Below are 113,462 nucleotides of genomic sequence, written 5' to 3'. Positions count from 1 at the left end.
CACGCCTCCAAGCGCCCGCACCGGGCGAGTGAGACCCGTGCCAAAGATCGCATCGACGACCAGTGACGGCTTTCGCATCGAAGGCTCAAGGGTGGCGGTCAGCGTTGCCACCTCACCCATCTCTAGCCATTTCTCGTAGTTCACCTTCGCATCGCGCGACAGCTTGGCAGGCTCACCGTAGAGATACACCTCTACCTCCCAACCCCATTCGTTCAGCAGCCGCGCCACCACAAATCCGTCGCCGCCATTATTTCCCGGCCCGCACAACACAACTGCCCTGTGCGGCGCCTTGGCAAGTTCCGGCCATTCCTCGAACACTGCCTCGACCACGCCGCGCCCGGCGCGCTCCATCAATTCCAGCCCGGTGACCGTACCCGACTCGATTGCCGCCTGTTCGATGGCGCGCATTTGCGCGGCTGTGAGGATTTCGAGCAATACCTGACCTCTCACGATTCATTTTCGCCTCAAAATAAGGCGATATGCATAATTCTTAGGCAACACACATCCAGCGACGCCTGGAACCTGCCAGTTGCAACCGTAACCGATTGAGCCCCCCGCTGAGAAGTGGTCTGCACGTTGCGAAACGACAGCCGAGGAGGCCCGCGCCCATGAAAAAGATCGAAGCGATCATCAAGCCCTTCAAACTCGACGAAGTGAAGGAAGCGTTGCAGGAAGCTGGTATTCAGGGCCTTTCGGTGATCGAGGTCAAGGGGTTCGGTCGCCAGAAGGGCCATACCGAACTTTATCGCGGAGCCGAATACGTGGTGGATTTCCTACCCAAGGTGAAGATCGACGTCGTGCTCGACGACGATCAGGTCGATGCCGCCATCGAGGCGATCATCGACGCCGCGAAGACCGACAAGATCGGCGACGGCAAGATTTTCGTGAGCCCCGTCGAACAGGCGATCCGCATCCGCACCGGCGAGCACGGTCCGGACGCGCTCTAACCCATTTCCCAGCAAGAAAAGGAAAAAGAGAATGAGCAAAGACGCGATTCTCAAGCAGATCAAGGACGAGGATATCGAGTATGTCGATATCCGCTTCACTGACCCGCGCGGCAAGCTGCAGCATGTGACGGTGATGGCCGATCAGGTCGACGAGGACTTCCTCGATGAAGGATTCATGTTCGACGGCTCCTCCATCGCAGGATGGAAGTCGATCGAAGCATCGGACATGAAGCTGATGCCAGCATTCGACAGCGCCTATGTCGATCCGTTCTACGCCGAAAAGACGCTTTGCATCCATTGTTCGGTTGTCGAGCCCGATACCGGTGAACCCTACAATCGCGATCCGCGCGGCACTGCCGAAAAGGCCGAGGCCTATCTGAAGGCGTCGGGTATCGGCGATGTGTCTTACTGGGGCCCCGAGGCGGAATTTTTCCTGTTCGACGATGTGCGTGTGTCGAACTCGATCAACAAGGTGTCCTATGAGGTCGATGCGCTCGACGCATCCTGGAACACCGACACCGAATACGAGATGGGCAATACCGGCCATCGTCCCGGCGTCAAGGGTGGCTATTTCCCGGTGAACCCGATCGACGACGGTCAGGACATCCGTTCGGAAATGCTGTCCACGATGAGGCGCCTTGGCATGAAGGTCGACAAGCACCACCACGAGGTGGCCTCGTGCCAGCACGAGCTGGGCCTGATCTTCGGCACGCTGACCGAGCAGGCCGACGAGCTTCAGAAATACAAGTATGTCATTCACAACGTGGCGCAGGCCTATGGCAAGACCGCGACCTTCATGCCCAAGCCGATCTATGGCGACAACGGCACCGGCATGCATGTCAACATGTCGATCTGGAAGGACGGCAAGCCGCTCTTTGCCGGTGACAAGTATGCAGATCTGAGCCAGGAAGCACTGTGGTTTATCGGCGGCATCCTGAAGCACGCGAAAACGCTCAATGCCTTCACCAACCCGTCGACCAACAGCTACAAGCGTCTGATCCCCGGCTTCGAAGCCCCTGTGCTGCGCGCTTATTCAGCCCGCAACCGCTCGGGCTGCGTGCGTATCCCGTGGACCGAGAGCCCCAAGGCCAAGCGCGTCGAAGCGCGTTTCCCCGATCCGTCGGCGAACCCCTACCTGTGCTTTGCCGCGCTGCTTATGGCGGGTCTCGACGGTATCAAGTCGAAAATCGACCCGGGCGAGGCGATGGACAAGAACCTCTACGACCTGCCCGCCGAAGAGCTTGAGGGAATTCCCACCGTCTGCGGGTCCCTGCGCGAGGCGCTGGATGCGCTGAAGGCGGATCATTCGTTCCTGCTGGCCGGTGACGTCTTCACCAAGGACCAGATCGACGGCTATATCGACCTGAAGATGGAAGAGCTCGAACTTTACGAGCACACGCCGCACCCGGTTGAATTCCTGATGTACTATAGCTGCTGAGGCGGCCGGTCGGTCACTAGCGGCCACCTTTCAAACCAAGAGGGCGTCCCCATCCGGGGGCGCCTTTTTCAGTTCGGTACCATCGTTGCCGCTCAGGAACCAAAACCACCAAAAAGTAAGGATTGCCCCAATGTATCCTCATTTGAAACAAACTGGTTCCGTTTTCTTGGGTCAACTTATGAGTGTAAAAACACGAATGGACCCGACCATGACCCATACCACTCACAAGGTTACGGCAGGGCTAGTATTTCTCGGTATGAGAGCACTCGACATCACTGCGATCACCAAGCGGATCGCGCACACGCTGGACCAAATCGGCGTGGAATTGACCGCGCAGCGATGTCTTTCAGAAGAGGCGGCGGTCTTGCGAACGCGCGACTTCGACCTGCGCGTCACGATCGAACGCAAGCGGCATATCCCGAAACTGGATTTGCCGGCGGATCACTATATCGGCCTGACGCTGATGCGCGAAGACGGCCCGCTCTGGACCGATCCGGAAGCATCGCAGACGGTCTTGGCGCAGACACTTGCGGCCCTGCATGTGCCACTTGCGCCCGACTTCGTGCAATGGACAGAGCCGGACGCGCTGTTGACGCGGGCCGAATTCCGCGCCGCGATCAGCCCGCCACAGGACGCGGAAACACGGCGCGCTCGCAGGCGCCCCGGACGAGAGCGCCTGCCGGATGTCGAAACCGCCTATTCCGGGCTGCAACACAGCATTCCCGGTGCGGGAGATTACAGCGAAGCGGATGAAGCGCGCCTGCGCGCACTGCGCGCAGCGTTCTGCGATCCGGAGCCCGAAGAGGTCGACGATCCCGGTGAAGGGATTCGCGAGCCAACGGCACCATTGCGACTGAGCGTCTGGATGATGACGATCACGCTTGGGCTCTTTGCCCTGCCGGTCGCCGCAGCCCTGACAGTGTTCAACCTCTTGCGCGGAGAGAACCTTCGGCTTGCCTCGCATACCGCCGCCCTCACCGGCATGTTCATGGCCCTTCAGGCACATGGCGCAGTGGCAGAGGTTCTAGAGATCGTGCAGGGCATCGGAACATGACCCATCCAGGGGCCTCATGCCGCTTTGTGCTGTGCCAAGGGCGCGGTATGCTGCACCCCGAACACAGTCTGTTTGGGAGAATTCGGATGCTGAAGACCGCTATGATCCGCCGCGTCGTTCAGGGCCTCGGGCTCGGATTTTGCCTGATGGGGGGATCGACCGCACTGGCCGCCCCCTGCGGCAATACAGGCCAGGGCTTCGAGAGCTGGAAGGCAGCGTTCGCCCGTGAGGCCGCGGCCGAGGGCGTGGGGCAGCGCGGGCTGGAGGCGTTGCAGGGCGCGCGCTACGCGACCCGTACCATCGCGGCGGATCGCAATCAGAAAAGCTTTCGCTATAGTCTGGATAAGTTCATGCAGGTGCGCGGGGCCGACACCATCGTGGCGCAGGGCCGCAAGCGGCGCGCCCGCGACGCGGCCTTCTATGATGCGCTCGAGCGGCAATATGGCGTGCCCTCCGGGGTTCTCATCGCGATTCACGGCATGGAGACTGGTTTTGGGGGCTTCATGGGCGACACCTCGGTGGTCTCGGCTATCGTCACGCTGACCTATGATTGCCGCCGCTCAGACTTCTTTCGTCCGCATGCCATCGGCGCGCTCAAGCTGGTGGATCGCGGGTCGATCACGGGCCAGACAAAGGGCGCGCGACATGGCGAGTTGGGCCATACGCAATTCCTGCCCGGCAATGCATTGGCTTTCGGCGTCGATGGCAATGGCGACCGGCGTGTCGATCTCTACAACCTGACCGATGCCATGGCCTCCACCGCGTACTTCCTGCGGCAGAAGGGATGGCGCCCCGGTGCGGGATACCGTCAGGGCGAGCCCAACTTCGCGGTCATCGAGCAATGGAATGCGGCCACCGTCTACCAGCAGGCCATCGCCCTGATGGCGGCGCGGATCGACGGGGGCTGATCCCCACAACACAGGTCGGGCATGTATGTGCGCCCGGCCACTGGTTTCAGAGTGCCAAATACGTGCGGTTTAAAAGACCCAACGATAATCGAGGCATGACATGAACAAGCAGAACTTCGGCGAAATCGCCGCCTTGGAATATCACCAGCCACCCGAGATGGAGTTCCCGGATATCGTCGAGGAATTCGACATCGCCTCGCATGCATTGGCGACGCAGGTGCGCCGTTTGACATGGGATGGCGAGGATGTGGCGATCATCGACCGCGAATCCGTGCGCATCGCCCTTGGCTGGTTGCCACCGGAACGCGCGCAGCGCCCGCACTATCTGGTGATCGCCGTCGGCCCGCCGGGGCGCAGGGCCCGCGCCACGCTTGATCCCTCAGCCTATGAGATGCTGTTGCGCCGGGCGGTCGAGCGGGTACGCGATTACCTGCCCTATGACGCAGAGCTGACCGGCCCTGCCGCACAACCGATCGGCTCGGCCCTGCTGGACAGGACTTTCGAACTGTTATCGGCGACCGCACCCAAGACCGCGAAGGCCAGCACCCGCAAGAAACCCCGCCAACCGAAAGGAGAAGACTGGTCCGACGGGGCAATGGATGCCAACGAGGCGCGCCGACATCCGCCACAGGCCTCTGTGCCCATGCGACTGACCATCATCACCTTCGGTTTAACGCTTTTCATCCATGCGCCGCCAGTAGGGGCCGCGCTGCTGACATACACCACGCTGCGCGAGGCGCAGCCGCTGCTTGGCTAGACGGGCGCGGTTGCGCAACCGACATTGAACTGTCGCAACCAGCAGATATGCTACTAGGCGAATTCTTCACAGACCGCCGAGGGTCCGCATGCTCAAAGCCGCGCTACTCGCTGCTGCCGTTTTCGCCCTTCCGCACATGGCGGCCGCACAGCCTTTCGATCTGGTCATCCTCGGCGACATGCCCTATGGCCCGCCCGAGGCCAGCTACCCGCCTTTTGAGGCGCTTATTGAACGGATCAACGAAACCACACCCGATCTCGTTATCCATGTGGGAGACACCAAGTCCGGCGGTAGCCCCTGCACCAACGCAGTACTGGCAGAACAACTCGATTACATGCAGCGGATTACCGCGCCCGTACTCTACACACCCGGCGACAATGAATGGACCGATTGTCATAGTGCGCGGGCCGGTGGCTTCGATCCGCGCGAACGCCTTGCGCATATCCGCAGCACCTATTTTGCCACACCCGGCCAGAGCCTGGGTTCCCGCCCGTTGCCCGTCGATAGCCAAGCCGAGGCGGGCTATCCCGAGAACGCCCGCCTGATGCTGCATGGCGCGATGGTGGTGACCGCGCATGTTGTCGGCTCCAATAACGGGTTTGAACCCCATGACGCGGAAACAGCACTTGAGGCGCTTGCCCGGGATGCCGCCAACCGAGCATGGCTGACCTCCGCCTTTGCCGCCGCGCAAGAGGCCGGGGCGGGAGCCTTCATTCTCGCCATTCACGGAGACATGTTCGAATTCGGCTTTGGCCCGCCATGGAATGCCGAGGCCTTTCTGCGTCATTCCGGTTTCGCCCGTTTTGCGGAACTGCTCATCGAGGAGGCCAACCGCTTCGCTCGTCCGGTCCTGCTGACCTATGGCGACAGCCACCGGTTCCGGATGTTTCGACCCTTTCCCAAAAGGGCGCCGGGGATCATGGCGCTGGAGACCTTCGGGGCCGCGCATATGCATGCGGTCGCGGTCACGGTCGATGCATCCGCGCCCTATCCGTTCAGCGTGCGACCCTTGTTGAACCCTGCGCAACCCGTGGGATCACCCGAATGAAGCAGCCCTTCTGGCGGCTATCAATGGCAGTAACAGGCCAACACTTGCCCTTTTTTCACCGCGCCAGAACGTAACTATGGATCGAGAAGACACAGGCCCGCGTCTCGGGAAGGCGTAGCACACATTGCCGCTCGGTCCGCAGATAGGGCAAGTCCGCGGTCTCGCTCGGCTGCACGCGAGAGCGCGGTTGGTGTAGCACCGCATCAGCATAGTTGAGCGCGTTGAACCGCCAGAGCGGGCGGCCTGGCTGCACGCCGTCAAAGAGCCGCTGCACCCGCCGCGCGATGCCGTCGTCATATTCGGGTACCGGCACATGAATCCCGGTCAGGGGGCGGCCGATCTTTTCAGCCAGCCGCCAGCTTGCCGGAAAACACAGCACCGCCGCGCTCAGAACATGCTCATCGCCACGCTTTTCCAGCAGGCACAGATCCTCCTGCACCAGATGCCCCAGCGTGCCCATCGGATCATCGCGGTCGATGGGCACGGTCACACCATCGGGCCGCCGCACCTCTTTTGCGGAAATGACGTAGCCCACAGCATTCCCTGCCAGCCAGTCCAGTACATATTGCAAAAGCTCGGCCATCGCAGGCCACGCCCCGTCGGTCACGGCCAGTACATCATCGCGCCGCTCCGACAATAACCGCGCACGTTCGGCCATTTGCGCGCTGAATGCCTCGTCCACCAACAGCCACTCCGCCATTTCAAGCGGCGCGATCCCCGGCAGCGGGCGCTTGGCCTCCACGTCATAGGGCAGGCGTTTCTGCAATATCTTGGTCATTCTGCCTCCGGTCTGTAGCGTGTCACCATGCGGTAATCCTTGCGCGGGCCGTGCACCCGCCATGTCACGATGAACTCCGGCCAATTGCCAAAATCATAGAAGCCATCGTACTGATCCGGGTCGCACCAATGCGCAGTCTCGCCGCCCTCGGGCGGCACATGATGGAAAAACCTCCCATCCTCGAAAGTCACCGCCAGATCGCTGCCCCAATGATACCGCCGCTCCACCTGCATCGGCGCATGGCCCGCGATTCGCATCTCGCCGGTCTCGGTATAGGCCAGCCCCGCGTCATCAGACATCCAGAGCGCGCGCCCCGTCACGGTGGCCCTGCGCCCATCTGCCTCGACCACTTCGCGGGTGAAACCCCACGCCCCCTCGAAATCCTGCAATCGCCTTGGCCGCATGCGCCGCTTGCCCCCGCCTTGCCGTGCTGTCCCTTAGCCACTACAAGCGCGCTCAACCGCTTTCCATACCAATCTGCAAGGACCGCCGATGATTCCCCGCTATTCCCGCCCCGACATGGTCGCCATCTGGGAGCCCGCCACCAAATTCCGCATCTGGTACGAGATCGAGGCGTATGCCTGCGACGCCATGGCTGATCTGGGCGTGATCCCGCGCGAAAACGCGCAAGCCGTCTGGAAAGCCCGGGATGTGGAGTTCGACGTTGCCCGCATCGACGAGATCGAGGCCGAGACCAAGCATGACGTGATCGCCTTTCTCACTCATCTGGCCGAGCATGTGGGCAGCGACGAGGCCCGGTTCGTGCATCAGGGCATGACCTCGTCGGACGTGCTCGACACCTGTTTCAACATCCAGCTGACCCGCGCCGCTGATATTCTGATCGCGGATATGGAGGGGCTTCTGGCGGCATTGAAACGCCGCGCGTTCGAGCACAAGGACACAATCCGCATCGGGCGCAGCCACGGCATCCACGCCGAGCCGACCACGATGGGGCTGACCTTCGCGCGCTTCTACGCCGAGATGGACCGCAACCTGACCCGCCTGCGCACAGCGCGCGACGAGATCGCGACCGGGGCCATCTCGGGCGCCGTTGGCACCTTTGCCAATGTCGATCCGCGCGTTGAGGAACATGTCTGCGCGCAGCTTGGCCTCGCGCCCGAACCGATCAGCACGCAGGTCATCCCGCGCGACCGCCACGCGGCCTTTTTCGCCGCGCTTGGCGTCGTGGCCAGCAGTATCGAGAACGTTGCCACCGAGATCCGCCACATGCAGCGCACCGAAGTGCTGGAGGCGGCCGAGTTCTTCTCAATGGGGCAAAAAGGCTCTTCGGCCATGCCGCACAAGAAGAACCCGGTGCTGACCGAAAACCTGACGGGGCTTGCCCGCCTCGTGCGCATGACTGTGGTGCCCGCAATGGAAAACGTGGCGCTTTGGCACGAACGCGACATCTCGCATTCCTCGGTCGAGCGCAATATCGGCCCCGATGCCACGATCACCCTCGATTTCGCCCTCGCGCGGCTGACCAATGTCATCGACAAGCTGATCGTCTACCCCGGCAACATGCTGGCCAACATGAACAAATTCCCCGGCCTCGTAATGAGCCAACGGGTGCTTCTGGCCCTTACGCAGGCCGGTGTCAGCCGCGAGGACGCCTACCGCCTCGTACAGCGCAACGCGCTCAAGGTCTGGGAGACGGGCTGCGACTTCAAGACCGAGTTGCTGAATGACGCGGAAGTCACGGCGGCGCTGTCACCTGCGCAAATTGATGAAAAATTCGACTTGTCCTATCACACCAAGCATGTCGACACGATATTTGGCCGGGTTTTCGGGGAATCGTGATATGATCTGACCCTGTCCAACAGGGAGACATATCATGAAGTTGAAATTCGGACTTGCCGCCCTTGCCCTCGTCGCGATGCCGTCACTGGCCATGGCGGCCTGCAGCTACGGCAAGGAGAAACAGGCGTTTTCCTGCGCCCAAGGCTCCACCTGGGATAGCGCGACCAATACCTGCGTGCCCACATCGAGCTGATACAAAAAAGGGGCGGGATGATACCCCGCCCCTGCTTCATCTTTCCATGAATACTCAGTTGCCTTGGCAGGTTCAGGCCGGCATGCGTTCCTCGACGATACCTGCCCACCAGCTGCAACCCGCCGGAATAGCCTCGTCGTTGAAGTTGTAATCGGGGTTGTGGACCATCGCCGTGTCGCCATTGCCAACAAGTATATAAGCCCCGGGGCGCTCCTCCAGCATGAAGGCGAAATCCTCGCCGCCCATTACCAGAGGCGCCTCGGCGCAGTCGCCGCTGACCTTCGCCGCGACCGAGGCCGCAAAATCGGTCTGCTCCTCGTGATTGACCATCACCGGATAGCCGCGGTGATAGGTCACCTCGGCCTGCCCGCCAAAGCCCGCCGCAACATGCTCGGAAATCGCGCGCAAACGGCTCTCGGCCAGATCGCGCATCTCGGTGCTCATGGTGCGCACGGTGCCGCGCAGATGCACCGATTGCGGGATCACGTTGAACGCGTTCGACGAGGTCTGGAACGAGGTGACCGAGACCACGACCTGATCGACCGGATCGGCATTGCGGCTGGCAATGGTCTGCAGCATCGTCACCATATGCGCGGCCATCACCGTGGGATCGACCGTCTCCTGCGGCTTGGCGGCGTGGCCACCCTTGCCGGTGATCTCGATATCGAACTGGTCGGTTGCGGCGAAGAACGCGCCGGGACGTATGGCAAAGCTGCCCACCGGGCGGCCCGGCCAATTGTGCATGCCGTAGACCTCCTGAATGCCGAAACGTTCCATCATGCCATCGTCGCACATCGCCTTGCCACCGGCCCCGCCCTCTTCGGCGGGCTGGAAGATCACCACAACAGTGCCGTCAAAATTACGTGTCTCGGCCAGATAGCGTGCCGCGCCAAGCAGCATCGCAGTATGCCCGTCATGGCCGCAGGCATGCATTGCGCCAGGGGTCTTGGAGGCATAGTCGACCCCGGTCGCCTCGTGGATGGGCAGTGCGTCCATGTCGGCGCGCAGGCCGATCACCTTGCCCGAGCCAGTGGCTTTGCCCTTGATCACGCCCACCACGCCGGTGCGCCCAATGCCAGTCACGACCTCGTCACAACCGAACGCCTCCAGCTTTTCGGCCACCAGCGCGCTGGTCCGGTGCGTCTCATATAGGATTTCGGGATGGGCGTGGATATCGCGTCGCCATTCGGTGATATCGCCATGCAGTTCGGCAAAACGGTTCTTGACGGGCATGCTCTGCACTCCTGTTCGCATTTAGGGATTGTGCATAACGTGGCGTATTCGCGCGGGGTCTACAAGGGGGGCGATTTGCGATATACAATGCCGCGCGGCTCAGTTATGCGTCGCGGCTTGCGCTACGGGCGCACGACTCATGCTCAAGGCCCTTTTCTCTGATGATCCCCCAGACACTTTCCTCCGCACTCGCCGCTCGCGGCTATGACACGCTCACCCCCGTTCAGGAGGCCGTGACCGATGCAGCCCTCGGGCAGGCCGACCTTCTGGTCTCGGCGCAGACCGGCTCGGGCAAGACGGTGGGTTTCGGCCTCGCTATCGCTTCGACGCTGATGGGGGATGAGCCCCGGCTGCCCCCTGCCGCTGCGCCGCTTGCGCTGATCGTGGCACCCACGCGGGAACTGGCGCTGCAGGTGATGCGCGAGCTGAGCTGGCTCTATGCCGAAACCGGCGCGCGGCTGGTGTCTTGCGTGGGCGGCATGGATGCCCGCGACGAGCGGCGCGCATTGGAGCGCGGCGCGCATATCGTGGTGGGCACGCCGGGGCGGCTGTGTGACCACATCAACCGTCGCGCTCTGGATATGACGTCCCTGCGCGCCGTGGTGTTGGACGAGGCCGACGAAATGCTCGATCTCGGGTTTCGCGAAGATCTCGAATTCATGCTGGCGGCGGCCCCCGAGGGCCGGCGCACGCTGATGTTCTCGGCCACCGTGCCGCCGATGATCGCCAAGCTGGCCGAAAAATTCCAGCGTGATGCGCAGCGCGTGACCACTCTGGGCGGCGGCAAACAGCACAGCGACATCGCCTATCAGGCGCTGCGGGTTGCCCCGCAGGATGCCGAGGGCGCGGTGATCAACCTGCTGCGCTATCACGATGCGCAGAACGCCATCGTCTTCGCAAATACCCGCGCCATGGTGGCGCGGCTGACGGCCCGGCTCGCCAATCGCGGCTTTGCGGTGGTGTCGCTCTCGGGCGAGCTGAGCCAATCCGAGCGCACCCATGCGCTTCAGGCGATGCGCGACGGGCGGGCACGCGTCTGCGTCGCCACCGATGTCGCCGCGCGCGGCATTGATTTGCCCAATCTCGATCTGGTCATCCATGCCGAACTGCCTACGAATTCCGAAGGGCTGCTGCACCGCTCGGGCCGCACGGGCCGGGCGGGACGCAAGGGCGTCTCGGCGCTGATCGTGCCGGTGAAAGCGGTAAAGAAGGCCGAACGCCTGCTGAAATTCGCCAAGATCACAGCCGAATGGACCACCCCGCCCACGGCACAGGATATTGAGGCGCAGGACCGCGCACGGCTTCTGGCCGACCCGGTCTGGTCCGAGGCCCCGTCCGAGACCGAAACCGCCTTTGCCGACGAGCTCCTGACGCTGCACAGCCCGCAAGAGATTGCCGCCGCTTATCTGCGGCTCTATCAGTCCCGCTGGTCCGCGCCTGAAGATCTGAGTGCGCCCGACGCGGCCCCTCCGGCACGCGAGCGCACAGCCTTCGGGCCGAGCACATGGTTCGCGCTCTCGGTCGGGGCCGGCGACCGGGCCGAGGCGCGCTGGCTTCTGCCGCTCCTGTGCCGGGCCGGAAACCTGGACAAATCCGCCATCGGCGCGATCCGGGTGCAGGACAAGGAAACCTTTGTCGAGCTGTCCGACGCGGCAGTACCCGGTTTTCAAAGCGCGCTCGGAGCAGATGGCGCGCTTGACGAAGGGATCACCGCGCGCAAGATCGACGGCGCCCCCGATCTGGGCCCTGCCCCACGCGCCCCGCGCGAAGACCGGGACACGCGCGCGCCACGCCCAGACCGCGCCCCGCGTGGCAAGGGAACCTCCCGCCCCGCGCCCAAACCGCGCGCTCGACCGGTCCCCAAGCCCGATCGTCTGGAAAAGGCAGTCGAGAGCGGCGCGGTAAAGCCCGCACGCAAGCCCCGGTCTGACGCGCCAAAACCGGCGGAGAAAAAGCCATGGGCCGACAAGAAACCGGGCAAACCCGCCTATGACAAGAAGCCCGGCAAGCCGGAAGCCAAGCCGTTTGACAAGCCCAAGGCCAAGCCTGCGCCACGCAGCGAAACGCCCGCCGAACCGGCGAAACCCAAACCCAATCTGGCCGCTGACACCTCCAAACGCTTCACACCGCCGGGCAAGCCCGGAAAACCCGGCAAGCCCGGCAAACCCAAAGCCAAAGGCGCACCGGCCAAGTCACGGGCCGGGTTCGGCGGCAGCACCCCACCTAAACGGCGCAAGCCGTGAGGTAGAGGGCACGGTGAAGGACAGTCTGAAGCGGTCACCTGGTTGAAGCACCCGCGCGCTACACGGCCGTAAGGCTGGCGCGCTTCCTATCCCGCCATCAACGCCCGCGCCGCCGCGCGGGCCTCTTCGGTGACCCGGTCCCCCGAAAGCATCCGCGCGACTTCGTCGATGCGATCCTGCCCGGTCATCGCGCGGACCGTCGAAAGTGTCATCTCATCCTCAACACGTTTCTCGACGCGCCAGTGATGCGTGCCGCGCGCGGCAACCTGCGGGGAATGGGTGACCACCAGAACCTGACCGCCATCGGCCAACTGCGCCAACCTGCGGCCGACGGCATCTGCCGTTGCCCCGCCGACGCCCCGGTCGATCTCGTCGAAGATCATGGTAAGGCCGCTATCGGTGCCTGTCAGACATACCTTGAGGGCCAGAAGAAATCTACTGAGTTCGCCGCCCGAAGCGATCTTGTTCAAGGGCCCAGAGGGTGCGCCGGGGTTGGTGGCAACGGTAAAGGTCACCTCGTCACGGCCCGTGGGTCCGGGCTCTGCAGGCCTGATGGCGGTGGTGAAGATCGCGCGCTCCATCTTGAGGGGCGCCAACTCCTCCATCACAGCCTCATCAAGCGCGTGCGCCGCCGCGTGACGCGCGGTGTTCAGCACCCCGGCCTCGGTGTCGTAAGCGCCACCCGCCGCCTCGAGCGCCGCCCGCAGGTTTGCCAGATCGGCATCACCCGCATCGAGTGCTGCGATCTGTTCGCGCAGGTCTCCGGCAAAGGTGCCCAGATCATCGGGCAACACCCCATGTTTGCGGGCAAGGGCACGGATGGCGAAGAGACGCTCCTCGGCCTGCTCCAGTTCCAAGGGATCAAAGCTCATCGCCTCCAGCGCACGCTCCACCCCGCGCCCGGCCTCGTCGAGTTCCACGAGCGCGCGGCCAAGGGCGACGACGGGGCCGTCGAGCGCACCTTCCGCCTGATCGGACACCCCTTCCAGCCAGCGCAAGGCATCACCCGCCGCACCTTCGGCACCGTCCGAACCGATGAGCGTCGCGGCGCGTGCGATATCCTCACGAATACGCTCGGCCCCCTGCATCAGTCGGCGGCGGATATCCAGTTCCGCCTCCTCGCCCGGCTGCGGATCGAGCGCGTCGAGTTCCTTGACGGCGTGGCGCAGGAAATCCTCCTCAGCACGCACTTTTTCCAATGCAATCTCGGCCTCTTCCAATGCCTTGCGTGCCTTGGACCGGGCACTCCATGCCGCACGCACCGCATCACGCTGAGGCCCAAGGCGGCCGTAGGTGTCGAGCATGTCGCGGTGACCTCTGGGGTCGAGCAGCCCGCGATCATCCTGTTGACCGTGCAATTCCACCAGCGTTTCAGACAGCCGCCGCAGCACCTCGCCCGAGGCGCGGCGATCATTGACCCAGGCGGTCTTGCGCCCATCGGCTGTGTTGACCCGCCGCAGGATCAACTCGTCGCTGTCGGGAAAACCCGCGTCATCCAGTACCGCGCGCGCGGGATGACCAGGGGCGAGATCAAACACCGCAACGACCTCTCCGCGCTCGGCCCCGGCGCGAACGAGATCGGCCCGCCCGCGCCAGCCCAGCACGAACCCGAGGCTGTCCAGAAGGATGGATTTGCCAGCCCCGGTTTCGCCGGTCAGCACGTTGAGCCCCGGCTGAAAGCTTAGTTCAAGCCGGTCAATGATCAGCATATCGCGGATTTCAAGCGCGCCCAGCATCCAGTCCACCCGTCGGGCGGGGTATGTCCCCGCCGCCCTTTACAGCCAGCGCCCCTGAACCGTCTGACGATAAATCTGTCGCAGCCAGTTATCACCCGCCGCCTCTAGCGTCAGGCCACGCCCGGTCAACAGCTTATAGCTGTCCTCGTACCACTCGGTGCTGCGGAAGTTATGGCCAAGAATGGCCCCTGCAGTACGCGCCTCATCGACGAGGCCAAGCGAGAGATAGGATTCTACCAGCCGGTGCAACGCCTCCGCAGTATGCGTCGTGGTCTGGAAATCCTCGACCACAACACGGAACCTGTTGATCGCTGCCGGGAAATGATCGCGCTTGAGGTAATAGCGCCCGATCTCCATTTCCTTGGAGGCCAGATGATCGAAGGCAAGATCGAATTTCAGGATCGAGGCATTGGCATATTCACTGTCGGGATAACGCTCAATCACCTCACGCAGAGACTGCAACGCCTGAAAGGTCAAACCTTGATCACGCCCGACCTCGTCGATCTGGTCATAATAGCTCAGCGCGAGAAGATACTGCGCATAGGCCGCGTCCTCATCGGTCGGGTAAAAGTCGATAAATCGCTGTGCGGCGGCACGGCTCTGCTCGTAATCCTTGTCCCGGTGATAGGCAAAGGCCTGCATGATCACCGCCCGTTTGGCGAGATCGGAATAGGGATAAAGCCGTTCGACCTCTGCAAAGCTCTTGGCGGCCAGAGCAGGATCGTTCTGCGCGAGATCGTATTCTCCGCGCTCGAAAATCTGCTGCGCGGTGTAATTCTCGTAATTCACCGTGCCGCGCTCGACGCTTTCTTTATCCCCGCATCCGGCCACCGCCAAAGCCACCAAGGCGGCACCGATCAGCGTGGCCCGGGACTTGCCCTTACTCATGCGCGTTCTCACTCCAGATTCCTGTAGGCGGGTCCAACCCCGCACGTTGACTTGGTCCTAGCACAGAAATTTCCGGTGCAAAACGCCTTTGGCGCATTTCGCGGCGCATGCGTGTCAGGCGACTCACGAAATTTCACCTACATGCGCCCGGCTCCCGGCAGACAGGCGGCGATTTCGGCGTCGCATGCCTTTTCGGCCAACCCTGTGGCCCGCTTCGATCAATCAAAAAGGGCCACCCTCATGGGCGGCCCTTGTTCTGGGGTTCCGTCGGCGAGAGGTCAGTTGGCCTGACGTCTCAGAAACGCCGGGATTTCAATCTGCTCGTCCTCATCCTGCGCGCGCGGCGAGGGCTGAGGCGCGGCTGCGGATTGCACCTGCGGTTGCTGGCGTGCCGGACGCGGTGCTTCGGCAGTGCCGCCATGCCCGGTCATGCGATTGATCAGCGAATTGATGCCGAACCGCTGCTGGCGTTCTTCGCTCGCTGTCGGCTGGGGTGCGGGCGCAGACTGTTCGACGCGACGCGGGGCCGGCTGCGACGACGCCCGACCGACGGCAGCCTGCAAGCGTTGCAGCGCCTCGGGTGAGGGCGTTCCGGGGGCCGGTGCACGCGGAGCCACAAAGCTCTCGGCCTCATCTTCGGCTTCAAACTCTGCGGCGGGCGCAAATTCCTCGACCCGGGGCTGGTAGGCGGGCAGCGGCAAACCGGCGTCATCCTCTTCAAAGATGTCTTCCATCTGATCCTCGGCGGCGGCGCGCTGTGCGTCTTCCTGCTCGAACAGCGACGGCTCTTGCGCGTCCGTGCGGGCCGCGACGGGTTCTACAGCGTGGTCGGCTGCATCCACCTCGACTGCCTCGGGCTGTTTCAGCGGCTGCGCGAGGGAGCGGCGCGGCAGCGGCGTCTCGAGCGTCTCGGTCGCATCGATGCCGGTGGCCACGACGCTGACGCGCATCGAGCCTTCCATCGACGGATCGAGTGTGGAGCCGACGATGATATTGGCGTCGGGGTCCACTTCTTCGCGGATGCGGTTGGCTGCCTCATCAAGCTCGAACAGCGTGAGGTCATGCCCGCCGGTGATGTTGATCAACACGCCCTTGGCACCGCGCAGGCTGATCTCGTCCAGAAGCGGGTTCGCTATAGCCTTTTCCGCCGCCTGGATGGCGCGATCCTCACCGCTGTCCTCGCCGGTGCCCATCATCGCCTTGCCCATCTCGTCCATGACGGCGCGCACATCGGCGAAATCGAGGTTGATGAGGCCCGGACGCACCATCAGGTCGGTCACACCCTTGACGCCCTGATAGAGCACGTCGTCGGCCATGCTGAACGCCTCGGTGAAGGTGGTCTTTTCATTGGCCAGACGGAACAGGTTCTGGTTGGGGATGATGATCAGCGTATCGACCATCTTTTGCAGCGCCTCGACCCCGTCCTCGGCCTGACGCATGCGCTTGGCACCTTCGAACTGGAAGGGCTTGGTCACCACGCCCACGGTCAGCACGCCCAATTCGCGCGCGGCCTGTGCGATGATGGGTGCGGCCCCGGTACCGGTGCCGCCGCCCATGCCCGCCGTGATAAAGCACATATGCGCACCCGCCAGATGATCGACGATCTGCTCGATGCTTTCTTCGGCGGCTGCAGCACCCACTGTGGCCCGTGCGCCCGCGCCCAGCCCCTCGGTCACTTTCACGCCAAGCTGCACGCGGTGTTCCGCGTTTGACTGGCTCAGCGCCTGCGCGTCGGTATTGGCCACCACGAAATCCACACCATCGAGCTGTTTCTCGATCATGTTGTTCACGGCATTGCCACCCGCCCCACCGACACCAAAGACGGTGATACGGGGCTTGAGCTCGTCATGTCCGGGCATTGAAAGGTTGAGTGTCATTGCTCTGTCCGCCTGTCGTTATGGCCACGTTTTCGGGCCGATTTCTGCCTGATTGGTTCCATTCTTACCGATGGATACCCCAATCGTCACCAAAAAAACACCGTTTGACCACCAAATATGGCCATTTTTCTATCGTTTTTCGCGGGATTTCGCCGATAACGCCATATATTGCGGTTACCAGTTATCCTTGAACCACTTGACTGCCCGCTTGAGCGAGCGCGCCGGATAGCGATCCACGGGAATCTCGAAATCCCACCATTCGTCTTGCGGGTTGGCTGCGAACAGGCACATGCCCACGGCACTGGCAAAGCCTGCGCCGGTCGCCGCCTGCGGCAGGCCATGCACCCTAAGGGGGCGGCCCAACCGCACCTGCTGTCCCAAAATCTTGCTCGCCAGCCCGTCGAGGCCGGGGATCTGGCTGCCGCCACCGGTCAGCACGATCTGTTGGCTGGGCAGGTGATCAAAGCCCGCCGCATCGAGCCGGGCGCGCACCTCTTCCAGGATCTCCTCGACCCGGGGGCGCATGATGCCGATAAGCTCAGCGCGGCTGACCTGTCGGCGATCATGTTCGTAATCGCCGGTATCGCCGCCGATCTCGATCATCTCACGGTCATCCATTCCGGTGGCGACAACGCCCCCGTAAAACGTCTTGATACGCTCAGCCGTGGCCTGCGGCACCTGCAGACCCATGGAAATGTCGCTGGTGACGTGATCGCCGCCCATCCGCACGCTGTCGGAGTAAATCATATGCTTCTTGATGAAGATCGAAACCCCGGCCGTACCGCCGCCAAGGTCGATACAGGCCGCGCCCAACTCTTGCTCGTCCTCGACAAGGGCCGAGATGCCCGAGACATAGGCCGAACTTGCCACGCCCGCGAGTTCCAGATCGCACCGCTTGACGCAATGCGCGAGGTTCTGGATCGCAGCGCCGTCCACGGTCAGCATGTGCATGTCGGTGGACAGCACCTGCCCCATCTGACCACGCGGATCAATCAGCCCGGTGCGATGATCGAGCGCGAAATTCACCGGTTGGGCGTGCAGCACCTCGCGCCCGTCTCCGTAATCGGGCACATCGCAGGCGCTCAGCACGCGGCTGATATCCTGCTCGCTGACGGTGTGACCCTCAAGCTCCACCTGACCGGCAAGGCCGTAGCTGCGCGGCTCAGCCCCGGAAAAGCAGGCGATGACGTGATCGACCCGGATATTGGCCATTTTCTGCGCCGCTTGCACGGCGGTGCGAATGGCGCGTTCGGTTTCGACCATGGCGTCGATCTCGCCAAAGCGCACCCCGCGCGAACGGGTGGTCGCGGCCCCGATCACCCGGAACCCGGCCTGCCCGGCCATGCGGCCCACCTCTTCGGCCTCACCAAGGCGGCCGGTGCCATCGAACCGCAGTACAAGACAGGCGATCTTGGAGGTCCCCACATCCAGCACCGCAACCACGCCCCGCTGCAAGGCTGCCTTGCGCATCGCGCGCATTGCCCTTTGGGATTCGTAAAGCTCGATCATCTTCAGTTTGCCCCTGCCGTCATGCTTGTTATCCGCCACCATTCCTCGGTGGCATAGTCGCTGAGTCGGACCGTCGGACGCGCACCGATCCGCATGTCGATGGCAACGAGGTCGCGTTCCAGCATGTCATGTGCCGCGTTGAGCACGATCACCCGTTCCAGCGCGCGCACCGGCTCTTCTTCCGGCAAGAGAATGCGCTTGCCATCATGCAGCACAAGATCCCACCGCCGCTCGCCCATGCGCACCAGTCCGCGGATGTCCTGCCCGAGCGGCCGCGCCGCCTGCAATATGTCCAGCGCCTGCGCGACATGCGCGGCGGCTCCGTCTCCGGTCATCACCGGCAGGTCGGGTCGGGCCGCGCGAGAGGTCACACTGGCGATGCTCTCGCCCTCGATATCGACCACGTCGATCCCGTCCCGCGTCCGCCACAGCGCCACCGGCTGACGTTCGGCGATCTCGACCGCCAGCACGCCGCCTTGCCGGATGCGCACATTGGCCTGCGCCACGGCGGGCAACTCCTCGAGCATGGTGCGGATTGCGGGCAGGTCGAGGTCGAAGGAACTGGCGGGCAGGTCGTAGGGGAAAATCTCGTGGATATCCGCCTGAACGCTCTCGCTCGCGCCGTCGATCGCCATGAGGCGCACCATGAATTCCGGCCGCGTTTCGATCTGGCGGCGGATCTCGGCGATCTGATCGGTCAGCGCCACGCGCCGCGCCTCATCCGCAAGGTAGCCGGCGCAAAGCCCCGCCACCACCAACACCGGCAGCCCCACGCGCAACAGCCTGCGATAGACGGGCGTCAGCATCAGACGCTGAAACCGATAGCTCAGCCGCGACGGTGCGGGATCGACACGGGGAATTACCTGTCGCATGAGGCATCCTCCACCATCCAGCGGCACAGGTCGGGAAAGGAAAGACCCACCACCTGCGCCTGTTCGGGGCTGAGCGAGGTGGGCGTCATGCCCGGTTGCGTATTGGTCTCGAGCAGGATCAGTCCGCCAAGGCCACGCGTCTCGTCCCAGCGAAAATCAGTGCGGCTGAGTCCGCGACAGCCCAGGACTTGGTGCGCGCGCAGCGCGTACTCCATGCAGGCGTCGAAAATCTCTTGCGGGACCTCGGCAGGCACAACGTGGCGTGACCCGCCCGGTTTGTATTTGGCGTCGTAATCATACCAGCCGTCGGTCAGGATATCCGTCACCGTCAACGCGCGGTCTCCCATCACCGTAGTGGTCAACTCGCGGCCCGGCGCATACGCTTCGACCATCACCGTTTCAGGCATCTCATCTGACAGTTGCGGCGGGCCGTTCGCGACCTCCTGCACCAGATAAACGCCGACGGACGACCCCTCATTGTTGGGCTTGACGACGTAGGGCGGAGCCATGACGTGACGTGCCCGCACCTCGTCGCGCGGGGCCAGCACACTCTCGACCACCGGCAGCCCGGCAGCGCGGTAGGCGGATTTGGAGCGTTCCTTGTCCATCGCCAGCGACGAGGCCAGAACGCCGGAATGGGTATACGGCAGGCGTAGCCATTCCAGCAGGCCCTGCACACAACCATCTTCGCCCCAGCGTCCATGCAGGGCGTTGAAGACAACATCGGGGGATATCTCGGACAGGCGCGCAGGAAGATCGCGGTCTGCATCGACCTCGACCACTTCAAACCCTGCCTCCTTCAACGCGGTGGCGCATTCGCGACCCGTGGACAGCGACACCTCGCGCTCTACCGAGGGGCCACCCATGATCACCGCAATTCTGGAGGCTGTTCTGCTCGAACCAACCACCTTGTGCCTCAATCTTCGGACCGTTTCAGACGGTCTCGGTTATCGTTTTGTCTGGTCTGCCTGAAGGCTTTCGCCCGGGGCCGGTTCACCGACCCTCATGATTTCCCACTGTAACGCTATTCCACTGTTTTGGAAAACCCTTTTTCGCACCTCTTCGCCCAGTCCTTCGAGATCGGCGGCGCTTGCCCCGCCAGTATTGATCAGGAAGTTGGGGTGCTTCTCGCTCATCTGCGCAGCCCCGCGCCGCGCGCCGCGCAAACCGGCCTCGTCGATGACCTTCCACGCCTTGAGATCATGGACATCATCGGCACGACCCGTCGAGGAAAACCCGGCGGGATTGCGAAAGGTACTTCCGGCGCTGCGGTCCTTGGTGGGTTGCGTGGCATCGCGACGGGCGAGTTGTTCCTCCATTTGCGCCAGCAGCACTTCGGGTGCGCCGGACTGTCCCTCGAACGTGGCCTCGGTGATCACACAGCCCTCGGGCAGTTCGCTGTGGCGATAAGCGAAGTTCAGATCCTGCGGGGTTAGGGTCAACCACTCACCGTTGCGCGTCACCGCCCGCGCCTCGATCAGATGATCGGCCACGTAAGCGCCGTAGCAGCCCGCATTCATCCGCACCGCGCCACCGATGCTGCCGGGGATGGTGCGCAGGAACGTAAGATCCACCCCCGCTTCGGCGGCCCGCCGCGCCACATGCGCATCGAGCGCGGCCGCCCTGGCGATCACCCGGGTGCCCTCGATGCGAATATCGTTGAAACCGCGCCCGAGGCGGATCACCACACCGCGTAAGCCGCCGTCGCGCACGATGAGATTACTGCCCACCCCCATTGGGAAAACCGGGATGTCCGGGGCGAGTGCCGCCAGAAACCCTGCGAGATCCTCCGGGTCGGCCGGCTGGAACAGCCACTCCGCCGGGCCACCCACGCGCAGCCATGTAAGGTCGGATAGCGGGCGGTCGGGCGTCAGCCTGCCGCGGGTCTGGGGAAGCTCTGTCATGGCTCCGCTTTTGCCCTGCACCGTGCGAAAGGTAAAGAGCGCTGCAACGGCCTTGCAAGGCCGTTGGACAAGCCGTTTTCAAACGGCTTGCAATCGTTTTGCAAAACGATTGTGCCTACTCCAGGCGACGGCGCAGCCAGCGGCCCAGATAGATCACCGGCCAGCGCAGCACGCTCATTCCGGCCACCAGCACCAGCAGGCCGATCCATGGCCCGTTCTGGTATGTCACGAACCCGAGGAGCGGCACGCCAATCGCGATCAGCACATAGGCGCGGCGCCAGTGATTGTCGCGCGAGGGCAGCGTCGCCAGCACATTCGCCACGACCGCCCAGAGACAGGCCAGAGCCAGCGAAAGCGTCATCCTGCGCCTCCCGTAAAGCTTGCGATCAGCGCGGCCAGGGCCGCGAGAAGGCCAAAGACCGGCACTGCCATCGGCACCCGGAACGCGGCCTCGGCGCTTGCGCGCTTCATCGCGATCAGCGCCGCGTTGACCAGCACGAAGACGGTCAGGAGCAGCGTGGAGGTGAGCCCCGCCAAATCCGCCACCGGCAAAAGGACCGCCCCCGCGATCACCGCCACGCCAATCAGAAGCGTCGCGCGCAAGGGCGTGCCGAAGCGCGGATGCGCGTGGTGAAAGCCCGCGAGCGCAGTGCTGCGCCGCCCGAGACCGAAGAGAACCCGACTCGCCATCACCATCTGAGCCAGCACCCCATTAAGCGCCGCCGCGACCGCGATAAGCGAGAGAAACGCCGCACTGCCGCCGCGCCCGGCCTGCCAGACCAGTGCCAGCGGCTGTTCGCTGCCTGCGAGCGAGGCGAGTGGCACGGCGCGCACCGCCGCGACGCTGACCAGTGCATAGAGCGCGCTCGTGATCACCAGCGACAAGAGGATTGCGCGCGGCAGGATGCGCTCCGGCTCGCGCACCTCCTCGGCCATGTTGACGATATCCTCGAAGCCGATGAAGGCGAAGAAGGCCAGAACCGCGCCCGCCATCACGCCCGACCAGACCAGATCGCCGCCCACCTGCCAGTCAGGCGCGGGCACGGCGGTAAAGCCTGCGAAGACCACCATAGCCAACCCTGCAACCTCGACCACGGTGAAGAGCGCCGCGAGAGCGAGACTTTCGAGCACGCCCGCAATCGCCACCGCCATCAGCGCCAGCCCGAGGACCACAACCGACGAGGTGAATGGCAGACCCGTCACAGCGCCCAGATAGCCCACCCCGCCGCGCAGCACCGCCGCCGCCGAGATCGCCCCGGCCGCGACTATGGCCAGGCCGACAGCCGTGCCGAGCCAGGGCAGGTTGAGCCCCTTGGCGACGAAAATCGCCTCGCCCGCCGCCTCGGGCAAGCGGGTGGAAAACTCCGCATAGCTGAGCGCCGTCGGGGCCGCGATCACGCCTGCCAGAACAAAAGCCAGCGGGGCCCAGATGCCGGCCTCGGCCACCACCGCGCCCACCAGCACGTAGATCCCTGCGCCCACCATGACCCCCACGCCATAGGCGGTCAGGAGGCCCAGACCGATCCGGCGTTTGAGGGGCTCTGCCATGCGCGCTATCCCCGCAAGCGACCGGGCAGGGCATTGGCCCATGCGCTGATCGTGCCCGCACCAAGGCAGACGACCATGTCACCGGGACGGGCGGCTTCGCGCACCATCCGTTCCAGATCGTCCTCATTGTCGAGCGCCACCGCGTGCCGGTGCCCGTGCCGGATGAGCCCCGCCACAAGATCGTCGCGCGAGGCACCGGGGATCGGGTCTTCGCCCGCCGCATAAACCTCGGCGATGCCAACCACATCGGCCTCGTTGAAACAGCCGCAGAAATCCTCGAAGAGCGAGGACAGGCGCGAATAGCGATGCGGCTGATGCACCGCGATCACCTTGCCTTCGGTCGCCTGCCGCGCCGCGCGCAGCACGGCGGCGATCTCGACCGGGTGGTGGCCGTAATCGTCGATCACGGTCACACCATTCACCTCGCCCACGCGGGTGAAGCGGCGATTGACGCCGCCAAAGCTCGCGAGAGCCGCGCGGATCTCGTCGCGCTTCATGCCAAGGTGGCGGGCCACCGCGACCGCACTCAGCGCGTTGGAGACGTTGTGATCGCCGGGCATCGGCAAGCTGCAGCCTTCGATCATCCGCCCTTCGGCCTGAAGCGCCACATCGAAATGCGCGACACCCTTCTCGTAGCGCAGGTTCACCGCGCGCGCATCGGCCTGCGCGTTGAACCCGTATGTCAGCACCCGCCGGTCACTGATCCGGCCGACCAGCGCCTGTACCTCGGGGTGGTCCGTGCAGCACACCGCGAGGCCATAGAACGGGATATTGCTTAAGAAATCGTGAAAGCCCTGTCGCAAGCGGTCAAAATCGCCCCAATGCTCCATATGTTCGGGGTCGATATTGGTGACGATGGCGATGGTCGCGGGCAGTCGGTTGAAGGTGCCGTCACTCTCGTCGGCCTCGACCACCATCCATTCGCCCTGCCCCATCCGCGCGTTCGATCCGTAGGCGTGGATGATGCCCCCGTTGATCACCGTCGGGTCGATGCCACCCTTGACCAGCAGTTCGGCCACCAGCGTCGTCGTCGTGGTCTTGCCGTGGGTGCCCGCCACCGCGATGTTGGATTTGAGCCGCATGAGTTCGGCCAGCATCTCGGCCCGGCGCACCACCGGCAGGCCCTGACGGCGGGCCTCGTCGAGCTCGGCATTGCCCGGCTTGATGGCGGAGGAGATCACCACCACCTCAGCGCCACTCAGATTGTCGGGCCGTTGCCCGATGAAAATCTCTGCCCCCATGCCCGCCAACCGCTCGGTGATCGGCGTCGCTTTCAGGTCGCTGCCCTGTACCTCGTAGCCGTGATTGATCAGCACCTCGGCGATGCCCGACATACCGATCCCGCCGATGCCGACGAAATGGATCGGGCCGACATCGGTCGGAAGCTTGGTGGCTGCGTTCATCTGTCTTGCCCTTTACGTACCAGTTCCTCGACCATGTCGGCCAGTCGTTGCGGCGCATCGGGCAGACCCTGCGAGAGCGCCGCCTGCGCCATCATCCCCGCGCCCTGCGCGTCGCCAAGCACGGCCGCGATCTGCGCGCTGAGGCTGGCGCTGTCAAGCTTGCTCTCGGGGATGCGGATCGCGCCGCCCGCCTCGACCAGCCCGCGCGCATTGGCGCTCTGATGATCGGCGGCGGCGGCGGCGTAGGGGATGAGGATCGCGGGCCGTCCGATGACCGAGATGTCGGCGATGCTAGACGCGCCCGCGCGGCTGATCACCAACTGCGCCTCGCTCATCCGGCGCGGCACATCGCGAAAGAACGGCTGCACATCGGCGTCGATTCCGGCATCGGCATAGAATTTCGCGACGCGGTCCATATCCTCTTCACGGGCTTGGTGGCTGACGCGAAGATTGCGCAGAACCGTCTCGGGCAGTGCCGCCACGGCCCCCGGCACCACATCACTGAGGATGCGCGCGCCCTGACTTCCGCCGATCACCAGCAGCGACATCGGGTAATCGCCCGGCGGAATGAAGGGGGCGCCTGCGCGCTCCAGCACCGCCGCGCGCACGGGGTTGCCGACATGCACGGCCTCGACCCCTTCGGGAACGTCGGTGGGCCATGTGCCACAGGCCACCACGTCGACACGTTTCGCGAAGGTCCGGTTCACCCGTCCCAGAACGCCGTTTTGTTCATGCACCATGCGCGGGCGGCGCAGCAGAAAGGCGGCGGCCAGCGCCGGGATCGTCGGATAGCCGCCAAAGCCCACCACCGCATCCGGTTTCTCGCGCATCATCCGCAGGCTTGCCCCGAGGATTCCGCCCGCGATATGCAGCGGGGCCAGCAGCTTGTTCAGCACGCCACCGCGCGCAAAGGTGGCGCTTGCGACCTGCTCGATATCGACCGAATGAGGAAAACCGCCGACGTAGCGCGCGCCCCGCGCGTCCGTGCTGAGCCGCACTCGCCAGCCGCGCCGCAGCATCACCTCGGCCAGCGCCTGCGCGGGAAACATGTGCCCGCCGGTGCCGCCTGCCGCGATGATCAGAAGGGGTGCTCGTTCGGTCATTGCTTGCCTCTCGCGCTTAGCGGCGTCCGCGCAGCAGATCGCCGATCTGCCCTTGCGGACGGTTGCGGGTGAAGGCCAGCAGCATGCCCACCGCGATGCCCCCCGCCACCACCGACGAGCCGCCATAGCTGACGAACGGCAGGGTCATGCCCTTGGCGGGCAGGAGCCGCACGGCGACCCCCATGTTGATCATCGCCTGCGCGCCGAAAATCGCAATGAGCCCGGTGCCTGCCAGCCGGATGAAGGGGTCACGCTCGCGCATCAGCCGCACCAGCGAACGCACGACGATGCCGGTGTAGAGCGCGATGATGCACAGCACCAGAACCAGCCCGTATTCCTCGGCGGCGACCGCGATGATGAAATCCGTATGGGCGTCCGGCAGGCTCCATTTGACCTGCCCCTCGCCCACACCAACACCAAAGAAGCCGCCCTCGCGGATCGCGTTTGTGGCAAAGCCAAGCTGCGTCGTGGGGTCCAACTCAGGGCTGAGAAAGCCGTCGATACGGCGTGCGAAATGCTCGGAATTGGAGTAGGCGAAACTGCCCACCAGCACCACGCCCCCGGCCATCGCCAGAAGCAGCGTGATCGGCGCACCGGCCACGAAATACATCACCCCCCAACCAAAGAGCACCAGTGCCGCCTGCCCGAAATCGGGCTGCATGGCGAGAAAGGCAAGGATCACCATGGCGAGCAGGAACGACCAGCTGAGCCCCGGCGGGCCGTTGATCTGCTGGCTTGCCGCCATCATCCAGGCGGCGACCACGACAAAGGCGGGCTTGAGAAATTCCGAAGGCTGCACGCTGGCAAAGCCAAGGCTGTACCAGCGCATCGCGCCCTTGCCGAAATCGGTGCCGAAGACCGGCAGCAGGATCAGCGCCACGAAGGCCGCGAGAAAGCCCATGACAGCCAGTCGCCGCACCAGGTCTGGCCGCATCATCGAGGTCAACACCATCGCCACCAGCGCCAGCACCCCGAAGAACGCCTGCCGTTGCACATAGTGGAAGGGTGCCAGCCCGTTCTTTTCGGCCAGCGGCGGTGAGGCCGCCAGCCCCAGCAATATGCCGATACCGAAGAGGATCAGCACACAGGAGAACGACCACTTGTCGATCGTGCGCCACCATTTGGGAAGGATGGGCTCAGCGTCCCTTTGGGGCACTGCCCCATAGACCATTTCCGTCATCTGCCTGCCGCCTCATGCATTTTGCGCCCCTTTTCGGGGTCTGATACATAGTCTAGCGATTTTTCAGCTCAGACGCCAGAACTATCCCCCTTGCCTTTCGGCGGGTTTTCGCGTTTCAGGCGGCCCCATGACAGAGGCCATCGATACCCTCATTCTCGGCGCAGGGGCGGCCGGGCTGATGTGCGCGGCGCAGGCCGGGCCTGGAACGCTGGTGATCGACCATGCCCGCGCGCCCGGCGAAAAGATCCGCATCTCGGGCGGCGGGCGCTGCAACTTTACCAACCTGCACGCGGGGCACGAGAATTTCCTGTCGGCCAATCCGCATTTCTGCAAATCGGCCCTGTCGCGCTACACGCAATGGGATTTCATCGACCTCGTGGCGCGCCATGGCATCGCCTGGCATGAAAAGACGCTTGGCCAGCTTTTTTGTGACGGCAAGGCCACCCAGATCATCGCCATGCTGGTCGAGGAGTTGCGCGGCGCGGGAGCGGATCTGTGGCTTTCGACGCGGCTGGTGGATCTCAGCCATGACGGCCATCGGTTTCACGCTGTGCTGGAGCGCGACGGCGCGCGCGTGACCCTCAGCCCGCGCAACCTGGTGCTGGCCACCGGCGGCAAGTCGATCCCCAAGATGGGGGCGACGGGGCTCGCCTATGAGATCGCGCAACGATTTGGTCACACGCTGACCGAGACGCGCCCGGCGCTGGTGCCCTTCACCTTTTCCGAAGCACCTTTCGCGGCGATGTCCGGCACCGCCCTGCCGGTGCGCGCCGCCTGCAACGGCACGGCGTTCGAGGAGGCCGCGCTTTTCACGCATCGCGGCCTCTCCGGCCCGGCAATCCTGCAAATCTCGTCGTTCTGGCGCGAGGGCGAAGCGATCACGCTCGATCTCGACCCCGAGGCGCGGCTCTATGAGGCGCTGCGCGCGCAACGCCAGAGCCAGGGCCGCCGCAACCTGAGCACGGAACTGGGCCACCACCTGCCCGCCAAGCTGATCGGCCATCTTGCCCCCGCACTCGGCCTTTCGGGCAATCTGGCGGATCAGTCCGACGCCCGGCTGGCCGAGATCACGGACACCTTACGCGGCTGGACGCTGAAGCCCACCGGCACCGAGGGCTACCGCACCGCCGAGGTCACGCTTGGCGGCATCGACACCGGCGGGCTGTCCTCGAAAACCATGGAATCGCAGCACCTGCCGGGCCTCTATGCCATCGGCGAGGCGGTGGATGTGACCGGCTGGCTCGGTGGCTACAATTTCCAATGGGCCTGGTCGTCGGGCTGGGCCGCGGGACAGGCGATCGCGGCGCGGGGGTGAGAGGTCAGGATTGAGTATTTGGACCATAAAGAAACCCGGATTCCAGTTTCTTTTTGGCAAAAATACTCATGCTCCACGCTCACAGCCGGGCGCGCACCTCCGCTATGAAATCCTCGCCGCGCTGCTCGAAATTGTCGTATTGATCAAAGCTGGCGGCCGCCGGAGCGAGCAGCACCACGTCACCCGGCGCGGCCTCGGTCAGGGCGGCCTCGACGGCGCGGGCCATGGTGGTGCAGATTTCCACCTCCACCCCTTCCAGACCGAGGGCGAATTGCGCTGCCTCGCGCCCGATGACATAGGCCTTGCGCACATGATCGAGGCCGGGTTTCAGCCCGGCAAGCCCGCCGTCTTTCTCCAGCCCGCCGCAGATCCAGCGGATGTTGTCGAAGGCCAGCAGCGCCTGCAGGGCGGCATCGACATTGGTGGCCTTGCTGTCATTGACGATGCGCACGCCGTCCCGCTCCGCCACGGTCTGGCTGCGATGCGGCAGACCCGCGAAGCTGTGGAAGGCGGCCTCGATCACACGGGGCGCGAGGCCGAGGGTGCGGCAGGCGGCATAGGCGGCGCAGGCGTTCTGGTGGTTGTGGCGGCCCGGCAGGCCGGGCACCGCGCGCAGGTCGATTGAGGCAACCTGTTTGCCCTTGCGGTATTCGCTGAGAAAGCCCTTGTTCGCGAAAACCATCCAGCCGGGACCCGAGAGCTTGCGCGCGACCGAGACGCGGATCACCCGGTCGTCGCCCGGTGCCTCGCTCAGCTGCCCTGCGAGATACCGCCCCTCGTCCTCGTCGACGCCGATCACCGCGCGGTCTGGCCCGCCCTCGGCAAAGAGCCGCCGCTTGGCCGCGAAATACCCGCCCAGACCGGCATGCCGGTCGAGGTGATCGGGGGAGAGGTTGGTGAACACGGCCACGTCCGGCGTCAGCGCGCGGGCCAGATCGGTCTGGTAGCTGGAAAGCTCCAGCACCACCACGCCGCCATCGCCCGGCGGGTCAATGTCGAGCACCCCGCGCCCGATGTTTCCGGCCAGCTGTGCGGGCTTTCCCGCCTCGGTCAGGACGTGGTGGATGAGGGCGGATGTCGTTGATTTTCCATTGCTTCCGGTCACGGCGATGACCTTGGGCGGCTGGTCGAACCCGTTCCAGTCCGGCGTGGCAAGGGAGCGGAAGAAGAGCCCGATATCGTTGTCCACCGGCACGCCCGCCTCTTGCGCCGCCGCGATCACCTTGTTGGGGGACGGGTAGAGATGCGGGATGCCGGGGCTGACGATCAGGCGCGCCACATCCTCAAAGGCGCCCGCGCGGGTGAGGTCGGTGACGGTGAGGCCCGCGGCCGTGGCGGCGTCGCGGGCGGGCGGGTTGTCGTCCCAGGCCAGCACCTCGGCGCCGCCTGCACTGAGCGCACGCGCTGCCGAGAGGCCCGAGCGCCCCAATCCAAGCACCGCCACGCGCTGCCCGGCCATCCCCTGCACCTTAATCATCGTGCCGTTTCCTTCCCGCCTTTTTCGCCGCGCGAGAGTGCCCCGGCGCGGCGGCGCGCGCAAGCGGGTTAACGAGAGGTTGCGGGGAGCGCGCGGGTGGAGCGGCGCGAGGGGCCGAATCGTCAGGTTGACAAGGGGGGTGAGGCGGTTTCGGGCTGTCTGTATCGCGTCGGTATTGCGTCGGTATCGCGACGGTGCGGGTGTCGGGGTTGGGTGGGGTTAACGGGGCGCGCGGGGGTCGGTGGAATATGGGCGTCATCCTGCGGCTTGACCGGAGGATCTGTTGGCTGGGAGATCCTCGGGTCAGGCCCGAGGATGACGGGGGAAGGGAGGGGGCGGCGCGCGGGGGATGGGGGCAGGCGTCATCGCCCGGCTTGACCGGGCGATCTGCTGGCCGGGAGATCCTCGGGGCAGGCCCGAGGATGACGGGGGATGCCCCTAGCGCAGTTTCAGCGTCGCCAGTCCTATCATCGCGAGGATCAGTGCGATGATCCAGAAACGGATGACGATCTGCGGTTCGGCCCAGCCCTTTTTCTCGTAGTGGTGATGGATCGGGGCCATCAGGAAGACCCGCTTTCCGGTGCGTTTGAAATAGATCACCTGCACGATCACCGAGAGCGCCTCGGCCACAAAAAGGCCGCCGACGATGCCCAGCACAAGTTCGTGCTTGGTGGCCACGGCAATGGCCCCGAGCGCGCCGCCGAGGGCCAGCGAGCCGGTATCGCCCATGAAGACCGCCGCCGGGGGTGCGTTATACCACAGAAAGCCGAGGCCGCCGCCCACCAGCCCCGCCACGAAGATCAGGATCTCGCCGGTGCCGGGCACGTAGTGCAACCCGAGATATTCGGTGAAGTCGGTCCGCCCCACGGTGTATGCGATGATCCCGAGCGCGCCGGAGGCGATCATCACCGGCATGATCGCCAGCCCGTCGAGCCCGTCGGTGAGGTTGACCGCATTGGCCGCGCCGACGATGACGATCATCGCGAAGGGGATGAAAAAGAAGCTGAGGTTCACCAGCACGTCCTTGAAGACCGGCAGCGCCAGCTGGAACTGCAATTCCGCCGGGTGGTGCCAGCTGGCCCAGCCCGCCGCCAGAAGCGCGATGAGAAAGCCGAGCGCGAGGCGCACGCGGCCCGGCACGCCCTTGTGATTGCCCTTGGAGACCTTGGCGTAGTCGTCGGCAAAGCCGATGAGGCCGAAGGCCAGCGTCACGAAGAGCACCAGCCAGACGTAAGGATTGTCGAGCCGCGCCCAAAGCAGCGTCGAGGTGAGCAGCGCACCCACGATCAGGAGCCCGCCCATGGTGGGGGTGCCTGCCTTAGCGAGATGCGATTCCGGGCCGTCGCTGCGAATGGGCTGACCCTTGCCCTGACGGCGGCGCAGCGACAGGATCAGCGGCGGACCAAAGAGGAAGCCGAAGATCAGCGCGGTCATGAAGGCGCCACCCGCGCGGAAGGTGATGTAGCGAAAGAGGTTGAAGAAATCCCCCCCGTCCGACCAGATCGTCAGCCAATAGAGCATTACGCCACGTCCTCTTCCATCTTGCGCCCGGCCCGCCGCAGCGCGGCCACGACGAGGCTTACCCGGCTCCCCTTGGAGCCCTTTACCAGTACCACATCACCCGCATCGACCAACCGATGCGCCTCTTGCGCCAGATCCTCGGCGCGATCAACCCGGCGACCGCGCTTTTCCCATGGCAGCGCCTTCCAGAGGGCGCGCATGCGCGGGCCCACGCAATGCACCTCGTGGACCGCCTGCATCGCGGACAGATCGGCGAGGGCGGCGTGCAGCACGCCTTCGGTCTCGCCCAGTTCCAGCATGTCGCCCAGGATGGCGATGCGGCGGCCACGGGCGACGCGGCCCACGTCGTCGCGCGGATGGCTGACCGCCAGCACATCGAGCGCCGCCTCCATCGAGGCGGGGTTGGCGTTGAAGGCGTCGTCGATGAGGTCGATGCTCATCCCGTCCTCGGCGGTGTCGAGCACCAGCCGTTCGCGGGTGCCGCGCCCGGCGGGGGGCGACCATGTCGCAAGATCGGCCATCGCCACGGCCCGGTCGAGCCCGAGCACCCGCACCACCGCCAGCACGGCGAGCGCGCCGAGCGCGAAATGCCGCCCCGGCACCGCGATCTTGTAGACCAGCGGCGTGCGCCAGGCGCGGGCGCGAGCGACGGTCGAATTCTCATGCAGATCGACCGACAGCAGGCGGTGATGCGCGGTGCGTGACCAGCCGAAGGAGAGGACACGCCCGGCATGCCGCTGCGCCACCTCGCGCAGGATCGGGGCGGTGGCGACATCGGCGTTGAGGATCGCCACGCCGTCCGGTTCCAACCCCTCGAAGATGCTGGCCTTCTCATAGGCGATGCCCTCGATATTCTCGAACGCCTCAAGGTGCGCGGGGGCGACGGTGGTGATCAGCGCCACATGGGGCCGGGCCATGCGCGCGAGCGGCGCGATCTCGCCGGGGTGGTTCATGCCGATCTCGATCACCGCAAAGTCGGTGTCGGCGGGCATCCGCGCCAATGTGAGCGGCACGCCCCAGTGGTTGTTGTAGCTGGCCTCGGCGGCATGCACGTGGCCCTGGGCGCCCAGCACGTCGCGCAGCATTTCCTTGGTCGAGGTCTTGCCGACCGAGCCGGTGACGGCGATGACGCGGCCGCGCAGGCGGGCGCGCCCGGCGACGCCCAAAGCCTCGAGCGCGGCCTGCACGTCCCTCACGATGAGGAGCGGGGCGTCCTTGGCCACGCCCTCGGGGATATGGGCGACGAGGGCGGCGGCGGCCTCCTGTTCCAGCGCCTGTGCCACGAAATCATGGCCGTCGCGCGCGGCCTTGAGTGCCACGAAGAGATCGCCGGGCTGCAATGTGCGGGTGTCGATGGAGACGCCGGTCGCGGTCCAATCGCCGGTTACGCGCCCGCCGGTGGCCTGCGCCGCCTCCGAGGCCGTCCAGAGCGTCATACCCGCCCCCGGTCGAGCACGGACACGGCGAGGCTCGCCTGTTCGGCATCATCAAACGGCAGCACGTCGTCGCCGACGATCTGGCCGGTCTCGTGGCCCTTGCCGCAGATCAGCAGCGCGTCGCCGGGGCCGAGTGCGTCGATCGCGCGCAGGATCGCCTCAGCGCGGTCGCCGACCTCTTGCGCGCCGGGGCAGCCCTGCAACACGGCCCGTCTTATGCTGGCCGGGTCCTCGGAGCGGGGATTGTCATCGGTCACGATCACGCGGTCGGCAAATTCGGTTGCCGCCTGCCCCATCAGGGGCCGCTTGCCCCTGTCGCGGTCGCCGCCCGCGCCCACGATGGCGTAGAGGCGGCCCATGACATGCGGGCGCATCGCCTTCAACGCGGTGGCCACGGCATCGGGGGTATGGGCGTAATCGACGAAGACCGCCGCGCCGTTTTCGCGGGTTGCGGCCAGCTGCATGCGGCCGCGCACGGTGCGCATTTCGGGCAGGGTGGCAAAGACACGCTCGGGGTCCTCGCCGGTGCCGATCACGAGCCCTGCCGCGAGCAGGACGTTTTCCGCCTGAAACCCGCCGATGAGGTCAAGCCGCACCTGGTGGGTGCTGTCCTCCCAGTCGAAACGGAGCACCTGCCCAGTTGCGTCAAACCGCTGTGCCACCAGATGCAGATCTGCGCCGGGCCTGCGCCCGACGGTGATCAGGTCCTGGCCGCGCTCAGTCGCGATCTCGGCCATGCCGGTGCCGCGCGGGTCGTCGATATTGATGACGGCAACGCCATCCTCGGAGAGAACGCGCGAGAAGAGCCCGGCCTTGGCGTCGAAATAGGCATCGAAATCAGGGTGATAATCGAGATGGTCCTGGGTGATGTTGGTAAAGCCCGCCGCCGCGAGGCGCACCCCGTCGAGCCGTTTCTGCGCCAGACCATGCGAGGAGGCCTCCATCGCGGCGTGGTCGACACCGGCCTCGGCGCAGTCGGCGAGCAGCCGGTGCAGGGTGATCGGTTCGGGCGTGGTGTGGGTCATCGGCAGGCTGAGCGCGCCCTCGACGCCCGTGGTGCCGAGATTGACCGCATCGAGCCCCATCAATTCCCAGATCTGGCGGGTGAAGGTGGCGACGGATGTCTTGCCGTTGGTGCCGGTGACGGCGACCATCACCTCGGGCTGTGCGCCGAACCAGAGTGCTGCGGCGAAGGCCAAAGTCTGGCGCGGGTCCTCGGCGATCACAAGCGCCGCATCGCTACCGGCCAGCGTTTCATGGGCGAAGCGCGCGCCCTGGGCATCGGTCAGGATCGCCGCCGCGCCCTGCGCGAGGGCGGTGGCGATATACTCGGCGCCGTGCGCGCGCACCCCGGGAAGAGCGGCGAAGAGCATACCCTTGCGCACCGCGCGGCTGTCGACGGCGAGGCCGGTGACCTGCGCGTTGCGGCCTGCCATGGCGGTCAGGCCAAGCTCTGCCAATGATCTGATCTGCCCCGCCACGTGATCTGCCCCGCCTTGCCGCGATTAGTTGGATGTCCGCCTTATAGCAGCAAGGTCTGCGGGTTCAATCTCGGGTCGCAGCCCCATGAGCGGAGCGACGCGACGGATGATTTCGGCGGCGACTGGCACGGCGGTCCAGCCTGCGGTGCGGCGCGGCTCGTCGCCTGAGGTCTCGACCGGCTCATCGAGCGTGACGACAAGCACGTATTTGGGATCATGCGCCGGGAAGATGCTGGCGAAGGTGGCGATCACCTTGTCGTCGTAATAGCCGCCGCCGCGTGCCTTGGGCTTGTCGGCGGTGCCGGTCTTGCCGCCGACGGCATAGCCTGCCACCTCGCCGAAGCTGGCGGTGCCCTCGCTGACCACCTTGCGCATCATGTGGCGCATGGCGTCTGCCGTGGTCTCGGAGATGACGCGCTCGCCAAGGGTGGGTGTTGCGCCATGCACCAGCGTCGGCGTCACGCGCCGCCCGCCATTGGCGATGGTCGCATAGGCGGCGGCCAGATGCATCGGGCTGGTCGAGAGGCCATGGCCGTAGGAGATCGTCATGGTCGACAGTTCCGACCAGTTCTTGGGCAGGAGCGGGGCGCTGCCCGACGCCTCGGTGATTTCCAGCGGCGAGGCCTGCATGAAGCCGAGCTTATCGAGGAAATCGCGCTGACGCGCCGCGCCGATGTCCATTGCGATACGGGCAGTGCCGACGTTGGAGGATTTGACGATCACCTTGGTGACGCTCAATTCCGGGCCGTAGTTGCGGAAATCGCGGATACGGAACTTGCCCCATTGCATCGGGCTCTGGGTGTTGATCATCGTGTCGGGGTTCACGAGGCCAAGTTCCAGCGCCTGCGACACGGCAAACACCTTGAACACCGATCCCAACTCATAGACCCCTTGCACAGCACGGTTGAAGAGCGGGCTGTCATCGGGGTTGCCTTCGGTCGGGGCGGCGGGGCGGTCATTGGGGTCGAAATCGGGCAAGGAGGCGACGGCCACGACCTCGCCGGTGTCGACCTCCATCAGGATGCCCGCAGCCCCCTTGGCGTTCATGATCTTCATGCCGCCATGCAGCACCCGCTCCATCGCGGCCTGCACGCTGAGATCAAGCGACAGGGTGAGCGGCTGATGCGCGCGGGCGGGATCGCGCAGGCGCTCGTCGAAGTATTTCTCGATGCCCGCGACGCCCACCACCTCGGCGGCATGCACGCCTTCGCGCCCGAAACTGGCACCACCCAGCACATGCGCGGCGAGCGAGCCGTTGGGGTAAAGCCGCATCTCGCGCGGGCCAAAGAGCAAGCCCGGCTCGCCGATATCATGCACGGCCTGCTGTTGCTCGGGGCTGATTTTCTTCTTTATCCACAGGAACTTGCGCGTTCCGGTGAAATCACGGATCAGGCGGGCGCGGTCGAGATCGGGAAAGATTTCCACCAGCTTGTCGGCGGCATGGTCGGGGTCGATCATGTCGCGGGGCTGGGCATAGAGACTGTGGGTGTCGAAATTCGTGGCGAGGATCCGGCCCTCGCGATCGACGATATCGGCGCGCTGCGCGAGGATCGACGCGCCTGCGACGCTGGTGCGCGGCTCGCCCGGCTCGGACTGTGCCAGCACTGCCATGCGCCCGCCCACGAGGCTGAAGGCGCAGAAGAAGAACACCGCCAGCACCAGAAGCCGCCCTTCGGCGCGGCGGCGGGCGCGGTCGCGCATTTCCTCGTGGCGCAGGCGGATGTTCTCGCGCTCGATGGCGTCGGGGTTCTCGCCACGGCTGCGGGCCTCGAGGATGCGGGCGAGCGGACGCAGGGGCGTGCGGATCATGGCTGTTGCTCCGAGTTCGAGACGTCGACGGGGTTGGTGATCGGCAATTCGGGCGGCGCGGGGAAGGCGACCTGATCAATGCGCCCAAACTGATAGGGCTGGAGCGGCAGAAGGCCGAGCTTGTCGTAGTTCAGTTCCACCAGATCCATCAGCCGGTCGGGACGGTTGAGATAGGCCCATTCGGCGTTGAGCACGCGCAGCCGGGCGCGCGCGTCGCCGATGGCATTCTGGAGGTGCTGCGCCTCGGCCTGTGCCTCTTGGGTGCGGTAATTCTCGCGGTAGGCCCAGAAGGCGAGGCCGATCACGGACAGCGCGGTGAGAACATAAAGCAGGCTGCGCATCATTTGCCCCCCTTGAGCATCGGCATGCCGATGGCGCTGCGGTCGATATGGCCCGCCGGGGCCTCGGTGCGGGTGGCGACGCGCAGCTTGGCGCTGCGCGCGCGCGGGTTTTCATCCAGTTCCTGCGCGTCCGCGACGATGGCCTTGCGCGATTTCAGGGTGAATTGCGGGTCGGGCTGTTCGATCTTGGGCGCGTGGCGGCTGCCGCCGCCAGTGGCACCGGCGCGGATCTGAAGAAAGCGTTTGACCATCCGGTCCTCGATGGAATGGAAAGTCACGACCGCCAGTTGTCCGCCGGGTTTGAGCGCACGCTCTGCCGCCTCCAGCCCCTCGATCAGCGCGCCGTATTCATCGTTCACCGCGATGCGGATCGCCTGAAAGGTGCGGGTCGCGGGGTGGGTCTGGCCGGGCTTGGGGCGCGGCAGGCAGCGCTCGACGACCCCGGCGAGGTGCAGCGTGGTCTCGATGGGGGCGTCTTCGCGGACCCGGACGATGGATTTGGCGATGCGGCGGCTGGCGCGCTCCTCGCCGTAGAGAAAGATGATGTTTGCGAGTTCGGCCTCGGGCGTCTCGTTGACCAGATCGGCGGCGGTGGGGCCGGATTGGCTCATCCGCATGTCGAGCGGGCCGTCGTTTCGGAAGGAAAAGCCGCGTGCGGCCTCGTCCAGCTGCATCGAAGAGACACCGAGATCGAGCACGACGCCGTCGAGACTCGTGGCATAGTCATCCATCTGCGCGAAATTGCCCTGCACGAGGCGCAACCGGTCGCCGTAGTCCGCGCCCCAGTCGCGCGCGAGATCGAGCGCCAGCGGGTCGCGGTCGACGCCGATGACCTGCCCTGCCCCGGCCTCAAGCAGCCCGCGCGCGTAGCCGCCCGCACCGAGCGTGCCATCAAGCCAGGTGCCGGTGACGGGGGCGACGGCCGCCAGAAGCGGGCGCAGCAGGACCGGGATATGCGGGGCGTCGGGGGATGTGGCGGCGGCAGCGGCCATGGTTTACGCCCCGTCCGGAGTGTCGAGCAGGATGAGCGGGTCGAAATCCTCTGGGAAGTCGTCGAGCCATTCCTCGGTCTTGGCCAGCTCTTCGGACTCGTAGGTCTCGGGCTTCCAGATCTGGAACGTGTCGCCTGCGGCGATGAAGAACGCCTCGCCTTCGAGGTCGATCTTGCGGCGCAGCTTGGCGGGGAGCACCAGCCGCCCGGTTTCATCCACCGAGGTGGGAAAGCTCTGGCCGTGAAAGAGACGCTGGAGATGCTTGCGGGCCTGCGAGCCGCGCGGCAGGGCGGCGATCTTGTCGTCCACCTCCTGCATCGCCTCGACGGTGTAGCATTCGAGGAAATTGCGGCGGTGGTCGCCATAGACGATGATGAGTTCGGGGCTGAGGCCGTCGGTCCAGTTCGGATCAGAGGCTTCGATCACACGGCGATAAAGAGCCGGGATAGACACCCTGCCCTTTCCATCCACCTTGTAGAGACTCTCGCCTCTGAATATCCGGCCCACTGTCCCGTCGGTCCCTTGCTACGCCCCCGGTTGAAAACCTGCCCCCTGAGACACGAAACGGCGGGTTGATCTGCTGCCACTGATCAACCCGCCGCCCTCGTCCCGCTTGAGCGGGGTGTCCGACTGCGCGCGCCACCTGGGGGGATGTCTGCTCGCTCGCGCGCCGGATCTCTTTGTTCGATGAAAGCGGGTGCCTGTATGAAACCTGACTTGGGAGTTTTTGGGGTCTTGCTGCCCCTCTGTGTTCCCGTCCTCATCGTGGTTTATTGATACTATGGGAAATTGTCCCATGGCAATGTTTTTTTGCACTGTCAGGCACAGGATGTTGCTTCCAAGGCCCCTTCGAAACAACATAATGTGCCGAATTCAGGCTTAAGGATAGCTTATATAGTCAAGCGTGTCAGATGTGACACCATATATGCGCATTGAATTTACTTCCTATGACTTCCCATGATTTCCAAAATTTTTTGGAAATCTGCGCCCTGATCGCGTGATTACAGGCCCGGACGCGGCAAATCAACAGGCTTGTGGCGGCTCTGAAGGCCGTGATTCACGTCGGATTGATTCGATTTTCACGCCGGGCCATCAAGGCGGCGCAGTTTCGACCCATGATTTCCCATATTTCCCGGACAGTCCCACCCGATCCCGCCGGAACGACAAAACCCCGCCCTTTTCGGGACGGGGTTTCGCAATCCTCATATTGAAGCCCCCACAGCGGGGGCGGTGATCAACTGACCAGACGGCGCAGTGCGGGCAGGCGTTGCAGCACCAGCACATCGAGCGCCAGCACCGTGATCAGCGTCAGCCCGGCGAGCGGGAAGGCCAACGACACCGCCAGCCCGACCAGCACCGCGCCCTGCCACATCGGCATGTCACGCGGCAGTGGCGGCGCGGCGAGACGCCCGCCTGCCCCCGCCGGGCGACGCTTCCACCACATCACCACGGAACTGACGCAGAGAAACAGCACCGAGAGGCAAAAGACGGTGTTGGCCAGCACGCTCCACAGCCCCAGCGTGCCCATGTGCAGCGCGATGCCCACGGCCATCGCCTTGCCCGCCAGCGAGTAATCCGCGTAGCGCACATCGGCGAGGATGTTGCCGGTAAACTGGTCGACATGCACGGTGCGGTCGCTGGTCGGGTCGGTGTCGTCGGTGTTCATGGAATCGCGGTTGATGGTCCAGACGCCGGCCTCGCCATTCGGCAGGTTGAGTTGATAGCGGGCGTCGAACCCGATCTCGCGCGCCAGCGTGTCGAGCGTGTCGATATCCACCGCGCTGCCGCCCTCGGCATCGACGCCCGCATGGCCCGCATGGCTGCCCGAGGCGGGCATGGGTGTCTGTTCCAGCGCCCAGGGCACCTCCTTGCGGTCGTGGTTCATGCTGGCGTGGATATCGTCCGAGAGCGGCACGTTGTCCCATTTCTCGGCCGGGAACTGGCTCCAGGCCTGGACCATCTTCTCGCCCCAGATGCCCGCCCAGGCGAGGCCGGAGACGAGGAAGAACGCCAGTACGATGGAAATCCAGAAGCCCAGAACGCCGTGCAGCGAGCGCCAGAGCGCGCGGCCACGGCCAAAGGCGGGAATGAGTGCCGCCCGCCACCCCGCCTCGCGCGGCCACCACATGTAAAGGCCGGTGGCGATCAGCACCATGCCCAGAGAGGCCGCGATTTCCAGCATGCGGTCGCCGGTCACGCCCAGCATCAGGTTGCTGTGGATGCCATCGGCAAAATCGTACCAGCCGGAGCGGCGCGGGAAGATCTCCAGAACTTCGGCAGTGTAGGGATCGACGACGACCATGTTGGCCTCGCCCTCCAGATCGACGCGGAAGATCGCCGCGAGATCATCGCGGCGCGGGGCCACGTATTGCTTGAGCGTGCCGCCGGGAATGGCGGCGACCGCGCCTTCGGCCTGCTCGGAGACGGCGAGGGCCGCCTCTTGCGGGATCACCGGCGTGCGCTCGCCGTCGCGCCCGTCGGCCCAGGATATCCACAGCATCAGCATGCCGGTGACGGCAAGGATGCAGAAGAACGGGATCACGAAGAGGCCAGCGTAGAAATGCCAGCGCCAGGCGGCGAAATAGAACGGGTTTACCCCGCTGCGTGCCTGCGCGGGGGATTGGGTCGGGTCGATCGACGTCATGGAAAGGCTCCATCAGAGACCCCGGATGCCGGGGGGAAAGCGGTAAAAGAGACGAATTTTAAGGAAATCAGGCGTGCGGCGGGGCGCGCGGATTGGGCCGGGCATGGGCGAAGGCCCGTGCCAGACGCCACGTCGGGGCGTGTTTGATCCGCGTCTCACGCGGCGCGCTCCATGGCTCGGGCAGAGCCGCCTGCCCCGGCAGCAGCACCGAGGCCACGAGGCGGCAGGCCTCGCATCCGGTGGCGGCGCTGTCGTGATCGGCACTGCCGTCATGGGCGTCATGCGCGCAGAGGTCATCGGCGCTGCTGCCTGCCGCGAGATAGGCGAGGTAATCGGGATTGACGCTGCGGCCTGTCTCCCCGGTCAGATCGCGATGGGCAAAGCCCACCGCCGCCATCGCCACGCTCAGGGCGACAACCAAAATCAATCTTGAACAAAGACCAAATGAAACGCGCGTCATGCGCGGCACTCTGCCACAGGTCCGGGCATCGCGCCAGTTCTCAATGCGGGGGCAGTCTCAGTCGCCGAGCCATTTATACATGATGCGCGCATCGACAAGGCCCTCAACGGGATGCCGAAAGGCGCGCGGCAGGCGGCCCACGGTCTCAAAGCCGAGATCCTCCCAGAGCCTGATCGCCCCGGTATTGGTCTCGACCACGAAATTGAACTGCATCGCGAGATAGCCCATGGCGCGGGCCTGCGTCTGCGCGTGCAGGCACATCGCCCGCGCAAGGCCCTGCCCGCGCGCCGCCTCGCTCACCATGAAGCCCGCGTTGCAGACATGCGCGCCACCGCCGGGCTGATTGGTCTTGATGTAATAGGTGCCCAGGACCTCGCCCGCGATCTCGGCCACGTAGGTGGCGCGCGGGGTCTGCATCCACATCTCGCGCACCGCCTCGCGGGTGAGGCCCGGCTCTATCGTGTAGGTGTCGCCTGCCTTGATGACGCCGCGCAGGATCGGCCAGAGGGCGTTGAAATCGCCCTCGCGCACGTACCTTATGGTGATGCCCTGATCGCTGTCCATGTCGCCGCCCCCCGCTCAGGCCATGGCTAGCGGGGGGCGCGGGTCTTGGCAAGTCTCAGGTGTTGACGTCCACGACGACGCGGCCCTTGACCTGACCTTTGAGGATGTCGCGCCCAAGCTCGGGCAGATCGCCGAGGCAGGCGGGCTGCACCATCGCCTCGAGCTTGTCCATCGGCAGGTCGCGCGCGATGCGGTCCCAGGCGCGGGTGCGGTTCTCGTAGGGTTGCATCACGCTGTCGATGCCCAGAAGGTTGACACCGCGCAGGATGAATGGGGTGATCAGCGCGCCCTCGATAGCCGGTCCTCCTGCCAGCCCGATGGCGGCGACGGACGTGCCGTATTTCATCTGCTTGAGCACCCGGCCCAGCATCGCGCCCGCCACCGCATCGACGCAGCCTGACCATTGCTCGGCCTCGAGCGGCTTCTTCGTCACCTCGGTCAGCTCGTCGCGGGCGACGATCTGCGTGGCACCGAGGCTGCGCAGATAGTCCTCCTGATCGGGGCGGCCGGTGACGGCGGCCACCTCATGGCCGAGATTGGCAAGGATCGCGGTCGCGACCGAGCCGACACCGCCTGCCGCCCCGGTGACCAGCACCGGGCCGTGGCCGGGTTTCAGTCCGTGATCCTCCAGCGCCATCACCGCCAGCATGGCGGTAAAGCCTGCGGTGCCCACGGCCATCGCCTGACGGCTGTCCAACCCGTCGGGCAGCGGCACCAGCCAGTCGGCCTTGACCCGCGCCTTTTGCGCGTAACCGCCCCAATGCGCCTCGCCGACGCGCCAACCGGTGAGCACGACCTTGTCGCCGGGTTTGTAACGGTCGTCGCTGCTTTCCTCCACGATTCCGGCGAAATCAATCCCCGGCACATGCGGATAGTTGCGCACCAGCCCGCCGCCGGGCCCGACGCAGAGCCCGTCCTTGTAGTTCACCGTGGAATATTCGACCGCGACCAGCACCTCGCCGTGTGGCAGGTCATCGACCGTGATCTGCTTGACCGCGGCGGAGGTCTTACCGCTTTCCTCGTCCTTCTCGACGACCAATGCGTTGAACATATCGCTCTCCTTTTTCGATCGCAGGGCCAGCCCCCTGCTTCATCTTTCCAAAAATACTCCGGGGAGTGTGAGGGGCTGGCCCCTCACTCCCACGCTCAAGGACCGCTCAGGCCCAGAACCCGTCTTGCACCACGCCGCGTCGTTCGCCATCGGGGGCGCTGATGCGCAATTCGGTGCCCGCGTCCCAATGGGTCATCCGCACCATGCCGATGGCGACGTTGGTGTCAAAATCCGGCGACCATGCGGCGGAACTGATCCGGCCCACGCGTTTGCCCTTTTCCGACAGAACCGGCCACCATTCGCGGCAGGGCGGCACGGCATCCCCCTCGATGGCGATGGCACAGACCTGCTGCACCGGGCCTTCCTTGGCGACCCTTAGCAGGGCGTCGCGGCCGATGCACCCGATCGCCGTGTGGGTGTTACAGAACCGGCCCAACCCGCATTCATGCGGCGTGTTGTCGTCGGTCATATCGTTACCGTAGCTCAAGAGGCCGCCCTCGATCCGCTCGATCAGGTTGGGGCAGCCGGCGTGCACGTCCATGTCCTTGCCCGCCTCCATCAGCGCGTGCCAGAGCGGCATGCCGAGGTCAGAGCCCTCGACATAAATCTCGAACCCGCCCTGCTTGGAATAGCCCGAGCGCGCGATCACCATGTCGCGGCCCTGAAAGTCGAACACGCCGAAGCGGAAGAAGCGGATGTCGCGAACGCTGTCGCCGAAGACCGCCGCCATCAGGTCATCGGCGCGCGGGCCCTGAATGGCCAGCGGCGAGACATCCGGCTCATCGACCAGCACATCCAGCCGCCAGCCATGCGCGGTGGCGCGCACCCAGTAGAGCAGGTCCGAGTCGGCGATCGAGATCCACCAGCGGTCCTCGGCCAGTTTCACGGCGACAGGATCGTTGAGCATGCCGCCGGTCTCATCGACGATGGGCACGTAATAGCATAGCCCCGGCGTCATGCCGCGCAGGTCGCGGGGGGTCAGCATCTGCATCAGGCGGCCCGCATCGGGGCCGCGCAATTCGACCTGCCGTTCGCAGGCCACGTCCCAGATCTGCACCGCGTCTTTCAGGTGGCGGTAATCCTCCTCGATGGAGCGGAAGACCGTCGGCAAAAGCATGTGGTTGTAGACCGTGTAGGCCTTGACCCCCGCCGCCTCGACCCCGTCGGAAAAGGGCGTGCGGCGCAACCGGCGCGACAGGGACAGGAGCGGTGTGGTCATGCGTGATCCTCGGGCATGAAGGGAATGTCGGTGACCGGGGCGGGCAGCCCGGCGCGGGTCAGCATCGCGTGGACCTGCCCCCGGTGATGGGTCTGGTGGTTGAAGAAATGGGTGACGCAGGCGGCCATCGGGGTGGTGATCTCGGCCCCCAAGGCCCCCGAATAGAAGGTCAGATCGCCGGTGAGGTCGATGCTGTGGACGCGCCCCGCCCATGCCTTGATGCGGCCATCGGTGGTGAAGCGCTCGGCGCTCCATGCCGCGCCGGTGGGGGTGAGCGTGGTGCTCTCTTTGATCCCGCCTTCGGGGCGGGTGTCCTCGACGCCAAACCAGTGCAGCCACATGCGATCCCCCCAGAGGATGTGGTTGAGCGTGCCGAGGATCGACGAGAAATGCGCCCCGTGATCCTCGGTCAGCACCTTGAGGCTCACCCCGTCGATGGCGCGGGTGATCTGCGCGTTCTGCCACGCATTATAGCGCGCCATGAGCGCGACATAATCCGCCGTCAGCATCATCAGCGCGGACCTTTCCAGTCGATCTGGCAGATTTCCGCGCTGCGCCCGTCGAAATCCCAGACCCGGCCGAATGCGCGCACGCGGCCCTTGGTGGCGGTGGCCACTGTAATATCGGGGCCCATCCAGTATTCAGTATTGGTGACGACGATATCCTCGCCCTTGTGGCCCTCGACGGGGACCACCTCGCCCTGGATCTTCTTGCCGACCATCAGGCGGCGGGCCTTGCCTTCGGTCTCGAAGATGACCGGCGCGCGCTCAGCCCCCAGGAATTCGCTGACCAGCACCCCGAAGAGACCGGTGGTGCCGCGCGCCTTGCCCGAGAATATATTGACCAGCCCCTCGTAGGCCGCCTCGCTGGCGCGTTCGTCGATATAGGCAGCGGCCTTCCAGTTGCCGCGCGCCATAAGGCCGGGGATTTCCAGCATCAGGCCCACGTTGAGGCCGCTGAGATCGGTATCGCCATACTGCCCCTCGTCAATGCGCACGCCCGACCACGCCTGACAGTAGCCTTCGGTGGGTGCGTGTTTGCCAAGGCTCACCACGCAGGGGCAGAATACCGTGCAGTTGCAGTTGAGGATCAACTCCCCCTTGATCGTCCAGGGCACCGTGCCCACGCTTGCGTCGTCCAATGCCATGTCGTGGCCTCCTCTCTCATATTGTCGCGAACAGAACCCAGACCGATGCGGCCAGCAGCACGACGCCCAGGGGGCGGGTGAGCCAGCGCCCGATATCGGGCAGTTTTTCCAGAACCATGATCACCGTGGCCAGCCCCATGAAGGCGAGGTTCATCACGCCCCCTACGAAAGCCAGCAGCATCAGCGCCCAGCAGCACCCCAAGCAGACAAGGCCAAGGCGGACGCCGTTGCGCACAGCGCCCTCATCCCAGTATTGCATGAAGAAGGACAGCGGGCGGCGGCATTTTGACAGGCATGCCTCCTTGGCGGGGCTGAACTGGTATAGTCCGGCGAGGGCCAGCAATGCCGCCGAGAGCACGCCGGAGCGGCTGTCGCCGAAGGCCGTCAGCAGGCCCGCCTGAAAGAGCGCCATCTGCGCGGCTGCGGCCAGAACCGAAAACCCGAGCCAGACCGACAGATAGCCCGCCACCAGCGCGCCGAAGCGGGTTTCGCCGGTATGGCTCAGCTCTTCATAGGTGGCGAAGGCGGGCAGCGCGGTGGGGGCCATCATCGCCGCCGACATCAGCGCCCACATGAGGATGATCCGGCCGAACCCGGCGGCGTCGGGCGTGACGATGCACAGGCTTTGCAGGAAATCCGCGCCGTAGATCACCGCGCCGTCGCGCAGGTCGGCAGGTAGCGCCATGGCATAGAGCAGCCCCCAGGCCCCGAGAATGAGGCCGAACAGCACCAGCCAGTGCCCGCCGCCCATTCGTCTGACCTGTGCCGCAATCATCGCGCTCTCCCTCACGACTCATCTCTTGCGTTTAAATTGTCAGACATTTAAATGTAAGACAAATGAAAATTGATCCCGATAACAAGGCCGACCTTTCGGCCCAGATCGCCGAGGCCATCCGCGAGGAGATCATGGCCGGGCGGCTCATTGTCGACGAGCGCCTGCCGTCCGAGGCGGAACTGGCCGATCACTTCGAGGTGTCGCGCCCGACGGTGCGCGAGGCGCTGAAGCGGCTGGCGGCGCAATCGCTCATCCGCACCGCGCGCGGCGCGTTCGGCGGGGCCTTTGTGAACCGACTGAGTTACCCCGAGGCTTACGGTCAGCATATCACCACCTCGACGCTGCTTCTGTCGATGAACGCGATCAGCTTCGATGTGGCCTGCGAGGCGCGCTATGCGCTCGAGCGCGCCTGCACGCCGCTGGCAGCCCTACGCCGCACGCCCGACACGCTGGCCACGATGCGGGCGGAAATTCACCGGCAGGGGCAGCCGGGGCTGACGGATGAGAGCTTTTGCGCCTCGGATGTCACGTTTCACCGGGCCTTGGTGGACAGTGCGGACAATCCGGTGCTCAGCTACCAATTGGCCGGGGCGGTCGAGGCGATGCAGCCGCTGATGAACATGATCACCTTCACCGCGCGGTCGCGCGAGTCGATCGTCGGCTTTCACACCCGCATCGCCGATGCGCTGGAGCGCCACGAAGGCGACACGGCGCAGGCCGCGCTGTCGGAACTGGAGGCCTATACGCTTACATTGGGGCGGGATGTGATGGCGGCGCGGGCGCGACCGCGCAAACCGGCGTGAGGGGGCAAATGTCGTAACGCCTTCGGCGAGAGTGTTTGGACCATAAAGAAGATATCGGTTTCTTTATGGAAAAAATACTCAGATGCGACGCCAGCGATGCATCACGTCGCCACCCACCTGGCGGGTCTCACCGAGCGTGAAGCGGCCCGCCTCTTCCAGCCGCGCAAGGCCCAGCGCGCCGATGCCGGGCAGGCCCTCGGCCCCGATGGCGAGACCGGCGGTGAAACTGACGAATTCATCGACCAGACCCGCCCCCAGAAGCGACGCGGCGAGCGCGCCGCCGCCTTCGCAGAGCACCCGCGTCAGCCCCGCCTGCCCGAGCGCCTGAAGGATCGCCTCGGGGTCGACCTGCCCTGCCATCACGTCGCAGGGCAAGAGCCGCGCGCCGACGCCGCGCCACGCCTCGGCGATGGCAGGGTCGACCTCGGTGCCGTGGCAGAGCCAGAGCGGCACATCATTCGCGGTGCGCGCGAGATTGGACATCAGCGGCAGGTCGAGCCTGCGCGAGACCACCACGCGCACCGGTTGCCTGCGCGCGCCCATGTCGCGCACGGTGAGCGTGGGATCGTCGGCGCGCGCCGTGCCTGCCCCCACTATCACCGCGTCATGGCGCGCGCGCATCGCGTGGACCATGCGCCGCGCCTGTGCCCCTGTGATCCACTGGCTGTGACCGGTGGCGGTGGCGATGCGCCCGTCGAGGCTGGAGGCGAGTTTCAGCGTCACGAAAGGCCGCCCGGTTTCGTTGCGCATCAGCGATCCGGCGAGATCGCGCGCGGCTTCTTCGGCCATGACGCCGGTCGTCACCTCTATTCCGGCGGCGCGCAGCATGGCGAAACCACGCCCCGCGACGCGCGCGTCATTGTCATCGAACGAGGCCACCACGCGCGCCACCCGGGCCGCGATCAGCGCCTCGGCGCAGGGCGGGGTTTTTCCGTGATGCGCGCAGGGTTCAAGCGTGACATAGGCGGTGGCGCCGCGTGCCGCCGCGCCTGCCTGTGCAAGCGCCTGCGTTTCGGCATGCGGCCGCCCGCCCGGTGCGGTCCAGCCGCGCCCGATGATGCGGCCATCCTTGACGATGACGCAGCCGACCGCCGGGTTGGGCGCGCATTGCCCCATGCCCCGCCGCCCGAGCGACAGGGCGAGGCGCATGAAACGAACGTCCCGTCCCGTCACGCGTCGGGGTCTGGGGTTGCCGCCGCCTCGTCGGGGCGCAACTCGCTTACGAAGCGGTCGAAATCATCGGCTTCCTGGAAGTTCTTGTAGACGCTGGCAAAGCGCACATAGGCCACCGTGTCGATCCTTGCGAGGCTTTCCATCACGATTTCGCCCACGGTCTTGGAGGGGATATCGGTCTCGCCCATGCTCTCCAATCGGCGCACGATGCCGGAGATCATCTGCTCTACGCGGTCGGGCTCTATGGGACGTTTCTGGAGCGCGATGCGGATCGAGCGTTCCAGCTTGTCGCGGTCGAAATCCTCGCGCCGGCCATTGGTCTTGACCACCACGAGATCGCGCAGTTGGACCCGCTCATAGGTGGTGAACCGCCCGCCGCAGGCCGGGCAGAAGCGCCTGCGCCGGATCGAGACGTGATCCTCGGCGGGGCGTGAATCCTTCACCTGTGTATCGATATTTCCGCAAAACGGGCAGCGCATGGGCCGTCCCCCTTCTTTGTCTCTGCCTCTTGGGTCATGGGTCTGAAGCCCAGTTATCCACAGTCACTATAGGACAGCCGCAAGGTTTTGGGTAGGGGGGAAATCGCACCGCTAGATAGGCGGCGTGATTGCCTTTGAAAGAGACCGGTCGGGGGCCTAGATGAGCGGAAACACGAATGGAAAGGACATCACATGACGACCAAGACGCTGTTCATCACCGGGGCCTCGAGCGGGATCGGGGCCGAGACCGCGCGTGCCGCCGCCGATGCAGGCTGGAACGTGGCGCTGTTCGCGCGCAGCCAAGACAAGCTGGACGCGCTGGTGGCGGAATTGGGAGAGGCGCGCGCCCTCGCCCTGCCCGGTGACGTCACGCAGATGGCCGATCTGGAGCACGCGGTGCGCGAGACGCAAGCGCGGTTCGGGCAGATCAACGCCGTCTTTGCCAATGCCGGGCGCGGGCTCGACACCCCCGGCGTGGCCGAGGGCGACCCCGAGGAATGGCGCAGCATGATGGATATCAACGTCATGGGCCTGCTCTTCACGGTCAAGGCCAGCTACGGCGCGCTGCAAGAAAGCAAGGGGCATCTGGTCCTGACCGGCTCGGCGGCGGGCAAGCGGCATATCAAGGGCTCGATCTACGGCGCCTCGAAATGGTTCGTGCATGGCTTTGGCGGCAACATGGCCGAGGAGATGCGCGAGTGGGGCGGGCGCTGCACGGTGATCGCGCCGGGCATGGTCGACACGCCCTTTTTCGACAGCCCCAAGCCCGACAAGCTGCAGCCCGAGGATGTGGCGCATGCGGTGATGCATGCGCTGAGCGCGCCCGCGCGCGCCTCGGTGCAGGAAATCTTTCTGATGCCGACGCAATAGGTCGGGGCGCGGGCACGCCTAGCCGAGATGCGCCGCAACCTCGCGGATATGCGGCGCATCGCGGTGCTCGAAGAGGTATATCCCCTGCCACGTGCCAAGCCGCAGGCGGCCATCCTCGACCGGGATGCCGAGGCTGACCGGCAGGAGTGCCGCCTTGATATGCGCGGGCATGTCGTCGGGCCCCTCATAGCTATGGCTGAGATAGGCCATCGACGGATCGGTGGTTGGCGGCACAAGACGGGCGAAAAAGGCGTGCAGGTCGGTCTGCACCTCGGGATCGGCGTTTTCCTGAATGAGCAGGCTGGCCGAGGTGTGGCGGATGAACAGCGTCAGGAGGCCATCGCCCGCCACCCAATCGGCGACACGGTCGGTGAACTCGTAGAGGCCCTGCCCCTGCGTGGTGAGGGTGAAGGTGGTCTGCATGCAGGCTGCGCCGCGCTAGTCGTCCTCGTCGGTGCCGCGCACGCCCAACAGCTGATCCATGCTGACCGAGGGCTGATCGCAGCCCGCCTCGCCGACGATCTTGGCGGGGACGCCCGCGACGGTCTTGCAGGGCGGCACCTCTTCGAGCACGACCGAGCCTGCGGCGACGCGGCTGCAATTGCCGACCTTGATATTGCCCAGCACCTTGGCCCCTGCCCCGATCAGCACGCCGTTGCCGATCTTGGGGTGGCGGTCCTCTTCTTCCTTGCCGGTGCCGCCCAATGTCACCGAATGCAGCATCGAGACGTTGTCGCCGACCACTGCCGTCTCGCCGATGACGATGGAATGGGCGTGGTCGATCATGATCCCCTTGCCGATCCGGGCGCCGGGGTGAATATCGACGCCGAACACCTCGGAGCAGCGCATCTGGAAAAACCGCGCCAGATCGTAGCGCCCGGTTTCCCACAGCCAATGCGCGATGCGGTAGGTCTGAATCGCCTGAAAGCCCTTGAAGAACAGGAGCGGCAGCAGGAAGCGGTCGCAGGCCGGGTCGCGGTCGTTCACTGCCACGATATCGGCGCGCGCGGCAAGGCCGATCGACTCGTCGGAATTGAGCGCCATGTCGCAGATTTCGCGCAGGATCTGCTCGGGCATCTCGTTCGAGGTCAGCTTGAGCGAAATGCGATAGGCGAGCGCCGATTCGAAGGTGCCGTGGTGCAGCACGCTGGAATGAATGAGGCCGCCGAGAAGCGGCTCGTCGCTGATCGCGGCCTCGGCCTCGCGGGCGATGCGCGCCCAGACGGGATCGAATTCGGCCAGTTTGGTCTTGGTATGTGCCACGGCTCATGCTCCTCTGGATCGGCTTGAGTATAGCAGATAGGCATGCGTCGTAAAATGCAAAGGCGTGACAGGGGGGATCACCAAAATGAATGACACGCGGGCGGCGGAATTTCGGGTGTTGATCGAGAGCCTTCTGGCGGAGTTGGAGCAGGACGAGGCGCGCGGGCGCGAGGGTCAGGCGACGGTGGAGCTGGATCAGCAGGCGGTCGGACGGCTGAGCCGTATGGACGCGTTGCAAAATCAGGCGATGGCCAAGGCGGGGCATGCTAGACGGCAGGCCGAGCAAAGGCGGCTGATGGCCGCGCTCGCGCGGATCGACGAAGGGGAGTTCGGCTATTGCGAGGATTGTGGCGAGGAGATCGCGGAGGGGCGGTTGCGGCTTGACCCCGCCGCGCCGCGCTGCATTTCCTGCGCCAGTGGCTGAGATGCCGAGACTTGCAAGGAGATGCCCATGCCCGCCGCCATCATCGTGAGCCACGGACAGCCCTCGGACCCCGATCCGGCGCAGGCCGATCTGGAACGGTTCACCGCGCGGGTGGCGGAGGCCCTGCCCGGCTGGCATGTGGGGGCGGCGACCCTGGCGGCACCCGGTGCGCTCGATGCCGCCCTCGACGCGGCGGGGCCTGCGCCGCTGGTCTATCCGCTCTTCATGACCGAGGGGTGGTTCACCGGTGACAACCTGCGCAAGCGGCTGAGCGGGGCACAGGAGGCGCGGGTTCTGCGGCCGCTTGGCGTGTCGTCCGAGTTGCCCGATCTGGCCGCTGAGGTGTTGCGCGATGTGCTGGCAGTCCGCGGCTGGCTGGCGGGCGAGACGCAGCTTTTCATCGCCGGGCACGGATCGGGGCGCAGCCCGAATTCGGCGCGTGACACCCGGGCGTTCGCCGAGGCTGTGGCGCAGCGGATGCGCTTTGCCGAGATGCGCGTGGGGTTTGTCGAGCAGGCACCCTACCTTGCCGATCAGGCGGCGGGGCTGGGGGCGCAGGCGATCTGCCTGCCGTTCTTTGCCGCGATCCTCGGCCATGTGATCGACGATATCCCCGAGGCGCTGGACGGGACGGGGTTTCAGGGCGTGCGGCTCGATCCTATCGGTTGTGCCCCGGGAGTGCCTGCGCTGGTGGCGCGGGCGCTCTTGGCCGAGGCCGCTCAGACGCCGAGATAACGATCAGTCAGCGCGGGCGAGAGCGCGGCGTAGGCGCCGGACCAGACCGAGACGCCCTTTTCCAGCACCACGGCGCGGTCGGCGATACGGCCGAGTTCGCCCAAGGATTTATCGACCACGATCAACGCCATGCCGGTCTCGGATTTGAGCCGGGCGATGGCGGCCCAGATTTCCTGTCGCACCACGGGGGCCAGCCCCTCGGTCGCCTCGTCGAGGATCAGCAGGCGCGGGTTGGTCATCAGCGCGCGCCCGATGGCGAGCATCTGCTGCTCACCGCCCGAGAGCGAGCCTGCCGATTGCACGCGGCGTTCCTGAAGCCGGGGAAAGAGCCCCGCGACGCGGGCAAGATCCCATTCACCGGGGCGCGCGGCGGCGATCAGGTTTTCCTCGACCGTGAGATTGGTGAAGCAACGCCGTCCCTCCGGCACAAGACCGATGCCTGCGCGCGCCGCGCGGTAGCTGGGCAGGCGGGCCATGTCCTGCCCGTCGAACATCACCGCGCCGCCGCGATGGCGCAACAGGCGGCAGATCACCTTGATGGTGGTGGATTTGCCCATGCCGTTGCGCCCCAGAAGCGCGAGCACCTCGCCCTCGTCCAGGGCCAGATCGACATCGAAGAGCGCCTGCGAGGGGCCGTAGAAGGCCGAGATATGCGAGAGGGTGAGCAGGCTCATGGCTGGGCGTCCTCGCCCAGATAGGCGCGGCGCACCTCCGGGTTGGCGCGAATCTCACTCACCGGGCCGGTGGCGATGATGCGCCCACCCACCAACACGCTGATCCGGTCGGCAAGGGCAAAGACCGCATCCATGTCGTGTTCCACCAGCAGAATGGGCGTGCGGGCGCGCAGGTCGGAGAGGAAGGTGATCAGCCGCTTGGAGCCTTCGGCGCCCAGGCCCGCCATAGGCTCGTCCATGACGAAAGCGCGGGGGGTGAGCGTGAGGGCGACGGCCAGTTCCAGCTGCCGCCGCTGACCGTGCGACAGTTCCGCCGTGCGCAGGGCGCGAAACTCCGAGAGACCGACCTGATCGAGGGCCGTCTCAGCCGCGTCGCGCAGGGCGGCGTCGCGCATCACCGGGCGCAGAAAGCGCATCACCCCGCCGCGCCGCCCGAGCGCGCCGATCATCGCGTTCTGCAACACCGTGTAATCCATCGCCAGCGAGGATATCTGAAACGTGCGGCCAAGGCCCCGCCGCGCGCGGGCGGGGGTGTCGAGCGCGGTCACGTCCTGACCGTCGAGCCGCACCTGCCCGCGGTCGGGGCGCAGCGCGCCCGCGATTTGCGCGATCAGCGTGGACTTGCCCGCGCCGTTGGGGCCAATGAGGGCGTGGATCTCACCGGGGCGCAGGTCGAGCGTGATATCGTCGCTCGCCACCAGCCCGCCGAACGCCTTGGTGATGCCCCGCACGTCGATCACCGGCTCAGTCATGCGCCACCTCGCGCCCCGCAATGAGGCCATAGATTCCGCCGCGCGCGAACAGCACGACGCCAAGCAGGATCGCGCCGAGATAGATGTGCCAGTAGTCGCTGAGCCCGCCCAGCCAGTGTTCCAGCGCGATGAAGAGCGCGGCACCCGCGACCGGGCCGAAGACGCGCCCGACCCCGCCGAGGATCACGAAAACCATGATCTCGCCCGAGGTTTGCCAGGACAGCATGACGGGGCTGACGAAGCGGTTGAGATCAGCAAAAAGCGCGCCCGCAAGCCCGGTGATCGCACCCGAGATGACGAAGGCGGTGAGGTAGAGGCGGTAAGGGGCCTGCCCCACCGCCTCGACCCGGGCGGGGTTCTGGCGGGCGGCGCCCAGCATCAGGCCGAAGGGCGAAGCGGCAAGGCGCGAGACGATGAAGAGCACCAGCAGCAGCAGCGCGTAGCAGATCGCGAAGAAGGTGAGCGGGTCCATCGTGTTGAGCCCCGCCACGCCGTTGCGCACATAGATCGACAGCCCGTCCTCGCCGCCATAGGCGGGCCAGGAGATTGCGAAATAATAGAACATCTGGCCAAAAGCGAGGGTGATCATGATGAAATAGACCCCCGTGGTGCGCAAGGAGAGCGCGCCGATGGCCAGCGCCGCGAGCGCGCTGACGGCGATTGCGACGAGCCAGATCACCGGCATGGATTTCGTGCCCTCAATCAGGAACGGCATCTCGATCAGCGGGGTATAGGTCTGCGCGTGGTAGGCGAGAATGCCCATGGCATAGCCGCCCAAGCCAAAGAACGCCGCGTGCCCGAGACTGACCAGACCGCCCAGCCCGAGCGCCACGTTGAGGCCGACACCGGCGATGGCGAGGATCACGGCACGGGTGACGAGGGTGATTGTAAAAGGCTCATCGACGATCCACGCCCAGAGCGGGATCGCCAGCAGACCCAGCAAAAGGGCCGTGTTGAGCACCCGTTCGCGCCTCATGCCGTGGCCCCGCCGAAGAGGCCCTTGGGCCGGAAGAGAAGCACCCCCGCCATGAGCAGGTAGATCGCCATGGAGGCGAGCGCCGAGCCTGCGGTGGTGGCCGATGAGGCGTCCATGACGAGGGCAAACGCCTGCGGCAGCAGAACCCGGCCCAGCGTGTCGGTCATGCCGACGAGGATCGCGCCCACCAACGCGCCCTTGATCGAGCCGATGCCGCCGATCACGATGACCACGAAGGCGAGGATCAGCACCGGCTCGCCCATGCCGACCTGCACCGATTGGATCGCGCCGATCAGCGCGCCCGCCAGCCCGGCGAGCGCCGCGCCGAGTGCAAAGACCAGCGTGTAGAGGCCCGAGATATTCACGCCCAACGCGCCGATCATCTCGCGGTCATTCTCACCGGCGCGGATCTGGATGCCCAGCCGTGTGCGGGCGATCATCCAGAACAGCCCCGCCGCCACCGCCAGCCCCGCGCCGATCAACGCCAGACGATAGGCAGAATATTCGATGCCCAATGGCAACGTCACCGTGCCCGACAGCCACTCGGGCCGGTCGAGATAGAGCGGCACCGAGCCGTAGAGCCAGCGCGTGCCCTCGGAGAAGACGAGAATCAGCGCGAAGGTGGCCAGCACCTGATCGAGGTGGTCGCGGTCGTAGAGCCGCCGGATCACCGTGATCTCGACAATCACCCCGGCCAAGGCCGCCGCCGCGAGGCTGGCCACCAGCGCCAGCAGGAACGAGCCGGTCAGCCCGGCCACCGCCGCCGCCGCAAACGCGCCCACCATGTAGAGCGAGCCATGCGCGAGGTTGATCAGGCCCATGACGCCGAAGATCAGCGTCAGACCGGCCGCCATCAGGAACAGCATGACCCCCAGTTGCAGCCCGTTGAGCGCCTGTTCGACCAGCAGGATCAGGGACATGCGGCCCCTACCCTGCGCGGTGTCACCTTGATCGCCATGGCCTTCATTCTCTTTCGTGTCTCCCCTGCGGTCGCGGTCATGCCCCGCCGCCGCATGTGGATAGCGGATTGAGCGATATGTGCAACTGCCGACATGGCACCCACGCCGTTAGCGCAATCATGGCCCCGGCGCATGGGTTTGCGATAACGGTTATCGCTAACATGCTGAATAACCAACGAAAACGCATCACTTCTATCTTTCAGCGCGGCCCGCTTGGGTCTATACCGCCGCCAAATCCCGGAGCAGGAGAGCCCAATGACCATCACCGTCGGTATCAACGGTTTCGGCCGTATCGGTCGCGCCACACTGGCGCATATTTCCGAAAGCCTGCGCAACGATATCAAGGTCGTCAAGGTCAACGCCACCGGCCCGATCGAGACCGCAGCGCATCTGATGCGCTATGACAGCGTGCATGGCCGCTTTGCCCATCCGATCACCGTCGAGGGCAACACGATGGATCTGGGCCGGGGCCCGATCGAGATGTACTCGACCTATGACATGACCGCGCTCGACTGGGAGGGTGTGGATGTGGTGATGGAATGCACCGGCAAGTTCAACGACGGGCTGACCGCCAAGACCCATCTGGAGCGCGGCGCGCGCAAGGTGCTCTTGTCGGCGCCCGGCAAGAACGTGGACCGCACCGTGGTCTACGGCGTCAACCACGAGACGTTGCAGGCGGGCGAGCGGATGATCTCGAACGGGTCCTGCACCACCAATTGCCTGGCCCCTTTGGCCAAGGTGCTGAATGACGGGATCGGCATCGAGAGCGGCATCATGACCACGATCCACGCCTATACCGGCGATCAGCCGACGCTCGACCGGCGGCACAGTGACCTTTACCGCGCGCGGGCGGCGGCGATGTCGATGATCCCGACCTCGACCGGGGCCGCCAAGGCGCTTGGCGAGGTGCTGCCGGAACTGGCGGGGCGTCTCGACGGGTCGGCCATCAGGGTGCCGACGCCCAATGTCTCGGCGGTGGACCTGACCTTTGTCGCCAAGCGCGACGTGACCAAGGCCGACGTCAACGAGGTCGTCGCCGCCGCCGCCGCAGGCCCGATGAAGGGCGTGCTGGCCTATGACCCCGAACCCAAGGTCAGCGTGGATTTCAACCATACCGAGGAAAGCTCGATCTTCGCGCCCGATCAGACCAAGGTCACCGGCAAGCGGCTGGTGCGGGTGCTGGCGTGGTATGACAACGAGTGGGGCTTTTCGTGCCGCATGGCCGATGTGGCCGTGGCGATGGGCCGGTTGCAGTAAACCCGCGCACTATTGCGCAACGTGGTCTCGTCGGGCATACCCGGCGGGACCTTTTCATTTGGAATACCCCTCATGACCAACCGGATCGCGATCATTCTCGGACTGATGATTGTGGCAATCCTGGTGTTCGACAAGGTCTATCACGACAGCGCGGGCACGGTCTTTCTGGGGCGCAAACTGGTCGCGTTCATCGAATATCTCGCCTTCTGGCGTTGATCGTTTCGGCACCTTTTCCGATTAAGAAACCATGATTTGACTACATTCGAAATTCGTTTATGTTCGCGATCAAATGTTAGCGCTAACTATGCGGGTATGCGCCGCGAGATATCAGGAGGAAACATCATGGCACTCAGGCTGGCGATCAACGGGTTCGGCCGCATCGGGCGCAACGTGCTGCGTGCGCTGGTGGAAACCGGACGCCATGACATCGAGATCGTGGCGATCAACGATCTGGGCCCGGTCGAGACCAACGCGCATCTGCTGGAATTCGACAGCGTGCATGGCCGCTTTCCCGGGTCCGTCACGACGACCGAGGACAGTATCGACGTCGGGCGCGGACCGATCCGCGTGACCGCGCTGCGCGACCCGGCAGAGTTGCCCTGGGGCGATATCGACGTGGTGCTGGAATGCACCGGCCTCTTTGCCGACCGCGACAAGGCGGCGGCGCATTTGGCAAACGGGGCCAAGCGGGTGCTGGTCTCGGCCCCGTCAAAAGGCGCGGATCGCACAGTGGTTTACGGGGTGAACCACAATGATCTGACGGCGCAGGACGTGATCGTCTCGAACGCCTCCTGCACCACCAATTGCCTCGCCCCCGTGGCCAAGGTGCTGCACGAGAGCATCGGCATCACGCGCGGGTTCATGACCACGGTGCACAGCTATACCGGCGATCAGCCGACGCTCGACACGATGCACAAGGATCTCTACCGCGCGCGGGCGGCGGGGCTGAACATCATCCCCACCACCACCGGGGCGGCGCGTGCCGTGGGGCTGGTGCTGCCCGCGCTTGACGGGCGGCTTGATGGCACCGCCATTCGCGTGCCGACCCCGAATGTGAGCGTCGTGGACCTGACATTCGAGGCCGCGCGCGACACGGATATCGACGAGATCAACGCGGCGATGCAGGCGGCGGCGAATGGCGCGCTCAACCGGGTGCTGGACGTCACGCGCCGCGAGCTCGTCTCATCGGATTTCAACCACAACTCGCATAGCAGCATCTTTGCGGTCGATCAGACCCGGGTGATGGACGCCCGCATGTGCCGGGTGCTGGCCTGGTATGACAACGAATGGGGTTTTTCCAACCGCATGCTGGATGTGGCGGGCGAAATGGGCAAGCACCTCGGCTGATCAGTCGAGTTTGGCCAGCAGCGCCGCCTTGACGGCGGGGGGGACGAATTTCGTGACGTCCCCGCCAAGCCGGGCGATTTCCTTGACCAGTTTCGATGCGATGGCCTGATGGTTGGCGTCGGCCATCAGGAACACCGTCTCGACCGAGTTGTCGAGTGCCCGGTTCATCCCGACCATCTGGAACTCATACTCGAAATCGGTGACTGCCCGCAGGCCGCGCACGATGATCTGCGCGCCGACGTCATGGGCCGCGTTGATCAGCAGGTTCTCGAACGGATGCGCGATGATTTCGGTGCCGGTCTCGACGCTGAGCGCCTTGGCCTCGGCCTCGATCATCGCGACGCGCTCTTCCAACGAGAAAAGCGGGCCCTTGTCGCGGTTGATCGCCACCCCGATCACCAGCCGGTCCACCAGAATCGCCGCCCGGCGGATGATATCGACATGCCCGAGCGTGATCGGGTCGAACGTGCCGGGATAGAGGGCTATGCGCATCGGGCCGCTCCTTTGTTGCAGTCGAAGCGCACGCAACAATATTGCGCCGGTGAATGCAAGGGCTAGTAGCCCATGATCATCCCTTCAAGCGCGTTCTTCTCCATCGACAACTCCTCCAGCCGGGCCTTGACCACGTCGCCGATCGTGACGATGCCCACCAGCTTGCCATCCTCGACCACGGGCATGTGGCGGAAGCGGCCATCGGTCATGCGGGTCAGAACCGCGTCCGAGCTGTCTTGCTTAGAACAGCAGACCGGGTTGCGGGTCATCATGTCGGATACCGTTTCGGTCATGCAGGAGGTGCCGCGCACCGCGAGGCTGCGCACGATGTCGCGTTCCGAGAGGATGCCGTCGACGGTCTCGCCGTCGCGCGACACAATGAGGCCACCGATCCGACGTTCCGCCAGCGTCTGCGCCGCTTCCGAGACCTTGGTTTCGGGGGTGATCGTGATCACCGCGCCGTCGCCCTTGGATTTCAGGATTTGCTGGACCAGCATGGCGTACCCTCCGAAATAAAATATCCTCAAATCAGCGTGATACAGAACAAAATTTTTGTCAACTGCGGGCCTCGAGCCGGGCAACCTCTTGCCGCAACCCGTCGGCGAGCGCGGCGGCGAACCGGTTCTGCCGTTCCAGCCTGCGATCATCGGCATGGCGCACCAGATAGAAGCTGCGCGTGAGGGTGAATTGATCGGTCAGGATACGGCGCACGCCGCGCGCCCAGGGCAGTGAGAAATCGTGCAGCACGCCGATGCCGCCCGCCTGCCGCACCCAGTGAAGCTGCACCGAGACCGAGTTCGACGCGAGGCTGACGCGCTCCACCCCCGCCTCGCTGAGATAGTCGAGTTCCTTGTCGAAGATCATGTCCTGAATATAGCCGACCATCCGGTGGCCGCGCAGGTCGGCGAGCGTCTCGATGGGGCCTGCGTTTTTCAAATACCGGACCGATGCCGCCAGATGCAGCCGGTAATCGGTGAGTTTCTGCACCGTAAGCCGCCCCGCCGTGGGCGGGCTGACGGCGATCACCATATCGGCCTCGCGGCGGGTCAGGTTGAAGACGCGCGGCAGGGCGACGATCTGGATTTCCAGATCGGGATTGTCGGCCCCGATGGCGGCACAGACCTGCGGCAACAGGAAATTGGCGCAGCCGTCGGGCGCGCCGATGCGGATCTGCCCGGACATGCTGCCCGCCTGGCCCGCCATGTCCTCGGCCGCCTCCTGCATCGCCTGTTCGGCGCGTATCGCGTGGGCCATCAGCCGCCCGCCCGCCTCGCTGAGCGCATAGCCGGTGGGGGATTTGGCGAAAAGCGGCGCGCCCATCTCTTCCTCGAGCCGGGCAATGCGGCGGCCGACGGTGGCCGGGTCGATGCGCAGCGCACGGCCTGCACCCGACAGGCTCTCGGCGCGGGCCACGGCCAGGAAGATCCGGATATCGTCCCAATGTGGTTGCATGGCGGCCCCCTTTGCAAAAATGCAAATCGCTTTTGGAATATTGCCCCTTTTCGCTCGAGTTTTGCAAGACTACCCTGCGCGCAACCCTAGAGGAGGATCTCAGATGCAAGAACTGACCCATTACATCAACGGCGAACATGTCAAAGGCACGTCCGGCCGGTTTTCCGACGTGTTCAACCCCGCCACCGGCGAAGTGCAGGCGAAATGCCCGCTGGCCAGCGTCGAGGAGATGGAACAGGCGGTCGCAGCCGCACAGGCCGCACAGCCCAAATGGGGCGCCACCAACCCGCAGCGCCGCGCCCGGGTGATGATGAAATTCGTCGATCTGCTCAACCGCGACATGGACAAGCTGGCCGAGACGCTGAGCCGCGAGCACGGCAAGACCTTTCCCGATGCCAAGGGCGATATTCAGCGCGGTCTGGAAGTGGTCGAGTACTGCATCGGCGCGCCGCAGATGCTCAAGGGGGAGTTCACCGACAGCGCGGGGCCCGGCATCGACATGTATTCGATGCGTCAGCCTTTGGGCGTGACGGCAGGGATCACCCCGTTCAACTTTCCGGCGATGATCCCGATGTGGATGTTCGCGCCTGCATTGGCCTGCGGCAACGCGTTCATCCTCAAGCCGTCGGAGCGTGACCCCTCGGTGCCGCTGATGCTGGCCGAACTGATGGAAGAGGCAGGCCTGCCCAAGGGTCTGTTGCAGGTGGTGAACGGCGATAAGGTCGCGGTCGATGCGATCCTCTACAATGACGTGATCCAGTCGATCGGCTTTGTCGGCTCCACGCCCATTGCCGAATATATCTACGGCACCGGCTGTTCGCAGGGCAAGCGCGTGCAGTGTTTCGGCGGGGCCAAGAACCACATGATCGTGATGCCCGATGCCGATATGGATCAGGCCGCCGACGCGCTGATCGGCGCAGGTTACGGGGCTGCAGGCGAACGCTGCATGGCGATTTCCGTGGCCGTGCCGGTGGGCGACGAGACCGCCGACCGGCTGATCGAGAAACTGGTGCCGCGCATCGAAAAGCTGAAGGTCGGGCCCTACACGGCGGGCGATGACGTGGATTACGGCCCCGTAGTGACGGCGGCGGCCAAGGAAAAGATCCTCGGGCTGGTGCAATCGGGCATTGATCAGGGCGCGGAGCTGGTCGTCGATGGCCGCGATTTCAACCTGCAGGGTTACGAGGACGGGTTCTTTATCGGGCCGCACCTCTTTGACCGCGTGACGCCGGATATGGACATCTACCAGCAGGAAATCTTCGGGCCGGTGCTATCGACCGTGCGCGCGGGCAGCTATGAAGAGGCGCTCAAGCTGGCGATGGATCACGAAATGGGCAACGGCACTGCGATCTTTACCCGCGATGGCGATGCGGCGCGCGATTTCGCCAACCGGATCAATATCGGCATGGTGGGCATCAACGTGCCGATCCCGGTGCCGCTGGCCTATCACACCTTCGGCGGCTGGAAGAAATCGGTCTTCGGCGATCTCAACCAGCACGGGCCGGACGCGTTCAAGTTCTACACCCGCAGCAAGACCATCACGTCACGCTGGCCGTCGGGGATCAAGGATGGCGGCGAGTTCAACTTCAAGGCGATGGACTGAGCCATTTTTCGCGATGGTGCCCGTCCCCGGTCTTTGGTCCCGATGGTATCGGCACTCAAGCCGCAACCATCGGGGCGGACTGACAGCATCACCGATCATATACGCATGGGGCGATCGGACCAACCACCGGTCCTGCTCTCCCGGCAGTGTTGTCCCCTGGCAACCTAACCTCACGCGATTCGTGCTGTTTCGATCCGCCGCCACCCTAGGTTCAACATTATAGTGCAATGCACCCTGTGATTGATTTCGCCGTTTCGAAATTATGAACAATCTACCGATAGATGCGACAATAACCATGCGACAGGAAACAAAATTTCCGACACCTCTCCAAAGTTCCCCGAAGAGCCAGTCGATTGTTGAAAATATGGCGGTATTGAGGCAGTGTGATGATCACTTGGGCGACGGGTTCTCCGGGCGGCCAGACCATTATGGGGGTATGTTATGACTATAAAGAAATTTCTGATCGCGTCAGCATTGGTCGCAGGAATGGCGACCGGCGCGTCCGCTGCGACTTTGATCGGAAGCAGTAGTGGAGAATTTACTTCGGAAGACGGGTTTAATGTGAGCGCATCGGGCAACCAGCTCACTTGGCCGGGAGCTAGCCTCGTTAATCCGCAGAGCACTCTCACAATCGACAACTTTGGCTTCAACGCACCTGTTCCTTTGGGGAACAGCGAGCAGAAGGTTGGCCAACTGACGTGGGAAAACGCCAGTTCGTTTCCGACTTTTTCACCAAGTTTCGATGCTGACGCGACTCTCACTCTCGACTATGACAGCCCGAGCGATATTGCCGGTACCGAAGGGGTTACGTTCTCAGTGACCAACACGAGCGGGGGAAACCCGGATGGTATAGCGACACTCGTACTTGATGGCCTTTTTGATTTTGGGCTTGGGGTCCCGCTTGATCTGGGCCAAGGTGTTACCGTTACGAGCTACTTCGCCAAAATTGATGGCGCCTTTGGTACTTTTTCGAACGGATCGTGGTCGAATGAAGAAGGTGAAACATCTACCCTCGGCATTTACGCCAACATCTCGGCAGTTCCTCTGCCTGCGGCTGGCTGGCTGATGATCGCTGGGATTGGCGGCCTTGCCGCGCTCCGTCGCCGCCGCAAGGCCGCGTGACAGCGCAATACGACAGAACATCGTGACAAGGGGCGGCCTCGGTGCCGCCCCTTTTTCTTGCCTACCCCCGGAGAACCATGCTGAACTGACAGCCACGGCACCGACCACGGCGGGAGAGCGACGCGAATGGCCTATATCAGCCCCGATTTCACCATCGGCGTGGAAGAGGAATATCTTCTCGTCGATCTCGACAGCCTTGCCCTGGCCAACGCGCCCGAGGCGCTGATGACGGCGTGCGAGCAGGACCTGCAGGATCAGGTCAGCCCCGAATTCCTCAATTGCCAGATCGAAATCGGCACCCGCGTCTGCCGCACCATCGGCGAGGCGCGCGAGGATCTCAAGCGCCTGCGCAGCACCGTGGCGCGCCACGCCAGGGAACATAACCTCGCGCCTATCGCCGCCTCGTGCCACCCGTTTTCCGATTGGCGCAGCCAGACCCATACCGACAAGAAACGCTATAACGAATTGCAGCACGATCTGGCGGGCGTGGTGCGGCGGATGCTGATCTGCGGCATGCATGTGCATGTCGGAATCGAGCCGCCCGACCGGCGCATCGACCTGATGAATCAGTTGAGCTATTTCCTGCCGCATCTGCTGGCACTGAGTTGCTCCTCGCCGTTCTGGCAGGGGCAGGATACCGGGCTGAGCTGTTACCGGCTGACGGTGTTCGACAACCTGCCGCGCACGGGCCCGCCGCCCCGGATGGAGAGTTATAGCGAGTTCGACCGCTCGGTGCAGGCGCTGGTTGAACTGGGCGCAATCGAGGATGCCAGCAAGATCTGGTGGGATCTGCGCCCCTCGTCGCGCTTTCCGACGCTGGAATCGCGGATCTGCGATGTGCAGCCCCGGCTGGAGGACGCGCTGACGCTGGCAGCATTGACGCAATCGCTGGCGCGCATGCTGTGGCGGCTGGCGATCCACAATCAGCGCTGGCGGATCTATGACGGATTTCTGGTCTCGGAGAACCGCTGGCGGGCGCAACGCTATGGCACCACCGAGGGGCTGATCGACTTCGGGAGGGGCGAGATTGTCGATATGGCCGCGCTGGTCGAGGAAATAATAGAATTGATTCAGGAAGATGCGCAATTCTTCGACGCGGTGGCCGAGGTCGAACATGCCCGCGATATGCTTGACCGTGGCACAAGTTCCGAGCGGCAGCGCGCGGTCTTTGCCGCCGCCCGCGCCACCGGAGAGACCGAGGCCGAGGCGCTGCAATCGGTGGTGCGGCACCTGATCGAGGAATACCACGCCGACCTATAGGCCCGGCACGGATGACAATTCTGTGAGCACTCGGACCAAATGTGCGACGCCCCCTACGCATCCGGGGCAGTCCTTCCTATGTACGGGCGATAATCCCGACCAAGAGGACCGAGCACGATGACCCCGAACTTCACCCGCCGCACCGCCATCGCCACCGGTATTGCCGCGCTGGCCATGCCCGGCCTACTGCGCGCCGAGACCGTGAACCGCCGCAACGCCTCGGCCTTTGTCAAACGCGACTGGCGCGATCATTTCGACAGTCTGGGCGAGGGCTGCCTGCTGGCCGATATCGACAGCCGCGCCGTGCATTACTGGGGCCCGGATGGCGAGACCTATGCGCTCTACCCCTCGTCGGTACCGATGACCGAAGAACTGACCCGGCGCGGCTATACCGAGATCGTGCGCAAGCGTGTCGGCCCCGACTGGACGCCGACCCAATCCATGCGCGAGCGTGATCCGACGCTGCCCGCCTATATGCCGCCCGGCCCGGACAACCCGCTGGGCACCCATGCGATGTATCTGAGCTGGCCCGCCTATCTGGTGCATGGAACGCATGACACCCGCAAGATCGGGCGGCAGTCCTCCTCGGGCTGCATCGGGCTTTATAACCGGCATATCGAAGAGCTGTTCGGCATGGCGCAAGTCGGCACGCAGGTGCTGTTGCTCTGACCGCACCGCCCTTGCAAAGCATCAGCGCCCCGGGTTACCCCTCGGGGCGTTTTCTTTTGTCGCATCCCGACCGGAGAGCGTTGCGCCTTGCAAAAGTTCTGCAATAGTTGCTAATTAAACAAGCGTTCATTTCAGCGAACAGGAGCCCGTGATGGACTTTGCCCTCAGCGAGGAACAGACCGCCATTTTCGACATGGCGCATGCCTTTGGACAGGACCGCATCGCGCCGCATGCCCGTGCGTGGGAGCGCGAGGGCACCATTCCCAAGGAGTTGTGGCCGGAGATCGCCGCGCTCGGGTTCGGCGGGCTATACGTGAGCGAGGAGGCGGGCGGCTCTGGCCTCACGCGGCTGGATGCGACGCTGGTCTTCGAGGCGCTGTCGATGGCCTGCCCGTCGGTCGCGGCGTTCCTGTCGATCCACAACATGTGCGCCAAGATGATCGACAAGTTCGGCAGCGACGAGATCAAGGCGCGGGTGCTGCCCAAGGCGATGACGATGGAAACGGTGCTGTCCTATTGCCTGACCGAACCCGGCTCTGGCTCGGACGCCGCCGCGCTCAAGACCCGCGCCGAGCGCACCAACGAGGGCTACACCCTGAACGGCACCAAGGCGTTCATCTCGGGCGGCGGATATTCGGACGCTTACGTTGTGATGGTGCGTACCGGGGGCGACGGACCCAAGGGGATCTCGACGGTCTATGTCGAGGACGGCACAAAGGGCCTCAGCTATGGCGGGCTGGAGGATAAAATGGGCTGGCGCAGTCAGCCGACGCGGCAGGTGCAGTTCGACAATTGCAACATTTCTGCCGCTGATCTGGTGGGCGAAGAGGGCAAAGGTTTCACATATGCGATGAATGGGCTGAATGGCGGGCGTTTGAACATCGCGGCTTGCTCGCTGGGCGCAGCACAGCAGGCGCTGAGCATGACGCTGAGCTATATGGCCGAGAGAAAGGCCTTTGGAAAACCGATTGACCAGTTTCAGGCGCTGCAATTCCGCCTTGCCGACATGGAGATCGAATTGCAGGCCGCGCGCACATTCCTGCGGCAGGCGGCGTGGAAGCTGGACCATGAGGCGCCCGACGCCCCCAAGTTCTGCGCCATGGCCAAGACGTTCGTGACCGAGGCGGGCAGTCGCATCGTCAACCAATGCCTGCAACTGCATGGTGGTTATGGTTACCTGGCCGATTACGGGATCGAAAAGCTGGTGCGCGACCTGCGGGTGCATGAAATCCTCGAAGGCACCAACGAGATCATGCGCCTGATCGTGGCGCGGCAGATGCTGGCGGACAAATGAGCGGCGATATCCATATTCGCAAGGACGGCCGCGCCGGACGGATCACCCTGACCCGACCCAAGGCCTTGAATGCGTTGAGTTACGACATGGCGATGGCCATCGAGGCGGCGCTGGACGATTGGCGCGACGACCCTGAGGTGGCGCTGGTGCTGATCGACGCCGAGGGCGACAAGGCCTTTTGCGCGGGCGGCGACATTCAGCAGCTTTACGACAGCGGCCGTGCCGGAGATTTCGCCTATGGGCGGCGGTTCTGGGCCGATGAATACCGGCTGAACGCCAAGATCGCCGAATATCCCAAACCCTATGTCGCGCTGATGCAGGGCTTTGTCATGGGCGGTGGCGTGGGCATTTCGTGCCACGGGTCGCACCGCGTCACCTGCGAGAGCACGCAAGTGGCGATGCCCGAATGCGGCATTGGGCTGGTGCCGGATGTGGGCGGCTCGCTCTTGCTGGCGCGGGCACCGGGGCGGATGGGGGAATATCTGGGGACCACCGGCACGCGCATGGGACCGGAGGACGCGATATATTGCGGCTTTGCAGATGTTTACGTGCCGCAGCTGAAGTGGAAAGACTTGATGGCGGCGCTGGTCGAGACAGGCGATCCGGCGGTGATCGACGCTGTGGCGGAGACGCCCCCGACCGGCAGTCTGCGCAGTATCGAGCCACAGGTCGCCGCACATTTCGGCGGCGAACGTCTGGGCGATATCGTCAATTCGCTGCGCACCGAGGACAGCGACTTCACCGCCAAGGCGCTCAAGGCGATGTCGCGCGGCTCGCCGCTGTCGATGGCCTGCGCGGTCGAGATGATCCACCGGCTGCGCGGCCCCGGCGCGGATATCCGCCGCGCGCTTGGCCTTGAATATCGTTTCACCTATCGTGCGATGGACAAGGGCGATTTCCTCGAGGGCATTCGCGCCGCGATCATCGACAAGGACCGTGATCCGCACTGGCAACACGCGCTGGACTGCCTGCCGGGCACGGCGGTCTCATCCATGCTGATGCCTCTCGGGGCGGACGCGCTGACATTCGAAAGGGAGGCAACGACATGAAGATCGGGTTCATCGGGCTGGGCAACATGGGCGGGCCCATGGCGGCCAATCTGGCCAAGGCCGGGCATGAGGTGACGGGCTTTGACATGGCCGACGTCAAGATCGAAGGCATCAAAATGGCGGGCAGTGCCGCTACCGCGGCAGAGGGTGCACGGGTGGTGATCACCATGCTGCCCAATGGCGATATCCTGCGCCGCGTGGCGGATGAGGTGATCCCGGCGATGGAGACGGGCGCGGTGCTGCTCGATTGCTCGACCGTCGATGTCGAAAGCGCGCGTGACGTCGCGGCGCAGGCGCAGGCCGCAGGGCTTTCGGCGCTCGATGCGCCGGTGTCGGGCGGGGTCGGCGGCGCGGCGGGCGGCACGCTGACCTTCATGGTGGGCGGCGATGAGGCGGGGTTTGACATCGCCCGCGAACTTTTTGACATCATGGGACAAAAGGCGGTGCACTGTGGCCCGTCCGGCAACGGTCAGGCGGCCAAGATCTGCAACAACATGATCCTCGGGGCGACCATGATCGCCACCTGTGAGGCCTTTACGCTAGCCGACAAGCTGGGACTGGAGCGACAGGCGATGTTCGACGTCGTCTCGACCTCCTCGGGCTATAGCTGGTCGATGAACGCCTATTGCCCGGCCCCCGGCATCGGCCCGAAATCGCCTGCCGATAATGGCTATCAGCCGGGCTTTGCCGCTGATCTGATGCTCAAGGATCTGCGGCTGTCGCAGCAGGCCGCCGAGACGGTCGATGCCGACACGCCGATGGGCCGCGCGGCCTGTGATCTCTATGCGGAATTCGTCGAGAAGGAAGACGGCAAGGGGCGTGATTTCTCGGCCATGCTGCCGCGATTCGAGACGCGCGGACGCGGCTGATGGGCTGGGTCGCGCGCGCGCCCGGCCTGCCTGTGCTGGAGCCGGAGGCGGTGGCGCTGCTCGACCGGCTGACCCCGATGCGCGTGCCTGCGGGACAGGTGCTGTTTCACCCCGGCGAGACGGTCAAGGGCTTCGTGATCGTACTTGAAGGCCGGGTCGAAGTGTTCCTGACCGGCGCGTCGGGGCGCGAGATGCTGCTCTACGCGGTGGAGCCTGGGCAAAGCTGCGTGCAGTCCACGCTCGGGCTGATGGGCGGCGAGGACTATTCCGGCGAGGCGGTCGCGCGGAGCGAGAGCGAACTGGTACTGGTGCCGCGCGACACCTTCCTGCACCTGATGGATGTGTCGGACGTGTTCCGCAAATTCGTGTTCGCGGCCTTTGCGCAGCGCCTGCAATCCATGATGCACCTGCTGGATCGCGTCGCCTTTCAACGGATCGAGACGCGGCTGGCGCAATGCCTGCTGGAGCGGGCCGAGGGCGACACGTTGAAGGCGACGCATGCCGAGATCGCGGTGATGATCGGCACGGCGCGCGAGGTGGTCTCGCGCCGTCTCGATGCGCTGGCGCGGCGCGGGATCGTCGCGCTGGATCGCGGCGTGGTACGAATTCTCGACGCCGGGACCCTGGGCGAGTTGGCCAGCCTCGACGCGTGAAAACGGGGCGGCGCTGCGCGCCACCCCGTTCGAGTCATGGGCCTTGTGGATTTGGCGCGCGATCAGGGACGCGGCGGCAGAATGACCCGGTCGACCACGTGAATCACGCCGTTTGACTGTTTCACATCGGCGATGGTCACGTTGATCACGCGCCCGCGCTCGTCCTCGAGCATGATTTTGTCACCCGAATAGGTCGCCTTGAGCTCGCACCCGCCGAGCGTCGGCACGACATGCATGCCGCCATCATCGTCGATCATGCCCTTAATCGCCATGGCCATCGCATCGGCGCCGACGACGTGGCAGGTCAGGATCTGGGTCAGCTGTTTCTTGGCTTCGGGCTCGAGCAGCGCCTCGACCGCGCCGTCTTTGAGCATGCCGAAGGCGGCATCGGTGGGCGCGAACACGGTAAACGGCCCCTCGCCCTGCAGCGTCTCGACGAGGCCAGCGGCCTTGACGGCGGCGACAAGGGTTTCGTGATCGGCGGAATTGACGGCATTCTCGATGATGTTCTTTTCGGGATACATCTCGGCGCCGCCGACCATCGGATTGTCCATCGCGGCAAGCGCCATGGTGGCGGTCAGGGCAAGCGCGCCGGTGGCTGCGAAAATTTTCTTGGGTGTCATGTCGTGTCTCCTCGGTTGGATAGCAATGCCCCCGGCAATATGGCCAAAGGTCATGGGGAGGCACGACGCGGGGGGCGAAAGAGTTTCAGAGATTTTTTACCGGGGGGGGGGGCCTGGTCGGGTTTGGTTTGGAGTTGAACTTCAATTGAATCACCTGCGCGGACCAAGGCCGAAGGCTGCTGCGCATCGCTTCAAGATCCGTTTCAGGCCAGCACCACACCGGGCCCTACCCCGTTCAAGCGCCCAACCCGGCCTCGCCCGCCACGGACCGGCGCACCATGTCCCAATAGACCGCCTCGACCTGTGCCAGCGACAACCGGCCCTTTTCGCGGAACCAGGTGTTCACCCCCGTCAGCATGGCGATCAGCGCCATGCTGGCGATGCGCGGCTCGGTGACCACCATTACGCGCGCCTCGGCACCGGCGCGCAAGATCGCCTCGAGCCGCGTCTCGTAGTCGCGCCGCAAGCCCTCGATCAACTCGAAATTCTCCGGGCTGAGATTGCGCAACTCCATGTAGGACACAAAGACCGCCTCGGCGCGGCTGGTGTTGAAGCGGATGTGAAAGCGGGTGAACGCCTCAAGCTGCACCATCGCGCCGCCCGCCTGCGGGGCCTCAGTATCCCAGGCCGACAGCAGGTCCTCCATATGCGTGCGCATCAGCTCGAACAGCAGCGTCTGCTTGTCCGGCGTGTAATTGTAGAGCGCACCGGCCTGCACCCCCACCTCGCCCGCGATCTGCCGCATCGAGACGGCGGCATAGCCATGGCGGGCAAATAGCGAAAGCGCCGCCGCGCGGATGCGCGGGCCGGTGATGTCGGAATGCGAGCCTTGGGTGCGTGCCATGCCCACCGGTTTAACTGAACATCCGTTCAGATCAAAGCCCCGCTTGCCCTGCCCCGCCAAAGAATGGCAAGAAAGACATCAATCGCCCGCAAAGGACCGCCCGCCCATGCGCCCTCGTCTCTCTGCCGCCCTGGCCGCCCTCGCGCTTGCGCTCTTTGCCGGGTGTACCGAATTGCCCGCCCTCCCGGACGAGATCAGCGATAACCGCGCCGATCTTTCCTATCTCGAACTGGTCCCGGCAGGCGAGATCACCGGCCAGGTACCGCCGCCGCGCAGCGACGAGCGCACCGCCCCCGAACTGCAAAGCCGTGCCGACCGCTTGCGCGCCCGCGCGGCCCGTCTCGACGCCCCGGTGATCGACGCCGAGACGCAGGCGCGGATGCAAACCGGCGTCACCCGATAAAAACCCGCCCCCGACAGGTGCGCCCTGCGTTGCAAGGACCATCCGAACCCGTTACATCGCGGCTCAACCACTGGACAGCGATGATCGGAGAGCCCCATGACCACCCCCCTGCGCCTTGGCATTGCCGGTCTCGGCACCGTCGGCACCGGCGTTGTCCGCATCGTGCGCCAAAAGGCCGAGACACTCGCCGCGCGCGCGGGCCGTCCGATCACGATCACCGCCGTCTCGGCCCGCACCCGCGACAAGGATCGCGGCGTGAACCTCGGCGATTACGCGTGGGAGGATGATCCGGTCGCGCTGGCCAAGCGCGACGATGTGGACGTGTTCGTGGAACTGATGGGCGGCTCCGACGGGCCCGCCAAGGCCGCGACCGAGGCCGCCATCGCGGCAGGCAAGGACGTGGTCACCGCCAACAAGGCGATGCTCGCGCATCACGGCCATGCCCTGGCACTCGCCGCCGAAGAGGCCGGACGCGTCATCCGCTTCGAGGCGGCGGTCGCGGGCGGCATCCCGGTGATCAAGGCGCTGACCGAGGGGCTGGCGGGCAATGACATCACCCGCGTGATGGGCGTGATGAACGGCACCTGCAACTATATCCTGACGCGGATGCAGGCCACCGGCCAGGGCTATAACGCGCTCTTTGAGGAGGCCGACAAGCTGGGCTATCTCGAGGCCGATCCCAATCTCGACGTGGGCGGCATCGACGCGGGCCACAAGCTGGCGCTTCTGTCCTCGATCGCCTTTGGCTGCCAGGTCGATTTCGACGGCGTGGCGCTCGAAGGCATTCAGGACATCACCCTCGACGATATCCGTCACGCCGCCGACATGGGCTACCGGATCAAGCTTCTGGGCGTGGCGCAGATGACCGGGCGCGGGCTGGAACAGCGCATGTCGCCCTGCCTTGTCCCGGCGAAAAGCCCGATTGGCCAGCTTGAGGGCGGCACCAACATGGTGGTGCTCGAAGGCGATCAGGTCGAACAGATCGTGCTGCGCGGCCCCGGCGCGGGCATGGGCCCGACGGCAAGTGCAGTGATGGGCGACGTGATGGATATCGCGCGCGGCTTCCGCATCTCGACCTTCGGTCAGCCCGCCGCCATGCTCAAACCCTGCGCGCAGGCCAGCAGCGCCACGCCCGCGCGCTATTACCTGCGCATGTCGCTTGACGACAAGCCCGGCGCGCTCGCCAAGGTGGCGACGTTGCTGGGCGAGGCGGGGATTTCCATCGACCGGATGCGGCAGTATCGCCATGACGATGCCACCGCGCCGGTTCTGATCGTCACCCACAAGACCAATCGCGACGCGCTCGACACGGCATTGACCGGCATCCGGCGGCTCGATGTGCTGGCGGGCGATCCGGTGGCGCTGCGGATCGAAACCGTCTGAAACCCACGCCCCGGCCCCGCCCTTGTGCGCGGGCGGCGCGGGCGCTAATGCTGCTTTGACCCATATTTGCAAGGACCATCCCATGACCTCTGACACCGCCTTCAACGACCGCACGCTCTCGCTCGGGCTGGCGCGCGTCGCCGAACAGGCAGCGCTTGCCTGCGCCGATCTTATCGGGCGCGGCGACGAGAAGGCCGCCGATCAGGCCGCCGTCAACGCGATGCGCGACCAGCTCAACATGCTCAACATCAAGGGCGTGGTGGTGATCGGCGAAGGCGAGCGTGACGAGGCCCCGATGCTGTTCATCGGCGAAGAGGTCGGCACCGGCGAAGGCCCCGGCGTCGATATCGCGCTCGACCCGCTGGAAGGCACCACGCTGACCGCCAAGGCGATGCCCAATGCGCTGACGGTGATCGCGATGGCCCCGCGCGGCACGCTGCTGCATGCGCCCGACACCTACATGGACAAGCTGGCGATCGGGCCGGGATACCCCGAGGGCGTCGTCTCTTTGTCGATGTCTCCGCGCGAACGGGTCGAAGCATTGGCCAAGGCGCGCGGCTGCCGCCCGTCGGAGATCACCGTCTGCGTGCTCGAACGCCCGCGCCATCAGGAGATGATCGCGGAGTTGCGCGAAACCGGGGCCGCCGTCTACCTGATCACCGATGGCGACGTGGCCGGCGTGATCCATTGCGCGGAATCCGAGCGCACCGGCATCGACATGTATATGGGCACCGGCGGCGCGCCCGAAGGCGTGCTCGCGGCCTCGGCGCTCAAATGCATGGGCGGGCAGATGTGGGGACGGTTAGTCTTTCGCAACGACGACGAGCGGGCGCGTGCGCAGAAGGCCGGGATCACCGATTTCGACCGGGTCTATGCCCGCGACGAGATGGTCACCTCGGACGTGATCTTTGCCGCCACCGGCGTCACCGACGGCTCGATCGTCAAGGGCGTGCAGCGCCGCCCCGGTTTCGTCGAGACCGAGACCGTGCTGATGCGCTCGCGCACCGGCTCGGTGCGGCGGATGATCTATCGCAGCAAGCGTGACTGATCGCGCGACAGGGCTGGGGGCGCTGCCCCCGTCGCCGCAGGCGGCGACTCCCCCGGAATATTTCCGGCAAGATGAAGCCGGGGCGCGGGCATGACGGCGTATCTGGGTGTGGAGAACTCGCTGTGCGGGCGGCGCTGGATCGGGCCGGGCGTAGAGGTGGATCGGCAGGCCGAGGCCATGGCGCAGGTCACCGCCCTGCCCCGTCCGCTCTGCCAGACCCTCGCGCGGCTTGGGGTCGAGAGCGCCGAGGCGCAGACCTATCTCGCCCCGGCCCTGCGCGACCTGCTGCCCGACCCGCGCGACTTGCGCGACATGGAGCCCGCCGCCACGCGGTTTCTACAGGCGGTGACGACGGGCGAGCGGATCGCGATCTTTGCCGATTACGATGTCGATGGCGGCACCTCAGCAGCGCTTCTGATCGACTGGCTGAGCCAGATGCGCGCACCCGAACCGACGCTTTATATCCCCGACCGGATCGACGAAGGCTATGGCCCCAATGAGCCCGCGATGCGCGATCTGGCGGCGCGGCATGATCTGATCCTCTGCGTCGATTGCGGCACGCTGAGCCATGACGCCATCGCCGCCGCCGCAGGGGCCGACGTGGTCGTGCTCGATCACCATCTGGGCGGTGAGACGCTGCCGCCCGCACTGGCGGTGGTGAACCCCAACCGGCAGGACGAAAGCGGCGATCTGGCGCATCTTTGTGCCGCTGCTGTGGTGTTCCTGCTGCTGGTCGAGGCCGGACGGCAGCTGCGCGACGCCGGACGCCAAGGCCCCGACCTGATGGCGATGCTCGATCTGGTGGCGCTGGCGACGGTGGCGGATGTGGCCCCGCTCATCGGCGTGAACCGGGCCTTCGTGCGGCAGGGGCTGCGGATCATGGCGCGGCGCGAACGCCCCGGTCTGGTGGCGCTGGCGGATGTGGCGCGGATGGATGCCACGCCCAATGCGTACCATCTGGGTTTTCTGCTGGGACCGCGCATCAACGCGGGCGGGCGCATCGGCAAGGCCGATCTGGGTGCGCGGCTGCTGGCCTGCCAGAGCGCCTCCGAGGCGCGCGCCATGGCCGAGCGGCTCGATCAGCTCAACACCGAGCGGCGCGAGGTCCAGGCCATGGTGCGCGATGCCGCACTGGACCAGGCCGAGGCGCGTGGCTTTGACGCGCCGCTTGTGTGGGCGGCGGGCGAGGGCTGGCATCCCGGCGTTGTCGGCATCGTCGCCAGCCGCCTGAAGGAGACCGCCAACCGCCCGGCCATCGTGATCGGGCTCGAGGGCGACGAGGGCAAGGGATCGGGCCGCTCAATCAGCGGCGTCGATCTGGGCGCCGCCATTCAGCGGCTGGCCTCTGAGGGGCTGCTGATCAAGGGCGGCGGGCACAAGATGGCGGCGGGCCTCACCGTGGCGCGCGACCGGCTGGAGGAGGCGATGGCACGGCTCTCGGATCTGCTGGCCCGTCAGGGGGCCGGTCAGGCCGGGCCCGCCGACCTGCGCCTTGACGGGATGCTGATGCCGGGGGCGGCGACGATCGAACTGGTCGAGCAGATCGAGGCCGCGGGGCCGTTCGGGGCCGGTGCGCCGGGGCCGCGTTATGTCTTTCCCGATTGTCAGATCAGCTATGCCAAGCAACTGGGCGGCAACCACCTCAAGCTGCGCTTTGGTGACGGGCTGGGCGCGAGCCTCGAGGCGATCGCCTTCGGGGCGTTTGACGGGCCGCTGGGGCCCGCGCTGACGGGACATGGCGGCGCACGCTTTCATCTTGCCGGACGGCTCGACATCAACACATGGGGCGGGCGCAGATCGGTGCAACTGCGCCTTGAGGACGCCGCGCCGGCCCTGTGATCCGGCCCCCGAGGCGGCGCGAAACCGGCCATGTCGATTTTTGCGAAACAGCGCCAAGTTTTCGTAAAATCCCTCTTGCGCGCCGGTCCGGATTTGCCTAGTTACCCCCCACAGCAGCGCTGGCCCGTTCGTCTATCGGTTAGGACGCCAGGTTTTCAACCTGGAAAGAGGGGTTCGATTCCCCTACGGGCTGCCACTTTCTCAGGATTTCCCCAAGGTCGATAGAGGTCCGGTGCGCATGTGTCGCGCCGGTGTTGTGGTGCGCGCCGTCGATGTTGCGCGTGATCGTTTTGGCGCTCTGAGGGTCCGGATGGTCGTTGATCCGGAATGCGGCGTGCGAGCGGTGCCGGGGCCGCAGACGCTTGGATTTCTGGCGCGCCGCGATTTGCCATTTTGTTGCGCGTCACGAGCATCGACCTTGCTGACACGGACCATCCCCGCCACATCCGGGCGCGCGGCATCCGGATGTTTTTTACGAAACGCGGGTGCGGATGACCGCATCGACGGCCGTCGCGGTTTGCCTGCCCACGATGACCGGGTTGATCTCGACTTCGGCCATAGTGTCGCGCAGGTCCCAGGCCAGACGCGACAGCGCGGCGGCGGCATCGGCCAGCGCCTCGGCGGCAAGGCGGGCGCCCCCGCGATACCCCGACAACACGCGGGCGGCGCGCAACCGGGTGATCGCCGTTGCGGCCTCGGCGGCCGTGAACGGGACCATCAGCAGGACGTGTTCGTCCAGCAGGTCCACGAATTGGCCACCGGGTGCAATGCGCACCGCCGGACCGAAATCGGGATCATTGATCGCGCCCAACGACCATTCGACACCCGGTGCAACCATGTCGGCGACCAGAATCTGACCGTGAAACCGCGCCGTCAGATCATCATATGCATCCGCAACGGCCTGCGCGGTTGCAAGGCCGGGCTTGACCCCGTCACAATCCGATTTGTGCGACAGCCCCGGCTGCGCGGTCTTGAGAACGACGGCCCCCCCGATCTTTCGGGCGATCGCCTGCGCGTCGTCCCGTGACCCGGCCAGGCCATGCGCCGGGCAGGCGATGCCGTAGTCCGAAAAAAGCGCGTATCCCTCGGCCTCGCCGATCCAGTCGCGGCCACAAAGCGCCGAACGCCAGTGCGTCGCGCGGGGGTGCGGTGGTTCGGGGGCGCGAAACCGGGCAACCGGGCCGTGATCGTGCAATGCGCGCACGGCCGCCAGCGCATTCTGCATGCCGCTGATCAGGGGAATGCCCAGATCGGCGAACCGCTCGGCCAGCGCCGCGTCATCGCTGCGCGAGAAGTTCGACACGGCGGCAAGCGGTTTGTCGGTCTGGCGAAACGCATCTTGCAATGCGCAGGCATGCATCTCGTGCAGGTAGTAGTTGCCGCGCCAGTTGAGCACATAGAGCCCGGTGCCCACGCTCTCATCCGCCATCATCGCCGTGACCGCGCGGGTGTAGGTGCCTTGCGCCCCCTGCCCCGTGCCCCAGGCGTCGAGCGGGTTCTCGGCAGACTTGCCGGGTTCGAGCCCCAACTGGATCGCCGCCTTGGTTTCACAGGAGAGCGCAGCGTAGGAAAGGCCGTGATCCTCGGCCATATCGGCCATCAACTCGCGCTCGCCGCCCGAATCGTGGATCGAGGCGATGCCCGGCGCGGTCGCGCGCCGTCCTTGCGCGAACATGGCCAGCATCGCCGCCATCTCGTCAAGCGAGCCCGCCATATGACCGCCCAGCCGCCGCACCAGCGCGCGGAACACGTCGTCATCGCCGACCAGCGCGCCGGTATGCGAGATCGCCATGCGCGCGCCCAGCGCGGAGCGACCGATTTTCAGGATCACGACCGGGATGTCGCGCACCGCCGCCGCCTCCATCGCCGCGATGAAACCCTCGGGGTCGCGCACAGTTTCGAGAAACAGGCCGACGGTCCGGGTTTCCGGCCGGTCGACCATCCAGCGCAGGTAATCGGCGGCGGTGGTGACGGTTTCCGAGCCGGTGCTGACCGCCTGCGAGAACCGCAGCCGCCGGTCGTTGTTCATCAGCGCCCCGAGGATCGAGCCGGATTGCGCGATCAACCCGACGCCGCCCGGTTTGAGATCGAGCGGCACCGGAAAGGGCGTGACCCTGAGGCCCAGCGCGATGTTGTGCACGCCCATGCTGTTGGGCCCGCAAAGCGCCGCGCCCGCCGCCCGGACCCGGTCACCGATCCGCTGGCGCATGAAAGCGTCGGGGCATTCCGAAAAGATCGTCAGGGCGCGCACCCCGGCGGTCAGCGCCTCATCGACCGCAGCCTCGACCCGCGCGGTGGCCAGCGACAGCACGACATGCTCGGGCCTCTCGGGAAGGTCGGCCAGCGTGGCGGCGACCCGGCCATCCGACTGCGCGGCAAGACGCGGATTGACCCGCATGATCCGCCCGGCATACCCGCCTTGAGTGACCATCCGGTCCAGCGCATGACCGTACGAATCCGCACGGTCCGAGACGCCGACAAGGGCGATGGATTTCGGGGCCAGCAGCGCCGTCATCGCCGATCTCGGAACGTTCTGGTCCTGCACGCCACAGCCTCTCGGGTTGGATCAGACCGGATATTGGTCGCAACCGGCGGGCAGTTGAAATTCCGAATTGGAAACGAGGGATTTACCCGGCTTATACCGTCGCCATGTCCGGCAATTTACCGCGTGCCTGCATCTCGTTGCGGATTATCTGGATAAAGGCGCGCGCGGGCAGCGACAACTCGGCCCCGGCCTTCACGATCAGGGCGGTGTCATAGCGGATCTCGGGGGTGAAGGGTCGCCAGATGACCCCGTCCTGCGGCGGCAGGCAGCCGTTCAGCGCATCCACGATGGCGATGCCCGCACCCTCGGCCACCATCCGGCGCACGACGGCAAAGAAGAAGCCATGGACGGGCGCGCGCATCTCAAACCCCGCCCCGGCGCAGACCGCGCGCAGCTGGCGATCCACCTGGTTGCTGTCCTGAATGCCGATCAGCCGGTGCTGCGCGAGATCGGCGGGCGTGATCTGCGCCTTGGCTTCGAGTTCCGATCCTGCGGGGAAAATGCAGACGCAGGGCAGCGAAAACTGCTCGGCCACCAGCGATGGCGCGGCGACCGGGGCCTCGACCAGCCCGATATCGCATTGCCCGTTGCCGACAAGATAGGAAATCTGGTGCGAACTGCGCACGCTCAGGTCGATCTCGACCAGCGGGTTGTCCGCCGTGTAGCGCGCCACCAGCCCCGGCATCAGCCCGAAGGCCGCCGCACCGATGGCCCCCACGCGCAGCAATCCGGTGCCCCCCTGCTTGATCAGCCGCGCCCGGTTGGAAAACTGCTCGACCGCGAGGATCGACAGTTCCGCATCCATATGCAGCAGATAGGCCTCGGGGCGCGGCGCGAAATGACCCTTGGAGCGATGGAACAGCGGAAAGCCCAGCATGTCCTCGAGCCGCGACAGCGCGATGCTGATCGCCGGTTGCGTCAGATACAGCCGATCCGCCGCCTTGGAGACGGAGCCCTCTTCCATGACGGCGTGGAAAACCTCGAGATGGCGCAGCTTAAGGTGCATGCCGTCACTATAAGGAAACCGGAATACGCCGCTAGACAAATTACTGTTTTGTTAACTGCGGCCTTGGCACGACTCGCCTGACCCGCAATCCTCGAGGATCATATCCGCGCCCTTTTCGCCGACCATGATCGCCGGGGCATTGGTGTTGCCCGAGGTCAGCGTCGGAAAGATCGAGGCATCGACCACGCGCAGCCCGCCCATCCCGTGCACCCGCAGGCGCGCATCGACCACGTCGTGCCGCGCATCGGGCCCCATCCGGCAGGTGCTGACCGGGTGGAACACGGTTCCGGCCCGGTTCCTGACATCGGCGATCAGATCGTCTTCGCTCTGCACATGCGGGCCGGGCAGAAGTTCGGCCTCGATCAGCCGGGCCAGCGCCGGGGCTTCGGCAAAGCGCCGCATCAGCCGCGCGCCTTCGAGCATTTCCTGAAGGTCGATATCGGTGGCGAGGTAATTGGGGTAGATCGCCGGGGCCTCGGACGGGTCCGGCGAGCGGATTTCCAAATGGCCCCGGCTGGTCGGTCGGGTTGGCTGCACGCCCAGCAGAAACCCCGGAAACGGGTCGGGATTCATCAGCGGGCGCTTGCCCGGCGGCGCCTTGGTATAGCTCACCGGCGAGAAGAAAAGTTGCATGTTCGGATGCTCGAGCCCCGGACGCGACCGCACGAAGCCGCCCGCCTGATTGACGCCAAGCGACAGCGGCCCGCGCCGGGTCAGAACATAGCGCAGCCCGTGCCAGAGCTTGCCATACCACGGGTAAAGCTGAGTGTTCAGGGTCGGCACCCGTGAGCGGTAGAGATAGTCAAGGCCGAGATGGTCCTGCAAATTCCGCCCCACCCCGTCGAGCGCGTGCACCACCCCGACCCCCTTCGCCGCCAGCAGCGCGCCGGGGCCGATGCCCGACACTTGCAGAAGTTGCGGCGAGTTGACAGCTCCGGCCGACAGGATCACCTCGCGGCGGGCATGCGCCTCAACGATTTGACCGTTCTGCCGATACCGCAGCCCGACCGCCTGCCTGCCCTCGCACAGTACCCGTTCGGCCAGCGCATGCGTCTCGACCCGCAGGTTGGCGCGGTGCCGCGCCGGACGCAGATAGGCGCGCGCGGTCGACATGCGCATTCCGGCACGGGCGGTATTCTGATAGGTGCCCACACCCTCCTGCCCGGCCCCGTTGAAATCGGCGTTGTGCGGGAACTGAAGCTCTTTCCCGGCGGCGATGAAATCGTGGCAGAGCGGGTGCAGGTCGCGGTCCATGGTCGCGATATGAACCGGCCCGCTGTCACCGCGAAACGCATCGCCGCCACGGTCATTGGTCTCGGACTTGCGGAAATAGGGCAGCACGTCCCCCCAGCCCCAGCCGGGATTGCCCATCGCCTTCCACTCGTCGAAATCACGCGCCTGCCCCCGGATATAGACCATCGCGTTGATCGAGCTCGATCCGCCCAGAACCTTGCCGCGCGGCCAGTAGGACACCCGCCCGTTAAGCGCCGGGTCGGGCTCGGTGTGGTACATCCAGTTGACCGAGGGCTTGTAGAAGGTCTTGCCATAGCCGATCGGCATCCAGATCCAGAAATTCAGATCGCTGCCACCCGCCTCAACCAGCAGCACGCTGAACCGGCCGCTCTCACTCAGCCGATTGGCCAGAACGCAGCCCGCCGATCCGGCACCCACGACGATGAAATCGTATTCGGTCATTGCGGGCTCAGGCCCTCTTGCGCCGGACATCTAGAGAGCGGGGTCCGCGCTAAGGACAAAAAGTTTGCGCATATGCTCGTGGATCACCCACTCCCCGGTCCAGCCCTGCGGCAGCACCAGCAGGTCGCCCGGCCCGATGTCGCGGCTGCCACTGCCATCGGCGTTGGTGACCGTGGCCCGCCCGGACAGGATATAGCAGTATTCCCCCGCAGCAGACCTGTCGGCGGTGAACCGGCCCGGCGTGCATTCCCAGACACCGATCTTGGTCCGGCCCTCCTCTGAGGTCCACAGCACGGCTGATGCCTCAGTCTGGCCTTGGGTCAGGGATGTCGGTTTGTCGGCGAAGGCCCCCAGCGGAACGGAGGCGAGATCGGCAAAGGTCTGCAGGTCTATCATGGTCGGACTTTCTGGATGCAGGGGTGCGCGTCAGGGCACATTCAGTCTTTCGGTCGCGTTGGCTCTTTTTGCTGCCCGAAGAGCTGCGCCAGCACCATCATCCCCGTGGTCACGAGGATCATGATGGTCGAGATCGAGGCGATCGTCGGGTCGATCTGGTCGCGCAGGGCATTGAACATGTTGCGCGTCAGCGTCGGGTTGTCACCCCCCGAGATGAACATCGCCACGACCACCTCGTCGAACGAGGTCAGAAAGGCCAGCAACGCGCTGGTGACGACAGCAAAGCGGATCTGCGGCAGGGTCACGGTCAGAAACGCCTTCCAGCGCGGCGCGCCGAGGCTGCGCGCGGCGGCCTCCTGGCTCATGTCATAGCCCTTGAGCGCCGATCCGGTGACGATCACCACCAGCGGCAGGGCCAGCACCGTATGCGCCAGCACCAGCCCGGTCAGCGTGTAGAGGATCTGCAACTGCACATAGGCATAGAATGCCCCAATCGCGACCAGCACCACCGGCACCATCATCGGCGTGATCATCAGCACAAAGGCCGCGCGCACAAAGCGCACCTTCGAGCAATGCAACCCGTAGGCCGCCAGCACGCCGATGGGCGTGGCAAGCAGCATGGTCAGGATGGCCGCCTTGAACGAGGTGACCGTCGCCCGCATCCATTCAGGCGAGCCGAAATAGTGATCGTACCAGCGCATCGACCATGTGTCGGGCGGAAACTCCAGATACTGGCTGTCGGAGAAGGACATCGGGATCACGATCAGGGTCGGGGTGACCAGCAGGATCATGATGACGACCGCAAGCACGTAGAGCCACAGCCGCTGGCCATGGGTGATCTGGGTTTCGGTCGCGGGGCTTCGGAACCAGCGCAGCATCAGTGCCCTCCCCCGGTCATCTTTTCAAGGTTCAGGAACCGCGACGCGATCCAGAGGATCGCCACCGTCGAGACCAGCAGCACCACCCCCAGCGCGCTGGCCGCACCCCAGTTCACGAACAACTCGATATTCGAGACGATCTTCATCGACACCATGATGACCTTGCCACCGCCCAGCACCGCCGGGGTGACGAAAAAGCCAAGGCACAGGATGAACACCATCAGCGACCCGGCAAAGAGGCCCGGCAAGGTCAGCGGAAAGAACACCGTCCAGAAGGCGTGCCGCGGGCTCGCACCCAGATTGCTGGCCGCCTTCATCAGGTCGCCGTCGATCGCCCGCATCGCGCCATAGACCGGCAATATCAGAAAGGGCAGCATGATATGGACCATGCCGATCAGCGTGCCGGTCATGTTGTGGACCATCTTGATCGGCTCGTCCCACAGCCCCAGCGACATCGCCCATTCATTCACCAGCCCGCGTTTCTGCAACAGCACCAGCCATGCATAGGTGCGCACCAGAAGCGAGGTCCAGAACGGCAACAGCACCGTGATCAGGCACAGGTTGGCGATCCGGTTGGGCAGGCCCGAGATGAAATAGGCCAGCGGATAGCCGATCAGGATGCACAGGCCCGTGGTCAGGAAACTGACCTCGAAGGTGGTCTGGAATATCCGCGCATAGGATTTGCGCCTCAGCATCCGCTCGTAATTTTCCAGCGAAAACGTGCCATCGGCGCCGATGAACGAGACATAAAACAGCCAGCCCACCGGGATGACCAGAATGATCAGGATCAGCAGGATCGCCGGTGAGCCGAGGCCAAACAGCTTGAGCCGTTCCAGCCATTCGTCGCGTCTCAGGCCCGCCTCGTTTGTGCGCAGCGCCTGCATCCTACTGCTCGCTCCCGTCGATCAGGACGGTATCCTCGGGGGCCAGACACAGGGTCAGCGCGTCTCCGACCGATGGCAGCGACGTGACATTGGCCCCGCGCATCGCGCCGCGCAGCACGATTTGGCCACCACTGGCCAGCGCGGCATGCAGAAGGTAGCTGTCGCCCTGATAGACCACGTCGGTCGCGGTGGCGGCAAAGTTGTTGGCCCCCTCGCGCGGCCCCTCGCGCGATAGCACCACACGTTCGGGGCGCACCATCAGTGACAGGTTGTCGGTGGCGGGTGCGGGAATATCGTGCAGCAAGGGCTGACCGTCGAACAGGATCGTCTCACCCTGACGAGATACCGGCAGAAAGGTGGATTCACCGATGAAATCGGCCACGAAGCGGTTGGCGGGACGTTCATAGAGGTCGCGCGGCGTCGCCAGTTGCATGATCCGCCCGTGATTCACCACCGCGATCCGGTCCGACATGGTCAGCGCCTCGCGCTGGTCATGGGTGACATAGACCGTGGTCATGCCCAGTTTTTCATGCAGGTGGCGCAGTTCGATCTGCATCTGATCGCGCAGTTTCTTGTCGAGCGCCGAGAGCGGCTCGTCCATCAACAGGATGCGCGGCTCGAACACGATGGCACGGGCCACCGCGACACGCTGGCGCTGCCCGCCCGAAAGCTGGTCGATCCGCCGGTCGCCAAAGCCGCCCAGTTGCACGGTGTCCAGCGCGGCCTCGACGCGGGCGGCGATGTCGGGCTTGGACACCTTGCGCAGTTTCAGCGGATAGCCGACATTGCCCGCGACCGTCATATGCGGAAAAAGGGCGTAGCTTTGAAAGGTCATGCCCACGTCACGCAGATGCGGCGGGGTGCGGATCACTTCGCGATCACCGAATTTCAGGCTGCCGCAATCAGGCCGGGTAAAGCCCGCGAGCACCATCAGGAGCGTAGTCTTGCCCGACCCCGAGGGGCCCAGCAGGGTCAGGAATTCACCGCTTTCGACCTCGAGCGACACATCGTTCAACGCGTGGACGGCGCCATAGGTCTTGGTGACGTTCCTGATCGAGATCGGCAACGCGTCGGAGTTTCGGGACGTCACGGCAAACCCTCGCAATCTTCGTTCGGGAAACCAGCGGGCGCCGCAGCGCCCGCTTTCGGATTTCATCGGATGGACCGTCTTACTCGGTCAGCATCTCCTGGTACATCTCGGCGGCGATGGTTTCCCACTTGGCATACCAGTCCAGCGAAATCGGCAGCTGCAACGCCGCGTTATCGGGCGACGAGGGCAGCCCCGCCGCCACCTCGGCGGTGATCTCTCCGGTGTCGTAGGCGGCCTTGTTGGTCGGGCCGTAGGTGATGTATTTCGGCAGGTCGTCCTGATACTCGGCCTTGGAAATCTCCGCGAGGAATTCCATCGCCGTATCCTTGTTGGGCGCGCCTTTCGGGATGCCGAAGCAATCGTAATCCAGCAGCGCCTGGTTGAAGGAATAGGCCACCTTGCCACCGTCCGCCCGCGCATTGTCGAACCGGCCATTCCAGCCTGTGGCCATATCGACCTCGCCATCCTTCATCAACTGTGCGTGCTGCGCGCCAGAGGACCAGAAGACCGAGATATTCGGCTTGAGTTCGCGGATCTTGTCGATCGCACGCTCGATGCCCTCTTCACTGTCGAGCATGGCGTAGACATCCTCGGGGGCCACGCCATCGGCCATCAGCGCCGGTTCCAGCGCACCCGCCACGCTGCCGCGATAGGCGCGACTGCCGGGGAATTTCTCGATATCCCAGAAATCCGCCCAGCTTTGCGGCCCGTCCTCGCCGTAGGTATTGGTGTTCCAGGCATAGACGGTCGAGAACACGTCGCCGCCGACACAGTAATCGCTATAGAGCGAGGGATAGAAGGTCGAGACGTCGATCACGCTGTAATCGAGTTTCTCCAGCAGCCCCTCGGCCGCCGCACGCGCCGCCGAGCCAGAGCCGCTGGCCACGATATCGAGCGTCACCTGCCCGGTCTGCACCTGAAGCCGCACATCCGACATGCCGCCATAGGTTTCCTGCTTGACCTCAATGCCGGTATTGGCGGCGGCGGGTTCGAACAGCGCCTTGCTCTGCGCCTCCTGGTAGGAGCCGCCCCAGGATGCGATGGTCACGCTCTTGTCCGCCGCCATCGCGGTGGTCGCCATGAGTGCGGCGGAGAGTGTCAGGATTGTTTTCGTTTTCATCAATTTTCCTCCCTTATGGTTTTATGGCCTTATGGTTTTTATAGTTCTTCCGGGCTTGCCGTTTGCCCATCAGTCGCGGGGCAGACAAGGCACCGTCTCTACATCCATCTGTCACAATTGTGCTGGCACGATCGGAGCAAATGAAATTTCGATTTCTTAACCTTGGTTTCGATCCGTTAATACCGGTGCAAACGCGGCTCTGCGCGCCCTGCCCGGGCCGTCAACTCATACCTATTGCCTTGCGAAACTGTCGTTGGTCGTTCCAGCGATACCAGGCCACCGCGGCGGGCAGAAACCATGGCTTTCCCTGATAGAGCGGGCGCGTCGGAAACGGCAGACCGTCATAGGCCGTGACGCCCTCGCGCCGGCCCAGAACCTTTTGCCCGGCCCGCATGCCCAGATACGGGGCCATCGACACGCCCGAGCCGCAGTACCCCATCGCGTAATGCACGCCGTCATGCACGCCGGTATGGGCCAGTTCGTCGAAACTGTAGGCGACGGTCCCGCTCCAGGCATGTGACAGCCCGACGCCCTCCAGTTCGGGGAAGATGCGGCACATGTCCTGCCGCAGCCGCGCGGCACCGGCCAGCGGCGTCGTCTCGGAGGCCGATACACGCCCGCCGAAGAGCACGCGCCGCCGGTCGGGCGAGGCGCGGTAGTAATAGACCACCTTGCAGGTGTCGCTGGCGATGCGGTCGCCGGGAAAGAGCGTGTCGATGGTGGCTTCGGGCAGTTCCTCGGTGGCGATGATATAGCTGCCGATGGGGATCACCCGGCGTTGCAGCCACGGCGTCAGCGCGGTGGTATAGCCATTCGTCGCGACGATCACATCCCGGGCCTCGACCGGCCCCTTGGCGGTTTGCACCCGGAACCCCGACGCGGTGCGCGCGATCCGCGTCACCCGGCACTGGCCCAACACCTGCACCCTCTCCCCAAGGGCAAGGCGCAGCAATTCACGGTGAAACTTGCCCGGATGGACCGAGCAATGCGCCGAAAACACGACACCTCCGAAATAGGCATCGGTGCCCAACTGGCTGCGCTGCTCGTGGCGCGGCACGGCAAAGCTCTCGATATTCTCGCGCTGGCGCATTTTCTCGGCGTCGCGAACAAGGGCCTCGTAATGCTGCGGCGTGTGCGCGGCATGAAACCGTCCGACCCGGCGAAAATCGCAGTCCAGCCCCTCATCCGCGATGAAATCGCCGATCCATGTCAGCGCCTTGGCCCCCTCCATACGGATGCCTCTTGCGCGCTCCACGCCGAATTTCGCGGCCAACTTGTCCAGCGATGGCTTGACGCTGGTGCTGATCTGCCCGCCGTTGCGGGTGCTGCATCCATAGCCGGGATCTTCCGCATCCAGCACAAGCGTCGAGCGCCCGCCGCGCGCCGTCGTGATCGCTGCACTCAACCCGGTATAGCCCGCCCCGACGATCAGGACATCGACCGTCTTCGGCAGCCCGGTCGGCAGCGTCGGCGGCGCGCCGATCTGATCATGCCAATAGGGGCTTTGCCTGATATCTGACAGTTGCATGCGTTTGAACTCGGCGCTCCTTCGGCCCCGGCGGGACATCCCCCGTCCGCAGGCTCAGGTTGGAACGCTAGGCCAAGATTGGCCCGCGCTTCATATCCAATATGACAAAACTTTTCAGACCAATCCGGCCTGCCTGCCTAGCGCAGAACCGGCAGATCGCGCAGAACGCCGATACCGCGCGCGATATCCTCGGGGGTCGTACAGCCAAATCCGAAGACAAGGCCGGTTTGCGGGATCGCCGACAGGCAGTAGCGGCCCAGCGGAGCAAGCGTCACCCCCTGTGCCGCCGCCTGCGCCACCACCTCGGCTTCGTCCACCCGCCTGTCGAAAAACGCAGGTGTGTGAAAGCCGCTGGTCGTCTCTTGCAGGCGAATGGTGTCCGGCAAGCTGCGCGCGGCGTCCTGCAGGGCCTCGTAGCGCGCCTTGTAAAGCTGGCGCATCAGGCGGATATGCGTCGCGAAATGGCCCTCGTCCATGAACTCCGCAACAATCGCCTGCGTCGCGGTGGACGGCCCGCTGGCCCATGTGTCGAACATCCGCTCGAACGCCTCGACCATGCGCTCGGGCACCAGGGCGAATCCCAACCGCAGCGACGGAAACAGCGACTTGGAAAAGGTGCCGACATAGATCACCCGCCCGGTCGCATCGATACTGCGCAGCGCGGGGCGCGGCGTATTGCCATAATAGAATTCACCGTCGTAATCGTCCTCGATAATCAGCGCCTGCGCCTGTTCCGCCGCCTGCAACAATTCCAGCCTGCGGGGCAATGACATGACATGGCCAAGCGGTTGCTGATGCGATGGCGTGACAAATGCCAGCCGGAAATGCGGTGCCTTGGCCAATCCGTCCGACACGACCAAGCCCTGGTCGTCGACCTCCACCGGGACCAGTTCGGCCCCTTCGGACAGAAACGCGTTGCGCGCCCCCGAGGCACCGGGGTTCTCCATCCAGACCCGATCACCGGGATTGAGCAAGAGCCGCCCGATCAGCGAAAAGGCATGTTGCGCGCCGGAGGTGATGAACACCTGCTCCGGGTGACATTTTATCCCCTTGAGCGCCCCGAGATGTGTGGCAATCGCCCGTCGAAGCGCGTCGAGCCCCTTGGGCTGTCCATAGCCCATCACATCACTGCGCCCGCCCCGCAAATGCCGCGCCGACAGCCGCGCCCAATGGGCCATCGGAAAGGCGTCGAGCGCAGGCAGCGCGGTGACGAAGGCGCGCGGCTTGTGCGGCAGCCACGCGCGTTGCGCATAGCGGTTCTGGGCCTGGCTGATGACATGGGATACCCGCGGTTTCTGCCCGCCGACGTCCGCCCCCAGTCGGGGCGCGGCGGTCAGCGTCTGACTGTCCAGCGTTTCGCTGACGAAGGTGCCTGCCCCGATGCGCGACACCAGCATGCCTTCGGCGACCAGCCTGTCGATGGCGTCAATGACCGTGGTGCGCGACACCCCGATTTCCTTGGCCAGAGTCCGGGTCGCAGGCAACCGATCCGCAGCCCTCAGCGCGCCCGACAGGATCATGTCGCGCAGCGCCATATAAAGCTGCACGCTGACGCTGCGCCGCAGCGACCGGTCCAGCCGGATCGAGGACAACAAGGCGCCAGCGGCATGTTTCACGGTCGCCTCCCGTCAATTGGTCTGGGGAAAATGTGGAAATGGATATATCTGGCATTCCGTTTTTTCGCCAGCGTTTTCAGGACCCGCCCGTCTCGGTCGGCAAACACCGGTGAAGCCTCATGAAACTCGTCAAACTTGAAACTTTTTCCAACGAATTCGTCTGTTTCGTCCGGGCGACCACCGAAGACGGGGCGCAGGGCTGGGGGCAAGTCGCCCCCTACTGCGCCGATATCACCGCGCAGGTGCTGCATCGGCAGGTCGCGCTGCATGTGCTCGGGCTCGACTGCGATGACATCGACCCGATGCTCGACCTCGTGCGCGACCGCGAGCACAAGTTCCCCGGTGCCTATCTGCGCCGGGCCATGGGCGGGGTCGACACAGCGCTTTGGGACATGCGCGGGCGGCGCGCGGGCAAGCCGGTCTGCGCCCTGATCGGCGGCACGCCGGGCCGGGTCCGCGCCTATGGCTCGTCGATGAAGCGCGATATCACGCCAAAGGATGAGGCCGCGCGCCTGCTGCGGCTGCGCGACACGCACGGGTTTGACGCCTTCAAGTTCCGCATCGGCGCAGAGGTCGGGCGCGACCGCGACGAATGGCCCGGCCGCACCGAAGAGATCGTGCCGACCATGCGCCGCGCCATGGGCGACGACGTGGCCCTGCTGGTCGATGCCAATTCCTGCTACTCCCCCGCCCGCGCCATCGAGGTCGGGCGGATGCTGCAGGACAACGGCATCTCGCACTATGAGGAACCCTGCCCCTATTGGGAGTTCGCGCAGACGAAGGAAGTGACCGACGCGCTCGGGATCGACATCACCGGTGGCGAGCAGGATTGCATGATTGAACGCTGGCAGACCATGATCGGCGACCGCGTCGTCGATGTGATCCAGCCCGATATCTGCTATCTGGGCGGCTTGTCGCGCACCCTGCGCGTGGCGCGCATGGCCGAGGCTGCGGGCCTGCCGGTGACGCCGCACGCGGCCAACCTGTCGATGGTGACGCTGTTCACGATGCACCTGCTGCGGGCGATCCCGAATGCCGGGAAGTATCTGGAATTTTCGATCGAGGGGCTGGACTACTACCCCTGGCAACAGGGTCTCTTCACCTCTGACCCCTACCGGCTCGAGGACGGGCATGCCACGGTGACCGACGCCCCCGGCTGGGGGGTCGAGGTCAGCCCCGAGTGGCTGGCAAAGGCGCAATACCGGGTAACCGAGGCGGTTTGACGGCACAGGACGCGGACCGCGCGGACGGCACGATCCGGCGGTCAACCGTTCCCTCTTCCGGATTTCTCGCCGATCAGTGGCCGCGTGCCGGTCATTTCACCTTGAACCCGGTCGCGCGGCCTGTATCGTCGCACCCATGTTCAACAGGACTGCACCATGAAAATCGCCGCGTCTCAGAAGGAGCGGTTCCTGCGGGCCTGCCCGCTGTTCGACGGGCTGGAACCCGAGGTGATCACCCGCATGGCGATGCGGGCGCGCGGCGTCGCACTCGCCAAGGGCGAGGCGCTCTTTCACGAAGGCGATCCGTCGGACGGGCTCTATGTGCTGTGCAGCGGACTGGTTCAGGTCAGCATCACCGATGCCGACGGCAACACGCTCGTGCTGGCGCTGCCCGAACATGGCGCTCCACTTGGCGAAATGACCCTAGTGACGCCCGATCCCCGCTCCGCCACGGTCACCGCCCTGGAGGATTCGGTGCTTTTGCATGTCGGGACCGGGACCATGGTCGCGCTTCTGGCAGAGGAACCCGCGCTCGCGCGGCATCTCATCGCCTTCCTGTCGCGGCGCCTGCGGCAATCGAATGACAGCCTGCACCGATTTGCCTTTGACAACCTGCAGCGCCGGCTCTTGCAAAAGCTGACGGAACTTGGCCTGCAACACGGCGACCTGCGCCCCGAAGGTCTGAGCCTGGGGCGAAAGTTTTCGCAAACCGCGCTCGCCGAAATGCTGGGCGTGACCCGCGAAGCCGTCAACAAGCAATTGAAATTGCTACAGGATCAAGGGGACATTGAAATCGAGACCGGCGTCATTCGCCTGTGCCACCCCGCCGAAATCATAAAAAACACGCCCAACCTGTGAAGCGGATCACAGCGGCGTAAGCGCGCCCGTCGCATAGTGGGTTCAGGAAATCGGGGTTTACCCCTTCGGCGGGCAGGTGGCGATCACGAGTTGGTCCCGATCGACACCGGATCAGCGCAGTGAGTGTATGCTGATCAACGTCCGGAACGCATCGTCGAGACTCCCGTGCGGTGCGGGCACCCGGAGGGGCTGGGTAGTGAGTGGCCCTCTGGCACCGGTTTCCGAGGGTGGCGTGCAGTTTTTTCCGTCACCTGTCCTCTTGATTGTAAGCAGTCATTTTATGACCAACTGATGCCCTCGATCGAACCCAAGACCGTGTCCAAGCGTGTTGCCGGTTCGGTCGGGGGCTTTTCCCTGCCGGATCACCCCTGGATGGCCAGCACCGCGAGCACACCCAGATAGGTCATCTGATGCGCCATCTGATCGAGCCCCACAAGATGCCAGAATTCCCGGTCGTCAGGCCCCATATCACGCACCGCACCGAGGCGCAGCTTGAGCCAGTCGATATGGTAATGAACCAGCCCTTCCGCGATCAGCACCCCCGCGACTGTCCCGCTCCAACCGCCTGTCACGAAGAGAAGGATCGGCAGCGACAAGAGCGCATGCAGCCCCGCATGCGCCAAACCACCCGGATGGCCATACCGCGCCTTGCCCGCGATCATCCAGCCGTTTTGCCATTGGAAATCCCCCAGATAATGCTTGATCTGAAAGAGCGCGAGCGCGATCAGGGCGAGCGCGACGCTCATGCCACGGGACCGACATGGCCCATCGAATCCAAGGCGTGCAGCGCGATAATCTGTGACATTGTGGCACTCGTGGCGAATGAATGGGCTTATGAAAGGCGTTCGATCAACCCGTCCATGGTGGAAAACCCCGCGCCACATTGCAAGAATTTTTACGCTCCGGACGACCGAAGGGCCGGGCGGGACACGTCCCCCCTGCCCCTTTGGTCTTGCCTGCTGCGTCCGTTCAGGCGGTCAGCATGCGATAGATTTCATCCTTGAGCACCGCGCGCTGTTTACGCATTTCCACCTCGGTCAGCTCTTCCACCGGCGAGACGAGAGTCTCGGCGCGGTGAACCCGGCGGTTGATCTCGTGATATTCATCCGCCAGCCGGGCGAAATGCGCGTCGGACTGTTTCATCTCGCTGATCTTCTCGGCCAGATCGGGAAATTCCTCGTGCAGCTCATGGGGGGTGTGGGACATCGCGCGTTGCTCCTTCTGTGTCGTTCGACTCGGAGCCTAGACGCCACACAAGCGGCAAGCCTTGATCCGGATCAAGAAATCCGCCGCAGCGGTCATTCCTTGGCCCGCGTCGTAGCCTGCCCCGGCAGGCTAGCGTTTGGCCCGGCGCCAGCCTGCCGCCCGGGCCGCGGCCTCGTCGCAGAACCAGCGCTCGCCGGTCGCGGGCCGGATCACGGTGCGCGCGTAATCGGCCTGCCCCGGCATGTGGTAGATGCGCCGCCCCTTGGAATTGACGTTGCCCTTGATCGGGCAATCGGCATTCGGCGCGGCATTCTGCTGCGCCCGCTCCTCGCGCACCGCGCGGCGGTGATCCTCGGGGCGGGCCATGAGATGCCCGTGCAAGCCACGCCCGGCCACGACCGCCGATTTTTCATCGAGGTCATAGGCCATCGAATACTTGCGATAGGCGAGCGCCAGCCCGTCCGTCACCAGCATCCGCCCGACATCCTGCCCCGCCACCCTGCAGGTGGTCACGGTGCGCCCATAACGATCGGTGTCCACCGTTTCGCAGCGCGCCTCGCGGGTGGCGATCCGCGCGCGCACCTGATCGGCGACCCAGGTGCCGCAATCCCAGGTCGCACCGTCGGGATTGGTGCAGATCTGCCCCAGTTCCGGTGCGTCGATGCCGTGCAGCCGCACCCGCACCGCGCCCACATCGAGCGTATCGCCATCCACCACCCGCACGGGCCCGCCAAACCCCTGCGCCGTGGACGCCACAGGGAACAGGGTAAGAACGATGAGTAAAGAAATTCTTAACATGCCCCCTTATGGGAGCATGCCCGGCTGCCTTTCAAGACGAAAGGTGAACAAAAGGTTAACGCGCGCTCAGCGCTGCGCCGTTCGCCACTCGGGATGCAGCCAGGGCGCGGCGTTGTCAGGCGGCAGGCGGCGGCCCAGCACGGCATCGGCGATCTTCTCGCCCGCCATGATCGAGGGCGCGTTGAGGTTGCCGTTGGTGATGCGCGGGAAGATGCTCGAATCGGCCACGCGCAATCCATCGACCCCGATCACCCGGCCTTTTGGGTCGACCACCGCCTCCGGATCATCCGCGCGCCCCATCTTGCAGGTGCCGCAGGGGTGATAGGCGCTCTCGGCATGCTCGCGGATGAAATCGTCGAGGTCGTCATCGCTCTGCACCGCAGCGCCGGGCTGGATTTCGTGCTTGGAATAGGGCGCGAACGCGTCCTGCTCGAATATCTCACGCGTCAGCCGGATGCAGCGCCGGAAATCGACCCAGTCGCTGTCCTCGCTCATGTAGTTGAAGCGGATCACCGGATCATCAGAAGGATCGGCACTGCGCAGGGTCACCGCGCCCCGCGACACGCTGCGCATCGGCCCGACATGGGCTTGGAATCCGTGCCCCTCGGCCGCAGCCTTGCCGTCATAGCGCACCGCAATGGGCAGGAAGTGAAACTGGATATCGGGGTAATCGACGCCCGCCGCCGAGCGAATGAACCCGCAGCTTTCAAACTGGTTCGACGCCCCCGGCCCCTGCTTGCCCAAGAGCCATTGCAGCCCGACCCAGCCCTTGCCGACAAGGTTCCAGTATTTGTAGAGACTGACCGGCTGGCTGGCGGCCATCTGGATGTAAAGCTCCAGGTGATCCTGCAGGTTCGCGCCCACGCCGGGGCGGTCGGCCTGTACCTTTATGCCGTGTTCCGCCAGATGCGCCGCAGGACCGATGCCCGAGAGCATCAAGAGTTTGGGCGAGTTGATCGACGAGGCGGCAAGGATCACCTCCTCGCGGGCGCGCACCACCTCGGTCCGCCCCCCGCGCAGCACCTCGACGCCGGTCGCGCGGCCCTCTTCGATCACCACGCGTTGCACCAGCCCGCGCAGCAGATCGCAATTCTCACGCCTAAGCGCGGGGCGCAGATAGGCATTGGCCGCCGACCAGCGCTGCCCCTTGTAGACCGTCATCTCGAAGGGGCCGAAGCCCTCCTGCTTTTCGCCGTTATAGTCGTCGGTACGCTCATATCCCGCCTGCACCCCCGCCTCGACAAAGGCGCGCACCAGCGGGTTGTCACGCTTGCCCCGGCTGACATGCAGCGGGCCGTTCTGGCCGCGCCAATCGGCATCGCCACCATGGCCGCTATCGTCCCAATTCTCCATACGCTTGAAATAGGGCAGCACATCGGCATAGCCCCAGCCGTCGCAGCCCTGATCGCGCCAATGGTCGTAATCATGGGCGTGGCCGCGCACATAGACCATGCCGTTGATGCTGCTCGATCCGCCGATCACCTTGCCGCGCGGACAGGCCAGCCGCCGCCCGTTCAGATGCGGCTCGGGCTCGGTGCTGTAGCCCCAGTCATAGCGCTTCATGTTCATCGGGTAGCTGAGCGCGCCTGGCATCTGGATGAACGGCCCCGCATCGGTGCCGCCATGCTCGATCACCAGCACGGATTTGCCCGCCTCGGCCAGACGGTAGGCCATGGCGCAGCCCGCACTACCGGCGCCCACGATGACGTAATCGGCCTCCATCAGCGGTGCCCTTCGTGGCCGGGGTGAGGATTTGAGTATTTATGGCAAGATGAAGCCATCATTCGCCTCTGGGAAAACGTTGGTTTTCCTCCACGACATTGAGATCCATGTGGTTGCGCATGTAGCGCTCGGACGCCTGTTGCAGCGGCTGGTAATCCCAGGGGTAATAGCCGCCCTGGCGCAGGGCCTCGTAGACCACCCAGCGGCGGGCCTGGCTCTCGCGGACCTGGGCATCGAAGGCATCGAGATCCCAGCGCGCGGCGGCCTTGACCTGCAACTGCGCCAGCGTCCCGGCATGGGCGGGGTCATCTGCGAGATTGGTCAATTCATGCGGATCGGCCTCCAGATCGAAAAGCTGATCGGGGTCAAGCACGCAGCGGGTGTATTTCCACTTGCCATAGCGCAGCGAGACAAGCGGCGCATAGGACGCCTCGGCGGCGTATTCCATCGCCACCGGCGCGTCGCGGCGCGCGCCCTGCCCCAGCGGCACGAGGCTCTGGCCTTCGGTCCAGGGCATGACCTCGGACATGTCGGCCCCCGCCAGATCGCACAGCGTGGGGCAGACGTCGATATTGCTCACCGGGTCGGTCACAAGGCCCGGCGTCATGTCCGGGGCGCTGATCATCAGCGGCACGCGCGCCGACCCCTCATAGAAGGACATCTTGAACCACAGGCCACGCTCACCCAGCATGTCGCCGTGATCCGACACAAACAGGATCACCGCCTCCTGCCGGGTGGCCTCCAGCGCCTCCATCACCTCGCCGATCTTGTCGTCGAGATAAGAGATATTGGCGAAATAGGCGCGGCGGGAGCGGCGGATATCCTCTTGCGAGATGTCAAACGAGCGCCAGTCATTGGCATCGAAGATACGCTTGGAATGCGCGTCGTGATCCTCGTAATCCATCGCCGGAACCTGCGGCAGAAGATGCTCGCACTCCTCGTAGAGATCCCAGTACTTGCGCCGCGCCACATACGGATCATGCGGATGGGTGAAACTGACCGTCAGGCACCAAGGCCGCGCGTCTTTCCCGCGTGCGAGGTCGTAGACCTTGGCGCGCGCGTCGTAGGCCACCTCGTCATCGTATTCCATCTGGTTGGAAATCTCGGCGACGCCGCTGCCGGTGACCGAGCCAAGATTGTGATACCACCAGTCGATCCGCTCGCCGGGCTTGCGGTAATCCGGCGTCCAGCCGAAATCGGCGGGGTAGATATCGGTGGTCAGCCGCTCCTCGAAGCCGTGCAGCTGATCGGGGCCGACGAAATGCATCTTTCCGCTCAGGCAGGTCTGATAGCCCGCGCGGCGCAGGTGGTGCGCATAGGTGGGAATATCCGCCGAGAACTCGGCGGCATTGTCATAGACGCGGCTGCGCGACGGCAGCAGGCCGGACATGAAACTCGCCCGCCCCGGCGCGCAGAGCGGGCTTGCCGTGTAGGCATTGGCAAAGCGGGTGGAGCGCGCCGCCAGACGTTTGAGGTTGGGCGCGTGCAGCCAGTCCGCGGGGCCGTCGGGAAACAGCGTGCCGTTGAGCTGATCGACCATGAAAATCAGGATGTTCGGGGTGGTCATGTCGGCTCCTTGGATTGCTGGAGAGAGGTGTCGAGATAGCGCAGCAGCACGTCGATGGCGGGCCCCGGTGCGGTTTCACCCTCGCCGAGCGCCTGCCGGATATAGAGCCCGTCGATCATCGCGGCCAAGCCGCGCGTCAGGGTCTGCGCCTCGGTCTGCGTGATCTGGCGAAACGCGTGATAGAGGTTCGAGCGCAACCGCCGCTGATAGATATGCAAGAGCCGCCGGGCGTCGTCAGAGCGCTGCGCCTGCACGTAGAAATTGAGCCACGCCGAGACCATCTCGGGCCGGAACTGCGCCGGGGTGAAACTGGCGCGGATGATCGCCTCGACCCGCTCTCGCGGGGTCGTGGCCATGATCAGCGCGCCGCGCACCTCGGCCCCGTAGAGCGTCAGGATATGGCGCATCGCGGCCACGAAAATCTGCTCCTTGGAGCCGAAATAGTGATGCGCCAAGGCCGAGGACATGCCCGCCCGCTTGGCGATCTGCGCCACGGTCACATCGAGCGAACCGCGCGCGCCGATCTCGTGGATCGTCGCCTCGACCAGCGCGCTGCGCCTGATGGGCTCCATTCCGATCTTGGGCATTCGCCCCTCCGCTTGCGTGCTTGCCTGACCGGCGTAATCGTGTTTAATTGACTCGTCAATCAAGAAAACAAGGGGACGCACCGACCGACAGGGACAGATAACGACGTTGTATTTCACTGCGCCGTCATATTAGCCTATTCTTATCGCAACTGACCGCCGCGGCGCGTGGGCCACCCGGCCGACCGCCCGCAGAGCAAGGTCAGGATGAATAACTCGAAGGGAGACCACCAAGATGACCATCCTCAATTCCGGCCGAATGAATCGTCGCGGCTTCATGGCCACGACCGCCGGTGCGGCACTTGTCGCGGGCCTGCCGCTGAGCGCGCGCGCCCAGCCCAAGCGCGGCGGCCACCTGCGCGCCGCCATCGGCCACGGCCAAACCACCGACACGCTGAACCCGGCGACCTATGAAAACAGCTTTACCACCTCGATGTCCTTCGCCATTCATGGCCGCCTGACAGAGGTCGCCGCCGACGGCTCGCTCAAGCCCGAACTGGCCGAAAGCTGGGAGGCCTCCGACGATGCCTCGGTCTGGCGCTTCAAGATCCGCAAGGGGGTGACGTTCCACTCCGGCAAGGAACTCGATCTCGCCGATGTGGTCAATTCGCTCAACCATCACCGGGGCGAAGATTCGACCTCGGCCGCCGGGCCGATCGTGGCGCCCATTCAGGACATCGCAACCGAGGGCGATGACACCGTCGTCTTTACCCTCGACGGCGGCAATGCCGACTTTCCGTTCATCCTCAGCGACTATCACCTGGTGATCTGCAAGGCCGATGGCGACGGCATCGACTGGCGCTCTGGCGATGGCTGCGGCAGCTACAAGCTCAAGGATTTCAGCCCGGGTGTATCCTTCGCAGTGGAACGCCACGAGGGCCACTGGCGCGATGACGTGGCCTGGTTCGACAGCGCCGAGGTTCTGGCCGTGGTCGATCAGAACGCCCGCACATCCGCGCTCGTCTCGGGCGATGTGGACGTGGCCGACCGGCTCGACCTCAAGACCGTGGGCCTGTTGGCGCGCCGCCCCGACATCCAGATCAACTCGGTCGCGGGCACGCAGCACTACACCTTCGCGATGGACACCCGCGCCGCCCCCTATGATGACGTCAACATCCGGCTCGCGCTGAAATACGGCATCAACCGTCAGGAACTGGTCGACAAGATCCTGTTCGGCTACGGCTCGGTCGGCAATGACCACCCGATCGGTCAGGGCCAGCGCTTTTACAATACCGAGCTGGAGCAGAAGGCCTACGATCCCGACAAGGCGAAATATCACCTCAAGCAGGCCGGGGTCGACAGCGTCGATGTCTCGCTTTCGGCGGCCGATGCGGCTTTTGTGGGGGCCGTGGACGCGGCCGTGCTCTATCAAAGCTCCGCCTCCGAGGCGGGCATCAACCTCACGCCGGTGCGCGAGCCGAATGACGGCTATTGGTCCGACGTCTGGATGAAAAAGCCGTTCTGCGCCGTCTACTGGTCGGGCCGCTCGGTCGAGGACCAGATGTTCTCGACCGCCTATAAATGCGGCGCGTCGTGGAATGACAGCTTCTGGTGCAACGACCGCTTCGACGAGCTGATGCTCAAGGCACGCTCGGAACTCGACGAGGACAAGCGCCGCGAGATGTATTTCGAGATGCAGGCCCTGGTCAGCAACGAGGGCGGCGTCATCGTCCCGATGTTCGCCAATTACGTCTTCGGCAACTCTACCAAGGTCGGGCATTCCGACGTGATGGGCTCCAACTGGGATGTCGACGGCCAGCGCTGGATCGAGCGCTGGTGGATGGCCTAACCCTGACCGCCTGACAGACATGCGAGGGCCCGGGGGTAGCAACCTCCGGGCCCTTGGCCAAGCGGGCCATGCGCCCGCACCACCGATAACGGGAGAGACATGATGACCCTCAAGACCACCCTTTCCGCCCTCGCGCTCGCCACCGCCGCAGGCCCCGCGCTTGCCAATTGCGAGAGCGTCACCTTCTCCGACGTGGGCTGGACCGACATCACCGCCACCACCGCCGCCACCACCGTGGTGCTGGAGGCTCTGGGCTATGAGACCGAGACCAAGGTGCTGTCGGTGCCGGTCACCTATACCTCGCTCGCCGCCGGCGATATCGACGTGTTCCTGGGCAACTGGATGCCCACGATGGAGGGCGATATCGCCCCCTACCGCGAGGCCGGCACCGTGGATACCGTGCGCGCCAACCTCGAAGGCGCGAAATACACGCTTGCGACGAACGCCGCCGGGGCCGACCTCGGCATCACCTCCTTCGGCACCATCGCCGAGCATGCCGACGCGCTCGACGAGACGATCTACGGCATCGAGCCCGGCAATGACGGCAACCGCCTGATCCTCGACATGATCGAGGCCGATGCCTTTGGACTCTCGGACTTCGACGTCAAGGAAAGCTCCGAGCAGGGCATGCTGGCGCAGGTCAGCCGCGCCGACCGCCGTGAAGAGCCGATCGTGTTTCTCGGCTGGGAGCCGCACCCGATGAACGCCAATCACGACATGACCTACCTGACCGGCGGCGACGACTGGTTCGGCCCCGATCTGGGGGGTGCCACGGTCTATACCAACACCCGCGCGGGCTATGTCGGGGAATGCCCGAACGTCGGCAAGCTGCTGGAGAACCTTGCGTTCACGCTTGCCATGGAGAACGAGATCATGGCCGCGATCCTTGACGATGGCACCGACCCCGAAGAGGCGGCCACCGCATGGCTCAAGTCCAATCCCGGTGTGCTCGACGGCTGGCTCGACGGCGTCACCACCCAAAGTGGCGACGACGCGATGGCGGCGGTCAAATCCGCCCTCGACATGTAACGCACCTCCCCGCGCCGCCCGGCCCGACCTTGGGCGGCGCGTCTTTCGTTCTTTCAAAAATTCAATAGTCGAGGCTTTTCCATGGAGTGGCTGAGCGATCACAAGATCCCCGTGGGGACATGGGCCGAGGATTTCTTTCTCTGGCTTCAGGACAATGCCGCCGGGTTTTTCGATGCGCTGGCCGTGCTCATGGAAACGCTGATCGACGCGTTCCTCTGGGTCCTGCAATCCCCGCATCCGCTGGTGATCATCGCGGTGTTCGTCGGCCTCACATGGGCGCTTCAGCGCAACTGGAAGACCTGCCTTTTCGTGGCCCTCGGCTTTCTCTTCATCCTCAATCAGGGCTATTGGGAGGAAACCACCGAAAGCCTCACGCTGGTGCTCTCGTCCTGCATCTTCTGCATGGCCATGGGCGTGCCCATCGGCATCGCCGCCGCCCACCGGCCCCGGCTCTATGACGGGATGCGCCCGGTGCTTGATCTCATGCAGACGCTGCCGCCTTTTGTCTATCTGATCCCGGCCATCGTGTTCTTCGGCATCGGCATGGTGCCGGGGCTGATTGCCACGGTGATCTTCGTGGTCCCCGCCCCCATCCGCCTGACGCATCTGGGCATCTCCAATACGCCGCAGCCGCTGCTGGAGGCGGCACAGGCGTTTGGTGCCACCAATCGGCAAACCCTGTGGAAGGTGGAGTTGCCCTACGCCCTGCCGCAGATCATGGCGGGGCTCAACCAGACCATCATGCTGTCGCTCTCGATGGTGGTGATCGGCGCGCTGGTGGGCGCGGACGGTCTCGGCGTGCCGGTGCTGCGGGCGATCAACACCGTGAATATCGCGCTCGGGTTCGAGTCGGGCCTGATGATCGTCGTCGTCGCCATCGTGCTCGACCGGATGCTGCGCATGGAGGGCCGCAAATGACCGAGGCCAGCGTCCATTTCAAATCCGTCTCCATCGTCTTCGGCGACGCGCCCGAGACCGCCCTGCCGCTGATGGACGCCGGACAATCGCGCCCCGAGATCCAGCACGCCACGGGTCAGGTTCTGGGCGTGCATGACTGCGATCTGTCGGTGGCCCCCGGTGAGATCCTCGTGCTGATGGGCCTGTCGGGCTCGGGCAAGTCCACGCTGCTGCGCGCTGTCAACGGGCTCAATCCGGTGGCGCGCGGCACGGTCGAGGTGCATGACGGCACGCAGATGGTTGACGTGACCCATGCCAACGCCCCCACCCTGCGACGCTTGCGGCAGCATCATATCGCCATGGTGTTCCAGCAATTCGGCCTTCTACCCTGGCGCACGGTGGCCGAGAATGTGGGGCTTGGCCTCGAACTCGCGGGCATCCCCAAGGACGAGCGCGCACGGCGGGTCACCGACCAGCTTGCCCTCGTCAATCTGTCTGACTGGGCCGACCGCAAGGTGGGCGAATTGTCGGGCGGCATGCAGCAACGCGTGGGCCTTGCCCGCGCCTTCGCCACAGACGCGCCGATCTTGCTGATGGACGAGCCGTTCTCGGCGCTCGATCCGCTGATCCGCAACCACTTGCAGGACGAACTCATCGACCTGCAAAAGAAGCTGGGGCGCACGATCATCTTCGTCAGTCACGACCTCGACGAGGCGTTCAAGCTGGGCGACCGCATCGCCATCATGGAAGGCGGGCGCATCGTGCAATGCGGCACCCCGCAAGAGATCTTCACCAATCCGGCGACCGAGTATGTGGCCGAATTCGTGGCCCATATGAACCCGTTGGGCGTGCTCTGCGCGCGCGACGTGATGGAGGCGGCCACCGGCACGCCCACCTCAACGGTGCCGCCCGATGCGACCATTCAGCAGGTGATGGAACAGGCGCAGGGGCACGACACGCCGGTGGGCGTCGAGGAGAACGGCAAACTGCTCGGCCAGATCACCCGCAACCGCATCCTCGCCAAGCTGCTCGACCCGCGCGGCTGAGGCACCGGGATCGTTGGGCATGGCCTTGTGCTATCGTTGTCATCATGAGCCGCGCGTCGTCGTGCCGCGGTGTGGTGATCGGTCGTCAGTTTGGCAGTGCTTTATGCCAGCCAAGTCCGAAAAAGAATAGATCGCAGAGCAGGTTGCAGCCAAATCGCCGCGCCGGGGGGCGGCACGGCGATGCGCGGCGGGCTTCGCCCTTGATTCCGCGCAGGTTCTTCAATCTGATGTTGGCTCCAAGCCAAACGCACCCCCCTCAATTCGCCATCAGGGCCGGCAGGATCGTCACGATATCCGGGAAGAACCACAGGATCGCCAGCCCCGCCACCTGAATGAGCACGAACGGCAACACTCCGCGATAGATATGCCCCGTCGTCACCTCCTTCGGCGCGACCCCCCGCAGATAGAACAGCGCAAACCCGAAGGGTGGCGTCAGGAACGACGTCTGCAGGTTCACCGCAATCATGATCGTCACCCATTTGGGATCGAAACTGCCGCCATAGATCACCGGCCCGACAATCGGGATCACGATATAGATGATCTCCAGGAAATCGAGAACGAAGCCGAGGATGAACAGCACCAGCATCACGATCAGGAAGACCTTGAACTCGTTATCGAAGCTCTTGAGGAATTCCTGAATGTAATGCTCGCCGCCAAAGCTGATCACCACGAGGTTCAACAGTTGCGAGCCGATCAGGATGGTGAACACCATGCTCGTGACCTTGGCGGTCTCGCGCACCACCGGGGTCAGCACCCCGCCGGTGAACAGCACCCAGCAGGCAAAGAGCAGGCCAAAGGCGGCATAGAGATAGGCCGCATAGGCCGCAAGGAACGCCACCCAGTTCTCGAAACTGACCACCTCGTTGTTGATCCGCAGGTCGAAATTGATGCCGATCAGGATGGCCACCACCACGGCAAGCGTGGAAAACAGGATGATCCGGGGCGACCGGTCCTGATCGCGCAGCTTGCGATAGGCCGCCAGCATGATCGCGCCGCCCGCCCCCAGCGCCGCCGCCGGTGTCGGATTGGTGATCCCGCCGAGGATCGAGCCCAGCACCGCCACGATCAGCACCAGCGGCGGAAAGACCACGCGAATGAGCTCGTTCTGCGCCATCCGCCCGGCGCCATGGGCACAGCCATAAAGCGCCAGCGCCAGCGGCAGCGCGAGGATCAGCACCGTCACCCCCGGCGATGTTGTCGGCGCGATAAGCACGATATCCGCCAGAAGGCCCAGCACGATGCCCAGCCCCCCGATCAACAGCGGCGCGGGATTGGCCGACGGGGCCACCCCGCGCGCAATCGCCAGCGTCAGGCCCAGCATGACCATGATCGTCGCCACGCCGGTCCCGATGGGGGCCGCATCGGCGATCTTGTCAATGCGCAGCTGCTCGATCTCTTCGGGGCTCAGACGCATGCTCTGCTCGACGCCGCCCGCCTCATCTATCGCCTCCTGCTCGGCCACGGCCGCATCCCAGGCCGATTGCCCGTGCAACTCGATCATCGAGGCCTGGCACTCGGGGCTCACATTGGTGCGCAGGGACGCCGTTTCGCCCATGTCGGTAAAGCTGTCGATGGTCAGGTTCTGCGTGCCCACCATGCCCAATGTGGACAAAAGCATCGTGCCCGCGATCAGCGCCACCGGCACGCCGAGGAACCAGGTAAAGCCCTCGCCGCGCGTGATCACCTCGCCGCCGGTGCCACCGCCCAGCTGCACCGCCGGGGCCTTCGACGGATTCACCAGCGCATAGCCAAAGGCATAGAGCGCATAAAGCAACGACAGCAGGATGCCCGGCAAGAGCGCCGCCTGAAACAGCGTGCCCACCGACACCACCGCAGGCTCGCCCAGAAAGGTCAGCGCATCCGAACACCCGGCGGCAATCGCCCGGTTGTCCTGCGCCACGGAATAGAGATCCCCCGCCAGCGTGCCGAGCAGAACGATCACGATCGAGGGCGGAATGATCTGCCCCAGCGTGCCCGAGGCCGCGATCACCCCGGTGGCGATCTGCGGGGAATAGCCTGCGCGCAGCATCGTGGGCAGGCTCAGCAGGCCCATCGTCACCACGGTTGCGCCGACGATGCCCGTGGAGGCGGCAAGGAAGGTGCCCACCACCACCACCGACACGGCCAGACCGCCGGGCAGCGGGCCGAACACCTTGGCCATCGTGGTCAGCAGGTCATTGGCGATCTTCGAGCGTTCCAGCGTGATCCCCATCATCACGAACATCAGCACCGCCAGCAGCGTCTCGATCGCCGCCCCGGCCAGCACCCGCTCGTTGATGCGGTTGACGATGAACGACACGTTGCGATCCAGCGCCACCTCCCAGCCCCGGTCAAACACCGGCTGCGCCATTCGTGGCAGATCCGGATACCGGAAGATCGAGATCGCATCGGGCCGCACCCCGCTCGCCACCACTGCGTCATAGGCCGCACTGCCGGTGTCGATCGCCTGATGGATCAGCAATCCCGCACTGTCCAGCCCGGCGATGATCGCGAACGACACCACCCCCGCCCCGCCGATGGCAAAGGCCACCGGAAAGCCCGACAGGATGCCGCCGAAGAGGCACATAAAGACGATGATCAGGCCGATCTCGACGCCATCAAGTCCGAATAGCATGTCCCAAAGTCCCCTTAATGCGTGCCTTCATAGGCTTCTTCGCCCGCGCCCAGCGTGTCGCGGTCGAGATGTTTGTTCAGGCTCTCGGGCCCTTCCTTCCATTCCAGCCAAGAACGCCAGAAGAACGCGCAGGCCTGCAGAAAGATCATGCCCGCAAAGGCCACGAGCAGGACCTTGAACAGGAAATAGCCGTTGAACCCGTTGGGGCTGAACCCGATGGTCTCGACATTCCAGCGCACCGCCCGCGCCTTGAGGATCAGCCGGTCCAGCGTGTCCGACGCCGAGGGTTTCGGCGTGATCAGGTGCCGCCACATGAAATACCAGCCATACATCCATGTCAGCACCGCCATCGGCATCATGAAGACCAGCGAGCCGAACATGTCGATCACCTTCTTGGTGCCGTGCCGCACCGGCGCATAGAACAGATCGACCCGCACATGGTTGCCCTGAACGAAGGTGTAGGTGCAGCACAGCGCCACGATCATCGCGTTATAGAGCTTGAGCTCCTCGGCCCACCAGCTGATGTCGAATTGCAGCGGGATGCCAAAGCCCAGAACGATATCGGGCCGGGCAAAGATGCGTTGAATGAAGACGATGATGATCTGCTGGATCACCATGATCAGCCCGGCCCAGGCGAAAAAGCGCCCCACCGTGTTGGCAAAGCCTTCCAGCCCGCGCACGCAGCCCCATAGAAAGCTGTGCTTCCACATGCCGATCCCGGTGATCACCAGAAAGGCGGTTAAGGCGACAAAGAAGAACTCCACCGACCCGCCGTAATAGACGAACCGCATGATCGCTTCCTTGTTCGACCAGTCGAGCCACAGGCCCGGATGGGTCAGCGCATAGCCAAGGTTGTAAAAGGCCATGGCGATATTCTGGATCAGCCAGAGAACAGCGTCGAGCATCTCTCCCCCTCACACGCGCGGCCTCTGACGGGTCGCAACGCCCCCTGTTGGGTAAAGTGGCAGGCCCCGGAGATGCCGGGGCCTGCCTGTCATGGTGCGTTAGTGGCGCGGATCAGCCCAGAACCCGGTCGCGCTGCGCGGTATAGGCGCCGTCGGATTTCTGGATCCACGACGACGAAGAGGCCATCGACGCCATGTAGCTGTCATGGACGCGCTTGTAGATGTCGTCGCCCATGTTTTCCTGATGCACGGCGTCCGAGGCTTCGCCGAAGGCATCCCACACGCTGTCGGGGAACTGCATCGTCTTGACACCGGCCGATTGCAGACGCTGCAGCGCCGCACCGTTGTTGGACAGGAACTGTGCGAGGTTCCACTGATGCGCCTCGGCACAGCCGATCTCAACCATCTTCTGCTGCGCCGGCGTCAGTTCGTTAAACACGTCGCGGTTCATGCCGATCGACAGACCCGCACCCGGCTCGTGGAACCCGGCGGTGTAATAGGTCTTGGTGATTTCCTGGAACCCGGCCTTTTCGTCCGCCCAGGGGCCGATCCACTCGGTGCCGTCGATGGCCCCCGAAGCCAGCGCCTGATACACTTCCGACCCGGGCAGGTTCTGCACCGATGCGCCCAGCTTGCCCAGCGCCAGACCGCCCAGGCCCGGCATCCGGAACTTCAGACCGTTGAAATCCTCGGGCCCGTTGATCTCTTTCGAGAACCAGCCACCGGCCTGCGCGCCGGTATTGCCCGCGAGGAAGGATTTCAGGCCGAAAATCTCGCCGAGCTCATCGTGGAACGCCGCGCCCTCACCGTGGTAATACCAGTTCACCAGTTCCTGCGCGGTCATCCCGAACGGCACCGAGGTAAAGAACGCATAGGCCGGGTGCTGACCCACGAAATAATAATCCGCCCCGTGATAGAGATCGGCCTGACCGGCGGTGACGGCGTCGAACACCTCGAAGGCGCCGACCAGTTCACCGGCACCCTTGACCTCGATGGTCAATGCGCCATCGGCCATGCCGTTGATGTTGTCGGCGGCGCGCTGTGCGGCGTCGAACACACCGGCCAGACCCCGGCCCCATGTGGTGACCATGGTCAGCGTGCGATTGCCTTGCGCATAGGCCGGTGCGGCCAGTGACGTGACGGCGGCGGCAGAGCCACCCAGAGCAGTATTTTTCAGAAAAGAACGACGATCCATTATTGGTTTTCCTCCCCATTATGAAAGATGCCGCCCTCGCTCCGGCGGCACCCGGACCCTCTAAAGTGCGCTGACCTTAGACAGCGCTTCAATGTCTGCAAATACCTAGTACTGCGTAGAGGACACATTTTCCCGGTAAATTCTTCGCGCGTTGCGCGTGCCGCACCCGCAATCACCCGATTGGCGCTTGATCAGGCCGCACCACGGGTGTTGAACAGGTCCATGAAGCCCAAGATCCTCAGCACCCTGCCCGGCTATACCGCCGCGATGCTGCGCACCGATGTGCTGGCCGGGATCACCGTCGCGATGGTGGCGCTGCCGCTCAGCATCGCCATCGCCATCGCCTCGGGCGCAGACCCCGCCACCGGGCTGACCACGGCGATCATCGGCGGGTTCCTGATTTCGGCACTCGGCGGCAGCCGGGTGCAGATCGGCGGGCCAACGGGGGCGTTCATCGTCGTGGTCTACGGCGTCATCGCCGAACACGGCCATGACGGGCTTGTCCTCGCCACGCTGATGGCGGGGGCGATCCTGCTGATCGCGGGCGCGCTGCGCGCAGGCAGCCTCGTGCGGCACATACCAGAGCCGGTGATCCACGGCTTTACCATCGGCATCGCGATCATCATCGCCACCAGCCAGATCCGCGACCTGCTCGGCCTGAGCACCGAGGACCTGCCGGGCGAGTTCCTCGACAAGGTCGCGGTCCTCTGGCAGGCCCGCGACACGCTGAGCGCCCCGGCACTGTCGATCGGCCTCGGCACCATGATCCTGATCGTCGCTCTGCGTCGCGCCGCGCCGCGCTATCCCGGCCTCATCGTGGCGGTCGGTGCCGCCTCGGCGGCGGTGGCGCTTTGGCACCTGCCGGTGGACACGCTCGGCGCGCGCTACGGCGCGCTGCCCGCAACCCTGCCCATGCCCGCCCTGCCCGATCTCAGCCTCGCGCGGCTGACCGATCTTCTACCCTCCGCCCTTGTGATCGCCTTCCTCGCAGGCGTTGAATCGCTGCTGTCGGCCTCGGTCGCCGACCGGATGATCGGCGGCAAATACCGCCCCAATGCCGAGGTGATCGCAGGCGGCGCGGCCAATATCGGCGCGGCGCTCTTCGGCGGGCTGCCCGCCACCGGGGCCATCGCGCGCACCGCAACCAATGTGCGCGCAGGCGGGCTCACACCCGTGGCGGGCATGGTGCACGCGCTCACCATTCTGATCGTGATGCTGCTGGCGGCCCCGCTCGCGGGCTATCTGGCGATGCCCGCGCTTGCGGGCCTGCTGATCCTGACCGCGTGGAACATGGCAGAGCCGCAGAAATGGCGCGGCTACATGGCCCTGCCCCGCGCCGATCTGGCGCTCCTGCTGCTCACCCTCATCCTGACCGTGCTGGCGGATCTGACCGTGGCCATCGGCACTGGCGTGGCGCTCGGCCTCGCGCTGCGGCTGCGGCGGCGCAACGTGCCGCCCGCCGACTGGGACACGCCCGACCGGTGAGGCGCGAAATACTGGATATCGCGCGGGTTTCGCCGTATCGCTGAACCATGAGACAGCTCATCTCCCGCCTGCGCCTCAATTACGGGCAAAAGCTTTTCCTGATCGCGACGCTGCCACTGATCCTAACGGCGGTGGCAATCTCGGTCGTGGTGACGCTGCAATCGCGGCAACTGGCGGAACGCGAGATCGAGACGCTGGAGGCGCAGCTGATCGAGGCCAAGCGTGCGGAGCTCAAGAATTACCTCTCCATCGCGCGCACCGCCTTCGTGAATATCTACGGCCGCGCCGCCCCCAATGACGACCGCGCCAAGCTGCTGGTCACACAGATCCTCGCGGGCATGCTCTACGGGCAGGACGGCTATTTCTTCGTCTACGATTACGAGGGCACGAACCTCGTCAGCCCGCGCCGCACCGAGCTCATCGGGCGCAACTGGACCGGGCTGGAAGATCCCTCGGGCCGCCCCGTCACCGACGAACTCATTCGGCTGGCGCGCTCGGGCGGCGGCTATCACAGCTATGAATGGCCCAAACCCTCGACCGGCGAACGCGCACAGATGGTGGCCTATGTGGCGGGGCTTCAGGATTGGCGATGGGCCATCGGCACCGGCGTCTTCATCGACGACGTGGTCGCCACCGTCGCCAAGTCGCGAGAAAAGGTCGAGGCCCGGGTCGAACGCACCTTTCTCTATATCGGGGCGGCGATGCTGGCGGCGCTGCTTTTCGTCTTCGTCTCGGGGCTCTTCATCAATATCCGCGAACGCCGCCTCGCCGATGCCAAGCTCAAGCGGCTGACCCAGAGGGTGTTCGACGCGCAGGAAGAGGAACGCGGCCGTGTCGCGCGCGAATTGCATGACGGGATCAGCCAGATCCTCGTCGGCGTGCGCTACGCGCTCGACACCGCCAAGCGGCGGCTGGCGGCGGGCGACGCGCGCGCCGCCGACACGCTGGAGCGTGGCATCACCCACCTCTCGGGCGCCATCCAGGAGGTGCGCCGCATCAGCCGCGACCTGCGCCCCGGCGTGCTCGACGATCTCGGGCTGGGTCCCGCGATCAAGGCGCTGGCCGAGGATTTCGGCAAACGCACCGGCATCGAGACCGAGTTCACCACCGTGGTCTTTCGCAACCGGCTCGATGACGAGGCCAAGATCGCGCTCTACCGCGTCGCACAAGAGGCGCTCACCAATATCGAGCGCCATTCCGGCGCGACCCATGTGGCGATTGACGTGCGCGGCCACCTCAACGGGGCCACCCTGCGGATCACCGACAACGGCTGCGGCCTCGACGAGGCACAGGCCCGGCAGGGCGGCAGCAGCGGCCTCGGGCTGCGCAACATGCAGGAACGCATCGACCAGCTTGACGGCACGCTGCGCATCACCTCCTCGAAATCGGGCACCGGAATCGAGGCCTCGGTCCCGCTGACCCACGAGATATGGGCAAAAGTTGGTGATGCCTGATCAGGCGGCAGTTTGAAGTTGGCGGATCCCATCGCGGAACTCAACCCCCTGGATGATCTCGGGCAGGCGGTTCTGTCCGTCGAGTTTGCGCCATTTCTTCTGCGCTGACATCATCAGCTTGAAGGCCATGGCCAGCCCGGTCTTGCGGCTGAGGCATCCTTTGGTGCGTTTCGTGCGGTGCCGGACCGTGGCGAAAGTGCTTTCGATCGGGTTTGACGTTCGGATGTGTTTCCACTGTTCCGCCGGATAGTCGTAGAAGGTCAGCAGCGCATCCCGGTCCTTGACCAGCTTGGCGACCGCCTTGTCCCATTTCACGCCGTAGGTTTCGACGAAAAAATCGAAGGCTGCGTTGGCCTTGGCTTTTGTCTCTGCCTGCCAGATGTCGTGCAGATGACCCTTGGCCTTGGCTTGCACGGATTTCGGCATCGCGTTCAGCACGTTCATGGTCTTGTGGACCCAACAGCGTTGCTCCCGCGTCGTGGCGAACACCTCGCGCAGGGCTGTCCAGAACCCCATGGCACCATCGCCGATAGCCAGCTTTGGATCCTGCTTCAGGCCACGCCGCTTAAGATCAAGCAGAACCTCGCGCCAGCTTTGAGTGCTCTCGCGGAAGCCGTCGGTCATGGCCAGCAGTTCCTTGCGGCCATATTCGTCTGCGCCCACAACCACCAGAACACATTGTTTTTCCTCAGCCATTCGCGGCTTGAAGTAGACTCCGTCTGCCCAGATGTAGAGAAACCGCCGCGAGCCAAGATCGCGTTTCTGCCAAGCCTCGTAGTCCTGCCACCAATCGGCTTTCAGGCGCGTGATGGTCTTGGCGGATAGACCCTTGGCATTCGGGCCCAGCAGCGCTTCAAGTGCCTCGGTAAAATCGCCCGTGGACACGCCCTTGAGGTAAAGCCAAGGCAGCAGTTCTTCGATAGATTTCGCTTTGCGCAGGTAACGTGGCAGGATGCTGGGCGTGAAGGTGATCTTGTCTTCGTAAGCACCCCGATCCCGAACCCGCGGCACCTTCACGGGCACCGGACCAATGCCGGTCATTACCTCGCGCTCAGGCAAGTGACCATGACGGACCAGGCGTGCCCGCCCATCCTCAAGTCTTTCTCCGGAAAAGGCCGCCATGAGTGTGGCCAGCTCGGCGTGGATCGCCTGTTCAATCAGCTTGCGCGCGCCATCGCGGATGACATCCGTGAACGGATCGGCGCTAAATCCCGATGGATCGGGCAGTTGAGTAATGGTAGTCTCTGACATGGGGCATATCCTTTTCTCAGCAGAGAATCGCGGCGTCTGAACACCGCCATGATATGCCGCCCCTCAGGGCGTCACCAACTTTCGCGCCTATCTCCTGACCCACCTGTTGAAACCGCAAGGCCAACCCGATCCCGCCCCAAGAACAAAGGCACAGGCATGACCACATCCCCGATCCGCGTCGTGATTGTCGACGACCACCCGATGGTCGCCGAAGGCATCCAGTCGATCCTAGAGAGCTATGACGATGTCGCGGTGATCGCCACCTGCAGCACCGGGCAGGAGATCATCGACCGGGTCGAACATCTCGCCCCCGACGTGATCCTGCTCGACCTCAACATGCCGGGGCTGGGCGGGCTCTCGACCGCCGAACTCCTGCTGGAGCGCCGCCCCGGCACCCGCATCCTGATCCTCAGCATGCATGACAGCCCCGAATACATCTCCTCGGCGCTCAGCCACGGTGCTGCGGGCTACGTGCTCAAGGACGTGCCCACCGACGAAATCAAGCGCGCCATCGACGCGGTCATGGCCGGGCAACGGTATCTCTGCACCGGCGCGCAGGGCTCGCTCGCACCTTTCACCGCGCCCGACCGCGAACAGCTGACCAATCGCGAACAGACCATCCTGTTGCAACTGGCGCAGGGCAAATCCAACCGCGAGGTGGCCGAGACGCTCGACATCTCGGTGCGCACGGTCGAAACCCACCGCAAGAACATCAAGCGCAAGCTGGGCATCTCCTCGACCGCCGGATTGACCCGCTACGCGCTGGAACACGGCGTCTTGCAAGGCACCGGCGTGCGGCTCTGACGCGGCAGGTCAGGCACTCTCGCTCTCGACCAGCCCCCGCGTGATCATCGGCCCCAGCAGCCGCGCCACGTCTGCCGCGATCAGATCGCGCCCCATCCCGGGGAATACCTCGCAGAGCAGATCGGCGATCTCCTGTCCCGTCACCCGATTCTCCAGCAGGGTCCAGACGGCCCCTCCCACGGCGTTCAGCCTGTAAAACTCGCGGCTATCGATATGCCACAGGAACATGTCGGCACCGATCACCCGTTCGATCACGCCGCTCGACCGCTTGAAGCGGTGGTCAAGGGCTGCCGGCACGGCCTCCGCCGCTTCAGGCGCGACCCGGCATTCGGCGCGCCTGTCCACCCATGCCTCCGGTCTCCGGCCACCCGCAAAGGCCGCACGAACAAGGGCCACAGCCTCTTCGAGGTTCGAATACTCAAGCGCGACGCAGGGCAGCCTCTCCACCATACCGGCTATTTCGTCGTAATGCGCAGTCATGTCGCCGGGATCGGCAATGTTCTGGCGGATAAGACATGCTGCCCCGTCTTCTGCGCGCAGCCGGGAAAACCGCGCAGGCATCCCCTCCTGCCGCGTGAGGACAACCACCGCCGCAAGCGGGGCGCGCGTTCCAAGCGGGGCCTGACCCGGCAGCGCGACATAGCCGTAGCGGTGATCGTATAGCGTGATGCTTCGCGTGGCTTGGCGCCGGAACGGCACCGCAATACCATCTGGCAACGGCAAACGCAGGCGCGGCTGAATCCCAAGCGCGACCGTCTCTCCGCCCGGCTCCACCGGCAGCACGTCGTCACAGAAAAGCTCGGTGCCCGGCTCCATCCCAAGGCGGGTGACAAGCGTCGTCTTGCCAGCCCTGTAGGGGCCGGTGAAAATCACAAGCTGGCCGTCAATCCGCACGGCACCGCAATGCAGGCCCAGCAGACCGGGCCGCGCATCCAGATAGGCCTGCGTGATATCGGCCACCGCACCGCAAGTGGCTCCCGCCAAACCGAGCCCGGTCAGCGCGTCTCGCCCCCAGCGCGAGCGGAAACTATAGCGGCCATCGGCCTGCATCCGGATTACAGAGGCGCAAGTTTCCTCATGCTTCTCATCCGGGCACGCCGCGAACGCCCAGTCCGGCATCACCGTCGACAGAGCGTCGGGAATTGCATCGCAATCAAGCAACTCCAGCGCATGTTGCGCAGCCGGAATCGACAGGCGAGCGACCCCAGAGGCGGGGGCACGCAGAATGCGCGCCCCCTCGTCCGCAACGTTGGTGTCACTTCGCGGCATCTCAGAAATTGATACCAAGACCGCGCGCCGCGCCGCGAACGGCACGGCCAAGACCACCAAGATTGCCACCACCCCTGCGGCCACGGCCGCCGCCGGACGGCCCAGACCCACCGCGCGCCCCGCGACCTCCACCCGAGCCACCGGATCCACCACCGCGGCCGCCACCCGAGCCACCGCCACCGGAGCCGCCACCGCCTCCACCGGAGCCACCACCGCCACCACCAGAGCCGCCACCGCCGCCTGATGCATGCGCAGCACCGAGATGCAACATCACCGGAGCCACATAAACGGCCCCTGCCGAGAGGCCCAGTCGCGCCAGCATACGGCGTCGCGACGTGTTTTTAACGTCTTCATCAGCCATCAAACTCTCTCCTTCTTCGTTCGGTTCCGGCCACCAGCTTGTGCGACCGTGACTGTAAACGTAGCGGCACCGGGATTATTCCCGACGATCACAAAAAAGCAGAGAATGGACCTGTCATCTTGAAAGAGAGCACGGGACCAAGCCGGAATGCGCCAATTCACGCAACAAATGCAAAGAAAATGCCCCTGCTGGCGACATTTTATCCGCCATATCGCCTTGACGCCCCCGCCCACCAGACCTAATGTCTCCGCCACGCAGCAAAGGAGTCGCACGGGTGGACACGCTAGTAGACATCGTAGGCACGTGGCGCATGGGCCGGTAACGGATACCCTGATGGTTCCCCATGCGCCCCCGTCTCACGGTCGGGGGCTTTTTTATGCGAATTGAAATGACGTCATACACGGAGCACAAGCACATGACACGTCAGATGACCGGAGCGAAAATGGTGGTTCAGGCCCTCAAGGATCAGGGCGTGGACGTCGTATTCGGATATCCCGGTGGCGCCGTGCTACCGATCTATGACGAGATCTTTCAGCAAAACGACATCCGCCACGTCCTCGTGCGTCACGAACAGGGCGCGGTGCATGCCGCCGAAGGCTATGCGCGCTCGACCGGCAAGCCGGGTGTCGTTCTGGTGACCTCGGGCCCCGGGGCCACCAATGCCGTCACCGGCCTGACGGACGCGCTGATGGACAGCATACCACTGGTGGTGCTGACCGGTCAGGTGCCCACATTCATGATCGGCACAGACGCGTTTCAGGAGGCCGATACCGTCGGCATCACCCGCCCCTGCACCAAGCATAACTGGCTGGTGTCGGACACCAAGCACCTGTCGGACACGATCCATCAGGCGTTCCACGTCGCGACCTCGGGCCGCCCCGGCCCGGTGCTGATCGACATCCCCAAGGATGTGCAATTCGCCTCGGCCGACTATGTCACGCCGCAAAAGGCGCGCACGCATCACTATCAGCCTCAGGTCAAGGGCGATATCGAGGGCATCACCGATCTGGTCGCCGCCATCGAAAAGGCCAAGCGCCCTGTCTTCTACACCGGCGGCGGCGTGATCAACTCCGGCCCCGCCGCCAGCCAACTCCTGCGCGAACTGGTCGAGGCCACGGGCATTCCGATCACCTCCACGCTGATGGGCCTCGGGGCCTATCCCGCAAGCGGCAAGCACTGGCTCGGGATGCTGGGCATGCACGGGCTTTACGAGGCCAACATGGCGATGCATGGCTGCGATCTGATGATCAATATCGGCGCGCGCTTCGATGACCGGATCACCGGGCGGCTGGACGCGTTCAGCCCCGACAGCACCAAGGCGCATATCGACATCGACCCCTCGTCGATCAACAAGGTGATCAAGACCGACATCCCCATCGTCGGCGACATCGCCCATGTGCTCGAGGACGTGCTCAAGGTCTGGAAATCGCGCGGCCGCAAGGTGAATGGCGAAGGTCTGGCCAAATGGCGGGCGCGGATCGACGAATGGCGCAAGGTCGACTGCCTGAAGTTCAAGCAGCAGGGCAAGACGATCAAGCCGCAATACGCGTTGCACCGGCTCGAGGAACTGACCAAGGGGCATGATCGCTACATCTGCACCGAGGTGGGCCAGCACCAGATGTGGGCGGCGCAGTATCTGGGTTTTGAGGACCCCAACCGCTGGATGACCTCCGGCGGCTTGGGCACCATGGGCTACGGCTTCCCGGCCTCCATCGGCGTGCAGATGGCCCATCCCGAAGCATTGGTCATCAACGTCGCCGGCGAGGCCTCGTGGCTGATGAACATGCAGGAAATGGGCACGGCGGTGCAATACCGCCTGCCGGTCAAGCAGTTCATCCTCAACAACGAACGCCTCGGCATGGTCCGGCAATGGCAGGAACTCCTGCACGGCGAGCGGTATTCGTCCTCGTGGTCCGAGGCGCTGCCCGATTTCGTGAAACTGGCCGAGGCCTTCGGGGCCAAGGGCATCCTGTGCAAAGACCCCGCCGATCTCGATGACGCGATCATGGAAATGCTCGACCATGACGGGCCGGTGATCTTCGACTGCCTCGTCGAGAAGCACGAGAACTGCTTCCCGATGATCCCGTCGGGCGAGCCGCATAACAAGATGCTGCTGGGCGAGGCAAGCACCAAGGACGCCATCAAGGAAGGCGGCGCGGTGCTCGTCTGAGCCCGTTTTCTTGAAAAGAAAACGTCCCGGAATTTTTTGAAAATTCCGGGACGCCCCACCCCGCCGACAGGCGTAGACCATAGATTTCTGGCCTGACGTTCAAGATTGGCATATATTGCCAATATCACCTATCGGAGACATCCCATGCCCACCCGCAATGTCGTCCTGACCAAGCATCAATCGGCACTGATCGACGATCTCGTCGCCTCGGGCCGCTATCAGAACGCCTCCGAGGCGCTGCGCGCCGGGCTGCGCCTGTTGCAGACCGAGGAAGAGACACGCGCGGCACTCATCCGACGCATTGACGGATCGCTCGCCGATCACACTGCAACCGGCCCCCTCACCGAGGACGGAGAGACCACCATCCGCCGCGCCTTCGCCCGCGCCCGACAGGACCGCGACGGCGCGAATGCCGACTGACTACCGCTTTTCCCGACGGGCCGCCGAGAGATTGACCGAGATCGCCACATGGACGCAAAGTACATTCGGACCGACGCAGGCAGAGCGCTACGAGACGCTCCTCATCGACCGGCTCACCGCACTGGTCGAGGGGCGCGCGCAACCCCGACCTCTCTCGCGCCTGACCGGTGCGGCGCACCACGACGCATTGATGACGCTGAAGGTGGGTCGCCACCTGCTGATCCTGCTGCCCGAACCCGATACCTGGGTTGTGATCGACATCCTGCACGACGCGCAGAACCTGACCACCCGCGATTTTGACCAAGAGGAATCCTGACCAATGTCCCCGCTGAAAATCAAAAAAGGCTCGTCCAAGCATTCGGCCTATAACCTGCGCCCGCAATTCTCGGATGTGCAGGAAACCCATACCCTCGCCGTGATCGTGGATAACGAGCCGGGCGTTCTGGCCCGCGTGATCGGCCTCTTCTCGGGGCGCGGCTACAATATCGACAGCCTGACCGTGGCCGAGGTCGATCATACCGGCCACACCTCCCGCATCACCATCGTCACCACCGGCACCCCGCAGGTGATCGAGCAGATCAAGGCCCAGCTTGGCCGCATCGTGCCGGTCCACGAGGTGCATGACCTCACCGTCGAGGGCGCAAGCGTGGAGCGCGAACTGGCGCTGCTCAAGGTCGAGGGCGAGGGCGACAAGCGGGTCGAGGCGCTGCGCCTCGCCGATATCTTCCGCGCCAACGCGGTGGACAGCACACATTCCAGCTTTGTCTTCGAGATCACCGGCGCACCGGAAAAGATCGACGCCTTTGCCGAATTGATGCGCCCCTTGGGCCTTGTGGAAATGGCCCGCACCGGCGTCGCGGCGATGTCGCGCGGGCTCTGAACCGGGCCCGCCACCCGCGCATCATGTCGCCTTGAGGCAACTCAGAGGTCGCAAGCGTATGCGCCGAATGCCACGCGCGCCGGTAATCTCCCGTTGAATCAAACGGGAGAGAGACCAGATGACCCAGCCGCTGACCGATCTTGGCCGCGTGCGCGCAAGCGTCGACCAGGCCAACGGGTTGCCCAACGCGCATTACATCGACCCTGCGGTC

At 64.8% G+C, this 113,462-nt stretch carries 109 protein-coding genes and 1 tRNA gene (2 of these 110 cut by a window edge); 44 read left to right on the top strand and 66 right to left on the bottom strand.

Annotated features, from left to right (window positions below; genetic code table 11):
• On the bottom strand, positions 1–435 hold the 5' end (the start) of the coding sequence (locus PVU19_RS07175; RefSeq protein WP_082237588.1) for an NAD(P)H-hydrate dehydratase. 1,263 nt of this gene lie to the left of the window's left edge; only the first 435 of its 1,698 coding nucleotides appear in the window; its start codon is at positions 433–435; the stop codon falls past the left edge of the window.
• 173 nt (positions 436–608) lie between these two features.
• Between PVU19_RS07175 and PVU19_RS07170 the strand changes: the two genes are divergently transcribed.
• The 6 genes from PVU19_RS07170 (at position 609) to PVU19_RS07145 (ending at position 6,152) form a co-directional block, all read left to right on the top strand.
• The gene (locus PVU19_RS07170) at positions 609–947 is read left to right on the top strand and encodes a P-II family nitrogen regulator (protein ID WP_050662767.1); all 339 of its coding nucleotides are present in this window, start codon (positions 609–611) and stop codon (positions 945–947) included.
• 31 nt (positions 948–978) lie between these two features.
• Positions 979–2,385: a type I glutamate--ammonia ligase gene (gene glnA, locus PVU19_RS07165; RefSeq protein WP_050662766.1), complete on the top strand. Its 1,407-nt coding sequence runs from the start codon at positions 979–981 to the stop codon at positions 2,383–2,385.
• A 256-nt stretch (positions 2,386–2,641) separates the two neighbouring features.
• Positions 2,642–3,439, top strand: a complete 798-nt coding sequence (locus PVU19_RS07160; protein WP_050662765.1) for a hypothetical protein — start codon at positions 2,642–2,644, stop codon at positions 3,437–3,439.
• 101 nt (positions 3,440–3,540) lie between these two features.
• Positions 3,541–4,347 carry a lytic murein transglycosylase gene (locus tag PVU19_RS07155; RefSeq protein ID WP_082237596.1) on the top strand — a complete coding sequence of 269 codons (807 nt, stop codon included), beginning with the start codon at positions 3,541–3,543 and terminating at the stop codon, positions 4,345–4,347.
• Between the two features lie 100 nt (positions 4,348–4,447).
• The gene (locus tag PVU19_RS07150; protein WP_050662764.1) at positions 4,448–5,104 is read left to right on the top strand and encodes a hypothetical protein; all 657 of its coding nucleotides are present in this window, start codon (positions 4,448–4,450) and stop codon (positions 5,102–5,104) included.
• A gap of 136 nt (positions 5,105–5,240) precedes the next feature.
• Positions 5,241–6,152, top strand: a complete 912-nt coding sequence (locus PVU19_RS07145) for a metallophosphoesterase (protein ID WP_160316362.1) — start codon at positions 5,241–5,243, stop codon at positions 6,150–6,152.
• 55 nt (positions 6,153–6,207) lie between these two features.
• Here PVU19_RS07145 and PVU19_RS07140 read toward each other — a convergent pair whose 3' ends face one another.
• Entirely contained in the window at positions 6,208–6,930 is a 723-nt protein-coding gene (locus PVU19_RS07140) for a heme-dependent oxidative N-demethylase family protein (RefSeq protein ID WP_050662762.1), read from the bottom strand.
• Positions 6,927–7,334: a DUF6314 family protein gene (locus tag PVU19_RS07135; protein WP_050662761.1), complete on the bottom strand. Its 408-nt coding sequence runs from the start codon at positions 7,332–7,334 to the stop codon at positions 6,927–6,929. Before PVU19_RS07135 ends, PVU19_RS07140 begins: the two co-directional genes overlap by 4 nt.
• 88 nt (positions 7,335–7,422) lie before the next feature.
• Between PVU19_RS07135 and purB the strand changes: the two genes are divergently transcribed.
• A complete protein-coding gene (gene purB / locus PVU19_RS07130; protein ID WP_050662760.1) occupies positions 7,423–8,730 on the top strand; it encodes an adenylosuccinate lyase in 1,308 nt (435 codons plus the stop codon).
• Positions 8,731–8,764: 34 nt separating this feature from the next.
• Positions 8,765–8,923, top strand: coding sequence for a hypothetical protein (locus PVU19_RS07125; protein ID WP_162838257.1), 159 nt, complete (start codon positions 8,765–8,767; stop codon positions 8,921–8,923).
• A gap of 72 nt (positions 8,924–8,995) precedes the next feature.
• On the opposite strand, the gene PVU19_RS07120 is transcribed toward PVU19_RS07125, so the two are convergent.
• A complete protein-coding gene (locus PVU19_RS07120; RefSeq protein ID WP_050662759.1) occupies positions 8,996–10,156 on the bottom strand; it encodes a M20 aminoacylase family protein in 1,161 nt (386 codons plus the stop codon).
• 161 nt (positions 10,157–10,317) lie between these two features.
• Here PVU19_RS07120 and PVU19_RS07115 point away from each other — a divergent pair, with 161 nt between their 5' ends.
• Positions 10,318–12,399: a DEAD/DEAH box helicase gene (locus PVU19_RS07115; protein ID WP_050662758.1), complete on the top strand. Its 2,082-nt coding sequence runs from the start codon at positions 10,318–10,320 to the stop codon at positions 12,397–12,399.
• 86 nt (positions 12,400–12,485) lie between these two features.
• On the opposite strand, the gene recN is transcribed toward PVU19_RS07115, so the two are convergent.
• The 12 genes from recN to ftsW form a co-directional block, all read right to left on the bottom strand.
• Positions 12,486–14,135, bottom strand: a complete 1,650-nt coding sequence (gene recN, locus PVU19_RS07110; protein ID WP_050662757.1) for a DNA repair protein RecN — start codon at positions 14,133–14,135, stop codon at positions 12,486–12,488.
• 39 nt (positions 14,136–14,174) lie between these two features.
• Complete coding sequence (locus PVU19_RS07105; protein ID WP_050662756.1) at positions 14,175–15,023, bottom strand: outer membrane protein assembly factor BamD; 849 nt, start codon at positions 15,021–15,023, stop codon at positions 14,175–14,177.
• Positions 15,024–15,301: 278 nt separating this feature from the next.
• Entirely contained in the window at positions 15,302–16,900 is a 1,599-nt protein-coding gene (ftsZ, locus tag PVU19_RS07100) for a cell division protein FtsZ (RefSeq protein ID WP_050662755.1), read from the bottom strand.
• A 174-nt stretch (positions 16,901–17,074) separates the two neighbouring features.
• Positions 17,075–18,409, bottom strand: coding sequence for a cell division protein FtsA (gene ftsA, locus PVU19_RS07095; protein ID WP_050662754.1), 1,335 nt, complete (start codon positions 18,407–18,409; stop codon positions 17,075–17,077).
• Between the two features lie 2 nt (positions 18,410–18,411).
• Complete coding sequence (locus PVU19_RS07090) at positions 18,412–19,281, bottom strand: cell division protein FtsQ/DivIB (protein WP_050662753.1); 870 nt, start codon at positions 19,279–19,281, stop codon at positions 18,412–18,414.
• On the bottom strand, positions 19,269–20,147 hold the full coding sequence (locus tag PVU19_RS07085) for a D-alanine--D-alanine ligase (RefSeq protein ID WP_235575801.1): 879 nt from the start codon (positions 20,145–20,147) through the stop codon (positions 19,269–19,271). Before PVU19_RS07085 ends, PVU19_RS07090 begins: the two co-directional genes overlap by 13 nt.
• Positions 20,148–20,228: 81 nt before the next feature.
• Positions 20,229–21,185: a UDP-N-acetylmuramate dehydrogenase gene (gene murB, locus PVU19_RS07080; RefSeq protein ID WP_050662752.1), complete on the bottom strand. Its 957-nt coding sequence runs from the start codon at positions 21,183–21,185 to the stop codon at positions 20,229–20,231.
• A 115-nt stretch (positions 21,186–21,300) separates the two neighbouring features.
• The gene (locus PVU19_RS07075) at positions 21,301–21,546 is read right to left on the bottom strand and encodes a DUF2484 family protein (RefSeq protein WP_050662751.1); all 246 of its coding nucleotides are present in this window, start codon (positions 21,544–21,546) and stop codon (positions 21,301–21,303) included.
• Positions 21,543–22,733, bottom strand: a complete 1,191-nt coding sequence (locus tag PVU19_RS07070; RefSeq protein ID WP_050662750.1) for an APC family permease — start codon at positions 22,731–22,733, stop codon at positions 21,543–21,545. Before PVU19_RS07070 ends, PVU19_RS07075 begins: the two co-directional genes overlap by 4 nt.
• 5 nt (positions 22,734–22,738) lie before the next feature.
• Positions 22,739–24,136, bottom strand: coding sequence for a UDP-N-acetylmuramate--L-alanine ligase (murC, locus tag PVU19_RS07065; RefSeq protein WP_050662749.1), 1,398 nt, complete (start codon positions 24,134–24,136; stop codon positions 22,739–22,741).
• Complete coding sequence (locus PVU19_RS07060; RefSeq protein ID WP_050662748.1) at positions 24,133–25,239, bottom strand: UDP-N-acetylglucosamine--N-acetylmuramyl-(pentapeptide) pyrophosphoryl-undecaprenol N-acetylglucosamine transferase; 1,107 nt, start codon at positions 25,237–25,239, stop codon at positions 24,133–24,135. Before PVU19_RS07060 ends, murC begins: the two co-directional genes overlap by 4 nt.
• Positions 25,240–25,255: 16 nt before the next feature.
• Positions 25,256–26,419, bottom strand: a complete 1,164-nt coding sequence (ftsW, locus tag PVU19_RS07055) for a putative lipid II flippase FtsW (protein ID WP_050662747.1) — start codon at positions 26,417–26,419, stop codon at positions 25,256–25,258.
• A 127-nt stretch (positions 26,420–26,546) separates the two neighbouring features.
• On the opposite strand from ftsW, the gene PVU19_RS07050 reads away from it, so the two are divergent.
• Complete coding sequence (locus PVU19_RS07050; protein ID WP_050662746.1) at positions 26,547–27,734, top strand: BaiN/RdsA family NAD(P)/FAD-dependent oxidoreductase; 1,188 nt, start codon at positions 26,547–26,549, stop codon at positions 27,732–27,734.
• A 79-nt stretch (positions 27,735–27,813) separates the two neighbouring features.
• Here PVU19_RS07050 and murD read toward each other — a convergent pair whose 3' ends face one another.
• The 16 genes from murD to PVU19_RS06970 form a co-directional block, all read right to left on the bottom strand.
• Positions 27,814–29,211 carry a UDP-N-acetylmuramoyl-L-alanine--D-glutamate ligase gene (murD, locus tag PVU19_RS07045; RefSeq protein WP_050662745.1) on the bottom strand — a complete coding sequence of 466 codons (1,398 nt, stop codon included), beginning with the start codon at positions 29,209–29,211 and terminating at the stop codon, positions 27,814–27,816.
• 438 nt (positions 29,212–29,649) lie between these two features.
• A complete protein-coding gene (gene mraY / locus PVU19_RS07040; protein ID WP_050662032.1) occupies positions 29,650–30,732 on the bottom strand; it encodes a phospho-N-acetylmuramoyl-pentapeptide-transferase in 1,083 nt (360 codons plus the stop codon).
• Positions 30,732–32,168, bottom strand: coding sequence for a UDP-N-acetylmuramoyl-tripeptide--D-alanyl-D-alanine ligase (locus PVU19_RS07035; RefSeq protein WP_050662031.1), 1,437 nt, complete (start codon positions 32,166–32,168; stop codon positions 30,732–30,734). Before PVU19_RS07035 ends, mraY begins: the two co-directional genes overlap by 1 nt.
• Entirely contained in the window at positions 32,165–33,649 is a 1,485-nt protein-coding gene (locus PVU19_RS07030) for a UDP-N-acetylmuramoyl-L-alanyl-D-glutamate--2,6-diaminopimelate ligase (RefSeq protein ID WP_152911604.1), read from the bottom strand. Before PVU19_RS07030 ends, PVU19_RS07035 begins: the two co-directional genes overlap by 4 nt.
• Positions 33,650–33,673: 24 nt before the next feature.
• Positions 33,674–35,458 carry a peptidoglycan D,D-transpeptidase FtsI family protein gene (locus PVU19_RS07025; RefSeq protein WP_050662029.1) on the bottom strand — a complete coding sequence of 595 codons (1,785 nt, stop codon included), beginning with the start codon at positions 35,456–35,458 and terminating at the stop codon, positions 33,674–33,676.
• A complete protein-coding gene (gene ftsL, locus PVU19_RS07020; protein WP_175477383.1) occupies positions 35,455–35,799 on the bottom strand; it encodes a cell division protein FtsL in 345 nt (114 codons plus the stop codon). Before ftsL ends, PVU19_RS07025 begins: the two co-directional genes overlap by 4 nt.
• Positions 35,799–36,791 carry a 16S rRNA (cytosine(1402)-N(4))-methyltransferase RsmH gene (gene rsmH / locus PVU19_RS07015; protein WP_050662027.1) on the bottom strand — a complete coding sequence of 331 codons (993 nt, stop codon included), beginning with the start codon at positions 36,789–36,791 and terminating at the stop codon, positions 35,799–35,801. The genes ftsL and rsmH overlap by 1 nt, the downstream gene beginning before the upstream one ends.
• Positions 36,792–36,794: 3 nt before the next feature.
• Positions 36,795–37,298, bottom strand: coding sequence for a division/cell wall cluster transcriptional repressor MraZ (mraZ, locus tag PVU19_RS07010; protein WP_082237462.1), 504 nt, complete (start codon positions 37,296–37,298; stop codon positions 36,795–36,797).
• A gap of 727 nt (positions 37,299–38,025) precedes the next feature.
• Positions 38,026–39,435, bottom strand: coding sequence for a PepSY-associated TM helix domain-containing protein (locus PVU19_RS07005; protein ID WP_050662026.1), 1,410 nt, complete (start codon positions 39,433–39,435; stop codon positions 38,026–38,028).
• A 67-nt stretch (positions 39,436–39,502) separates the two neighbouring features.
• Positions 39,503–39,862 (bottom strand): DUF2946 family protein, encoded by a 360-nt coding sequence (locus PVU19_RS07000; protein WP_152911603.1) that lies wholly within the window; start codon positions 39,860–39,862, stop codon positions 39,503–39,505.
• A gap of 90 nt (positions 39,863–39,952) precedes the next feature.
• On the bottom strand, positions 39,953–40,459 hold the full coding sequence (locus PVU19_RS06995) for a GNAT family N-acetyltransferase (RefSeq protein ID WP_050662024.1): 507 nt from the start codon (positions 40,457–40,459) through the stop codon (positions 39,953–39,955).
• Between the two features lie 55 nt (positions 40,460–40,514).
• Positions 40,515–41,510, bottom strand: coding sequence for an acryloyl-CoA reductase (gene acuI, locus PVU19_RS06990; protein WP_050662023.1), 996 nt, complete (start codon positions 41,508–41,510; stop codon positions 40,515–40,517).
• 106 nt (positions 41,511–41,616) lie between these two features.
• Positions 41,617–42,729 carry a dimethylsulfoniopropionate demethylase gene (locus tag PVU19_RS06985; protein WP_050662022.1) on the bottom strand — a complete coding sequence of 371 codons (1,113 nt, stop codon included), beginning with the start codon at positions 42,727–42,729 and terminating at the stop codon, positions 41,617–41,619.
• Positions 42,726–43,241 (bottom strand): DinB family protein, encoded by a 516-nt coding sequence (locus tag PVU19_RS06980; protein ID WP_050662021.1) that lies wholly within the window; start codon positions 43,239–43,241, stop codon positions 42,726–42,728. The genes PVU19_RS06985 and PVU19_RS06980 overlap by 4 nt, the downstream gene beginning before the upstream one ends.
• Entirely contained in the window at positions 43,241–43,876 is a 636-nt protein-coding gene (locus PVU19_RS06975; RefSeq protein ID WP_050662020.1) for a DUF1326 domain-containing protein, read from the bottom strand. The genes PVU19_RS06980 and PVU19_RS06975 overlap by 1 nt, the downstream gene beginning before the upstream one ends.
• 16 nt (positions 43,877–43,892) lie before the next feature.
• Entirely contained in the window at positions 43,893–44,627 is a 735-nt protein-coding gene (locus PVU19_RS06970) for a DUF2182 domain-containing protein (RefSeq protein WP_050662019.1), read from the bottom strand.
• 86 nt (positions 44,628–44,713) lie between these two features.
• Between PVU19_RS06970 and PVU19_RS06965 the strand changes: the two genes are divergently transcribed.
• Complete coding sequence (locus PVU19_RS06965) at positions 44,714–45,454, top strand: FadR/GntR family transcriptional regulator (protein WP_050662018.1); 741 nt, start codon at positions 44,714–44,716, stop codon at positions 45,452–45,454.
• Between the two features lie 78 nt (positions 45,455–45,532).
• Here PVU19_RS06965 and ribD read toward each other — a convergent pair whose 3' ends face one another.
• Positions 45,533–46,603 carry a bifunctional diaminohydroxyphosphoribosylaminopyrimidine deaminase/5-amino-6-(5-phosphoribosylamino)uracil reductase RibD gene (gene ribD / locus PVU19_RS06960; RefSeq protein WP_050662017.1) on the bottom strand — a complete coding sequence of 357 codons (1,071 nt, stop codon included), beginning with the start codon at positions 46,601–46,603 and terminating at the stop codon, positions 45,533–45,535.
• 20 nt (positions 46,604–46,623) lie between these two features.
• Entirely contained in the window at positions 46,624–47,106 is a 483-nt protein-coding gene (nrdR, locus tag PVU19_RS06955) for a transcriptional regulator NrdR (RefSeq protein ID WP_050662016.1), read from the bottom strand.
• 192 nt (positions 47,107–47,298) lie between these two features.
• Here nrdR and PVU19_RS06950 point away from each other — a divergent pair, with 192 nt between their 5' ends.
• Complete coding sequence (locus PVU19_RS06950; RefSeq protein WP_050662015.1) at positions 47,299–47,976, top strand: SDR family oxidoreductase; 678 nt, start codon at positions 47,299–47,301, stop codon at positions 47,974–47,976.
• Between the two features lie 18 nt (positions 47,977–47,994).
• Here the strand turns inward: PVU19_RS06950 and PVU19_RS06945 are convergent, their stop codons facing one another.
• Together PVU19_RS06945 and cysE are read right to left on the bottom strand one after the other, a co-directional pair.
• Complete coding sequence (locus PVU19_RS06945; protein ID WP_050662014.1) at positions 47,995–48,399, bottom strand: secondary thiamine-phosphate synthase enzyme YjbQ; 405 nt, start codon at positions 48,397–48,399, stop codon at positions 47,995–47,997.
• 15 nt (positions 48,400–48,414) lie between these two features.
• On the bottom strand, positions 48,415–49,239 hold the full coding sequence (gene cysE, locus PVU19_RS06940; protein WP_050662013.1) for a serine O-acetyltransferase: 825 nt from the start codon (positions 49,237–49,239) through the stop codon (positions 48,415–48,417).
• A gap of 85 nt (positions 49,240–49,324) precedes the next feature.
• Here cysE and PVU19_RS06935 point away from each other — a divergent pair, with 85 nt between their 5' ends.
• Both PVU19_RS06935 and PVU19_RS06930 read left to right on the top strand, forming a co-directional pair.
• The gene (locus PVU19_RS06935) at positions 49,325–49,663 is read left to right on the top strand and encodes a TraR/DksA family transcriptional regulator (protein ID WP_050662012.1); all 339 of its coding nucleotides are present in this window, start codon (positions 49,325–49,327) and stop codon (positions 49,661–49,663) included.
• A 27-nt stretch (positions 49,664–49,690) separates the two neighbouring features.
• Entirely contained in the window at positions 49,691–50,398 is a 708-nt protein-coding gene (locus PVU19_RS06930) for a CbiX/SirB N-terminal domain-containing protein (RefSeq protein WP_050662038.1), read from the top strand.
• On the opposite strand, the gene PVU19_RS06925 is transcribed toward PVU19_RS06930, so the two are convergent.
• Genes PVU19_RS06925 through PVU19_RS06910 form a run of 4 tightly spaced genes read right to left on the bottom strand, consistent with a single transcriptional unit; the run spans position 50,383 to position 53,720 of the window.
• On the bottom strand, positions 50,383–51,072 hold the full coding sequence (locus PVU19_RS06925; RefSeq protein ID WP_050662011.1) for an ABC transporter ATP-binding protein: 690 nt from the start codon (positions 51,070–51,072) through the stop codon (positions 50,383–50,385). The genes PVU19_RS06930 and PVU19_RS06925 overlap by 16 nt on opposite strands.
• Positions 51,069–51,824 carry an ABC transporter ATP-binding protein gene (locus PVU19_RS06920; protein WP_050662010.1) on the bottom strand — a complete coding sequence of 252 codons (756 nt, stop codon included), beginning with the start codon at positions 51,822–51,824 and terminating at the stop codon, positions 51,069–51,071. Before PVU19_RS06920 ends, PVU19_RS06925 begins: the two co-directional genes overlap by 4 nt.
• A complete protein-coding gene (locus tag PVU19_RS06915; protein ID WP_050662009.1) occupies positions 51,817–52,800 on the bottom strand; it encodes a branched-chain amino acid ABC transporter permease in 984 nt (327 codons plus the stop codon). The genes PVU19_RS06920 and PVU19_RS06915 overlap by 8 nt, the downstream gene beginning before the upstream one ends.
• Positions 52,797–53,720, bottom strand: coding sequence for a branched-chain amino acid ABC transporter permease (locus tag PVU19_RS06910; RefSeq protein WP_050662008.1), 924 nt, complete (start codon positions 53,718–53,720; stop codon positions 52,797–52,799). The genes PVU19_RS06915 and PVU19_RS06910 overlap by 4 nt, the downstream gene beginning before the upstream one ends.
• A 294-nt stretch (positions 53,721–54,014) precedes the next feature.
• On the opposite strand from PVU19_RS06910, the gene gap (PVU19_RS06905) reads away from it, so the two are divergent.
• The 3 genes from gap (PVU19_RS06905) to gap (PVU19_RS06895) all read left to right on the top strand — a co-directional run bounded on the left by gap (PVU19_RS06905) (position 54,015) and on the right by gap (PVU19_RS06895) (position 56,363).
• A complete protein-coding gene (gene gap, locus PVU19_RS06905; protein ID WP_050662007.1) occupies positions 54,015–55,016 on the top strand; it encodes a type I glyceraldehyde-3-phosphate dehydrogenase in 1,002 nt (333 codons plus the stop codon).
• Between the two features lie 72 nt (positions 55,017–55,088).
• Complete coding sequence (locus tag PVU19_RS06900) at positions 55,089–55,232, top strand: hypothetical protein (RefSeq protein ID WP_050662006.1); 144 nt, start codon at positions 55,089–55,091, stop codon at positions 55,230–55,232.
• A gap of 126 nt (positions 55,233–55,358) precedes the next feature.
• A complete protein-coding gene (gap, locus tag PVU19_RS06895; RefSeq protein WP_050662037.1) occupies positions 55,359–56,363 on the top strand; it encodes a type I glyceraldehyde-3-phosphate dehydrogenase in 1,005 nt (334 codons plus the stop codon).
• Here gap (PVU19_RS06895) and coaD read toward each other — a convergent pair whose 3' ends face one another.
• The 3 genes from coaD to PVU19_RS06880 all read right to left on the bottom strand — a co-directional run bounded on the left by coaD (position 56,364) and on the right by PVU19_RS06880 (position 58,307).
• Complete coding sequence (coaD, locus tag PVU19_RS06890; protein WP_050662005.1) at positions 56,364–56,855, bottom strand: pantetheine-phosphate adenylyltransferase; 492 nt, start codon at positions 56,853–56,855, stop codon at positions 56,364–56,366.
• Between the two features lie 62 nt (positions 56,856–56,917).
• Positions 56,918–57,352: a CBS domain-containing protein gene (locus PVU19_RS06885; RefSeq protein WP_050662004.1), complete on the bottom strand. Its 435-nt coding sequence runs from the start codon at positions 57,350–57,352 to the stop codon at positions 56,918–56,920.
• Positions 57,353–57,410: 58 nt separating this feature from the next.
• On the bottom strand, positions 57,411–58,307 hold the full coding sequence (locus PVU19_RS06880; protein ID WP_050662003.1) for a LysR family transcriptional regulator: 897 nt from the start codon (positions 58,305–58,307) through the stop codon (positions 57,411–57,413).
• 103 nt (positions 58,308–58,410) lie between these two features.
• Between PVU19_RS06880 and PVU19_RS06875 the strand changes: the two genes are divergently transcribed.
• The 8 genes from PVU19_RS06875 to PVU19_RS06840 all read left to right on the top strand — a co-directional run bounded on the left by PVU19_RS06875 (position 58,411) and on the right by PVU19_RS06840 (position 66,826).
• On the top strand, positions 58,411–59,910 hold the full coding sequence (locus tag PVU19_RS06875; protein WP_050662002.1) for a CoA-acylating methylmalonate-semialdehyde dehydrogenase: 1,500 nt from the start codon (positions 58,411–58,413) through the stop codon (positions 59,908–59,910).
• Positions 59,911–60,351: 441 nt separating this feature from the next.
• A complete protein-coding gene (locus tag PVU19_RS06870; protein WP_050662001.1) occupies positions 60,352–61,032 on the top strand; it encodes a VPLPA-CTERM sorting domain-containing protein in 681 nt (226 codons plus the stop codon).
• A 126-nt stretch (positions 61,033–61,158) separates the two neighbouring features.
• Positions 61,159–62,292, top strand: a complete 1,134-nt coding sequence (locus tag PVU19_RS06865; protein ID WP_050662000.1) for a carboxylate-amine ligase — start codon at positions 61,159–61,161, stop codon at positions 62,290–62,292.
• A gap of 117 nt (positions 62,293–62,409) precedes the next feature.
• Positions 62,410–62,961, top strand: coding sequence for a L,D-transpeptidase (locus tag PVU19_RS06860; RefSeq protein ID WP_050661999.1), 552 nt, complete (start codon positions 62,410–62,412; stop codon positions 62,959–62,961).
• A gap of 151 nt (positions 62,962–63,112) precedes the next feature.
• Entirely contained in the window at positions 63,113–64,255 is a 1,143-nt protein-coding gene (locus tag PVU19_RS06855) for an acyl-CoA dehydrogenase family protein (RefSeq protein WP_050661998.1), read from the top strand.
• The gene (locus PVU19_RS06850) at positions 64,252–65,304 is read left to right on the top strand and encodes an enoyl-CoA hydratase/isomerase family protein (protein ID WP_050661997.1); all 1,053 of its coding nucleotides are present in this window, start codon (positions 64,252–64,254) and stop codon (positions 65,302–65,304) included. Before PVU19_RS06855 ends, PVU19_RS06850 begins: the two co-directional genes overlap by 4 nt.
• Complete coding sequence (gene mmsB, locus PVU19_RS06845) at positions 65,301–66,173, top strand: 3-hydroxyisobutyrate dehydrogenase (RefSeq protein ID WP_050661996.1); 873 nt, start codon at positions 65,301–65,303, stop codon at positions 66,171–66,173. The genes PVU19_RS06850 and mmsB overlap by 4 nt, the downstream gene beginning before the upstream one ends.
• On the top strand, positions 66,173–66,826 hold the full coding sequence (locus tag PVU19_RS06840) for a Crp/Fnr family transcriptional regulator (protein WP_050661995.1): 654 nt from the start codon (positions 66,173–66,175) through the stop codon (positions 66,824–66,826). Before mmsB ends, PVU19_RS06840 begins: the two co-directional genes overlap by 1 nt.
• A 62-nt stretch (positions 66,827–66,888) precedes the next feature.
• Here PVU19_RS06840 and PVU19_RS06835 read toward each other — a convergent pair whose 3' ends face one another.
• On the bottom strand, positions 66,889–67,449 hold the full coding sequence (locus PVU19_RS06835; RefSeq protein WP_050661994.1) for a fasciclin domain-containing protein: 561 nt from the start codon (positions 67,447–67,449) through the stop codon (positions 66,889–66,891).
• Between the two features lie 235 nt (positions 67,450–67,684).
• A complete protein-coding gene (locus PVU19_RS06830; RefSeq protein WP_050661993.1) occupies positions 67,685–68,293 on the bottom strand; it encodes a TetR/AcrR family transcriptional regulator in 609 nt (202 codons plus the stop codon).
• A 106-nt stretch (positions 68,294–68,399) separates the two neighbouring features.
• Between PVU19_RS06830 and PVU19_RS06825 the strand changes: the two genes are divergently transcribed.
• From PVU19_RS06825 to PVU19_RS06805, 5 genes are all read left to right on the top strand, one after another.
• Positions 68,400–68,696 carry a hypothetical protein gene (locus PVU19_RS06825; RefSeq protein WP_050661992.1) on the top strand — a complete coding sequence of 99 codons (297 nt, stop codon included), beginning with the start codon at positions 68,400–68,402 and terminating at the stop codon, positions 68,694–68,696.
• Positions 68,697–68,792: 96 nt separating this feature from the next.
• Positions 68,793–70,079, top strand: coding sequence for a homoserine dehydrogenase (locus PVU19_RS06820; protein ID WP_050661991.1), 1,287 nt, complete (start codon positions 68,793–68,795; stop codon positions 70,077–70,079).
• A gap of 82 nt (positions 70,080–70,161) precedes the next feature.
• Complete coding sequence (gene glpX / locus PVU19_RS06815) at positions 70,162–71,127, top strand: class II fructose-bisphosphatase (RefSeq protein WP_050661990.1); 966 nt, start codon at positions 70,162–70,164, stop codon at positions 71,125–71,127.
• 90 nt (positions 71,128–71,217) lie between these two features.
• Positions 71,218–72,966 (top strand): single-stranded-DNA-specific exonuclease RecJ, encoded by a 1,749-nt coding sequence (gene recJ / locus PVU19_RS06810; RefSeq protein ID WP_050661989.1) that lies wholly within the window; start codon positions 71,218–71,220, stop codon positions 72,964–72,966.
• Between the two features lie 121 nt (positions 72,967–73,087).
• Positions 73,088–73,162 (top strand) — tRNA-Glu (locus PVU19_RS06805).
• 276 nt (positions 73,163–73,438) lie between these two features.
• On the opposite strand, the gene PVU19_RS06800 is transcribed toward PVU19_RS06805, so the two are convergent.
• From PVU19_RS06800 to pdxR, 10 genes are all read right to left on the bottom strand, one after another.
• Positions 73,439–75,511, bottom strand: a complete 2,073-nt coding sequence (locus PVU19_RS06800; RefSeq protein WP_082237456.1) for an acetate--CoA ligase family protein — start codon at positions 75,509–75,511, stop codon at positions 73,439–73,441.
• A gap of 91 nt (positions 75,512–75,602) precedes the next feature.
• Positions 75,603–76,475: a LysR family transcriptional regulator gene (locus PVU19_RS06795; protein ID WP_235575714.1), complete on the bottom strand. Its 873-nt coding sequence runs from the start codon at positions 76,473–76,475 to the stop codon at positions 75,603–75,605.
• 93 nt (positions 76,476–76,568) lie between these two features.
• Complete coding sequence (locus tag PVU19_RS06790) at positions 76,569–78,212, bottom strand: GMC family oxidoreductase (RefSeq protein ID WP_050661986.1); 1,644 nt, start codon at positions 78,210–78,212, stop codon at positions 76,569–76,571.
• Positions 78,213–78,242: 30 nt separating this feature from the next.
• Positions 78,243–78,608, bottom strand: coding sequence for a cupin domain-containing protein (locus PVU19_RS06785; RefSeq protein ID WP_050661985.1), 366 nt, complete (start codon positions 78,606–78,608; stop codon positions 78,243–78,245).
• A gap of 41 nt (positions 78,609–78,649) precedes the next feature.
• Positions 78,650–79,486 carry an ABC transporter permease gene (locus PVU19_RS06780; protein ID WP_050661984.1) on the bottom strand — a complete coding sequence of 279 codons (837 nt, stop codon included), beginning with the start codon at positions 79,484–79,486 and terminating at the stop codon, positions 78,650–78,652.
• Positions 79,486–80,370: an ABC transporter permease gene (locus PVU19_RS06775; protein WP_050661983.1), complete on the bottom strand. Its 885-nt coding sequence runs from the start codon at positions 80,368–80,370 to the stop codon at positions 79,486–79,488. The genes PVU19_RS06780 and PVU19_RS06775 overlap by 1 nt, the downstream gene beginning before the upstream one ends.
• A gap of 1 nt (position 80,371) precedes the next feature.
• Complete coding sequence (locus PVU19_RS06770) at positions 80,372–81,475, bottom strand: ABC transporter ATP-binding protein (RefSeq protein WP_050662036.1); 1,104 nt, start codon at positions 81,473–81,475, stop codon at positions 80,372–80,374.
• A gap of 64 nt (positions 81,476–81,539) precedes the next feature.
• Positions 81,540–82,580, bottom strand: a complete 1,041-nt coding sequence (locus tag PVU19_RS06765; protein WP_050661982.1) for an ABC transporter substrate-binding protein — start codon at positions 82,578–82,580, stop codon at positions 81,540–81,542.
• 220 nt (positions 82,581–82,800) lie between these two features.
• Positions 82,801–84,108, bottom strand: coding sequence for an NAD(P)/FAD-dependent oxidoreductase (locus tag PVU19_RS06760; protein ID WP_050661981.1), 1,308 nt, complete (start codon positions 84,106–84,108; stop codon positions 82,801–82,803).
• A 137-nt stretch (positions 84,109–84,245) separates the two neighbouring features.
• Positions 84,246–85,724, bottom strand: coding sequence for a MocR-like pyridoxine biosynthesis transcription factor PdxR (gene pdxR / locus PVU19_RS06755; RefSeq protein WP_050661980.1), 1,479 nt, complete (start codon positions 85,722–85,724; stop codon positions 84,246–84,248).
• Positions 85,725–85,843: 119 nt separating this feature from the next.
• On the opposite strand from pdxR, the gene PVU19_RS06750 reads away from it, so the two are divergent.
• Together PVU19_RS06750 and PVU19_RS06745 are read left to right on the top strand one after the other, a co-directional pair.
• Entirely contained in the window at positions 85,844–86,947 is a 1,104-nt protein-coding gene (locus PVU19_RS06750) for a mandelate racemase/muconate lactonizing enzyme family protein (RefSeq protein WP_050661979.1), read from the top strand.
• Between the two features lie 156 nt (positions 86,948–87,103).
• A complete protein-coding gene (locus PVU19_RS06745) occupies positions 87,104–87,805 on the top strand; it encodes a Crp/Fnr family transcriptional regulator (RefSeq protein WP_050661978.1) in 702 nt (233 codons plus the stop codon).
• A gap of 362 nt (positions 87,806–88,167) precedes the next feature.
• Here the strand turns inward: PVU19_RS06745 and PVU19_RS06740 are convergent, their stop codons facing one another.
• The 6 genes from PVU19_RS06740 to betI all read right to left on the bottom strand — a co-directional run bounded on the left by PVU19_RS06740 (position 88,168) and on the right by betI (position 93,685).
• Positions 88,168–88,551, bottom strand: coding sequence for a DUF3307 domain-containing protein (locus tag PVU19_RS06740; protein WP_050661977.1), 384 nt, complete (start codon positions 88,549–88,551; stop codon positions 88,168–88,170).
• Between the two features lie 223 nt (positions 88,552–88,774).
• Positions 88,775–89,011 carry an HP1242/YdcH family protein gene (locus PVU19_RS06735; RefSeq protein ID WP_050661976.1) on the bottom strand — a complete coding sequence of 79 codons (237 nt, stop codon included), beginning with the start codon at positions 89,009–89,011 and terminating at the stop codon, positions 88,775–88,777.
• Positions 89,012–89,140: 129 nt separating this feature from the next.
• Positions 89,141–89,809 (bottom strand): thermonuclease family protein, encoded by a 669-nt coding sequence (locus tag PVU19_RS06730; protein WP_050661975.1) that lies wholly within the window; start codon positions 89,807–89,809, stop codon positions 89,141–89,143.
• Between the two features lie 66 nt (positions 89,810–89,875).
• Positions 89,876–91,531, bottom strand: coding sequence for a choline dehydrogenase (betA, locus tag PVU19_RS06725; protein WP_050661974.1), 1,656 nt, complete (start codon positions 91,529–91,531; stop codon positions 89,876–89,878).
• Between the two features lie 58 nt (positions 91,532–91,589).
• The gene (gene betC, locus PVU19_RS06720) at positions 91,590–93,098 is read right to left on the bottom strand and encodes a choline-sulfatase (protein ID WP_050661973.1); all 1,509 of its coding nucleotides are present in this window, start codon (positions 93,096–93,098) and stop codon (positions 91,590–91,592) included.
• The gene (gene betI / locus PVU19_RS06715; protein ID WP_082237453.1) at positions 93,095–93,685 is read right to left on the bottom strand and encodes a transcriptional regulator BetI; all 591 of its coding nucleotides are present in this window, start codon (positions 93,683–93,685) and stop codon (positions 93,095–93,097) included. The genes betC and betI overlap by 4 nt, the downstream gene beginning before the upstream one ends.
• A 232-nt stretch (positions 93,686–93,917) precedes the next feature.
• Here betI and PVU19_RS06710 point away from each other — a divergent pair, with 232 nt between their 5' ends.
• The 4 genes from PVU19_RS06710 to choV all read left to right on the top strand — a co-directional run bounded on the left by PVU19_RS06710 (position 93,918) and on the right by choV (position 98,443).
• Positions 93,918–95,471: an ABC transporter substrate-binding protein gene (locus PVU19_RS06710; protein ID WP_050661972.1), complete on the top strand. Its 1,554-nt coding sequence runs from the start codon at positions 93,918–93,920 to the stop codon at positions 95,469–95,471.
• Positions 95,472–95,573: 102 nt separating this feature from the next.
• Entirely contained in the window at positions 95,574–96,500 is a 927-nt protein-coding gene (choX, locus tag PVU19_RS06705) for a choline ABC transporter substrate-binding protein (RefSeq protein WP_050662034.1), read from the top strand.
• Between the two features lie 81 nt (positions 96,501–96,581).
• On the top strand, positions 96,582–97,418 hold the full coding sequence (choW, locus tag PVU19_RS06700; protein WP_050661971.1) for a choline ABC transporter permease subunit: 837 nt from the start codon (positions 96,582–96,584) through the stop codon (positions 97,416–97,418).
• A complete protein-coding gene (gene choV, locus PVU19_RS06695; protein ID WP_050661970.1) occupies positions 97,415–98,443 on the top strand; it encodes a choline ABC transporter ATP-binding protein in 1,029 nt (342 codons plus the stop codon). Before choW ends, choV begins: the two co-directional genes overlap by 4 nt.
• Before the next feature lie 256 nt (positions 98,444–98,699).
• Here choV and PVU19_RS06690 read toward each other — a convergent pair whose 3' ends face one another.
• From PVU19_RS06690 to PVU19_RS06680, 3 genes are all read right to left on the bottom strand, one after another.
• On the bottom strand, positions 98,700–101,057 hold the full coding sequence (locus PVU19_RS06690; RefSeq protein ID WP_050661969.1) for a TRAP transporter large permease: 2,358 nt from the start codon (positions 101,055–101,057) through the stop codon (positions 98,700–98,702).
• 14 nt (positions 101,058–101,071) lie between these two features.
• Complete coding sequence (locus tag PVU19_RS06685; RefSeq protein WP_050661968.1) at positions 101,072–101,962, bottom strand: TRAP transporter small permease subunit; 891 nt, start codon at positions 101,960–101,962, stop codon at positions 101,072–101,074.
• Positions 101,963–102,074: 112 nt separating this feature from the next.
• Positions 102,075–103,157 (bottom strand): TRAP transporter substrate-binding protein, encoded by a 1,083-nt coding sequence (locus tag PVU19_RS06680; protein ID WP_050661967.1) that lies wholly within the window; start codon positions 103,155–103,157, stop codon positions 102,075–102,077.
• Positions 103,158–103,379: 222 nt separating this feature from the next.
• Here PVU19_RS06680 and PVU19_RS06675 point away from each other — a divergent pair, with 222 nt between their 5' ends.
• Together PVU19_RS06675 and PVU19_RS06670 are read left to right on the top strand one after the other, a co-directional pair.
• Positions 103,380–104,642, top strand: a complete 1,263-nt coding sequence (locus PVU19_RS06675) for a SulP family inorganic anion transporter (RefSeq protein WP_050661966.1) — start codon at positions 103,380–103,382, stop codon at positions 104,640–104,642.
• 47 nt (positions 104,643–104,689) lie between these two features.
• The gene (locus tag PVU19_RS06670) at positions 104,690–106,096 is read left to right on the top strand and encodes a cache domain-containing protein (RefSeq protein WP_274789903.1); all 1,407 of its coding nucleotides are present in this window, start codon (positions 104,690–104,692) and stop codon (positions 106,094–106,096) included.
• Here PVU19_RS06670 and PVU19_RS06665 read toward each other — a convergent pair whose 3' ends face one another.
• Positions 106,097–107,347, bottom strand: a complete 1,251-nt coding sequence (locus PVU19_RS06665; protein ID WP_089280568.1) for an IS256 family transposase — start codon at positions 107,345–107,347, stop codon at positions 106,097–106,099. It lies immediately after the preceding gene.
• A gap of 156 nt (positions 107,348–107,503) precedes the next feature.
• Between PVU19_RS06665 and PVU19_RS06660 the strand changes: the two genes are divergently transcribed.
• Positions 107,504–108,151, top strand: a complete 648-nt coding sequence (locus PVU19_RS06660; RefSeq protein WP_050661964.1) for a response regulator transcription factor — start codon at positions 107,504–107,506, stop codon at positions 108,149–108,151.
• A 9-nt stretch (positions 108,152–108,160) separates the two neighbouring features.
• Here PVU19_RS06660 and PVU19_RS06655 read toward each other — a convergent pair whose 3' ends face one another.
• Positions 108,161–109,669: a PqqD family protein gene (locus PVU19_RS06655; protein WP_050661963.1), complete on the bottom strand. Its 1,509-nt coding sequence runs from the start codon at positions 109,667–109,669 to the stop codon at positions 108,161–108,163.
• A gap of 527 nt (positions 109,670–110,196) precedes the next feature.
• Between PVU19_RS06655 and PVU19_RS06650 the strand changes: the two genes are divergently transcribed.
• From PVU19_RS06650 to PVU19_RS06630, 5 genes are all read left to right on the top strand, one after another.
• Positions 110,197–111,951: an acetolactate synthase 3 large subunit gene (locus PVU19_RS06650; RefSeq protein WP_050661962.1), complete on the top strand. Its 1,755-nt coding sequence runs from the start codon at positions 110,197–110,199 to the stop codon at positions 111,949–111,951.
• A 144-nt stretch (positions 111,952–112,095) separates the two neighbouring features.
• Positions 112,096–112,371, top strand: a complete 276-nt coding sequence (locus PVU19_RS06645; protein ID WP_050661961.1) for a type II toxin-antitoxin system ParD family antitoxin — start codon at positions 112,096–112,098, stop codon at positions 112,369–112,371.
• On the top strand, positions 112,361–112,687 hold the full coding sequence (locus PVU19_RS06640) for a type II toxin-antitoxin system RelE/ParE family toxin (RefSeq protein ID WP_082237445.1): 327 nt from the start codon (positions 112,361–112,363) through the stop codon (positions 112,685–112,687). Before PVU19_RS06645 ends, PVU19_RS06640 begins: the two co-directional genes overlap by 11 nt.
• Positions 112,688–112,690: 3 nt before the next feature.
• A complete protein-coding gene (gene ilvN, locus PVU19_RS06635) occupies positions 112,691–113,251 on the top strand; it encodes an acetolactate synthase small subunit (RefSeq protein ID WP_050661959.1) in 561 nt (186 codons plus the stop codon).
• Positions 113,252–113,369: 118 nt separating this feature from the next.
• Positions 113,370–113,462 carry the beginning of an aromatic ring-hydroxylating oxygenase subunit alpha gene (locus PVU19_RS06630; RefSeq protein WP_050661958.1) on the top strand. The gene runs 1,068 nt beyond the window's last position, so the window shows 93 of its 1,161 coding nt (coding positions 1–93); it begins with the start codon at positions 113,370–113,372; the stop codon falls past the right edge of the window.

Source organism: Roseovarius tolerans, assembly GCF_028885395.1.
Classification (GTDB): Bacteria; Pseudomonadota; Alphaproteobacteria; order Rhodobacterales; family Rhodobacteraceae; genus Roseovarius; species Roseovarius tolerans.
The sequence above is the reverse complement of the archived record's forward strand: the minus strand, read 5'-3'. Positions and strand labels throughout refer to the sequence as shown.

Bases quoted from the DNA above. Each gene is read 5' to 3' on its own strand.
- PVU19_RS06970 (WP_050662019.1), bottom strand. From the start codon at position 44,627: ATGGGCGGCGGGCACTGGCTGGTGCTGTTCGGCCTCATTCTCGGGGCC.
- PVU19_RS06915 (WP_050662009.1), bottom strand. From the start codon at position 52,800: ATGAGGCGCGAACGGGTGCTCAACACGGCCCTTTTGCTGGGTCTGCTG.
- PVU19_RS06875 (WP_050662002.1), top strand. From the start codon at position 58,411: ATGCAAGAACTGACCCATTACATCAACGGCGAACATGTCAAAGGCACG.
- coaD (WP_050662005.1), bottom strand. From the start codon at position 56,855: ATGCGCATAGCCCTCTATCCCGGCACGTTCGACCCGATCACGCTCGGG.
- PVU19_RS06650 (WP_050661962.1), top strand. From the start codon at position 110,197: ATGACACGTCAGATGACCGGAGCGAAAATGGTGGTTCAGGCCCTCAAG.
- PVU19_RS07025 (WP_050662029.1), bottom strand. From the start codon at position 35,458: ATGATCCGCACGCCCCTGCGTCCGCTCGCCCGCATCCTCGAGGCCCGC.
- PVU19_RS06765 (WP_050661982.1), bottom strand. From the start codon at position 82,580: ATGAAAACGAAAACAATCCTGACACTCTCCGCCGCACTCATGGCGACC.
- betA (WP_050661974.1), bottom strand. From the start codon at position 91,531: ATGGAGGCCGATTACGTCATCGTGGGCGCCGGTAGTGCGGGCTGCGCC.
- ilvN (WP_050661959.1), top strand. From the start codon at position 112,691: ATGTCCCCGCTGAAAATCAAAAAAGGCTCGTCCAAGCATTCGGCCTAT.
- PVU19_RS06690 (WP_050661969.1), bottom strand. From the start codon at position 101,057: ATGCTATTCGGACTTGATGGCGTCGAGATCGGCCTGATCATCGTCTTT.
- PVU19_RS06830 (WP_050661993.1), bottom strand. From the start codon at position 68,293: ATGGCACGCACCCAAGGCTCGCATTCCGACATCACCGGCCCGCGCATC.
- glpX (WP_050661990.1), top strand. From the start codon at position 70,162: ATGACCTCTGACACCGCCTTCAACGACCGCACGCTCTCGCTCGGGCTG.
- rsmH (WP_050662027.1), bottom strand. From the start codon at position 36,791: ATGGCCGCTGCCGCCGCCACATCCCCCGACGCCCCGCATATCCCGGTC.
- betC (WP_050661973.1), bottom strand. From the start codon at position 93,098: ATGACCACCCCGAACATCCTGATTTTCATGGTCGATCAGCTCAACGGC.
- ftsW (WP_050662747.1), bottom strand. From the start codon at position 26,419: ATGACGGAAATGGTCTATGGGGCAGTGCCCCAAAGGGACGCTGAGCCC.
- gap (WP_050662037.1), top strand. From the start codon at position 55,359: ATGGCACTCAGGCTGGCGATCAACGGGTTCGGCCGCATCGGGCGCAAC.
- PVU19_RS06930 (WP_050662038.1), top strand. From the start codon at position 49,691: ATGCCCGCCGCCATCATCGTGAGCCACGGACAGCCCTCGGACCCCGAT.
- choX (WP_050662034.1), top strand. From the start codon at position 95,574: ATGACCCTCAAGACCACCCTTTCCGCCCTCGCGCTCGCCACCGCCGCA.
- PVU19_RS06855 (WP_050661998.1), top strand. From the start codon at position 63,113: ATGGACTTTGCCCTCAGCGAGGAACAGACCGCCATTTTCGACATGGCG.
- gap (WP_050662007.1), top strand. From the start codon at position 54,015: ATGACCATCACCGTCGGTATCAACGGTTTCGGCCGTATCGGTCGCGCC.
- PVU19_RS07050 (WP_050662746.1), top strand. From the start codon at position 26,547: ATGACAGAGGCCATCGATACCCTCATTCTCGGCGCAGGGGCGGCCGGG.
- mraY (WP_050662032.1), bottom strand. From the start codon at position 30,732: ATGCTCTATTGGCTGACGATCTGGTCGGACGGGGGGGATTTCTTCAAC.
- PVU19_RS07125 (WP_162838257.1), top strand. From the start codon at position 8,765: ATGAAGTTGAAATTCGGACTTGCCGCCCTTGCCCTCGTCGCGATGCCG.
- PVU19_RS06820 (WP_050661991.1), top strand. From the start codon at position 68,793: ATGACCACCCCCCTGCGCCTTGGCATTGCCGGTCTCGGCACCGTCGGC.
- PVU19_RS06835 (WP_050661994.1), bottom strand. From the start codon at position 67,449: ATGACACCCAAGAAAATTTTCGCAGCCACCGGCGCGCTTGCCCTGACC.
- PVU19_RS06980 (WP_050662021.1), bottom strand. From the start codon at position 43,241: ATGATGCTGACGGCGGATTATGTCGCGCTCATGGCGCGCTATAATGCG.
- PVU19_RS06740 (WP_050661977.1), bottom strand. From the start codon at position 88,551: ATGAGCGTCGCGCTCGCCCTGATCGCGCTCGCGCTCTTTCAGATCAAG.
- PVU19_RS06825 (WP_050661992.1), top strand. From the start codon at position 68,400: ATGCGCCCTCGTCTCTCTGCCGCCCTGGCCGCCCTCGCGCTTGCGCTC.
- PVU19_RS06665 (WP_089280568.1), bottom strand. From the start codon at position 107,347: ATGTCAGAGACTACCATTACTCAACTGCCCGATCCATCGGGATTTAGC.
- PVU19_RS07005 (WP_050662026.1), bottom strand. From the start codon at position 39,435: ATGACGTCGATCGACCCGACCCAATCCCCCGCGCAGGCACGCAGCGGG.
- PVU19_RS07150 (WP_050662764.1), top strand. From the start codon at position 4,448: ATGAACAAGCAGAACTTCGGCGAAATCGCCGCCTTGGAATATCACCAG.
- PVU19_RS06945 (WP_050662014.1), bottom strand. From the start codon at position 48,399: ATGCAGACCACCTTCACCCTCACCACGCAGGGGCAGGGCCTCTACGAG.
- PVU19_RS06785 (WP_050661985.1), bottom strand. From the start codon at position 78,608: ATGATAGACCTGCAGACCTTTGCCGATCTCGCCTCCGTTCCGCTGGGG.
- PVU19_RS06685 (WP_050661968.1), bottom strand. From the start codon at position 101,962: ATGCTCGACGCTGTTCTCTGGCTGATCCAGAATATCGCCATGGCCTTT.
- PVU19_RS06925 (WP_050662011.1), bottom strand. From the start codon at position 51,072: ATGAGCCTGCTCACCCTCTCGCATATCTCGGCCTTCTACGGCCCCTCG.
- PVU19_RS06985 (WP_050662022.1), bottom strand. From the start codon at position 42,729: ATGACCACACCGCTCCTGTCCCTGTCGCGCCGGTTGCGCCGCACGCCC.
- PVU19_RS06995 (WP_050662024.1), bottom strand. From the start codon at position 40,459: ATGGACAGCGATCAGGGCATCACCATAAGGTACGTGCGCGAGGGCGAT.
- choV (WP_050661970.1), top strand. From the start codon at position 97,415: ATGACCGAGGCCAGCGTCCATTTCAAATCCGTCTCCATCGTCTTCGGC.
- PVU19_RS06745 (WP_050661978.1), top strand. From the start codon at position 87,104: ATGAAAATCGCCGCGTCTCAGAAGGAGCGGTTCCTGCGGGCCTGCCCG.
- PVU19_RS06760 (WP_050661981.1), bottom strand. From the start codon at position 84,108: ATGCAACTGTCAGATATCAGGCAAAGCCCCTATTGGCATGATCAGATC.
- PVU19_RS07140 (WP_050662762.1), bottom strand. From the start codon at position 6,930: ATGACCAAGATATTGCAGAAACGCCTGCCCTATGACGTGGAGGCCAAG.
- PVU19_RS06840 (WP_050661995.1), top strand. From the start codon at position 66,173: ATGGGCTGGGTCGCGCGCGCGCCCGGCCTGCCTGTGCTGGAGCCGGAG.
- PVU19_RS06735 (WP_050661976.1), bottom strand. From the start codon at position 89,011: ATGTCCCACACCCCCCATGAGCTGCACGAGGAATTTCCCGATCTGGCC.
- murD (WP_050662745.1), bottom strand. From the start codon at position 29,211: ATGATTAAGGTGCAGGGGATGGCCGGGCAGCGCGTGGCGGTGCTTGGA.
- PVU19_RS07115 (WP_050662758.1), top strand. From the start codon at position 10,318: ATGATCCCCCAGACACTTTCCTCCGCACTCGCCGCTCGCGGCTATGAC.
- betI (WP_082237453.1), bottom strand. From the start codon at position 93,685: ATGCCCAAGATCGGAATGGAGCCCATCAGGCGCAGCGCGCTGGTCGAG.
- PVU19_RS06710 (WP_050661972.1), top strand. From the start codon at position 93,918: ATGACCATCCTCAATTCCGGCCGAATGAATCGTCGCGGCTTCATGGCC.
- recJ (WP_050661989.1), top strand. From the start codon at position 71,218: ATGACGGCGTATCTGGGTGTGGAGAACTCGCTGTGCGGGCGGCGCTGG.
- PVU19_RS06935 (WP_050662012.1), top strand. From the start codon at position 49,325: ATGAATGACACGCGGGCGGCGGAATTTCGGGTGTTGATCGAGAGCCTT.
- choW (WP_050661971.1), top strand. From the start codon at position 96,582: ATGGAGTGGCTGAGCGATCACAAGATCCCCGTGGGGACATGGGCCGAG.
- ribD (WP_050662017.1), bottom strand. From the start codon at position 46,603: ATGCGCCTCGCCCTGTCGCTCGGGCGGCGGGGCATGGGGCAATGCGCG.
- PVU19_RS06880 (WP_050662003.1), bottom strand. From the start codon at position 58,307: ATGCAACCACATTGGGACGATATCCGGATCTTCCTGGCCGTGGCCCGC.
- PVU19_RS06850 (WP_050661997.1), top strand. From the start codon at position 64,252: ATGAGCGGCGATATCCATATTCGCAAGGACGGCCGCGCCGGACGGATC.
- PVU19_RS06680 (WP_050661967.1), bottom strand. From the start codon at position 103,157: ATGGATCGTCGTTCTTTTCTGAAAAATACTGCTCTGGGTGGCTCTGCC.
- PVU19_RS07085 (WP_235575801.1), bottom strand. From the start codon at position 20,147: ATGGGTGGCCCCTCGGTAGAGCGCGAGGTGTCGCTGTCCACGGGTCGC.
- nrdR (WP_050662016.1), bottom strand. From the start codon at position 47,106: ATGCGCTGCCCGTTTTGCGGAAATATCGATACACAGGTGAAGGATTCA.
- PVU19_RS06780 (WP_050661984.1), bottom strand. From the start codon at position 79,486: ATGCTGCGCTGGTTCCGAAGCCCCGCGACCGAAACCCAGATCACCCAT.
- PVU19_RS06790 (WP_050661986.1), bottom strand. From the start codon at position 78,212: ATGACCGAATACGATTTCATCGTCGTGGGTGCCGGATCGGCGGGCTGC.
- PVU19_RS06975 (WP_050662020.1), bottom strand. From the start codon at position 43,876: ATGGCATTGGACGACGCAAGCGTGGGCACGGTGCCCTGGACGATCAAG.
- PVU19_RS07105 (WP_050662756.1), bottom strand. From the start codon at position 15,023: ATGAGTAAGGGCAAGTCCCGGGCCACGCTGATCGGTGCCGCCTTGGTG.
- PVU19_RS06865 (WP_050662000.1), top strand. From the start codon at position 61,159: ATGGCCTATATCAGCCCCGATTTCACCATCGGCGTGGAAGAGGAATAT.
- PVU19_RS07160 (WP_050662765.1), top strand. From the start codon at position 2,642: ATGAGAGCACTCGACATCACTGCGATCACCAAGCGGATCGCGCACACG.
- purB (WP_050662760.1), top strand. From the start codon at position 7,423: ATGATTCCCCGCTATTCCCGCCCCGACATGGTCGCCATCTGGGAGCCC.
- PVU19_RS06640 (WP_082237445.1), top strand. From the start codon at position 112,361: ATGCCGACTGACTACCGCTTTTCCCGACGGGCCGCCGAGAGATTGACC.
- PVU19_RS06660 (WP_050661964.1), top strand. From the start codon at position 107,504: ATGACCACATCCCCGATCCGCGTCGTGATTGTCGACGACCACCCGATG.
- PVU19_RS06910 (WP_050662008.1), bottom strand. From the start codon at position 53,720: ATGTCCCTGATCCTGCTGGTCGAACAGGCGCTCAACGGGCTGCAACTG.
- PVU19_RS06775 (WP_050661983.1), bottom strand. From the start codon at position 80,370: ATGCAGGCGCTGCGCACAAACGAGGCGGGCCTGAGACGCGACGAATGG.
- PVU19_RS06950 (WP_050662015.1), top strand. From the start codon at position 47,299: ATGACGACCAAGACGCTGTTCATCACCGGGGCCTCGAGCGGGATCGGG.
- PVU19_RS07070 (WP_050662750.1), bottom strand. From the start codon at position 22,733: ATGGCAGAGCCCCTCAAACGCCGGATCGGTCTGGGCCTCCTGACCGCC.
- PVU19_RS06730 (WP_050661975.1), bottom strand. From the start codon at position 89,809: ATGTTAAGAATTTCTTTACTCATCGTTCTTACCCTGTTCCCTGTGGCG.
- PVU19_RS06655 (WP_050661963.1), bottom strand. From the start codon at position 109,669: ATGCATCAGGCGGCGGTGGCGGCTCTGGTGGTGGCGGTGGTGGCTCCG.
- PVU19_RS06750 (WP_050661979.1), top strand. From the start codon at position 85,844: ATGAAACTCGTCAAACTTGAAACTTTTTCCAACGAATTCGTCTGTTTC.
- PVU19_RS06860 (WP_050661999.1), top strand. From the start codon at position 62,410: ATGACCCCGAACTTCACCCGCCGCACCGCCATCGCCACCGGTATTGCC.
- ftsL (WP_175477383.1), bottom strand. From the start codon at position 35,799: ATGCGCAGCCTGCTTTATGTTCTCACCGCGCTGTCCGTGATCGGCCTC.
- PVU19_RS07155 (WP_082237596.1), top strand. From the start codon at position 3,541: ATGATCCGCCGCGTCGTTCAGGGCCTCGGGCTCGGATTTTGCCTGATG.
- PVU19_RS07035 (WP_050662031.1), bottom strand. From the start codon at position 32,168: ATGACGCTCTGGACGGCCTCGGAGGCGGCGCAGGCCACCGGCGGGCGC.
- acuI (WP_050662023.1), bottom strand. From the start codon at position 41,510: ATGTTCAACGCATTGGTCGTCGAGAAGGACGAGGAAAGCGGTAAGACC.
- PVU19_RS06795 (WP_235575714.1), bottom strand. From the start codon at position 76,475: ATGGAAGAGGGCTCCGTCTCCAAGGCGGCGGATCGGCTGTATCTGACG.
- PVU19_RS07075 (WP_050662751.1), bottom strand. From the start codon at position 21,546: ATGACGCTTTCGCTGGCTCTGGCCTGTCTCTGGGCGGTCGTGGCGAAT.
- PVU19_RS06645 (WP_050661961.1), top strand. From the start codon at position 112,096: ATGCCCACCCGCAATGTCGTCCTGACCAAGCATCAATCGGCACTGATC.
- PVU19_RS06670 (WP_274789903.1), top strand. From the start codon at position 104,690: ATGAGACAGCTCATCTCCCGCCTGCGCCTCAATTACGGGCAAAAGCTT.
- PVU19_RS07060 (WP_050662748.1), bottom strand. From the start codon at position 25,239: ATGACCGAACGAGCACCCCTTCTGATCATCGCGGCAGGCGGCACCGGC.
- PVU19_RS06965 (WP_050662018.1), top strand. From the start codon at position 44,714: ATGAAAATTGATCCCGATAACAAGGCCGACCTTTCGGCCCAGATCGCC.
- ftsA (WP_050662754.1), bottom strand. From the start codon at position 18,409: ATGATCGAGCTTTACGAATCCCAAAGGGCAATGCGCGCGATGCGCAAG.
- PVU19_RS06675 (WP_050661966.1), top strand. From the start codon at position 103,380: ATGAAGCCCAAGATCCTCAGCACCCTGCCCGGCTATACCGCCGCGATG.
- PVU19_RS07135 (WP_050662761.1), bottom strand. From the start codon at position 7,334: ATGCGGCCAAGGCGATTGCAGGATTTCGAGGGGGCGTGGGGTTTCACC.
- PVU19_RS07090 (WP_050662753.1), bottom strand. From the start codon at position 19,281: ATGCGACAGGTAATTCCCCGTGTCGATCCCGCACCGTCGCGGCTGAGC.
- recN (WP_050662757.1), bottom strand. From the start codon at position 14,135: ATGCTGGGCGCGCTTGAAATCCGCGATATGCTGATCATTGACCGGCTT.
- PVU19_RS07120 (WP_050662759.1), bottom strand. From the start codon at position 10,156: ATGCCCGTCAAGAACCGTTTTGCCGAACTGCATGGCGATATCACCGAA.
- PVU19_RS07170 (WP_050662767.1), top strand. From the start codon at position 609: ATGAAAAAGATCGAAGCGATCATCAAGCCCTTCAAACTCGACGAAGTG.
- mmsB (WP_050661996.1), top strand. From the start codon at position 65,301: ATGAAGATCGGGTTCATCGGGCTGGGCAACATGGGCGGGCCCATGGCG.
- glnA (WP_050662766.1), top strand. From the start codon at position 979: ATGAGCAAAGACGCGATTCTCAAGCAGATCAAGGACGAGGATATCGAG.
- PVU19_RS06900 (WP_050662006.1), top strand. From the start codon at position 55,089: ATGACCAACCGGATCGCGATCATTCTCGGACTGATGATTGTGGCAATC.
- PVU19_RS06870 (WP_050662001.1), top strand. From the start codon at position 60,352: ATGACTATAAAGAAATTTCTGATCGCGTCAGCATTGGTCGCAGGAATG.
- PVU19_RS06920 (WP_050662010.1), bottom strand. From the start codon at position 51,824: ATGACTGAGCCGGTGATCGACGTGCGGGGCATCACCAAGGCGTTCGGC.
- PVU19_RS06885 (WP_050662004.1), bottom strand. From the start codon at position 57,352: ATGCTGGTCCAGCAAATCCTGAAATCCAAGGGCGACGGCGCGGTGATC.
- murC (WP_050662749.1), bottom strand. From the start codon at position 24,136: ATGAACGCAGCCACCAAGCTTCCGACCGATGTCGGCCCGATCCATTTC.
- PVU19_RS07145 (WP_160316362.1), top strand. From the start codon at position 5,241: ATGGCGGCCGCACAGCCTTTCGATCTGGTCATCCTCGGCGACATGCCC.
- ftsZ (WP_050662755.1), bottom strand. From the start codon at position 16,900: ATGACACTCAACCTTTCAATGCCCGGACATGACGAGCTCAAGCCCCGT.
- murB (WP_050662752.1), bottom strand. From the start codon at position 21,185: ATGACAGAGCTTCCCCAGACCCGCGGCAGGCTGACGCCCGACCGCCCG.